Raw genomic sequence first — 110,105 nt, 5'->3', positions numbered from 1 at the left:
CGGCGCCGCTTCTGGCGGACGTCCGGGTGAGAGGTCGTGCCCGTGTTCTGCGGGTGAAGGCTATCCCGCGTGGGTGAACGCGCGCGTGACAGGGCGTCAGGCTCCGCGGTCCTCGCCGACGTTCGCCGTGATGAGCCGCAGGAGCTGCTTGGCCAGGGCGTCCTGTTCGGCCGTCAGGCCCATGGCGTCGCCGATCGCGAGCGGGACGGCGGCCGCGCGCTCGCGGAGGCCGGCGCCGGCGTCGGTGAGCCGGATGGCGACCGACCGCTCGTCGTCGGGGCGGCGCTCGCGGCGCAGCAGCCCGGCCGCCTCGAGGCGCTTGAGCAGGGGTGACAGGGTGCTGGACTCCAGCTGGAGGGCCGTGCCGAGGTCGCGTACGGAGATCGAGTCCTGCTCCCAGAGGACCAGCATCACCAGGTACTGCGGGTAGGTCAGGCCCAGTTCGTCGAGAAGTGGCCGGTATCGCGCGGTCACGGCGCGGGAGGCGGCGTACAGGGCGAAGCAGAGCTGGTCGTCCAGGAGCAGGGAGCCGGGGCCGCGCGCGGGCGGTTCGGGTGGCGGGGTCGCGCTCATCGGGGCTCCTGGTGCGGCGGTTGCATCCTGTGTGGTCCTGCGTCGCCCAAGTGTATCGGGTGCCATCTCATCGCGACCTAAGGAGTCGTGCACTAGGGCTTCGTGTGCGAATGAGTTGCGCACGACTTAATCGAGCGCTACGTTTACGTCGTGCCGCCGACCCCGGCGAACCGGCCGGGCGGTCCTGCCCGCGGCACCCCGATCCGAGGAGATCGCCATGACCGAGTCCCACCGCCCCGTTCTCGAGCCCGCCGCCCAGGCGTTCGTCGAGGCGACCGCGCAGCCGCCGTACCTCTTCGATCTCGGGCCGGAGGGCGGGCGCAACGCCGTCGACGAGGTGCAGTCGGGCGAGGTGGCCGCGCCGGCCGTCGACGAGGAGTGGCTGACCGTGCCCGGTGGCCCGACCGGTGAGGTCCGGGTCCGGATCGTCCGTCCGGCGGGCGTCTCCGGGACGCTGCCGGTCATCGTCTACATCCACGGCGCCGGCTGGGTCTTCGGCAACGCCCGCACCCACGACCGCCTCGTACGGGAACTGGCCGTGGGCGCCGGTGCCGCGGTCGTCTTCCCCGAGTACGACCTCTCGCCCGAGGCCCGCTATCCCGTGGCCGTCGAGCAGAACCACGCCGTGGCGCGCTGGGTCGCCGCCGAGGGCGCCGGGCACGGCCTGGACGCGCGCCGGATCGCCGTCGCCGGTGACTCGGTCGGCGGCAACATGGCCGCCGCGCTGACCCTCATGGCCAAGCAGCGCGGAGACGTCCCGCTGGTGGCGCAGGTGCTCTTCTACCCGGTCACCGACGCCTCGTTCGACACCGGCTCCTACCGGCAGTTCGCCGAGGGCTACTTCCTGCGCCGCGACGCCATGCAGTGGTTCTGGGACCAGTACACGACCGACGCTGCCGAGCGCGCGCAGATCACCGCCTCGCCGCTGCGCGCCACCGTCGAGCAGCTCACCGGCCTGCCGCCGGCCCTCGTCGTCACCGCCGAGGCCGACGTGCTGCGCGACGAGGGCGAGGCGTACGCGAACAAGCTGCGCGAGGCCGGCGTCCCGGTGACCGCCGTCCGCTACCAGGGCGCCATCCACGACTTCGTGATGCTGAACGCCCTGCGCGGCACCCGGGCCGCCGACGGGGCGATCAAGCAGGCGATCGGCGTGCTGCGGGACGCCTTCGCGGCGTGACCGCGGTGCCTCAGGCGGACGTGCCGTCCGGGGCGGGCAGGGAGTCCCGTACGGCCTGCGCGGTGGCGGTGGGGTCGTAGCCCTCGGGGACCCCGTCGACCAGGACGATGTCGCCCGCGATGTGACGGGTGCGCAGCGGGGCGATCTCCTGGTAGGCGGGAGAGTTCCACCAGGCGCGGGCCTCGGCGAGGCCGGGGAAGGCGATCATCACGACGGCGCCGGGCCACTCGCCCTCGACCGTCTCGTGCGGGGTGCCGTGCACGAGGAAGCGGCCACCGTACGGCGTGAAGGTCGCGGTGATGCGCTCGATGTACTCGGCGACCTCCGGGTGCGGGGTGATGTCGCGGAGGTGGGCTATGGCGTACGCGGGCATGGGGTCCTCCCGGTCGGAGCGGGACGTGAGGGGCCGGGTCGCGAGCGGCCCGTGACGCGATCGTGGCACGCCGGCCACGCCGGGATCGATTACCCGCCGGGTCATGCCCGGACGGCGGCTGGGCCGGTTGCCGGAGCCCGGGCGGGGGAAGCTCCTACACTGGCGCGGGCGGACTCCCGGCGGGTGAGGGGCGATTGACGGTGCGTAAGGCTTGGATCGTGGCGGGTTCCGCCGTCGCGGCGGGGCTGAGCTTCGTGCTGGTGCTCGTCATCGGGGTGTACCTCGTCGCCGGGAACCTGGCGGGCGGCCTGAGCGGCGGCGCCCGGAACCTGGCCAAGGGCGCCGTGCCGGCCGCGTACCAGGCGCTCGTGGAGAAGTGGGGCAACCTGTGCCCCGCCATCAACCCGGCCCTGCTCGCCGCCCAGCTGTACCAGGAGAGCGGCTTCAACCCGCGGGCGCAGAGCGCGGCGGCGGCCCAGGGCATCGCGCAGTTCATCCCGGGCACCTGGGCCACCCACGGCATCGACGGCGACGGCGACGGCGACCGTGACGTGTGGGACCCGGCGGACGCCATCCCGTCGGCCGCGTCGTACGACTGCACGCTCGCCAAGTACGTGAAGGACGTGCCCGGCGACCTGAAGCGCAACATGCTCGCCTCCTACAACGCCGGGGCGTACGCGGTCATCAAGTACGGGGGCGTGCCGCCGTACAAGGAGACCCGGAACTACGTGAAGACGATCACGACGCTGGAGGAGAGCTTCGCGGCGCCGGTCTCGCGGCTCGACCCGAGCAGGCAGGCCGCCGGGGCCATCGCGTACGCGCAGAAGAAGCTGGGCACGCTCTACCTCTGGGGCGGCGACGGCACCGCCGAGGACGGCGGGCGCTTCGACTGCTCGGGGCTGACCAAGGCCGCCTACGAGAGCGTCGGCGTCACGCTGCCCCGCGTGGCCAACGACCAGTGGAACGCGGGACCGCATCCGGCCAGGAACGAACTGCTGCCCGGGGACCTGGTGTTCTTCTCGGACGACCTCGGGAACTCACGGGCCATCCGGCATGTCGGTATTTATGTGGGCGGCGGATACATGATCGACGCCCCGAGAACGGGTGCTGTGATCCGGTTCGACCCGATCGACACGCCCGACTACTTCGGGGCCACCCGGGTGACGGAGGATGGCGCGAAAGCGCTGCCCACGACGGTGTAGACGGAGCGTTAACCCTCCCCCTGAGCTGCGATGACGGGTCTCTCTTCGATAACGTCTGCGTGATCATTCAGTGGAGTGTGGAACGTATCGACGGGGACCGTGCGTTCCTGGTGACGTAGCCGGATCTACAACCACGGGGGTGGGCGGAGCGGCGTACGCAGGATGCGCCGAGAGACGATGAAGGGGCCGCGGCAACATGGCTGGACTCGCAGAATCCGGGTCGAACCCCGACGTCGAGCTGCTGTACGACATCAACGGCCTGGCCAAGGACGCGCCGCACTGGTTCGACCGGGTCATGGAGTTCGTCGGTGAGTACGGCGTGCTGCTCGGCCTGGTGTTCGCCGTGCTGTGGTGCTGGTGGACCGTACGGCGGCGCGGCGCGGAGGACGCGGCCTCGTCCGTGGCCGCGCTCGTGTGGGCGCCGCTGGCCGCAGGTATCGCCGTCCTCGTCAACGTGCCGATAAGGGGCTTCGTGGAACGCCCCCGGCCCTTCAACGACCATCAGGGGCTCGAGGTCCTGGTCAGCGGCAAGACCGACTACTCCTTCGTCAGCGACCACGCCACCATCGCGATGGCCCTCGGCGTCGCCCTGTTCGTCGCCAACCGGAAGTTCGGGCTCATCGGCATCGGCCTCGCGCTGCTCGAAGGCTTCTGCCGGGTCTACATGGGCGTGCACTACCCGACCGACGTCGTCGGCGGGTTCGCGCTCGGCACGGCCGTCGCGCTGCTCCTGTCCCCGCCGGCCATGGCCCTGCTGACGCCCCTCATGTCCGCCATCGAGCGGTCCCCGCGCGGCGGTTGGCTGATCCGCGCGCGCGGGCGGTCCGGGGCCGACGGCAGCGGTGCGCTGCTGCGCGGCGGCCGCAAGGACGGCCCCGGGGCCGAGGAGCGCGACCTCGCCGCCTGAGAGGCGCCAGGGCGTGTCGCGGAACGCGCCCTACAGCGACTGCGGGGAGGAGAAGAAGTTCTCCGGGTCGTACCGCCTCTTCAGCTTCGTCAGCCGGGTCGCCGCGTCCCCGTAGTACGCCGAGCGCCAGTCCTTCAGGGACGGGTCGGTGTAGTTCTGGTACGCGGCCCCGGAGGCGTACGGCCGCATCGCGTCGTGCGCGGCCGTCAGCCAGGACTGGACGGCGGTTCCCGAGGTGCCCGCCCGCCACGAGCCGATGTACTGGGCCAGCATGCGTGAGCGGCGGTGGACGAACGCCGTCGCCGTGGGGGAGACCCGGTTCACGGCCCCGCCCAGGGCCGTCAGGGCGATGCTGCCCGAACCGCCGCGCACCGACTCCAGCTGACGGATCAGCGTCCGCACGCCGGCCTCCGACAGGGAGCGGTCGAAGAAGTCCGACTTCGCCGCGTACGTCTCCCGGTTCAGCGCGCCCTGCGGGGTGCGGCCCGGGGTGGAGCCGGGGAGGTGGCACTGCGCGTCGGTGAACGACGCGCAGCCGGCGTACAGCTCCATCGACTCCTCGTAGGAGCGGCGCCTGAGGCTGACGCTGCGGGCGGGGCCCGGACCGCCGGGGCCGTCGGCGAGGCGGTCGACGGCGTTCTGGAGTTCGCGGTAGGTGCCCAGGGAGAAGGCCGACACGGAGACGGTGGGGGTGGCGCCGGCACCGCTGAGGTGCAGCGCCGACCAGATCTCGTCCGGCTGGGACGGGCCCCACTCCTGCCACGCCTCGATCACGGCGGCGGCCTTCGACCAGGGCCAGCTCATGTACGCCGTCACCGACTGCGGGGCGGGGTGGGTTTTGAAATGCAGTTCCGTCACGACGCCGAAGTTGCCGTTGCCGGCGCCGCGCAGGGCCCAGAAGAGGTCCTTGTTCGTGGAGGCGTCGGCGGTGAGCTGCTTGCCGTCGGCGGTGACGAGGACGGCGCGGGTGAGGCTGTCGCAGGTCAGGCCGTAGGCGCGGGAGGTGACGCCGTGGCCGCCGCCGAGGGTGAGGCCGGAGACGCCGACGGTCGGGCAGGAGCCGGCGGGTATGGTCACGCCCTTCGCCGCGAGCGTGCGGTAGACGTCGATGAGCTTGGAGCCGGCGCCGACGACCGCGGTGCCGCCGGAGACCCGGATGCGGTCGAGCCGGGAGACGTCGACGATCAGGCGGCCGTCGCCGGAGGACCAGCCGGCGTAGCTGTGGCCGCCGTTGCGGATGGCGACCTTCAGGTGGTGGGCGCGGGCGTAGGCGAGGGTGGTGCGGATGTCGTCGGCGTGGGCGACGTAGGCGACGGCGCTGGGCTTCAGGGTGTCGAAGCGGGTGTTGTAGAGCTGGTGGGCCGTGGGCCAGGAGGCGTCGCCGGGGCGGATGAGGTCGCCGTCGAGGGTGTGGGCGAGGGCGGACCAGGTGGTGGGGGTGGGGGTCCTCTTCGAGGAGGGGTGGGTGGTGCCCTTGTCCGTGCCGGAGTTGTTGGTGCGGCCCTTGTCCGTGCCGCCCTTGTTCGTGCTGTTCTTGTCCGTGCCGGCCTCGCAGGCGGTGGTCGTCAGCGCGGCGAGGGCTGCCGCGGTGCCGCCGCCGAGGAAGGTGCGCCGTTCCATGTCGCCTCCTGGGGTCACGTGGAACGAGACGGGGTGGCGCGGTGTGGGGTTCCATGGGGTGCGGCTCGGGGCCGGAGGAGTTCGCCCCCGCCGCCCCTGCCCGTCCCGTCCCCGGGGGCTGCCGCCCCCGGACCCCCGCTTCGGCCCTGGACGGGCCTCGTCCTCAAGCGCCGGACGGGCTGATCATGGCGGGCTTCGTCGTCATGTGCCGGACGGGCTGGGGGTGACGGAGGGCTGGGATCCGCCTCGGGTGTGGTTCTCCGCGTCCGTGCGCGCCTGGCTTCGGGCTCGGCGGGCCGGGCCTCGCCAGCCGCAGGTGCAGTGGGCCGTGCAGAAGGGGCCCTTCTCCACCGTCGTCGTCCGGTGCTCGTCCTGGTCTGGCATCGCCCCCACGGTACCCAGGCGTGACGGGGGCCCGCACCGTTCGTTAACCGGTACGACAAGGAGCCCGTGACAGACGTACCGGGGGTAGGCAGGCGATGGCCCAGAGGCAGCAGCACAGGCGCATGCGGGGAGCCGGCGTCGCGGTGGGGCTCCTGGGTCTCTGCCTCGCCGGCAGCGGATGCGCGCAGAGCGGGGCCGCCGCCGAGGACGCCCGCGGGGGCGATCCGGTCGACGTGGTGCGCGCGGCCGCCGACGCGCTGGTGGACGCCCGCAGCTCCCGGGCGCGTACCTGGATGGAGATGGCCACCGGCGGCACCCGGGTCACCATCCGGGGCGAGGGCGTGTACGACTTCGGGCGGCAGCTCGGGCGGCTGAAGGTGCGGCTGCCGCAGGACCCGGCGGGGACGGCCGGGCAGCAGCCGATCACCGAGCTGCTGGCGCCCGGCGCGCTGTTCATGAAAAACCGCGGTGCCGGGGTGCCCGCCGACAAATGGGTGCGGGTCGAGACCCGGTCCCTGACGGACGGCAATCTCGTCACGGGGGGTGCCACCGATCCGTTCGCCGCCGCCGAGGTGCTGCGGGGGGCGCGCACCGCCAGGTATGTGGGGCGGGCGGAGGTCTCAGGTACCCGGGTGCGGCACTATCGCGGGACCGCCGATCTGGGTGCCGCCGCCCGGAAGGCGTCCGACGGGAACGCCCGTGCGCTCGCGGCGGCGGCGAAAGGGTTCGCCACCGACCAGGTGCCGTTCGACGTCTACCTGGACGACGACGGGCTGGTCCGGAAGGTCAGGCACCGCTTCAGCTTCGTCAACGGGCAGCACCGCGACGCCGTCGACGTGACGTCCACCACCGCGCTGTACGACTTCGGGGCTCCCGCCCGCGTGCGGCTGCCCGACGACGACGACATCTACGCGGGGCAGATCGCCGAGAACTAGCCCGTCCGTGCCATGCGCGGTCCGTAGGCCGCTCCCTACTCTAGGAAGTCGGTGACGGCAGAGAAGAGGTGATGCGCGTGGCTCCGGTCGGCGGTACGGCGGTGCAGGACCACGTGGCCCTCGCCGAGATCGAGCTGTGCGGAGAGCTGATCATCGCGGCGTCGGCCGCCCGTGAGGAGCGGCTCAGCCTGGAGAGCATCGACCAGGTGCTGCGGGTCGCGGAGGAGCGGGACGGACGGGCCCGCTGACCGGGCGGGCGCTCAGGTCCGCAGCAGGCGGCCGATGGCCTTCGTGGCCTCCTCCACCTTCGCGTCGATCTCCGCACCGCCCTTGAGGGCCGCGTCGGCGACGCAGTGGCGGAGGTGCTCCTCCAGCAGTTGCAGGGCGAAGGACTGGAGCGCCTTCGTCGACGCGGAGACCTGCGTGAGTATGTCGATGCAGTAGACGTCCTCGTCGACCATGCGCTGCAGACCGCGGATCTGGCCCTCGATCCGGCGCAGGCGCTTGAGGTGTTCCGTCTTCTGGTGGTGGTAACCGTGGACGCCGCGGTCGTGATCCGTCACGATGTCCGCGCCGGGCGGCGTCTCCAGGGCGTCGTCGGCGGCGGAGGGCGCACCCGCGCCGGCCTCTGTGGTCGTCATCGCGTCCTCCCGACGTAAACCGCTTCTATACCCCTACCGGGTATATCGTACCGAACTTTGCCCGGGTAGGGGCGTGATGGCCGCCACCCGTGGGCCCGCCCACCGGGGCTTACGGGCGGCCCCCGTGCCGACCACTGTGCCTGATGGGCGACACTGGGAGGCGGCCCATTAGCCGTGGCCGGATGATGCGCCTAGCATCAGCCTGACCGAAACCGATGCATCCTGAGGACCACACGTGCGATTTCGTCTGACCCCCCGGGAGACGAGCTTCTACGACATGTTCGCCGCATCCGCGGACAACATCGTCACGGGCTCGAAGCTCCTGATGGAACTGCTCGGGGCGGACACCGCCGGCCGGGCCGAGATCGCCGAACGGATGCGGGCCGCGGAACACGCGGGTGACGACGCGACGCACGCGATCTTCCACCAGCTGAACTCCTCGTTCATCACGCCGTTCGACCGCGAGGACATCTACTCCCTCGCGTCGTCCCTCGACGACATCATGGACTTCATGGAGGAGGCCGTCGACCTGGTCGTCCTCTACAACGTCGAGGAACTGCCCAAGGGTGTCGACCAGCAGATCGAGGTCCTGGCGCGGGCGGCCGAGCTGACGGCCGAGGCGATGCCGAACCTGCGCACGATGGACAACCTGACCGAGTACTGGATCGAGGTCAACCGCCTCGAGAACCAGGCCGACCAGATACACCGCAAGCTGCTCGCCCACCTCTTCAACGGCAAGTACGACGCGATCGAGGTGCTGAAGCTCAAGCAGATCGTGGACGTGCTGGAAGAGGCGGCGGACGCCTTCGAGCACGTGGCGAACACGGTGGAGACCATCGCCGTCAAGGAGTCCTGACCCCTCCATGGACACCTTCGCCCTGGTCGTGACCATCCTGGTCGCGCTCTTCTTCACGTACACCAACGGCTTCCACGACTCGGCGAACGCGATCGCCACCTCCGTGTCGACGCGTGCGCTGACCCCGCGGGCCGCGCTGGCCATGGCCGCCGTGATGAACCTCGCCGGTGCCTTTCTCGGCTCCGGCGTCGCCAAGACGGTCAGCGAGGGGCTGATCGAGACGCCCGAGGGCTCGACGGGGATGGGCATCCTCTTCGCCGCCCTGGTCGGCGCGATCGTCTGGAACCTGATCACCTGGTACTTCGGTCTGCCGTCGTCCTCCTCGCACGCCCTGTTCGGCGGCATGGTGGGCGCTGCGCTCGCCGGTGGGACGAAGGTGTACTGGGACGGCGTCGTCGACAAGGTCGTCATCCCGATGTTCGTGTCACCGGTCATCGGTCTCGTCGTCGGCTATCTGGTGATGACGGCGATCCTGTGGATGTTCCGGCGGGCCAACCCGCACAAGGCCAAGCGGGGCTTCCGTATCGCGCAGACGGTGTCGGCGGCCGGCATGGCGCTCGGGCACGGCCTCCAGGACGCGCAGAAGACGATGGGCATCGTCGTGATGGCCCTGGTCATCGCCGACGTCGAGGACTACGGCGACCCGATCCCGGTGTGGGTCAAGATCGCCTGTGCGCTGATGCTGTCGCTGGGCACCTACGCGGGCGGCTGGCGCATCATGCGCACCCTGGGCCGGAAGATCATCGAGCTGGACCCGCCGCAGGGCTTCGCGGCCGAGACCACCGGCGCCTCGATCATGTTCGGCTCGGCGTTCATCTTCCACGCGCCGATCTCCACCACCCATGTGATCACCTCCGCGATCATGGGCGTGGGCGCCACCAAGCGTGTGAACGCCGTGCGCTGGGGCGTGGCCAAGAACATCGTCCTGGGCTGGTTCATCACGATGCCCGCGGCGGCCGTCGTCGCGGCCCTGTCGTACTGGATCGTGGACCTCGCGTTCCTGTGAGGCCCGCGTCCCTGTGACGCGTACGAGGAAGGGCCCGCCCCCGGCTCCTGGGGGCGGGCCCTGCCCGTGCCTCGCGATGGCACCGCCAGGCAGCACCGCGAGGGGTCCGGCGGGCGGCGGCCCGGTCAGCCGAAGCGGCCCGAGATGTAGTCCTCGGTGGCCTGGACCGACGGGTTGGAGAAGATCCGCTCGGTGTCGTCGAGCTCGATCAGCCGGCCGGGCCTGCCGACGGCCGCCAGGTTGAAGAATGCCGTGCGGTCGGAGACCCGTGCCGCCTGCTGCATGTTGTGGGTCACGATGACGATCGTGAACCGTTCCTTCAGCTCGCCGATCAGGTCCTCGATGGCGAGGGTGGAGATCGGGTCGAGGGCGGAGCAGGGCTCGTCCATCAGCAGGACGTCCGGCTCGACCGCGATGGCGCGGGCGATGCACAGGCGCTGCTGCTGGCCGCCGGAGAGGCCCGAGCCCGGCTTGGCCAGCCGGTCCTTGACCTCGTTCCACAGGTTCGCGCCCCGCAGGGACTTCTCCACGATGTCGTCCAGCTCGGACTTCTTGTACGAGCCGTTGAGCTTCAGGCCGGCCGCCACGTTGTCGTACACCGACATGGTGGGGAACGGGTTGGGGCGCTGGAAGACCATGCCGACCTCGCGGCGCACGGCCACCGGGTCGATGCCGGGGCCGTACAGGTCCTCGTCGTCCAGGAGGACCTTGCCCTCGACGCGGCCGCCCGGGGTGACCTCGTGCATCCGGTTGAGGGTGCGCAGGAAGGTGGACTTGCCGCAGCCGGACGGGCCGATGAAGGCGGTCACGGAGCGGGGCTCGACGGTCATCGAGATGTCCTCGACGGCGAGGAAGGAGCCGTAGTAGGCGTTGAGGCCGCTGACGTCGATGCGCTTGGCCATGTCGATCACTGCTTCTTTCGGGTCCGGGTCGCTGACTGGTGTCACGGGGTCGCGTCAGCGACCGGCCTGGGGGGCCTTCCAGCGGGCGATGCCGCGGGCCACCAGGTTGAGGATCATGATGAACGCGATGAGCACCAGGGCCGCCGCCCAGGCGCGGTCGTAGGCGGCGCCCGAGCCGCCGCTGTTCGCGTACTGGAGGTAGATGTAGACGGGCAGGGAGGCCTGCGGGTCCTGGAAGGGATTGGGGTTGATGAAGTTCGTCACCCAGACCAGGAGCAGCAGCGGGGCCGTCTCGCCGGTGATGCGGGCGACGGCGAGCATCACGCCCGTGGTGATCCCGCCGACGGAGGTCGGCAGCACCACCTTGAGGATGGTCCGCCACTTCGGCACGCCCAGCGCGAGGGACGCCTCGCGCAGCTCGTTCGGGACGAGCTTGAGCATCTCCTCGGTGGAGCGGACGACGACCGGCAGCATCAGGATGGCGAGCGCCATGGAGCCGGCGAAGCCGGAGTAGCCCATGCCGAGGACGACGATCCACAGGCTGAGGACGAACAGTCCGGCGACGATCGACGGGATGCCCGTCATGACGTCGACGAAGAACGTGATCGCCTTGGCGAGCCTGCCCCGCCCGTACTCGACCAGGTAGATCGCGGTGAGCACGCCGAGGGGCACGGCGATGGCGGTGGCGATGCCGACCTGCTCCAGGGTGCCGAGGAGGGCGTGGTAGATGCCGCCGCCGGTCTCGGTGTCGGCGACCACTCCCATCGAGTGGGTGAGGAAGTGCCCGTCGAGGACCTTCGTCCCGCGCCGGACCGTCTCGTACACGAGGGAGGCCAGCGGGACGACGGCGAGCAGGAACGCGACCCAGATCAGGCTGGTGGCGACGCGGTCCTTGGCCTGCCGGCGCCCTTCGACCCGCGCCGAGATCCCGTACGAGCCGGCGACGAACAGCAGGGCGGCGATCAGCGCCCACTGGACACTGCTCTCCAGTCCGGCGGCCGCGCTGACGGCGAGGCCGAGGGCGACGGACCCGGCGGCGACCGCCCAGGAGAACCACTTCGGCAGGGTGGCGCCCTTGAGGCTGCCCGGGCGCCGGGCGGCGGAGAGGGACGTGTGGCTCATGCGGAGGCCCCCGAGAACTCCTTGCGCCGCTCGATGATGACGCGGGCGGTGCCGTTGACCAGCAGGGTGATGACGAACAGGACCAGACCGGAGGCGATCAGCGCGTCCCGGCCGTCCGTGGTGGCCTCGTTGAACTTGCTCGCGATGTTCTGGGCGAAGGTGCCGCCGCCCGGGTCGAGCAGGCTGGCCTGGATGTCGAAGGTCGGCGACAGGACCATCGCGACGGCCATCGTCTCGCCGAGCGCCCGGCCGAGGCCCAGCATCGAGGCGGAGATGACACCGGAGCGCCCGTAGGGCAGGACGGCCATGCGGACGACCTCCCAGCGGGTGGCGCCGAGCGCGAGGGCGGCCTCCTCGTGGGTGCGCGGGACCTGCCGGAAGATCTCCCGGCTCACGTTGGTGATGATCGGCAGGATCATGATGGCGAGCAGGATGCCGACGGTGAACAGCGCGCGCGGGGCGCCGCCGTTCCACTCGAACACGCCGGTCCAGCCCAGGTAGGCGTCCAGCCAGGCGTACAGGCCGCCGAGGTGCGGCACCAGGACGAGGGCGCCCCACAGGCCGTAGACGATGGACGGGACGGCGGCGAGCAGGTCGATCACGTACGCGATGGGGCCGCGGAGGCGGCGCGGGGCGTAGTGCGTGAGGAACAGCGCGATCCCGACGGAGACCGGCACGGCGATCGCCAGCGCGATGACCGACGACACGACCGTGCCGAAGGCGAGCACCGCGATGCCGAAGGCGGGCGGGTCGCCGGTGGGGTTCCACTCGAACGTGGTGAAGAAGTTGGCCTCGTCCTTCCCGATCGCGCTCGCGGCCCGAAGGCTCAGGAAGACCGCGATGGCGGCCATGAGCAGCAGCAGGAAGACGCCGGAGCCGCGGGAGAGGGCGAGGAAGATCCGGTCGCCGGGGCGGGTGGCGCCGCGGGCGCTGCCGCCGGGCCGTGCCGGGGCGGGGAGGGGGGTGGGCGGAGCTGTGTCGTTCTTGACTGATATGTCCATGGGGGTCTCCGGTCTGCGGAGCCGCCGCGCGGGGCGGCTCACGGCGGAGCGCGCCCGGCGGCGGGGCGCTCCTGGCGGCGGTGCACCGGATGGGCGGCCGGACCCCGGTGGGGGCCCGGCCGCGGCTGGGTCAGCTCAGGCTCGCGACCGTGGAGCGGACCTTGGTGATGATCTCGGCCGGGACCGGGGCGTAGCCGGCGCCGGCCAGCTGGCCCTGGCCGTCCTCGGACGCGATGTAGGAGAGGAAGGACTTCACCGCGGGCAGGGACTCCGCCTTGTTGCCCTTGTCGCAGGCGATCTCGTACGTCACGAGGGTGATCGGGTAGGCGCCCTCGGCGGACGGCGTGTAGTTCAGCTCCAGCGCCAGGTCCTTGCCGGTGCCGACGACCTTGGCCTCGGAGATGGACTTGGTGGCGTTCTCGGTGGTCGCCTCGACCGGCTGGGCGGCACCCGTCTTGATCTTGACGGACTTCATGCCGTCCTTGACGTAGGACAGCTCCATGTAGGAGATCGCGCCCGAGGTCTGGCTCACCTGCTGCGCCACACCGGAGGAACCGGACGCGGACTGGCCGCCCTTGGCCTCCCAGGACTTGCCGTGCTCGTACTTCCAGTCGTCGGGCGCGGCGGCGGACAGGTACTTGGTGAAGTTGTCCGTGGTGCCGGACTCGTCCGAGCGGTGGAACGCCTGGATCTTCAGGTCGGGCAGCTTCGCGTCGGGGTTGAGCTCCGCGATGGCCTTGTCGTTCCAGTTGGTGATCTTGCTGTCGAAGATCTTGGCGAGGGTGGGCGCGTCCAGGACGAGGCTGTCGACGCCGGGCACGTTGTAGCCGACGCCGATCGGGCCGACGACCATCGGCAGGTCGATGGCCTGGCCGCCGTCGGCGCAGGCGGTCTTCTTCGACTCGGCGATCTCCTCCGCGTCCAGGGCGGAGTCGGAGCCCGCGAACGCGGTCTGGCCCTGGAGGAAGGCGGTGACGCCGGCACCGGAGCCGGTCGGGTTGTAGTTGAGCTGGACGCCCTTGCAGGCCGTCGTGTACTGCCGGACCCACGCGTCGATCGCGTTCTTCTGCGCGGACGAGCCGGACGCCTGGATCTGGCCCTTGGCGTCACCGCAGTCGATGGCGCCGGCCTTGGCGGTCGCCGCCGAGTCGCCGCCGCCCGCGTTGCCGGTGTCGTCGGAGCCGCACGCCGTGAGGGCCAGGGCGCCGGAGACGGCGAGAGCGCCGAGTGCGAGAGCCCGCCGGGTCTTGCGCTGAAGCTTCACTGTGAGGGATTTCCTTCCGGGAGCCGCCGTCCTGAATTCGGCGGCGTGCGAAGAGTGGTGCGATGAGGACACGTCCCCCGGGGCGCGGTCTCTCATCGTGCACGGCCGAAATTAGACAGAACAGGTGAAGCCACCGAAGGGCGAGCGTGAACGGGGGGTGAACCCCTGAGGACGGGGCGGTGCCGCCCGCGCCCCGCCTCTACTCCCGGTGCAGCGAGGCCAGAAGCGCGTCGACGAGCATGCGGTCCCTCGGCTGGGTCAGCCGCTCCCGGGCGCGCTCCGGGGGCAGCCACAGCACCTGGTCGACCTCGGAGTTCGGCGTGAAGGTGCCGGGACCCGCCTCGGCGGCCCAGTAGCGCACCTCCTTGGGGCGGCCGTCCACGAGATAGCGGACCGTGGGCAGTTCCGCACCCGGCCGGGCCGTGTGCCCGGTCTCCTCGGCGACCTCGCGCAGCGCGCCCGCGAGGGGGTCCTCGCCGCGCTTCAGCTTGCCCTTGGGGTGCGACCAGTCGTCGTACCGGGGCCGGTGGACCAGGCAGATCTCCAGGCCGTCCCCGTCCGGCGAGCGGCGCCACAGAACGCAGCCCGCGGCATGCACCGTACGGTCGTCCGCGTCTGTCACCGGCGCTCCTCCTCGGGACGGGCGTGGGTCAGGGCGTGCCCACGGTCTGCTTCCGCCAGGACCGCTGGAACGCGTACCGGGCCGCCTCCACCTCGTGCCGCTGGTCGGCGTGCAGCACACCGAGGGCGTAGGCGGTCGCGGGCGCGATCCGGGGGGTGCGGGCCGCGCGGGCGGCGGCGGCCGCCGCCTCGGAGGCGTCCCGGTGCCGGTCCAGGGCCTGCCCGGCCGCCGTCAGCCGTACGTCCGTGAGGTCGTCGCCGTGCAGGACCTCGCGGGCGTAGCGGTGCAGGCGCAGCAGCAGCCGGACCTGGTGCCAGGGCGCGTCCTGCGGATGCGGGGACGGGTCCGGGGACAGGCCGTGGACCAGCGCCTCCGCGTTGTACGGGTGCCCGGCCCGCACCAGCGGCAGCGCCGTCACCGCGGCGGCGAGCCGCTCCTCGGCGGCGGCCGCGAGGGGACGCAGGTCGGTGCCGGCCGCCGCCGGGGCCAGGGGGACCTGGCTGGCCAGCAGGGCGACGGTGTCGGCCACCGCGTGGAAGCGGCTGCCGCCGAGGGTCTGGAGAGTGGTGGAGTGGGCGCGGGTCCGGGCCAGGGTGAGCTGCCGTTCGAGCAGGGCGCCCGCCTTGGCCGCGCCCAGGGCGAGCCTGCCGCGCTCGGTGGTGGCGGACCCGGCCGGGCCCGGTGCCTGCGCCGGGAGGACCGGGGCGCCCGACAGCCGGTGCAGGGCCAGCAGCAGACGCTCCAGCCGGGCCGCGTACGCCTGCTCCAGGGCCAGGGTGCCCGACAGCCAGGCCAGCTCCGGCCGGACGGACTCCGCCCAGCCGGCGTCCAGCAGCGGGCGGAACGTGTGCAGGCTGCCGCTGATCCGGCGGGCCGAGCGCCGCAGCGCCCGGACCGCGTCGTCGGACTCCGCGCCCGTGCCGCCCTCCCGGTGCAGCCGCAGCGCGCGGAGGAACTCCGTGGCCCGGGCGCGCAGATGGTCCGCGAGGGCGTCCCCGGTCACCGCGCCGGCCGCGGGGTCCGCCGGATCAGGGGGTCGCTGTGCCACGCCGGCGCCTCCGGGCGTCTATGAGCATCTCCTGCACGTTGCGCAGGGGCTGGCCCTCCGCGTCCGTCGCGTGCCGGGTCCACTCGCCGTCCGGGCCGAGGTGCCAGGACGCGGTGCTGTCGGACATCCCGGTCTCCAGGAGCCGGTTCAGGGCCGCGCGGTGGGCCGGGTCGGTGACCCTGACCAGGGCTTCGATACGGCGGTCCAGGTTGCGGTGCATCATGTCGGCGCTGCCGATCCACACCTCGGGCTCCCCGCCGTTGCCGAAGGCGAAGACCCGGGAGTGCTCCAGGAAGCGGCCGAGGACCGAGCGGACGCGGACGTTCTCCGACAGGCCCGTCACGCCCGGGCGGACCGCGCAGATGCCGCGCACCCAGATGTCCACGGGCACACCCGCCTGGGACGCGGCGTAGCAGGCGTCGATCAGGGCCTCGTCGACGATCGAGTTGACCTTGATGCGGACGTAGGCGGGACGTCCGGCGCGGTGGTGCTGGACCTCCTTGTTGATCCGGGCGATCAGGCCGTCCCGCAGCGACTTGGGGGCGACCAGCAGACGCCGGTAGGTCTCGCGGCGCGAGTAGCCGGACAGCCGGTTGAACAGGTCGGACAGGTCAGCGCCGACCTGCGGGTCGGCGGTGAGCAGGCCCAGGTCCTCGTAGAGGCGGGCCGTCTTCGGGTGGTAGTTGCCGGTGCCGACGTGGCTGTAGCGCCGCAGCGTCTCGCCCTCCTGGCGGACCACCAGCGACAGCTTGCAGTGCGTCTTCAGGCCGACCAGGCCGTAGACGACGTGGCAGCCGGCCTCCTCCAGCTTGCGCGCCCACTTGATGTTGGCGTGCTCGTCGAAGCGCGCCTTGATCTCGACCAGCACCAGGACCTGCTTGCCGGCCTCGGCCGCGTCGATGAGCGCGTTGACGATGGGGGAGTCGCCGGAGGTCCGGTACAGGGTCTGCTTGATCGCGAGGACGTCCGGGTCGTCGGCCGCCTGCTCCAGGAACGCCTGCACGGACGTGGAGAAGGAGTCGTACGGGTGGTGCAGCAGGACGTCCCGGCTGCGCAGCGCGGCGAAGATGTCCGGCGCGGACGCCGACTCGACCTCGGCGAGGTCGCGGTGGGTGCCGGCGATGAACTTCGGGTACTTCAGCTCGGGCCGGTCGATGGAGGCGATCCGGAAGAGGCCGGTGAGGTCCAGGGGGCCGGTGAGCGGGTACACCTCGGCCTCGCTGATCTTCAGCTCGCGCACCAGCAGGTCCAGGACCTCCTGGTTGATGTTCTCCTCGACCTCCAGGCGCACCGGCGGGCCGAAGCGGCGCCGCATGAGCTCCTTCTCCAGGGCCTGCAGCAGGTTCTCCGCGTCGTCCTCCTCGACCTCCAGGTCCTCGTTGCGGGTGACCCGGAACGCGTGGTGCTCCAGCACCTCCATGCCCGGGAACAGCTCCTCCAGATGCGCGGCGATGACGTCCTCCAGCGGGACGTACCGGCCGGGCGAGGCCTCCAGGAAGCGGGAGAGCAGCGGGGGCACCTTGACGCGGGCGAAGTGCGGGGTGCCGGTGACGGGGTTGCGGACCCGGACGGCCAGGTTCAGGGAGAGCCCGGAGATGTACGGGAAGGGGTGTGCCGGGTCGACCGCCAGCGGGGTCAGCACCGGGAAGATCTGGTGCCGGAACAGGGTGAAGAGGCGGGCCTGCTCCTTCTCCGTCAGCTCGTTCCAGCGGACCAGGTGGATGCCCTCCTCCGCGAGGGCGGGGGCCACGTCCTCGTGGTAGCAGGCGGCGTGCCGGGCCATGAGCTCGCGCGAGCGGGCCCAGATCATCTCCAGCACCTCGCGCGGCTGGAGCCCGGACGCGGAGCGGGTGGCCACGCCGGTGGCTATGCGGCGCTTCAGGCCGGCCACCCGGACCATGAAGAACTCGTCCAGGTTGCTGGCGAAGATGGCCAGGAAGTTGGCCCGCTCCAGCAGCGGGGTGGCCGGGTCCTCGGCGAGTTCGAGGACCCGCTCGTTGAACGCCAGCCAGCTGCGCTCCCGGTCGAGGAAGCGGCCCTGGGGGAGCTGGACGCCCTCCACCTCGTCGACGTCGTAGGCGTCGAGATCGGCGTCGATGTCGGGTTCCAGATCGGAGACGACCGCCGAGGTGACGGTGTGCGGGCGGTGCGCCGCGATGGAGCCCACGGAGGGCTGCGCGGGCTGGACCTGTGCGGCGTTCGAGGACTGGCTCATACGCCCATTCTTCCGCGCATCGAGGCGTACAGGCGCGTCGGAACGGGCGGGTGGGAGCGGCGCCGGGAGGCGTCGCACGTTCCCGTCGCCCGCGCGCGCGTGCGGAGGCGGCGTGGGCTCTGGCACGGCCGGGGTCATGGGCCGAGCGTCCCAAGGGTGTCTTAACCCCCGGTTACCGGGACATGGCGTGTGGTGAAGCGGGACGCGGCCCGCGCGCGTCCGCACGTCCCTCCCCCCGTGGAGAGGCGTGCGGCCGCGCGCGAGGCGGCCCGCTCCCGTCATACGGCTCGCGCGGTGCGGCGGTTCAGCAGCCGGAAGGAGACCAGGACCGCGAGGGCCGCCAGGGCCAGGACGATGCCCGTCTCGACCAGCTGCAGGGGCCAGAAGTGCGAGGCCGGGTGGAAGTCGCGGTAGTAGCCGACGATGTCGTGCTCGGCCAGGCAGCGGGTGTCGTCCACGCAGATCGGGTCGCTGACGCGGGCCCCGCTGGACGTGAGGGCGCCGTCGTCGACGACCATGCCGGGCCACTCCGGGTACTCCGTGCCGGTCAGTGTCTTCACCGGCCACAGGTACGGGCGCAGATCGCCGAGGACGATCGTCAGGGCGCCGAGGGCGAGGACCGCCGTGCCGAGCGCGGGCACGGCGCGGCGCAGGAGCAGGCCCGCGAGGGCGCCGACGGCCAGGCCCAGCAGGGCGTAGGCGGCGGCGAGGGTGCCGTTGGCCTCGTAGGCCGGGCTCCGGTACCAGTCCGACGCGCCGATGGTCTCGCGCAGCGCGCTGTCGGAGCCGAACACCAGGCGGTGCAGCAGGGTGAGGACGAGCATGCCGGCCACCAGCAGTCCGGCCGGGACGGCGAGCTTGGCGGCGAGCCAGCGGGCCGGGGAGACCGACTGCGTCCAGGCCAGCCGGGCCGTGCCGGTCTCCAGCTCCCGCCCGATGAGCGCGGCGCCGGCCCAGGCGGCGGTGAGGAAGGGGACGATCCCGATGAGGCCGCCGGCCAGCGCCGTGGCGCTGTGGTAGAGCCCCGCGGCGTCGCCCGCCATGTCGCAGCCCAGGAGCGGCCGGCCGCGCAGGCAGCCCCGGGACCGGTACTCGGCCCAGGCGGCGTCCGCGCCGGGGCCGTACGCCCACAGCAGGACGCCGGCGCCGACGATCACCAGCATCACCCAGAACCACAGCGCCGAGCGGTGCACCCGCAGCGTCGCCCAGAGCAGGCCGCGGGGTCCCCGGCGCCGGTCGGCGGCGGCCGTGGTCTCGAGGGTCACGGCGGTCATACGGCGGCCTCCTGAGCGTCGTCGAGGTGCAGGGCGGGCGCCTGCGGGGCACGGAGATGGGCGAGGACCAGCTCCTCCAGGGTGGGGGCGGTGTCCTGCCACGCGGGGTCGAGCGGGCCTTCGGGCCGGATGAGGGCGGTGAGCCCGCGGCCGGTGGTGCGTGTCTCGACCACGGTGTGCGGGTCGAGGGAGGCGTCGGCGCGGGCGGTGACCAGGCGGTGCGCGGCCAGGACGTCGTCCAGCGGTCCGGCCAGGCGCACCCGTCCGGCGCCGAGCAGCAGGAGGTGGTCGCAGGAGCCCTCCAGCTCGGCGACGACGTGCGAGGACATCACGACCGTGGTGCCGTGCTCGGCCGCGTCCGCCATGAGCGTCCCGGTCAGCTGGTGCCGGGCGAGCGGGTCGAGGTCGGCCATCGGCTCGTCCAGGAGCAGCAGCTCGGGCCGCTTGCCGAGGGCGAGGGCGAGCGCCACGCGGGTGCGCTGGCCGCCGGACAGGGTGCGGATCTTCGCGTACGGGTCGAGTTCGCCCTCGGCGACGACCCGCTCGGCGACCTGCTCGTCCCAGCGGCCGGTGTTCAGCTCACGGCCCCAGCGCAGGGTCTCGGCGACGGTCAGCTGGGGGTAGAGGGGCTTGTCCTGGGCGACGTACCCGACCCGGGCGCGGACCTCGGCGGGGGAGCCGCCGAGGACGGTGAGCGTGCCGGCGGTGGGCCGGGTCAGCCCGGCGGCCAGGGACAGCAGGGTCGACTTGCCGGCGCCGTTCGGGCCGACGACGGCGCACACGCCGCCCGCCGGGACGCGGAACGAGCAGCCGTCCAGCGCGGGCTTGCCGCGCCGCCCGAACCGCATGCCCAGTCCGGCCGCCGCGATGGCGGTCTCGGTCATGACGGGTCCCCCTTGAAGTGTGTGTCCAGTACGGAAGTGAACAGCGCGTCCACGTCGTCGCGGTCCAGCCCGGCCGCACGGGCCCGGACGGCCCAGGCGTCCAGCTCTGCGCGCAGCGGCGAGTCCGCCGGCGCGGTGTTCAGCCCCCGCCGCACGAAGGTGCCGAGCCCCCGCCGCGCCTCGACCAGTCCCTCGCGCTCCAGTTCGCGGTACGCCTTGAGGACGGTGTTCGGGTTGATGGCGGTGGCCTCGACGACCTCCCGGGCGGTGGGCAGCTTGTCCCCGGGCTCCAACAGCCCGAGCCGCAACGCCTGTTTGGTCTGCTGCACGATCTGCACGTAGGTGGCGACGCCGGAGCGCCGGTCGATGCGGTACTCGATCATCGCGTTCCACCACCCTTTCACTAATTGAGTAGTGAAAGGGTGGTGCAAGGGGGGTCGTGGTGTCAAGCCGGACCGGTACGGTGACGGGACTCGACGACAGGGGGGGCACGTGGACCGGTCCGCCGCGCGTGTGGTCGCCGTCGACGTGGGCTCCGTACGCACCGGCTCCTTCGCCTGGGCGGCCGTCGACACGCCGGGAAACGGGCTCGCCGCGCACGGCGAAGATCCGGCGGGCGCGGTGCAGGCGCTCACCGCCGCCCTGACGGGCGGGGTGAGCGCGGTGCTGGCGCTGGAGGCGCCGATGTCCGTGCCCGTGCCCGACGACTGGCGGCTGCTGGGGAAGGGCCGTGCCGGGGAGGGGAACCGGGCCTGGTCGGCGAGCGCGGGGGCCGGGGCGCTGGCGACCGGGCTGGCGCAGGGGGCGTGGCTGCTGGCGGAACTCGCCCGCGCGCTGCCCGGACTCGCGGCCACCACTCAGGTACGGCGCTGGCGCGGCACGGCGGACGGCGGGGCGGCCCCGCTGCTGCTCGTGGAGGCGTTCGTGTCGGGACAGGGCAAGCCGGTCCCGACCGAGCTGGGCCCGCACGCCGCCGACGCCGAGGCGGCCGCCCGCGCCGTGGCCCTGCGGCTGGCCGCCGAGGGTGGCGGCACCGACGTGGCGTGCGCGCCGCAGCGCGCGTTCAGCCTGCTCGCCGCGCAGGCGGGGTGGGCCGGGCTGTCCCTCGCCGGTGACGAGCACGCGCTCGACGTGCTCGTCGTACGGGCCCGGCCCGGCGGGTGAGGGGGGCTCAGGTCTCCGTGCGGTACATCAGGTCCGTCTCGTACGTCGTGAAGCCGAGACGTTCGTAGACCGACACCGCCGCCTTGTTGTCCGCGTCGACGTACAGCATCGCCGTCGGCATCCCCTGCGCCGCCAGGTGCCGCAGCCCGACCGTCGTCAGCGCCTTGCCGAGGCCGCCGCCCTGGGCGCCCGGGCGCACCCCGACGACGTACACCTCGCCGAGCCGCTCCTCCGCGTGGACCTTCGTCCAGTGGAAGCCGGCGAGTTCGCCGTCGCGTTCGGCCAGGAAGAAGCCCGCCGGGTCGAACCACGGCTCGGCCTTGCGGTCGTCGAGGTCCCGCTGGGTGAGCGAGCCCTGCTCGGGATGGTGGGCGAACGCCGCCGCGTTCACCGCCAGCCAGGCCGCGTCGTCCTGCCCCGGCACGAACGTACGGATCGTCACGCCCTCCGGGAGCACCGGCTCGGGCAGCTCGACCCCGGTCAACGGCATCCGCATCTGGCGCAGTTCACGGAACAGGGTCAGCCCCAGCACCTGGGCGAGATGCCGGGCGGCGGAGTGCCCGCCGTGCGCCCACACCCGCAGCCGCTTGCCGGAGGCCGCCAGAAGGGCCGTACCGAGGGCGCGCCCATGGCCGTGACCCCGGTGCGAGGGGTGCACGACCAACTCGGCGGCCGGGGCCTCCACCGGGTCGGTGTCCTCCAGCTGGGCGTACCCGACGAGTTCGCCGTCCGCGGTCAGCAGCAGATGCGAGACGCCCTCGCGGCCCCCGTGGCGCAATTGCAGCCGTCCCTGTTCGGACACCGCCTGCTGACCGTCGACCCGGGCGGCGTCCGCGAGCAGTTCGAGGACGGCCTCGGTCTGCTCCGGGGACAGGACGGAGTAGGTCTCGACGGAACGGGACGGGACGGATCGGGCGATGTCGTCGCTGGTCATGCGTACGAGGGTAAAGGGCGCCCCGGGCAAAGTCGCGGCACAGAAGCAACCAAGGTGTAACCCGGAACCCCCTGTCGCGCTACGCGCGTTGACTTTAGGCTGCCGCCCGACGGGCCCATGCCACTCACGACCCACAGGGGGGCGGATGTCAGCCACATCCCACCAGCAGCACCGCAGACGCCGTACATACGCACTGGTCGCGACGGCCGCCGGGCTCGCCACCGTCGGCGCGCTCGCCGCGGCGCTCCCCGCGACCGCCTCGCCGGGCGCCGGCAAGGGCGGCCACGGGCACGGTCACGGCCACCACCCCGGCCGCTACCAGGACGTGCAGCTGCTGTCCTTCAACGACCTGCACGGCAACCTGGAGCCGCCGTCCGGCTCCTCCGGCCGGGTCACCGAGATCCAGGCCGACGGCACCACGAAGACCATCGACGCGGGCGGCGTGGAGTACCTGGCCACGCATCTGCGTCAGGCGCGCGCCGGCAAGCAGTTCTCCGTCACCGCGGCCGGCGGCGACATGGTCGGCGCCTCCCCGCTGGTCTCGGGCCTGTTCCACGACGAGCCCACCATCGAGGCGCTGAACAAGCTCAAGCTCGACGTCACGTCCGTCGGCAACCACGAGTTCGACGAGGGCTCCAAGGAACTGTCCCGCCTGCAGAACGGCGGCTGCCACCCCACCGACGGCTGCTACACGGACAAGAAGTTCAAGGGCGCCGACTTCCCGTACCTCGCCGCGAACGTCCTGAACGAGAAGAGCGGCAAGCCGATCCTCAAGCCCTACTGGGTGTGGAAGAAGAAGGACGTCAAGATCGGCTTCATCGGGGTGACCCTGGAGGACACCCCGGGCGTCGTCTCCGCCGAGGGCGTCAAGGGCCTCAAGTTCAAGGACGAGGTCGAGACGATCAACAAGTACGCCAAGGAGCTGCAGCGCCAGGGCGTGAAGTCGATCGTGGCCCTCATCCACGAGGGCGGCTTCCCGGCCTCCTCCTCGTACAACTACGACTGCGACTCCGGGAGCGCCGGCTCCGGCATCTCCGGCCCGATCGTGGACATCGCCAAGAACGTGTCGCCGTCGGTGGACGCGCTGGTCACCGGCCACACGCACAACGCGTACGTGTGCACGATCCCCGACCCGTCGGGCAAGCCCCGCATGGTCACCTCGGCCTCGTCCTTCGGCCGCCTCTACACCGACACCACGCTGACGTACGACCGCCACACCGGCGACATCGCGCGTACGTCCGTGAAGTCCGCGAACCACGTGGTCAGCCGGGACGTCACCAAGGCCCCCGACATGACCGCGCTGATCTCCAAGTGGAACACCCTCGCGGCCCCCATCGGCAACCGCCCGATCGGCTACATCTCCGGCGACATCGTCAAGGACGGCACCGAGTCCCCGCTCGGTGACCTGATCGCCGACGCCCAGCTCGCGTACGGCAAGGAGCTGGACCCGGCGACGGACCTGGCGCTGATGAACCCCGGCGGCATCCGGGCGCCCCTGACCTACGCGGCCTCGGGCGCCGAGGGCGACGGCGTGGTCACCTACGCCGAGGGCTTCACGGTGCAGCCGTTCTCCAACACGGTGAACCTGCAGACCCTCACCGGCGCCCAGCTCGTCCAGGTGCTCAAGGAGCAGGTCAGCGGCTCCAACGAGGCCGCGCCGAAGATCCTGCAGATCTCCGCGGGCCTCACCTACACACTGGACCTGACCAAGTCGGGCGCGGACCGTGTGGTGACGGACTCGATCAAGCTGAACGGCGCCGCGATCGACCCGGCCGCCACCTACCGCGTCGCGATGAACAACTTCCTCGCGGGCGGCGGCGACGGCTTCACCACGCTGGGCCAGGGCACGGACCCGCTCGTCGGCACGGACGACCTGACGGTGCTGCAGAAGTACCTGACGGACAACTCCACGCCGTCGAGCCCGATCGCGCCCCCGGCGGCCGACCGCATCACCGTCGTCCAGTAGCCAGCACATCGTCACCGCGCCGGGGGAGAGGCGTGAACCAGATCGCGAACCCCCGGTGGCGGTGGCGGTGGCGGTCGCGGGTGGGGGAGCGCGCGTGGTCGGTCGAACCGATGCGCTCCCCCCGCCCCATGACGGCGCATCACCCTCCGGCATCCGTCCGCCCGGAGGGCACGGGCCCGGACCTGGGCCCGGGTCGACGGCCCGGAACACCCCAGGTCACGGGCGCCGGGCGGACCTTTCACGGACCGGCCCGGTTCCCTCACTCCCTCTCCATCCGGCCGCGTGGGCCGGTGGTAGGTTCGGGCGCGTGACAACCACGGGGTCCGCGCGCACGCCGGCGCCGGAGGTCCTTCCCCGCGGCCCCGCCGGGCACGACGCCATCGACGCGTCCGCCGACGACCTCGGGACGCGGGCCTGGCGATGGCGGCCCGCCACACGACGCGCCGCCGGCGCCACCGCCGCCGTGCTCTGGGCGTCGGCCGCCGCCGTCCTCGCCCTCCACCGCCTCGACCCGGCCACCGTCGGCGCCGCCCTGCTCGTCGTCGCCCCGGCCGCCGCCGGGGCCGGTGTCCTCGCCGGGCGGGCCCGGCGCTCCACGACCGCCGTCACCCTGCTCGCGCTGGCCGCCGCCCTGGCCGTCGTCGGCGTGTGGGCCTCGGCCGGCGCCCACGGCTGGCCGGGTCCGCTGCGCGCCGCCGGTCTCGCCGGAGCCGTGGCGGCCGCGCTCGCCCTCGCCGGCTGGTGCACCCCCCTCGGGCGTCCCGCGCTGACCGGCGCCGCCGCCGTCCTCGGCTGTCTCGTGCTGGGCGAGGCGGCCGTCCTGTTCCAGGGCGGCGCGGACACAGCCGTACGGCAGAGCCGGGCCGCCGCCCTCCCGGCGGTGGCCGCCGGACTCGCCCTCGGCGTGCTCCCGCGGCTCGCCCTGACGGCGTCCGGCCTCACCGCCCTCGACGACCGGCGCTCCGCGGGTGTCTCCGTCAGCCGGCACGACGCCGGCACCGCCCTCGCCGTCACCCACCGCGCGCTCGCCCCGGCGACCGTGGTGCTCGCCCTGGCCGCCGCCGTCTCGGGCGTGTTCCTGCTGCGCACCGCCACGGCGGGGACGGTCACGCTCGCCGTCCTGCTGGCCGTCGTCCTCGTGCTGCGCGCCCGCGCGTTCCCCCTCACCGTCGAGGCCGGGGCGCTGCTGCTGGCCGCCGCCGTCGTCGTGGTGCGGCTCGCCGCCCTGTGGGGGGAGCCCGGGATCGTCGTCCTCGCCCTGCTCGCGGTGCTGCAGTTGACCGTGCACCCGTCGGAGACGCCGCGCGCACGGCTGCGCCGGGCCGCCGACCTCCTGGAGCCGTGGGCCGTGCTCGCCCTGGTCCCGGCGGCGGTCGTGGTGTCCGGCGGCTTCGCGTAGGGCAGGGTGACAGCGTGACGGGGACTCAGGACGCACACCGCGGCCCGCTCGGGCCCGTACCGGACGCCGGGCAGGCACCCCCGCCCCAGGTCCCCCGGGGGACCTTCGTGCCCGACCACGGCCGTGGGACGCCCGAGTCCGTGCCGACCGTCGACCCCCGCCTCGCCGTCGCCCTCGGCCGCCCGCAGCACGGCGACTCGGCCGCCCGCCGCGCCGGCGCCTCGCTGCGCAGGCTGACCGCCTCCGCCGCGCAGGAGGTCACCGAGCAGACGCGGCTCGCCCGCGAGGTGCAGCAGCCCGTCACCACCGGGCGGGTCGTCGCCGTCACCTCCATCCGCGGCGGCGTCGGCAAGTCCACGGTCGCCGCGCTCCTCGGGCGCACCTTCAACCACTACCGGCACGACCCCGTCCTCACCCTGGAGGCCGACGCCGCCCTCGGCACGCTCCCGATGCGCATGGGCGCCAAGACCGTCCGCTGGACCTGCGCCGACCTGGCCTCGATCCTGACCCCGTCGATGGGGCTCACCGACCTCACCGGCTATCTGGTGCCCGTCCAGGACGGCGGCTGGCTGCTGCCCGCGAGCCAGGGCCGGGTCGGCGCCCCGCTGGACGTACGGACCTACCGGACCGTGACCCTCGCCCTGCGCCGCTACTTCGCGGTCACCGTCGTGGACAGCGAGACGCTGCCCGGCGAGGTGGCGCGGACGGCGATGGACACCGCGCACGCCCGGGTCGTGGTCGCCCCGATGACCGCCGAGGGCATCCACGGCACCCGCCAGGTGCTGGACTGGCTCGCCCAGCTCCCGCACTCCGCGCTGCACACCACGGTCGTGGCCCTCAGCGCGGCCACCCCGGACGCCACCCTCGACGAACGCACGGCCGTCGCCCATCTGCGCGAGCCCGGCGTCCCCGTCGTCCTGCTCCCCTACGACCGGCACCTCGCGCAGGGCGGCCCGATCCGCACCGACCTGCTGGCCGGCGCCACCCGCGACGCGGCGGTCCATCTGGCCGCCGAGGTCATGCGCCGCGCGGCCGGCCCCCGCTGACCCCTTCCGGCTACGGCGTCCCGGGCGGCGGCGTCGGCGCCCCCGGCAGCCGTACGGTCGCGACCGTCCCGCCGTCCTCGGCGCGGGTCAGCGCGACCTGGCCGCCGGACTGCTCGACCGTGCGGGCCACGATGGACAGGCCCAGCCCCGAACCGGGCAGCGCCCGCGCGCTCGGGGAGCGCCAGAAGCGGTCGAAGACGTACGGCAGTTCGTCGGCGGCGATGCCCGGGCCGTGGTCGCGGACCGTGAGGACGCCGTCGGCCAGCGCCACCTCGATCGTGCCGTCGGCGGGGCTGAACTTCACGGCGTTGTCGAGGATGTTGACGACCGCGCGCTCCAGCGCCGCCGGTTCCGCGCGGACGTACCAGGGGCGCAGGTCGGCCTCGATGGTCAGTTCCGGGCCGCGCAGCCGCACCCGGCGCAGCGCGGCCTCCACGGTGTCCGTCAGGGAGACCACCTGGACCCGCTCGCCGCGCTGGCCCTGCGGCCGGGACAGCTCCTGGAGGTCGCCGATCAGGGCGGCCAGTTCGGTCATCTGCGCCTTCACCGAGGCGAGCAGGGCCTTGCGGTCGGCCTCGGGGAGCGGCCGGCCGGTCTCCTCGCTGCGGGTGAGCAGCTCGATGTTGGTGCGCAGCGAGGTGAGGGGCGTGCGCAGTTCGTGCCCGGCGTCGGCGATGAGCTGCTGCTGCAGCTCGTGGGAGCTGGCCAGCGAGGACGTCATGGAGTTGAAGGACCGGGAGAGCCGGGCGATCTCGTCCTCGGCGTCGTCCTCCACGGGGATGCGGATGCTCAGGTCCTCGGTGCGGGCCACGTGCTCGACGGCCTCGGTGAGCTTGTCGACGGGCCGCAGCCCGGCCCGCGCGACCGCGAGCCCCGCCGCCCCGGCGCCGACGACTCCGACACCGGAGACGAGGAGGAGGATCAGGGCGAGGTCGCTGAGGGTGGCACGGGTGCCCTCCAGGGACACGGCGATGCTGATGGCCACGTAGGACTGCCGTCCGGTGCCGGCGTCCTGCGCCAGCTGCGGCACCGTGATGACCCGGACCGGCGTGCCGTCCTCGGCCGTGCTGTTGTGGATGACTCCCTTGCTGGTCGCCCCGTCCCTGATCACGTCCTTGTCGGACGGGGTGACCTTGATCGCGCCGATCGAGTCGGCCGTGACGCAGGGCGTCCCGTCGGCCTTGACGATCTGGGTGTACAGGTTCCGGAAGGGCCCCGGGTCCTGCGGGGACGTCGTGCAGTCGGTGAGCGCGCGCTGCAGCTCGACCCACTGCCCCGGCTTCGTGCGCACCGCCTGGCGCAGGTCGTCGTTCAGCTGCTCGTACAGCTTCCCCTGCACCAGGAACCAGCACGTCACCGACACCGCCGCCACCGCGAACGCCACCGCCGCCGCGACCAGCAGCGACAGCCGGGTGCGGATCGGCAGCGTACGGAGGCGGCGCAGTGCTCTGCTCACTCGGCGCCGCCCTGACGCAGCACGTACCCGACGCCCCGGACGGTGTGCACGAGCCGCGGCTCGCCGCCCGCCTCCGTCTTGCGGCGCAGGTACATGACGTAGACGTCGAGGGAGTTGGACGAGGGCTCGAAGTCGAAGCCCCAGACGGCCTTCAGGATCTGCTCGCGGGTCAGGACCTGCCGGGGGTGCGCCAGGAACATCTCCAGCAGTGTGAACTCCGTGCGGGTCAGCTCCACGGGCCGCCCGCCCCGGGAGACCTCCCGGGTCGCGAGGTTCATCCGCAGGTCGGCGAAGGTCAGCACCTCGTCGTCGTCCGCCCGGCCCGCGCCGGCCGCCGCGTACGAGCTGCGCCGCAGCAGCGCGCGGACCCGGGCGAACAGCTCGTCCAGTTCGAACGGCTTGACAAGGTAGTCGTCCGCTCCGGCGTCCAGGCCGGTGACGCGGTCGCCGACGGTGTCGCGGGCGGTGAGCATCAGGATCGGTGTGGTGTCACCGGCGGCGCGGACCCGGCGGGCGGCGGTCAGGCCGTCCATCCGGGGCATCTGGATGTCGAGGACGACCAGGTCGGGCTGGTAGGCGGCCGCCTTCTCCAGGGCGTCCGCGCCGTCGACCGCGACCTCGGTGGCGTAGCCCTCGAAGGCGAGACTGCGCTGGAGGGCCTCGCGCACCGCCGGCTCGTCGTCGACGATCAGGATGCGCTGCGGGTCACGGTCGGCGTCGGCGGGGCTCATCGGCTCGGGTTCCTCGGGTGCGACGGGACGGGGACGGGTGTGCGGGCGTCCCAGGGCGGACACGGCCTGGGGCTGGACCTCTTCAGCCTCGCACGGTTCACGGCCTTCTCAGCTCTGTGCTCCCGCCCGCAGCTTCGCCAGATCGGCCTTGACCGTGTTCACGGGGATGGCGAAGCCCAGTCCGACGCTGCCGGCGTCGGAGGAGCCCGACGATCCCGCGGCCGAGTACATCGCGGAGTTGATGCCGATGATGTTCCCGTTCATGTCGATGAGCGCGCCCCCGGAGTTGCCGGGGTTCAGGGAGGCGTCCGTCTGGATCGCCTTGTACGTCGTCGTCGAGGACCCGGTGTCGCCGTTGAACTGCCGCCCGCCGAACTCGAACGGCCAGCCGCCGTCCGGCTGCTGCTGTCGCTGCCCCTCGTCCGTGGAGACCGTGACGTCGCGGTCGAGCGCGGAGACGATGCCGCTGGTGACCGTGCCGGTCAGGCCCTCGGGCGAGCCGATCGCCACGACCTGGTCGCCGACCTGCACCTTGCCGGAGTCGCCGAGGGTGGCCGCCGTCAGCCCGGACGCGCCCTTCACCTTGATCAGCGCGAGGTCCTTGCCGCTGTCGGTGCCGACGACGTCGGCGGTGTGCTGCTTGCCGTCGCTCGTGCGGACGGTGACCTGGGAGGCGCCGGAGACGACGTGGTTGTTGGTGACGATCTCGCCGTCGCTCGTGATGATCACGCCGGAGCCGGTGGAGGTGCCGGCGTTCGACTGCGCCTTGATCTCCACGATGCTCGGGCTGACCGCCTTGGCGACCCCGGCGACCGTGCCCTTCTGGCTGGAGGGGACGACGGTGGTCCCGGCGGGCGCCGCGGTGGCCGCGGTGTCGCCGTGGGTGAGCTCCTGGATGCCGTAGGCGGTGCCGCCGCCGATCGCCGCGGCGACGATCGCCACGGCGGCGAGGAGGGCGACGGGGCGGCCGCGCCCGCGGCGCCGCCCGGCCGCCGGCTGGGCCGCCGGCTCGGAGAGGAGAGCGGTGGGCGCCGTCCCGCCCACGGGGTGACCGGCCGGGTGGGCCGGCGGGGGCGGCCACTCCGGGTTCACGGGGGAGGAGGCGTGCTGCTGGGCGCCCTGGTACGGGTCGTCGTCGCCGCTGCGGCGGTAGCTCTCGGTCATACGAATCAGCGTGGCGCCCGAGGATGAGAGCTTCCTGAGGGCGGGCTGAGAAGCCCGGCAGAAGACCGTATGCCCGATATAAGGACGGCCGGGGACGGTCAGGCGCAGCCGCAGGACTGGCGCTGGACGAGCCGGGACGGGAACACCTTCAGCCGCTCCCGGCGCGATCCCGCGACCCGCACCCCGTCGTCGAGGACGAGGTCGACGGCGGCGCGCGCCATGGCCGAGCGGTCGGAGGCGACCGTCGTCAGCGGCGGGTCCGCCAGCGCCGCCTCCTTGATGTCGTCGAAGCCGGCGACGGCCAGCTCTCCGGGGACGTCGATGCGCAGCTCGCGCGCCGCGCGCAGCACGCCGATGGCCTGGTCGTCGGTGGAGCAGAAGATCGCGGGGGGCCGCCGCGGCCCAGACAGGATGTCCAGCGCTATGCGGTAGGCGTCGTAGCGGTTGTACGGCGCCTCGAACAGCCGTCCCTCGGTGGGCAGCCCGGCCTCCGCCATGGCCCGCTTCCAGCCCTCGACGTGGTCGGACACGGGGTCGCCGACCGCCGGGGTCTCCGCGGTGCCGCCCATGCAGGCGACGTACGGGTATCCGTGCTCCAGCAGATGGCGTACGGCGAGCTGGGCGCCGCCCAGGTCGTCGGTGACGACGGCGACGTCGTCGATGGCCTCGGGCCGCTCGTGCAGCAGCACGACCCGGGCGTCCCACGCCTCGATCTCGGCGGCGGCCAGGTCGTTCAGGGCGTGCGAGACGAGGATGAGCCCGGAGACGCGCATCCCGAGGAACGCCCGCAGATAGTGCACCTCGCGCTCGCCGACGTAGTCGGAGTTGCCGACGAGGACCATCTTGCCGCGCTCGGCGGCGGCCCACTCGACCGCGTGCGCCATCTCCCCGAAGAAGGGCTGGCGGGCGTCCGGCACGATCAGGCCTATGAGGTCCGTGCGCCGCGAGGCCATGGCCTGGGCGACCCGGTCGGGCCGGTAGCCCAGCTCCTTGATCGCGGCGAGCACACGCTCGCGGGTGGCCGGGGCGACCGGCCGGGGTCCGTTGTTGATGACATAGCTGACGACGGCGGTCGATGTCCCCGCCAGTCGTGCGACGTCATCGCGAGTCACCTTGGCCACGCGCGGAGTCTACGCGGATGGACCCGCTCTGGGCAGGGCGTGCGGGAGCGTCCCGTATGCCGGACGGGGCCCGGCCGCGCCGGTGCGCCCCGCCCGGGGGGCCGTCAGGCGTCGGCGCGGACCTCGGTGGCGTCCAGGGCGGCCGCGGTGTCCGTATCCACCGGCTTTGCCCGCCCGGACGAGGCCTTCGGCTCCTCGGCGGAGCGCTCCGGCTTCTCCGGGGTAACGAATCGATAACCGACGTTGCGGACGGTGCCGATCAGCGACTCGTGCTCGGGGCCGAGCTTCGCGCGCAGCCGCCGTACGTGCACGTCCACCGTCCGGGTGCCGCCGAAGTAGTCGTAGCCCCAGACCTCCTGGAGGAGCTGGGCGCGGGTGAAGACGCGGCCCGGGTGCTGGGCGAGGTACTTCAGCAGCTCGAACTCCTTGAAGGTGAGGTCCAGGACCCGGCCCTTCAGTTTCGCGCTGTAGGTGGCCTCGTCCACGGAGAGGTCGCCGTTGCGGATCTCCATGGGGGAGTCGTCGTTGACGATCTGCTGGCGGCCCATGGCGAGCCGCAGCCGGGCCTCGACCTCGGCGGGGCCCGCCGTGTCGAGCAGGACGTCGTCGATGCCCCAGTCGGCGGTCACGGCGGCGAGGCCGCCCTCGGTGACGACCAGGACGAGCGGACAGCCGGGGCCGGTGGAGCGCAGCAGCTGGCAGAGGCTGCGCACCTGCGGCAGGTCGCGCCGGCCGTCGACGAGGATGACGTCGGCGCCGGGGGTGTCGACGAGGGCGGGGCCCTCGGCGGGGGCCACCCGCACGTTGTGCAGCAGCAGGCCGAGTGCGGGGAGCACCTCCGTCGACGGCTGGAGGGCGTTGGTCAGGAGCAGCAGAGAACTCATACGTCTGGTTCCTCCTCGGTCCCTGCGAGGACGTGTGCGGTACGGAACTGCTCTGCGATCCCGAAGGCCCCGTACACCCGCGGTCTCCCGCGTCGTATACAACGCTTCCGAAAGCACAAAAGGACCCGGGGGCAACGCTGCCCGAGTCCTCTGCCAGCAGAATAGCCCACATGAGCAACGGTCCGGCAGGTCATGTGGCACGTTCCACGGTTCGTCCGAATTCCGAGACGGATGGACGGGTACCTATCCGGACGTTCCTGCGCACGGCGGACGGCGTGGCCGTCGATTCCGTATACGACCCGGGCCGGGCCGTATACGAAACCTCCCGGCCGTCCGGCGGCGACCCGGTGTTCGTCGTCGCGCACGGCTTCACGGGCGACGCGGACCGGCCGCATGTTCGGCGGGTGGCGGGCGTGCTCCGGCGGTACGGCGCGGTGGTCACCTTCTCCTTCCGCGGGCACGGCGCGTCGGGCGGCCGCTCGACGGTCGGCGACCGGGAGGTGCTCGACCTGGCGGCGGCCGTGCGGTGGGCGCGGGGACTCGGGCACGCGCGCGTGGTGACCGTCGGCTTCTCCATGGGCGGCTCGGTGGTGCTGCGGCACGCGGCGCTCCACCGCGACGACGACGCCCGTACGGACGCGGTCGTCTCGGTGAGCGCGCCCGCCCGCTGGTACTACCGGGGCACCCCGCTCATGCGCCGGCTGCACTGGATGGTCACCCGCCCCGAGGGCCGGCTGGTCGGCCGGTACGGCTTCCGCGTCCGCATCCACCACCGCGAGTGGGACCCCGTGCCCATGTCCCCGGTCGAGGCGGTCCCCCGGATCGCGCCGGCCCCGCTGCTGATCGTGCACGGCGACCGGGACGGCTACTTCCCCCTCGACCACCCCCGGATGCTGGCCGCCGCGGCCGGTGACCACGCCGATCTCTGGCTGGAGCCCGGCATGGGGCACGCCGAGAACGCGGCCGGCGACGACCTGCTCGCCCGGATCGGGGACTGGGCCGTCACCCGGTGCGGCTAGCCTGACCGTGTACACAGACGACCGATCGAGGGACGGGATGGCAAAGGTCACGGTGCGCTACTGGGCCGCCGCGAAGGCCGCGGCCGGGGTGGCGGAGGACGCGTTCGACGCGGCCACGCTCGCCGAGGCGCTGGACGCCGTACGCGAGCGGCACCCCGGTGAGCTGGAGCGCGTCCTGCGCCGATGCTCGTTCCTCGTCGACGGTGACCCCGTGGGCACCCGCGGGCATGAGACGGTACGGCTGGCCGACGGCGGCACGGTCGAGGTGCTCCCGCCGTTCGCAGGAGGGTGACGATGAGCGACCAGCCGTATCAGGGATACGACGGGTACGACCCGTACCGGCAGCAGCAGCCGCCCCAGGGGTGGCCGCAGCAGCAGCCGTACGAGGACCCGCAGGCCGCGCAGCAGTACACGCAGCAGTGGCAGGGGCAGACCTGGGAGACCCAGGTGCAGCCCCCGGTGGCCCCGGCCGCCGAGGAGACGGCGTACATGCCCTCGCAGGGCGCCGGCGCGGTCCACGGCGGGCACCAGGCTCCGGCCGCCGGGTACCAGGAGGCGGGCTGGGCCGGTACGGGCCACCCGCAGGGCCCCGCGCACCCGCAGGCTCCCGCCCACCCGCACGCTCCCACTCCGGCGGCGCCCGCCGGCAGCGCCGAACCCGGGTACGGGCCGGCGACCGTCGCGGGCAACGCCCGCATCACCGACGCGCAGCGGGCGCGGCTCGAAGGGCGCTCCCCGATCATCGAGCCGGGTGTGCAGCCGGCCGGGCTCACCGCGCTGCTCGGGCTGCTGCTCGCCGTGGCCGCCCCGATCGGCCCGTACGCCCTCGTCGTCCCGCTCGTCGCCCTCCAGGCGGTGACGGCCGCCGGCTGGTTCCGGCTGAACGGCATGTGGCCCGCCCGGCAGGGCATCGCGCTGGCCTTCGCGGGCGCGCTCACGGCGGACGTGGCGCTGCTCGCCTCCGGCCGCACCCCGGCGGCCATCCTCGGCACCCTGGGCGTCTGGGTGCTGCTGGCGCTCGTGCTCCAGCTCCGCTCGCACGCCGACCCCGACGAGCGCATGTACGGCCTGATGGCGACGGTGGCCTCGGCCGCCCTGGCGATCGTCGCGGCCGGATACCTCGCCGCGCAGGGCGACGCGGTGACCGTCGGCGCCGCAGCGGTGGCCGTCGCGGTCCTGGTGCGGGCGCTGCCGCTGCCCACGCCGGCGTCCGTGGCCGCCGCGCTGCTCGCCGCCGCGGGAGCCGGGGCCCTGGCCGGCGCGCTGACCGGGATGGGGGCCTCGGGCGCCCTGCTCGGCGCCGGTGCCGCCGTGTGCGCGCTGATCGGGCACCGGGTGGCGAGCTACGACTACCCCTCGCGTTTCGTCCACTTCACGGCGGGCGTCGCCCTGCCGCTGGCCGCGGCGGCCCCCGCGGTGTACCTGCTCGGCCGGGCCCTGGTCTGACGCGCCGGTCCGGGCCGCCGGTCGGTCGCTCCTGTCACAGGTGATCGACAATTCGGCGGTCCGGTCCCGCGGCGGGGTTAGTCTCACGGCGTGGACGGCCGCCCGGTCGTCGGGCAACCGTCGTCGTGGACGACCGTCGAGGTGGGGGAAGACCGGACCATGCGAGCCCTGCGCATACTGCTCATCGTCGTGGTGATCCTGGGCGGCCTGTTCGTGCTGGCCGACCGGCTCGCCGTCGGGTTCGCCGAGGACGAGGCCGCCGGGAAGCTCCAGGCCACCGAGAACCTCGCGGCCACCCCGGACGTGTCCATCAAGGGCTTCCCGTTCCTCACCCAGGTCGTCGGCGGCACCCTGGACGACGTCGAGGTCGGCATCAAGGACTACGAGGCCACCGCCGACGGAGGGACGATACGTATCGACGACCTCCAGGCACACATGAAGGGCGTCGAGTTCTCCGGCGACTACAGCTCCGCCACTGCCGCCACCGCCACCGGCACGGCCTCCATCTCGTACGCCGAGCTGCTGAAGACCGCCAAGTCCGAGTCCACGCAGGTCGCGCCGGGCGTCACCGCCCGCGTCGTCGGCCTCTCCGACGGCGGCAACGGCAAGATCAAGGTGTCCGTCGAGGCGACCGTCCTCGGCACGAAGCTGCCGCAGCCGGTCTCCGTCCTCAGCACCGTCACCGCCGAGGGCGACACCGTGCGGGTGCACGCGGACAAGCTGCCCGCCTTCGGTGGCGCCGACGTCGCCGAGAACCGGGTGCGGACGATCACCGACTTCGAGCAGAAGATCGACGGCCTGCCCGGCGGCATCAAGCTCGACAGCGTCCAGGCCGCGAAGGACGGCGTGGAGATCACGGTGCGGGGTTCGAACGTCCGCCTCGCCGGGTAGGACGGGACCGGACGAAGCGGACGGCCCCCGCCGGACCCCGGACCACCCGTGATGGACGGTCCGGTCCCAAAGGGCGAGACGCCCCCGTCCGCCGTCCCGCTGTGATCGCCGATACACGCGCCCGGAACCCTTTCCGGAGCGGGGCCGGCGGTCTTCTCGTTTCGCATCCCGGACAATACTGTCTCAGCATGCGACACACCGGTGACACGCCAGCCTGTCCGTCCCTACGATCGACGTCATGAAGCGACAGGCGGACCTCACGAAGCGGCGGGCAGTAGACCTGTGCCGCGTCGCCGCCATGCTCTGTCGCCCCTTCTGAGCGGACAGACCGGCTCCGCCGGTCCACCCTCCGCATCCCCGCAGCCCTGACCGGGCCCCCGTGCGCGCCCCGGCCGCCCGAGCCGGTGCCTCATCGCACGCCCGCACCTTTGCACGCCCCGCCGCAACTGCCCCGGAGGAGAAACATGAGCCGCAGCGACGTCCTGGTCGACGCCGACTGGCTGGAGCAGCACCTCGACGACGCGAACATCGCGATCGTGGAGGTGGACGAAGACACGTCCGCCTACGAGAAGAACCACATCCGCAACGCGATCCGCATCGACTGGACCAAGGACCTCCAGGACCCGGTCCGCCGCGACTTCGTCGACCAGGAGGGCTTCGAGAAGCTCCTGTCGAAGAAGGGCATCGCCAACGACACGCTGGTGATCCTCTACGGCGGCAACAACAACTGGTTCGCGTCCTACGCCTACTGGTACTTCAAGCTCTACGGCCACGAGAACGTGAAGCTTCTCGACGGCGGCCGCAAGAAGTGGGAGCTGGACGCCCGCGAGCTCGTCGCCGGCGACGAGGTCCCCGAGCGCGCGGCCACCGACTACAAGGCCAAGCCGCAGAACACCGCGATCCGCGCCTTCCGCGACGAGGTCGTGGCCGCCATCGGCACCAAGAACATCGTCGACGTGCGCTCGCCCGACGAGTTCTCCGGCAAGCTGCTCGCCCCGGCCCACCTGCCGCAGGAGCAGTCGCAGCGCCCCGGCCACGTGCCGACCTCCCGCAACATCCCGTGGTCCAAGAACGCCAACGACGACGGCACCTTCAAGTCGGACGAGGAGCTCAAGGCCCTCTACGAGGACGAGCAGGTGGACCTGGCCAAGGACACCATCGCCCTGTGCCGCATCGGTGAGCGTTCCGCGCTGACCTGGTTCGTGCTGCACGAGCTGCTCGGCGTGGAGAACGTCAAGAACTACGACGGCTCCTGGACCGAGTACGGCTCCCTGGTCGGTGTGCCGATCGAGCTCGGCGCCGGCAAGTAACCCACCTCAGCGATCCCGACCGGCCTTCCTTCCGGTCAGACCCCAACCTGGAGAAAGACATGTGTGGAGCGAAGGCCGGCGGCCCCGACGCCTCGACGATCAAGCCCGGTGAGACCACGATCCAGGGTCACGTGACCCGCGACGGCGAGCCGGTGACGGGCTACGTCCGTCTGCTGGACTCGACCGGCGAGTTCACCGCCGAGGTTCCCACCTCCGCGACGGGCCAGTTCCGCTTCTACGCGGCCGAGGGCACCTGGACCGTCCGCGCGCTGGTGCCCGGCGGGACCGCCGACCGCACGGTCGTCGCCCAGCAGGGCGGCCTGGCCGAGGTCGCGATCGCGGTCTGAGGCGAGACGGGCGGAAGGGCCGCACCCCTGCTGTACAGGGGTGCGGCCCTTCCGCATGCGAGCCCGGCGAGCCGACCTACCCTGGACGTATGTACGCACGGCGGCGTCACCGGTACTTCGCCTTGATGGGGCTCTGCGTCACGCTCTTCGTCCTGGCGTGGGCCGTCGTGCGCCTGTGGTCGGTCCCCGTCGCGGTGGGCATGTGCGTGGTCGCGATGGTCATCCCGCCGCTGGCGGCGATGGTCGCCAACCGGCGCGGCCCGGACGACCGCTGGTGGGACGAGCCCTCCGGCGACCCGCAGTCCGACGAGTGGTGGGACGAGCTGGACGGCAAGAAGAAGCCGCAGTAGAACAGGCCGCATGCCGTCCGCCAAGCTGTCCACGGTGGTGCTGGACGCACCCGACGCCCATGAACTCGCCGCCTTCTACCGGCGGCTGCTGGACTACGAGGTCCGCTCCGAGGAGCCGCACTGGGTGCTGATCGGCCCGCCTCCCGGCGCCGAGGGCGTCGCCCTGGCCTTCGAGACCGAACCGGACTACGTACGTCCGGTCTGGCCGACGCGCCGGCCGGGGGACCAGCAGATGATGCTCCACCTGGACGTGCTGGTGGACGACCTGGCGGCCGGGACCGCGCGGGCCGTGGCGGCGGGGGCGGCCCTCGCCGGGTACCAGCCGCAGGACGACGTACGGGTGCTGTTCGACCCGGCGGGCCACCCGTTCTGCCTGTGGACGGAGACCGGTCGGTAGACGAGGGCCCTGGGTCAGTAGACGAGGGCCTGGGTGCCGTCCGTCATCGCCTCCTGGACGAAGACCTGGGCACCCGCGATCCGCACGCCCTCGATCACGTCCTTCTCCGTGATGTCCCGGCGGGCCGCGCACTGCGTGCACAGGGTGACCCGGCCCCCCGCGAGCAGCGCGTCCAGCAGGTCGGGCAGCGGGGCCGCGTGCGGGAGCTCGAACTCGGCCGCCCGGCCCGGCAGGGCGAACCAGGCGGACTCGCCGGTCAGCCACAGGGAGACGTCGACGCCGCTGGCCACGGCCACCGCCGCGACCGTGAACGCCTGCGAGCAGCGTTCGGGAGCGTCGGCTCCCGCCGTCACCTTGATCACCAGCTTGTTCGCCATGACCGAATCGTAATCAACATCACCACAACCCCGGCCGTGGGCCATGGGTCTCCTGTGCGCCGCATGTGAAGTGCGCACGTCACGCATCTGTGGGAGACGTCGTGGAACAACCCGAAAGACCGGGCGAGCCCGAGGGCATCGCCCCTCCCGGCACCGCGCCCGGGCCCGAGGCGGCAACGCCGGAGGCCGCCGAATCCGAGACCGCCGCAGCGCCGGTCCGTGCCCGCCGCCGTGGACGGACGACGCTGCTGATCGCCGGGGCCGCCGTGCTCGGGCTCGTCGCCGGGACCTGCACCGGATACCTGGTGCAGGCCGACCGCGAGCCCACGAAGCTGCCGCCGCTGTCCCAGCCGAAGCTGAAGCAGGCGAAGGGCGAGGCGCCCGAGCCGCTGTCGGCCGCGCGGGACCGCCGCGTACGCACCGACGGCGACCTGCGCAAGCTGCTGCTGAAGAAGCCGCGCGGGGCGAAGACCGCCGACTGGTCGTCCGCCGACGACGGCTGGATGGACCTGGCCTCGTACGCGGAGACTTTCTCGGACCCCAAGAACATCTTCCCCGAGCTCGTCGGCAACGAGTTCCGGCGCGCGGCCGTCGCCGCCTGGGAGCAGGGCGACACCACGGTGGAGATCCGGCTCGTCCAGTTCCGGCAGGAGGAGTCGATGGCCGCGGCCGAGCAGGCTCGGGGCGCCCACTACTGGGCGGACGAGGACGACAACCACTCCTGGCCTGTCCCCGGCACGGAGGACGGCATGGCCTACGCCTACACGAAGCCGCAGGCCGAGCCGGGCTACGTGCCCATGTACGAGGCGAAGGCGTTCGCGTGGCGCGGCGACATCGAGATGGAGATCTTCGTGAGCTCCACCAGGTCGATCGGCAAGAAGACCCTTCTCGGACTGGCCAAGCGGCAGATGGAGCGGCTGTGAGCGAGGAACGTCCCCTGGACGAGGGCAGCGCCCCCGTCGCCGAGAGCCCGGCCGAGACGCCCGTCGCCGAGCAGCCGCCCGCCCGGAAGCGGTGGCGCCGCGGCCGGATCGCCGCCGTCGCCGGAGCGGTCCTGACCGTCGCGGCGGTCGTGGCCGGCACCGGCTACACCGTCGTCACCGTGCGCGACGCCGACCGCGACCCGGGGGCGCCGACGTGGAAGTTCCCGCCGGCCGCCGCCGACCGCCCCGCCGAGCGGCCGAAGGCCACCGGCCTCGCCGCGATGCTCGTCCCCTACGGCACCGACAGCTGGGTCCGCGGCCCCGACATGGGCCAGTTCGGCTCGGACGCCCAGCTCACCGGCGCCGAGGCGACGGCCCTGCGCAAGGATGCGCTGCGCGACCTGCCGCGCTCCCAGCGCCGTGAGCTGGAGAAGCAGATGGACCGGGTGCGCCCGAAGGGCGTGGCGATGCGCAGCTACTTCAGCGAGTTCGCCGCCGGCCGCGCCGGAGGGTCGGCCTCCGACATCTACAGCGTGAGCGTCGTGCTCAGCCGGATGGACAACCGCACGGCCGTGCGTGACGCGGTCCGGACCCAGAACAGTCTCTTGGCCGTCCTCGACATCTTCCGCAAGGGCCCCAAGGTCAAGGGGTACAAGGACGCCAAGTGCTTCCTGGCGCCCAAGGAGCTCAGCGAGGGCACCGACGAGATGTCCTGCACCGGATACGTCGGAGACGTGCTGGTCACGGTCTCCGCGCAGGGCGCCCGCCCCCTCGACGCCAAGGCCGTCGCGAAGCTCATGAGCACCCAGCTCGACCGCATCGCCGAACCCGGGAAGGCCGTATGACCGAGCAGCAGGCCCAGGCCGTCGAGCCGGGCCCCGAGACGGCGCCCGCGGGCGCCCTGGCGACGGCGGAGACGCCGGAGCCCGCCCCGGAGCAGGCGCCCGCGCCCGAGTCCCCCATCCCCGCGAAGGACCGCCGGGTCCTGCGGGCCGTCCTGCGCTGGACCGCCGCCGTGGTCGTCTTCGCGGCGGTCGGGGCCGGGACGGCGTACGGGATCACCGGGATGGAACGCACCGACGTACCGGGCCTGGCCACCGAGTCGGACGGGCGCTGGGACTACCCGACGCTGACCCGGCCGCCCCTGCCGTCCGGCAGCCCGCGCCCCTTCGCCGAGGAGAACGCCGCCGAGGCGCACTACGCCGACCCGCGCGCGCTCCTGCTGCCGGCCCCCGCGGGCGCCACCGCCGACCGCGCCCTGCGCGGCGACGACGGCTGGCTGCCGGCCGAGGACTTCCTGAAGGAGTTCGCCGACGACGACGAGCGCGCCGACCTGCGGCAGATGCTCAAGGACGACGGCCTGCGGCACATCGCGGCCCGCGGCTGGACCACGAAGGACGGCACCCACACCCGGATCTACCTGCTCCGCTTCGACACCTCGGTCGTCGTGGACGACCTGGCCGGCCGCCTGGCGCCCTACGGAGCCCCGGGCTACCGGCTGCGCGGCACCGAGACGTCCGTCGCCGACGAGGGCTTCGCCGACCTGCCCTGGCCGGGTGACTTCCCGCGCTGGGCGTACACCGAGTCCAAGCCGTACGGCGCCGAGCAGGTCCGGCAGGCGTACCTGGGCGCCGGTGACATCCTCGCCGTGATCGTGCAGTCACGGAAGGGCACCGCCGCCTCCGTGCCGTTCCGCCAGACGGTGACCCTGCAGGGCCAGCTGCTCGGCTGACCCCGCGAGGGCGCACCTCACACGAAGGGCCGGTCCCGGGCCGACTAAGCTGGGGACCGGCCCTTGTACGTTCCGCTCAACCTCCGCTCAATCGAGGAGCACCCCGTGGAGATCTTCTTCGAAACCCTGCTCGTCCTGGTCTGCGTCGGCGTGCTCGCCTTCGCCGGCCTGACCGTGAAGAAGCTGTACCAGGGCCAGCGCTGACCCCCCGTCCCAGACGTACGAGACTTCTGAGCTGCTCATGATCGAGATCCCGTCCGACCTCCACAAGGACCTCGTGCCCCTCGCCTTCCTGCTCGGCAACTGGGCCGGCGCGGGCGTGCACGACTTCCCCGGTTCCGAGAAGTGCAACTTCGGTCAGGAGGTCTCGTTCACGCACGACGGCCGGGACTTCCTGGAGTACCAGTCCCACACCTGGGTGCTGGACAACGAGGGCAACAAGGTGCGCCCGCTGGAGTCCGAGCACGGCTACTGGCGCATCGACGCCGACCGCAAGGTCGAGGTGACCATGGTCCGCCATGACGGCGTGGTCGAGATCTGGTACGGCGAGATGGCCGACAAGAAGCCCCAGATCGACCTGGTGACCGACGCGGTGGCCCGCACCGCCGCCTCCGCCCCGTACTCCGGCGGCAAGCGCCTGTACGGCTACGTCAAGAGCGACCTGATGTGGGTCGGCGAGAAGCAGACCCCCGAGGTCGAGCTGCGCCCCTACATGTCGGCGCACCTGAAGAAGGTCGTCACCCCGGAGGACGTCGAGCGCTGGGCCAAGGCCCTGCCCGACGACATGCCGGACGACGGCATCGCCTTCTTCAAGTAGTCCTAGACTTCCAGTGTGGTGAGCACCGACTGGAAGAGCGACCTCAGGCAGCGCGGCTACCGGCTGACGCCGCAGCGTCAGCTTGTCCTCGAGGCAGTGGACACCCTGGAGCACGCGACCCCCGACGCCATCCTCGTGGAAGTGAGGAAGACGGCGTCGGGGGTCAACATCTCCACGGTCTACCGCACCCTGGAGCTCCTGGAGGAGCTCGGCCTGGTCAGCCACGCCCACCTCGGGCACGGCGCGCCCACCTACCACCTCGCCGACCGCCACCACCACATCCACCTGGTCTGCCGGGACTGCGACAACGTCATCGAGGCCGACGTGTCGGTGGCCGCCGAGTTCACCGCGAAGCTGCGCCGCGACTTCGGCTTCGAGACCGACATGAAGCACTTCGCGATCTTCGGGCGGTGCGGGGACTGTGCGGCCCGGGGCACGGCTGGGAAGACTTCAACTACCGGGTCGTAGGCTGGACCCATGAAGAGCCCCCTGCTGACCCTGCCCGGCGCCGTGCCCGCCGAGGGCGTGGACGAAGGCGTCGCCGCGCACTACGGCGACCTGTTCCGCGAGCAGCGCGCCCTCGCCGACGGCACCGGCTTCGTCGACCTCTCCCACCGCGGCGTCGTGACCGTCACCGGCGAGGACCGGCTGACGTGGCTGCACCTGCTGCTCACCCAGCACGTCACCGACCTGCCGGCGGGCGAGGCCACCGAGGCGCTGATCCTCTCCGCGCACGGCCACATCGAGCACGCCCTGTACCTCGTCGACGACGGCACGACGGTCTGGGCGCACGTCGAGCCCGGCACCCAGGACGCGCTGATCGCGTACCTGGAGTCGATGAAGTTCTTCTACAAGGTGGACGTCGCCGACCGCACCGGCGAGTTCGCCGTGGTGCACCTGCCCGCCGGGTCGATCACCGAGGTCCCCGAGGGCGTCGTCGTGCGCGAGACGCCGTACGGCCGCGACCTGTTCCTGCCCCGCGCGGACCTGGAGGCGTTCGCGGAGCAGGCCGGACCGCCCGCCGGGCTGCTCGCCCACGAGGCGCTGCGCGTCGAACGCCACCGCCCGCGCCTGGGCTTCGAGACCGACCACCGCACCATCCCGCACGAGCTGGGCTGGATCGGCACGGCCGTGCATCTGCAGAAGGGCTGCTACCGGGGCCAGGAGACGGTCGCCCGGGTCCAGAACCTCGGCAAGCCGCCCCGCCGCCTGGTCTTCCTGCACCTGGACGGCAGCGAGGTGCACCTGCCCGCCGCCGGCACCGAGATCCGTCTCGCGGACGAGGAGCCCGACGGCCGCAAGATCGGCTTCATCACGACGTCGGCCCGCCACCACGAACTGGGCCCCGTCGCCCTCGCCCTGGTCAAGCGGAACGTCCCGGTGGACGCCCGCCTGATCGCCGGCGACACGGCGGCGGCCCAGGAAGTGGTCGTCGAGCCCTGACCGGCGGGGTCCGGGTCTAGATCTCGATCAGCACGGTGAACGGGCCGTCGTTCGTCAGGGACACCCGCATCCTGGCGCCGAACCGGCCCGTCGCCACCGTCGCCCCCAGGGCGCGCAACTGGGCCACGACCTCGTCGACGAGCGGCTCGGCCACCTCGCCGGGCGCTGCGGCGTTCCAGGTGGGGCGTCGGCCCTTGCGCGCGTCGCCGTAGAGGGTGAACTGGCTGACGACGAGCAGCGGGGCGTCGATGTCGCTGCACGACTTCTCGTCGTCCAGCATCCGGATCGACCAGAGCTTGCGGGCGAGCTGCGCCGCCTTCTCCTTGGTGTCCTCGTGCGTGACGCCGACGAGGACGCACAGCCCCTCGCCGGTGATCTCGCCGACCGTCTCGCCGTCCACGACGACGCTCGCGCCGTCCACTCTCTGCACCACAGCTCGCATACGGCCATCATGCCGTGCGTCCGAGGGCGGTCCGGCACCGCCCGGCGCGGGACGGCCGCTGTCCCGAAGACCCCTTCGGGTGCTTCTTCTTGAACAGGTAGCCCCCCATCTGGGGCCGTTCGGGGGCACTCGGTCACGTGGGGGCCGGTCGGGATGGCACGATGCTTCCACACGCCGGTCGAGGGGACGGTTGAGGCACATGAGCACACCGAGTACCGGGCAGCCGCCCGGGGCTGTCGTGCTGGCCCACACGGGCCGGCTGGACGGTCTGCGGCCGCCCACGCAGCGCACCGCCGACGATCCGGGCCCGGGCCCGCACGCACCGCTGCCCCCGGAGCCGCCCGAGCAGGACCTGACCGTCCTCAGCCTGCCCGAACTGCGCACCCTGCGCCGGGACGCCCAGAGCGACGAGGCCGATCTGAGCTATGTGCGGCGCCTGTTGCAGGGCCGTATCGACATCCTGCGGGCGGAGCTGGCGCGGCGGTCCCCGGCGGGAGCCGCGGCCGTCGTGGACCGCCTCCCGGAGATCCTCACCGACGCCCCCGCACGGCACCGCTCCTCGGCCCGCCACGTGACGCTGGGGACCCCGCAGAGCGAGGAGTCGCGGCGGCTGGCGTCCGAGATGCTGGCCGAGGTCGAGCTGTCCGACCTCCAGGCGCGCACCGACGCGGAACTGACTGCCGCGATGGGCCGCCTCGTCCGCTACGAACAGCAGGTCTCCCGCCGCCGCCAGCGCCTCCAGCGCACGGCCGACGAGTGCGGCGCGGAGATCACCCGCCGCTACCGGGACGGCGAGGCCCAGGTGGACGACCTGCTGAGCTGACGGCGGGACGGCTCGGGGCGGGGGTGCGGGGAAATTCCCGGGACACTTCCCGCGCCCCGACCTACGGTGGCTCCATGAGCCGTTCCGCATCCCTCAGCGACATAGAGATCCGCCCCCTCACCAAGGGCGACGTCACGGAGTGGAGCCGGGCCCTGAGGACCGGCTTCCTGCGGTCTCCCGGCGTCTCCGAGGCGGAGGCCGCGGACCGGGAGTCGTACATCGACCCGGCCCGCACACTCGGTGCCTTCGACGGGGGCCGCTGTGTGGCCACGTTCCGTTCCTTCGCGCAGGAGGTCACCGCGGTCGGCGGTGCCGCCGTCCCCGCCGACGCCGTCACCAACGTCACCGTCAGCCCCACCCACCGCCGCCGCGGCCTGCTGACCCGCATGATGGCCCGCGACCTGACGGCGGCCCGGGAGCGCGGTGACGTCGTCGCGACGCTGATCGCCGCCGAGTACCCGATCTACGGCCGCTACGGCTTCGGGCCCGCCACGTGGATGGCCGAGTGGATGGTCGACGTGCCGCGCGCCGGGATCGACCCGAGGTGGTCGGGGCCGGACGGCGGCGGCCGTATCGAGCTCGTGGACGGGTCCGAGGTCCGCAAGGCGGGCCCCGAGCTGTTCGAGCGGGTGCGCCGCGCCCAGCCGGGAGCCGTCGACCGGGACGAGCGGTGGTGGCAGGTGCACACGGGCGGGCTGCGGGTGGAGGGGACCCCGTGGACGGAGCCGTTCTTCGCCGTGTACCGCTCGGCGGACGGCACGGTCGACGGGCTGGTGTCGTACAAGGCCGACGACACATGGGGCGACGGCAAGCAGCCCCTCAACACGGCGACCGTGGACTGGCTGGTCGCGGCGACCCCCGAGGCCGAGCGCTCCCTGTGGCTCTACCTGTGCTCCATCGACTGGATCACCACGGTGAAGAGCGGCCGGCGGGTCCCCGACGACCTGCTGCCGCTGTACCTGCCCGATCCGCGCGCCGCCCGCATCACGACACTGGCGGACTGGCTGTGGGTGCGGATCCTCGACGTCGAACGGGCCCTCACGGCGCGCACCTACGCCGGGAGCGGCGCGCTGGTGCTGGAGGTCGTGGACGGATCGGGGCTGTCGGGCGGGCGGTTCCGGCTGGAGGCGTCCGCGGACGGCGCGTCCTGCGCGCCGACCACGGCCACCGCGGACCTGACCCTCGACGTGTCCGACCTGAGCCGGCTGTGGCTCGGCGACGAGTCCGTCGTACGGCTCGCCGCGCTGGGGCGGGTGCGGGAAGAGCGAGCGGGCGCCGCCCTGACGGCCGACGCCCTGCTGCGTACGTCCAGGCGACCCTGGTGCCCGGACATCTTCTGAACCTCCTTCCGCCGAGGTGACGGGTCCGCTCATCCGTAGCGAGCTGTTCAGTTGTGGGGGCGGGCGGAGTGCGCCCTTCTTCAGTTGTGGCTGTGCGTCCGTATGCGGTTGTGGCTGTGCTGTCGGTGTTTGGATGTCGATGTGGAGTTGTGGCTGTGCGTCGGCCGCCCGGGCTCCCGGCTCCCCTCCGGAAGGGAGCCCGGTCGGCTGAACCTGCGGCGACTCGTGGCCAACTCCTTGAAGTGTGACCATGTCGTTGAAGTTGGCGACCAACTTCACTGTAGTTATGACCGTCTTGACACGTCCTATAACCACCATCCGGTGAACTGCCCAAAGATGGCGGGAAGTTGTAATGTTCGGTCGTGGAGCCGAAACACGCCCCCGCCACTGGGCGGAAGAGGTCGCAGCGGCCACAGACTTCACACCGGGAGGTGGCCGCGGCGCTGCGTGCCCGGATCGCCTCGGGCGAACTGCAGCCGGGCCAGCGCATGCCCACCCAGGCCAAGCTGGCCGACGAGTTCGGCGTCGAGCGCGGAGCCGTACGGCAGGCCCTGCGCATCCTGCAGTCCGAGCACCTGCTCACCAACGCCTCCAAGGGCGCTCCGGCCACCGTCGCTCCCGAGCCCGGCAGGGCCGTCACCGGCCCCGAAGCAGTGCCGCAGCCCACGATGGTGACCCTCGGCCCGCGCGTCGCGGCCGCCTTCGCCGCCCCGCACGTCGAGATCGACGCGCTGTGCCTCACCTCGGTCTCCCTCACCCTCGCCATCGGCGAACCGCTCCGGCAGATCCACGCCGGGCGTATGAAACCGGCCAAGGTCGTCGTGCGGGTGCTGCTGCCGAGCCGGGACATCCCGCTCGCGTTCCCGACGCCGGTGGACGACGCGTCCGACGACCTCGACGTCCAGCTGCGCCGGCGCTGGCTCGACCAGCGCAACGCCCAGGGCCAGGTGCTCCGGCACAATCTGCTGGCGCTGCGCTCCACGCACGGCATCGACGTCCAGGTCACGTTCCGCGCGCTGCCGTTCACCCCGCCGGTGAAGCTGTACCTGCTCAACGGCACGGAGGCGCTGTTCGCCTACTACACGCTGACCCGCAGCGAGGTGGAGATCGGCCAGCAGCACCTGGAGATGTACGACGCCCCGGGCATCCAGTCGACGCTGTTCGCCTTCGAGCAGGGGGCGGGACTGCGCGACACGACGTTCGTGGAACAGTCGCACGTGTGGTTCAACGCACTGTGGGAGACGATCAGTTCGGAGCTGACGCTCACGACCTGACGGTCTCCCACGGCGTTCGACCTGCGCCTTTCGCCTTTCGGTGGTCCCTCGCGCGTACGACTCACAGGGCCGGGCCGGAGAAGAGGACGGCGAGGACGGCGGCACCGATGGAGCTGACGGCCGGGTTCCTGGCCTTGATGCCTATGGTGAGGAGGAGCAGGCCGATGAGGCCGGTGGCGCCGTACTTCCACTGCAGGAGCTGCTCGACGCCGACGACGAAGACGGCGGAGAGGAGTGCGAGGACGGGCATCGGTGTTTCCCCCTTCGATCTTCCGGGGATGGAAGGATTACTTCCGCCAACTCAACCAACTTGGTGCCAACTCTGAAGAGGTTGTCCCCACTTGGTCCCTACTTTGAAACAAGCTACAAACAACTGCCGCCAGATGGGCACAAGTTGTAGCGTTTGGTCGTGACTCAGGAGAACGTGGCCGTGAACGGCAGCAGGAGACTCTCTCCGCAGGAGATCGCCGACATCCTGCGGGAACGCATCCGCGTCGGGGAACTCAAGGCCGGCGACCGCCTGCCCACCCAGGCCGAGCTCGCCGAGGAGTTCGGCGTCGAGCGCGGCACCGTCCGCCAGGCCCTGCGCGCCCTCCAGGAGGACGGCCTCCTCACCAACGTCAGCAAGGGCAGCCCGCCGCGGATCGCCCTGCCGCCGCCCACGCGCGGCGCGCCGCAGCCCACGATGGTCGGCCTCGCCCCCCGCCTGGCCGAGGCGTTCGCCGCGCCCCACGTGCGCGTGGACGTCGTCTGCCACACCTCCGAGACGCTGATGCTCGCCCTCGGCGAACCGCTCCGCCTCATCCACGAGGGCTCGATACGCCCCGAGTCCGTCGACGTCCGCGTCCTGTTGCCGTCCCGGACCATCCACCTCGCCTTCCCGGTCTCCGTGGCCGGCGGCGAGGGCGACGACCCCGTGCACAAACGGTGGCTGGAGATGCGCAACGCGCAGGCGCGCGTGCTGCGGCACAACCTCCAGGCGCTGCGCTCCACGGTCGGCGTCGACGTCCGCGTCACCTTCCGGGCGCTGCCGTTCACCCCTCCGGTGAAGCTGTATCTCCTCAACGGCCAGGAGGCACTGATCGGCTACTACGTCCTCACCGAACGGCAGGAGGAGTACGAGAGCCGGACCCTGGAGATGTACGACGCCCTCGGCTCGACGTCCCTGCTGTTCTCCTTCGTGGAGCAGGCCGGGCAGCGCGACGCCGCGTTCGTGCAGGAATCGCAGAAGTGGTTCGACGCCCTCTGGGAAACCATCACGACTGACCTGACACTCTCCTAGTGACTCCTGATACGACGCACACTGAAGCGGTGGCAGCACACCCGGACGGCGAGACCGACGACCTGACGGCCCTGGTCGAGCGCGCACGTGTGGTGGTGTGGGACTTCGACGGCCCGATCTGCCGGCTCTTCGCCGGGCACAAGGCGGAGGGAGTCGCACGCGACCTGGTGAGCTGGCTCGAGGGCCGCGGACTGCACAGCCTGCTGGACGAGGCCGAACGGGAGTCCCTCGACCCGCACGTCGTCCTGCGCGCCGTGAACCGCCGCCACCCGGGCAGCGACCTGGTCGCCGAGCTGGAGGAACGCCTCACCCAGGAGGAACTGCGCGCCGCCGCCTCGGCGATGCCCACCGCGTACGCGGACGTCCTGATCCACACCTGGGCGGAGATCGGCGCCCGCCTCGCCGTCGCCACGAACAACGCCCCGCGCGTCGTCCGCACCTACCTGACCGACCGCAGACTCCTCCACCGCTTCCAGCCCCACATATACGGCCGCACCCAGGACCTGCAGTACCTGAAGCCCCACCCGCACTACCTGAACCGGGCGTTGAGCGCGATGGGGGCGGCCCCCGGCAGCGCCCTCTTCATCGGCGACACCCCCACCGACTGGCAGGCGGCCGCCGAAGCGGGCGTCCCCTTCCTGGGCTACGCCCGCACCGAGGAGAAGGAGAAGCTGCTGCGCCGGGCGGGCGCGGACCACGTCGTGACGGACCTGAACGAGGTGCTGCGGGCGGTGCGCGCGGCGGGGGCGCCGGGGTAGCGGAGGCGGAACGCGCCCGTCCTTCTGCGAGGTTCTCCCCGAACCCACCCCTCTCTTCTGGCACTATGCCCCCTCACAGGGGGATGCCGTGCCATTCCCGCCACCGGTGCGGGGTCAGTCGAGAGAGCGTGTGCCATGTCAGCCCAGCGGGTGTCCCAGACGCGGGAGAAGGCCGTCGAGTTGAGCGGCGGTGATACGAGCGCGGTCGAGGGCCCGCTCAAGGGCTACCACCACGAGACGTACGTGCTCTCCCTGCCCGGCGCGGCCGGTGACGGTGACGGTGAGGACGACGAGGAGGCCGAACCAGGGCGGGTCAAGTGCCGGGCCCCGCGCGAGCGGCTGCTGTGGTTCGACCGGCGGTGCTTCCGCTCGGAGGAGGAGCTGCTGGAGACGCTGCAGGGACGTATCTCCCGTATCCCGCGCCTCGTGGACGTGGGGGGCATCCGGCTCCAGGGGTTCATCGAGGGGCGCACGCTCGGGTCCACGTACGGACCGGGCCGCCCGGTCCCGGACCGGGTTCTCGACCAGATCCTGTCGCTCTTCGAGGAGTTGACCGCCGTCGCCCCCGGCACGGTCGGCGCCGAGCGCCGCTGCTCCCCCGGGGACCGGGCCGAGGACCGCGACTCCGCCGGGTTCCTCGACGGGCTCATCCGGTTCGCCGAGGAGCGGGTGTACCAGGCCAACCGGGACGCCTTCGAAGGGCTCTTCGCCACGCTCGGGGTGGACGACGACTCGTTCCGTTCGCTGCGCAAGCGCGTCCTCGTCCCCGGTCTGACGCGGCGACCCTTCACGCTCCTCCACGCCGACCTGCACCGGGAGAACTTCGTCCTCGACCCCGTCGGCCGCCTGTGGACCATCGACTGGGAACTGGCCATGCTCGGCGACCCGCTGTACGACCTCGCCACGCATCTGCACCTCATGGGATACCCGGCCGAACAGGAGAAGCGGGTGGTCGGGCGCTGGCGCGAGGTGGCGGAACGGTCCGCCCCCGGCAGCACCGAGGGCTGGCGGGACGACCTGCCCCGGCTGCGTGAGTTCAAGCGGGCGCAGAGCGTCTTCACCGACGTGATCCGGGCGACCCAGGTCCTCGGCGAGGGCGGGTCGTTCCACTGGCGGCGCTGGCTCACCGAGTCGGTCAAGGTCCAGCGCGTCCTGCAGCGGGCCGCCGTCCCGCTGGGTCTGGACGAGGTGCCGACGCTGACGACCGTGGCGCGGTCGCTGCGCGAGTGGCATGGCTCGCACCGCGGCTGAACGCCGGCCGGACGGCTGCGGATGCCGGCCGGACGGCTGCGGACGGTGCCCGCCCGGCGCGTAGGCTCGCGTCCATGAGCGACGACGGCACCCCCGCCCCCGGCCTGCGGGAACGCAAGAAGCGGCGTATGTACGAGACCGTCTCCGAGACGGCCATCCGGCTCTTCCTGGAGAAGGGCTTCGACGCCGTGTCCGTCGCCGAGGTGGCCGCCGCCGCCGAGATCTCCAAGCCGACCCTCTTCCGGTACTTCCCGGCCAAGGAGGACCTCGTGCTGTACCGGATCGCCGATCACGAGGAGGAGGCCGCGCGGGTCGTGGCCGCGGCGCAGGGGTCGCCGGTCGAGGCGCTGCGGCGGGACTTCCTCGACGCGATCGAGCGCGGGGACCCCATCACCGGGCTCAACGACCACCCCCAGGTCCTGGCCTTCCACTCGCTCGTCTACGGCACGCCGGCCCTCGTCGCACGCATGTACGGCTACCTCGAGCGGTCCGAGGCCGCGCTCGCCGAGGCGCTGGGCGGCGGGTTGGACGCGCGGCTCGCGGCCGGGCAGATCGTGGCCGTCCGGCGGATCCTCGCGGAGGAGAACTGGCGCCGGATCAAGGCCGGGGAGCCGTTGGCGAAGGTCAGGAGGGACGCCGTCGCGGCGGCGGAGCGGGCGTTCGGGCGGCTCGAGGCCGGGCTGCCGGAGCTGGCCGCCGGCCGGGAGTCCGCTGAGTGACGGTAAATAATTTAACCGAGTTGCTTTTTCGCGTGTAGGGTGGCGGGCATGACGCCTGCCGACCCCTCCGCCGACCTGCGCACCGCTCTCCTGGACGAGCGCGCCCATCACGACCGCTGCCGTCGCGCGCTCGCCGCGATGCTCGACGGGGCGGACCACCAGGTGGTCATCGGTGTCAACGCCTCCGCCTCCGGCGCCGACGCCGAGGTGCTCGGCCGCCGGCTGCGCAGCCAGGCCAAGGCGCTGCGCGAACTGCCCGAGGGGCCGCTGTTCTTCGGGCGGCTGGACTTCGCGGGCCCGGACTTCGCGGGCGGTGAGCGGCAGGCCGGCCTGCACATCGGCCGGCTGCGGGTCGGCGTGCACCCCGCCGACCCGCCCCTCGTCGTCGACTGGCGTGCCCCCGTCGCCCGCGCCTTCTACCAGGCGTCCGCCCGCGACCCGCAGGGCGTGGCCGTACGGCGCCGGTTCGGGTGGGCGCCGGGCAGCCGCGGCGACTCCGGCGACCTCACCGGGCTGGAGGACGAGCACCTGGATCGAGGGGAGAGCCGGGTCAGCGAGATCGTCGCCCGGGAGATCGAGCGGCCGCGCCTAGGGCCGATGCGGGACATCGCCGCCACCATCCAGCCCGAGCAGGACGACCTCGTACGAGGCGACCTCGCCGTCTCCCTGTGTGTGCAGGGCGCTCCGGGCACCGGCAAGACCGCCGTCGGCCTGCACCGCGCCGCCTACCTGCTCTACACCCACCCGCAGCGCATCCGGCGCGGCGGACTGCTGATCCTCGGGCCGAACCCGACCTTCCTGTCGTACATCTCCGAGGTGCTGCCCGCGCTGGGCGAGACCGGGGTGCGCCAGTCCACGCTGGCCGGGGAGATCGCCCGGCATCCGGTCCGGGGCACGGACGACGAGCGGGCCGCCCGGCTGAAGCACGACGTCCGGATGGCGGAGGTGCTGCGCAGGGCGCTGTACGCGCGCGTGGGGCGGCCCGGGGACCTGGCCCCGCTGGCCGTGGCCGACGGCTCCTACCGGTGGCGGGTCCCGGCGGACGCGCTGCGGCGGATCGTCGAGGACGTCCGCGCCGAGGAACCGCCGTACGCCGTGGGGCGGGAGCGGGTGCGGTCCCGGGCCGTACGCCTCCTGCGGGAGCAGGCCGAGCGGCGCGCCGGACCGCAGACCGCCGCCTGGGCGCAGCGGGTGTCGCGGGGGCGGGCGGTCGGCGCGTACGTGGACGCGGTCTGGCCGAAGGTGCGGCCGGAGGAGGTCGTCACCGAGCTGTTCACGGACCCGGAGGCGCTGGCGGACGCCTCCGAGGGGGTGCTCGACGACGACGAGCGGAAGGCGCTGCTCTGGACGAGACCGCCGCGCTCGTGGAAGTCGGCCCGCTGGTCGGCCGCCGATCTGGTCCTCCTGGACGAGGTCGCCGGGCTTGTCGAGCGCCCGGAGGGGTACGGCCACGTCGTCGTCGACGAGGCGCAGGACCTGTCGCCGATGGAGTGCCGGGCGATCGCGCGCCGCTGCCCGTTCGGCTCGCTGACCGTCCTCGGGGACCTGGCGCAGGGCACGACCCCGTGGGCCGCGCGGGACTGGGCGTCGGCGATGGCGCACCTGGGCAAGCCGGACGCGGCGGTCGTCGCGCTGACCACCGGGTTCCGGGTGCCGCGCGCCGTCCTGGAACTGGCCGACCGGCTGCTGGCGCGGCTGGCGGTGGCGGTGCCGCCGGCCCGTTCGCTGCGCGGGGACGGGGAGGTGCGGTTCCGGGCGGCCGGGGACGACCTGCCGGGTGCCGTCGTGGGGGCCGTCCGGGACGCGCTGGGGCGCGAGGGATCCGTGGGGGTGATCGCGGCCGACGCGGACGTGGCCCGGGTGCGGGAGGCGCTGGCGGGCGCCGGGATCGCGGCGGGGCGGGCCGAGGCGCCGGGGGAGCGGGTGGTCGTCGTACCGGCGAGTGTGGTGAAGGGACTGGAGTACGACCACGTCGTCGCGGTGGAGCCGGCGGCGATCGCGGAGGCGGAGGAGCGCGGCCTGCACCGGCTGTACGTGGTGCTGACGCGGGCCGTGGCGGGGCTGGAGGTGGTGCACGGGAAGCCTCTGCCCTTCTGAGCAGGTCGGGCACGGGAGGCCGCTGCCCTTCTGAGCGGCGGCCTCCCGGTCGGTAGTCGTCCGTCAGCCGGCGGCGGCGTCGAGGAGGGGGATCAACTGCTCCTCCTCGTCCGTCAGATGGGCCTCCAGTTCCGCTGTCAGCCGGGCCACCTCCTCGCGCGCGGCTTCCGGATCGCCCGCCGCCCCGTCCTCCCCGACGGCCCGGCGCAGCCGCTCGACGAGGTCGGCGATGCGCTCGTGCTCCTCGCGCAGGCGGGCCAGCACGGGCGCGTGCCCGGGGTGCCGGTCGGCGAGGAAGGGGAACAGGGCGGTGTCCTCGCCGGTGTGGTGGTTGTGCAGGCCCTGGCAGAAGGTGAGGCAGTTGACGCGCAGCTGGGCGCCCAGGGTGGAGCCGGTGGAGCCGCCCTTCGCCATCTCGTCCCGGATGAGAGCGAGTTCGCGCCGGAAGGCGTCGTGTACGACCTTGATGGCCTCGCCCATGGAGGCGGCGTTGACCTGCGGCGGCCCCTGGGTGATCTCGTACAGGGCGACCACCGGGATCACCCGCTCCGTCCGCTCCTGGTAGGAGGCCCAGCCGGGATCGGCGTCCACGGCCCGCGCGAACGCCCGGTCCCGTTCCTCGCCCGCCAGGACGACCGCCCGCGCCGGGTAGGTGAACGCCCCGGCCTCCACGGTCACCTCGGGGTGGGCGACGAGGTTGTGGAACCACGCCGGGTGCTTCGGGGAGCCGGCGGCCGAGGCGATGACGAGGACGCGGTCGCCGCCGTCCGGCAGATAGGCGACCGGGGTGGTGTGGGGGCGCCCGCTGCGGGCGCCGGTGGTGGTGAGGAGGAGCAGCCGGCCGCCTTCGAAGGGGCCGCCGACGCGGCCCTTGTTGGCGCGGAACTCCTCGATGACCTGCTGATTGAAGTCGTGGGGCATGTCGGGGTGTCTGGTCTCTTTCTCTTCGCGATGTCCGTCTGGGAGGGATGCGGAGAGAAACGGCGGGCCCCTGGCCCGCTCCCATGGCCTCACTCAGAGGCCGGGCAACACCCAACTCGCTCACGGCACAAGGCCGACCCGGCAGTCATGCGGTCGACGGTAGCGCAGGGCCCGGCCAAGGGCGATGCTGTTTCCGATGCTCCTGTTCCTCGACGTCGACGGCACGCTCATCCCCTTCGGGTCGCAGCGGCCGTACCCCCTGTTCGAGTCACCCCGCACCCTCACCGGACCGCCCGCCCACCCTCTGCTCACCCGGGTGGACCCCACCCTCGGTGCCCGGCTGCGACGGCTCGCGGGGCTCGGCTGCGAGCTCGTGTGGGCGACGACCTGGCTGGACGACGCGAACGTGGCTCTCGCGCCCTGGCTCGGCCTGCCCCCGCTCCGGCTGGTCGACTGGCCGGACGAGGACGCCGAGCCCTGGCTCGGAACCCGCGCCCCGCACTGGAAGACCCGGCCCCTGGTGGCCTGGGCGGCGGGCCGGGCGTTCGTCTGGGTGGACGACGAGATCACCGACGTGGACCGCGCCTACGTCGCCGCCCACCACCCCTCCCCGGCCCTCCTGCACCGCGTCGACCACCGCCGCGGCCTGACCGACCGGGACTTCGCGGTGCTGGAGGAGTGGATCGCGGAGGGGGGCGGGGGCCGGGCATCCCACGCTAGGTAGGTAGCGGGATGAGCATGGAGTCGCCGACCGTCGGGACGTCGGGATGTCCGTGCATCGCGTCCCGGAGGTCGCCGAGGGGATGGAGCGAGCGGCATGCGCTTCGAGTCGCACCAGACCGGCACCGAAGGTCTCGTACCGAGCACGTCGCCCGGCCCACCCGATGCTGTGGGCTCACCCAAGGTGAAGGTCAACCACGGGCTCTGCCCAGCCGGTGACGCTTCCGGTGCTCCCTCCCCGCGCCCCGCGGGTGGCATGGCGCACTTTTGCAAGCGGGTGCTTGCAAAAGTTAGCGAGAGTGCGGCACAGTGGACGCATGGCATCCCTCAACGTCGGCAATCTCGGCGAGTACCTGCGCGAGCAGCGGCGCACCGCGCAGCTGTCGCTGCGGCAGCTCGCCGATGCCGCCGGGGTGTCCAATCCGTACCTGAGCCAGATCGAGCGCGGGCTGCGCAAGCCGTCCGCGGAGGTGTTGCAGCAGGTCGCCAAGGCCCTGCGGATCTCCGCGGAGACGCTGTACGTCCGCGCCGGCATCCTCGACGCCGAGCGGGACCGGGACGAGGTGGAGACGCGTGCCGTCATCCTGGCCGACCCGACCCTGAACGAGCGCCAGAAGCAGGTGCTGCTCCAGATCTACGAGTCGTTCCGCAAGGAGAACGGCTTCGGGATATCCCCCGAGGACGTGGAGGCGGAAGCGGCCGAGCGGATCGCCGACGCCGTGGAGGATCTGGCCGGCGACTCGCAGGACGGCACGGACCCCGACGGCGAGGCCGGCGGTGACGGCGGCCGCGAGGACACCGCGCGCCGCCCCCGAGCCACCCGCACGCCCCGCACGACCCGCAGACCCCGCACGACCCGTACGTCCGACGGCAGCGACGCCGACCCGGAGAACCCGACCGGCCCGCAGCAGTCGGCCGGCTGACCGAGGACCGCCGTACGCACCCGGTGCGTCGGCCGCTCCCCGGGTGTCAGCCGTCCGGCCGGCCGCGGGTACCCAGAACCCTCATCTGATAGCGACCCGGGAGGACCATCACCATGGCCATCACCGACGACCTGCGCAAGACCTTCAGCGACCCGACCCCGCTCTACTTCGCCGCCGGCACCGCCGACCTCGCCCTCCAGCAGGCCAAGAAGGTGCCCGGACTGGTGGAGCAGCTGCGCACCGAGGCGCCGTCGCGGTTCGAGGCCGTGCGCAACACCGACCCGAAGGCCGTCCAGGAGAAGGCCGCCGCCCGCGCCAAGGAGGCCGGTGCCAAGGCCAAGGAGGCCCAGGAGGCCCTGCAGGCCAAGGTCACCGAGTTCGTCGGCAGCCTGGACACCGACCTCAAGAAGCTCGGCAGCAACCTGGACGCCGACTTCAAGAAGTTCGGCAGCAACCTCGACGCCGACCTGAAGAAGTTCGGCGAGAGCGCGCAGGACCTCGCGCTGCGCACCATCGGCGTCGCCGCCGAGTACGCCGTGAAGGCCCGCGAGACCTACGAGAAGGTCGCCGAGCACGGTGAGCAGGCCGTGCGGACCTGGCGTGGCGAGGCGGCCGAGGAGATCGAGGAGTTCGCGATCGCCGTCGAGCCGGACGCCAAGCCGGTCGAGGTCAAGGAGACCAAGCCCGCGCCCGCCGCGGCCAAGCCCGCCGCCCCGGCCAAGCCCGCGCCGGTGAAGCCGGAGCCGGTGAAGACCGAGCCGGCCGCCGCCGCGCAGCCGAAGAAGGCTCCGGCCAAGAAGGCCCCGGCGCGCAAGGCCACCGCCAAGAAGACGACCCCGCCGGCCAAGTAAGGCCGATCGATCGGGCCTCGCGCCCGCCGGGTCACCCGGGCGGGTGAAAGACGAGGACGGGGAGCGGGCCGGGCACTTACCGAGTGCGCGGCCCGTTCTCCGGGTAACGGTCCTGCGGATGCGGGTACGGTGACCGCGTAGACACGAGCTGATTCAGGTGGTGGACGTTGTGCTGATGCAGGGCTTCGCGGGGTTCATGTGGCTGCTGAGCGTGGCCCTGATCCTCTTCAGCGGCTTCGCGCTGATCGACGCGGCCATCCGCCGGGACGACGCCTACCGGGCGGTCGACAAGCAGAGCAAGGCCTTCTGGCTGATCGTCCTCGGGCTCGCCTTCGTGGTGAACCTGATCTTCAACATCCTGTCGTTCCTGCCGATCATCGGCCTCATCGCGACGATCGTCTACATGGTCGACGTCCGCCCCGCCCTGCGGGGCCTGTCGGGCGGCGGGCGCCCGCGCAGAGGCGGCTCCAGCAGCGACGGCCCCTACGGGCCGTACAACGGGGGCCGCTGACCGGTCCGCACGAGCGGAGGGCGTCGCCGGCGGGGACCGGCGGCCCTCACGCCGACCGGTCGAGCAGCAGCACCGCCACGTCGTCCGTCAGCTCGCCGCCGTTGAGGTCCCGGACCTCGTTGACGGCCGCCCTCAGCAGTTCCTCGCCGCGCAGTCCCTCGTCCAGCTGCCGCCGGACCATGTCGACCATGCCGTCCTGCCCCAGCCGCTCGCGGCCCTCGCCGACGCGGCCCTCGATCAGCCCGTCGGTGTAGAGCATCAGGCTCCACTCGGCCCCGAGCTCCACCTGCATCCGCGGCCAGCGGGCGCCGGGCACCAGCCCGAGTGCGGGCCCGTTGTTGTCGTACGGCAGCAGCCGTGCCGCCCGGCCGGGGCCGGCCAGCAGCGGGGACGGATGCCCGGCCAGGCAGAGCCCGGCGCGGCGCCCGTCCGGCGCGATGTCGACCGTGCACAGCGTCGCGAAGATCTCGTCGTCGCTCCGCTCGTGCTCCAGCACCTGCTGGAGCGTGTTCAGCAGCTGGTCGCCGCAGAGCCCGGCCAGCGTCAGCGCCCGCCACGCGATCCGCAGCTCGACGCCGAGCGCGGCCTCGTCGGGGCCGTGCCCGCACACATCGCCGATCATGGCGTGCACGGTGCCGTCGGCGGTGCGTACGACGTCGTAGAAGTCGCCGCCGAGCAGGGCGCGCGAGCGGCCCGGGCGGTAACGGGCGGCGAAGCGCAGCGAGGAGCCCTCCAGCAGGGGCGTCGGCAGCAGGCCGCGCTCCAGGCGCCGGTTCTCCTGCGCCCGCAGCCGTCCCTCGGCGAGCCGCCGCTCGGCCGTGTCGGAACGTTTCCTCTCCACGGCGTAGCGGATCGCCCGGCTCAGCAGCCGGGCGTCCAGCTCGTCCCGGAACAGATAGTCCTGCGCGCCGACGCGCACGGCCTCGGCGCCGCGCTCGGCGTCACCGGAGGCGGTGAGGGCCAGCACGGCGTGCCGGGGCGCGAGCTCCAGGACGTGCTTGAGCACGCCGAGCTCGTCGTCGTCCTCACCCGACCGGCCGGGCGCGGGCAGCGCCAGGTCCAGCAGGATGCAGTGGACGTCGTCGGTGAGCAGCCGCGCGGCCTCGGTGAGGTTGCGGGCGGTGCGCACCCGGATGGGCCTGCCGGCCGAGTCGAGCATCTCGGGCACGACCGTCGACCCGCCGGGATCGTCCTCGATCAGCAGCAGTGTCAGATGGGTGTGCGGGGTGTTCTCGACCGTCTGTTCCTTACGCGGGGCCTCATCCGTGAACGTGCCGCCGCCTGGGGACGCGGCCTGCGCCTGACCTGTCTCCACGGCCGGGATCGCTCTCTGCCGCGGTACGGGTACGGGCATTGTCGTGAGTTCCTTCCCTCCCCCCGAGGGCAGGTGGACCGAGGGTCCTCGATCCACCGACGGGGACCATAGCGGGTGTCGGCGCCGCAGCGGAATGGCGCGGGGCACGTCCGGCGGACCCTCGCCGCTGTCATATGCCGCGTTTGCTACCGCAGTTGGACAGGCCGACGGGGCCCCGGGGATGACGAACGTCACGTCCGTGACGGAGACGTGGGGGATGTGACGTGGAGTGGGTCACGTGGTGCCGGTCACCACAGGTCCGTCACAGGGGTGGGCGCCAGGTGGGTCACAAGACCCCCTGAAACCTCACGCATCGGGACGGACCACACCCAGGATCCGCATCGAACCGGCGCCCGCCACGGTGACCGTACGGCCGGGCCGCGGGGCGTGGATGATCGAGCCGTCACCGACGTACATCGCCACATGGCTGGCGTCGGCGTTGTAGATGATGAGGTCGCCGGGGCGCATCTCCTCGACCGGGACGTGCTTGAGCCGCTTCCACTGCTCCTGGGACGTCCGGGGGATCGGGCGTCCCGCGCTCGCCCACGCCTGGGAGGTCAGCCCCGAGCAGTCGTACGTCTTCGGGCCCTCGGCGCCCCACTCGTACGGCTTGCCGAGCTGCTCGGTGGCGTACGCGACGGCCTTGCGGCCTCGCTCGGACGCCTTCGTCTTCAGGTCCTCGAGGATGCCGGAGTCCAGCCAGGCCGTCTGCGCCTTGCGGGCCGCCGCCGCCTCCAGCTCGGCGAGGCGCTCCCGCTCCTCCTTCTCGAGCTGCGACTCCAGCTCCTCGGCCGCCTTGATCTGCTTCTCGATCTTCTTCTGGGCGGCCGCCTTGGCCTTGCGGCCCTTCTCCAGCCGCCGCCACTGCGCGGAGGCGTCCTTCGCGTACTGCTCCAAGTCCTGCTGGGTGCGCGTCATTTCGGCGAGCAGGCCCTTGGTGGCGCGCTGACCCTGGAGCACCCGGCGGGTGTTGTCGAGGAAGTGCTGCGGGTTGTCGCTCAGCATCAGATGCGCCTCGTCCGGCAGTCCGCCGGAGCGGTACTGGGCGGCGGCCGCGGAGCCGGCGCGCTTCTTCAGCTCGGCGAGCTTCTCCTTGCCCTGGACGATCTTCTTCGCCAGCTCGACGATCTCGGCCGACTGCTTCTCGGCGGCCTCCTCGGCGGCGTTGTACTCGTCGGTGGCGACGGACGCGGCGTGGTAGAGCTTCTCCAGCTTCGTGCGGACGGCCTCGAGTTCCTCGTTGGTCACCGGAGCCGGGTCGGCGGAGGGGGAGGCGGACGCGGAGGCCGAGGCGCTGGGGGAGGGGGTCGGGGAAGGCGCCGCGAACGCCATGCCCGGTGCTGCCAGGACGGTGACCGCGCAGACGACGGTCACGGCCGCTGTGATCAGGCCGCGCTTGCCCGTGCCCATACCTGTGCCCCCAAACTGATGTCCCGTCAGTAACTTAAGGCGTCCGGGGGATCGTGCCATGTCGGCGCGCAAAGCGACAGAGGTCTGTTTCCCCCCGTCCCCTCCCGGTCATGACGATCACCCCGCCTTTGTGACGAACGACTCAGGGAGATCGTTCCCCGCAGGTCAGCGGGGCGGGAGGGCACCCGGGCCGCCTCCCGTGACCGGAGGGGTCAGCTCCGGGGCGCCGACACCGCCCCGCTCCGGGGTTCCAACGCCGCCCAGTCCACGGTGACTTCGCCCTGACGCCAGCGCGCCGGGCCGTCCGTCACCGGCCAGTCCGCCGTCAGCTGACGCACGGTCCGGATCCAGCGCTGGCGGGCCCCGTAGGAGGCGTAGGGCGCGGCGGCGGCCCAGGCGCGGTCGAAGTCGCGCAGGAAGGCGTGCACGGGTTCGCCGGGGACATTGCGGTGGATCAGCGCTTTGGGGAGCCGTTCGGCGAGGTCCGACGGCCGTTCCAGGGAGCCCAGCCGGGTCGCGAACGTGACCGTGCGCGGCCCCTCCGGGCCGAGCGCCACCCACACGTGCCGGCGCCCGATCTCGTCACAGGTCCCCTCGACCAGCAGCCCGCCCCGTGAGCCGGTCACCGGATCGGCCGGGGCGAGCCGGGCGCACAGCCGCTCCCAGACCTCGGTGACCTGGCCCTCGTCGTACTGGCGCAGCACGTTCGCCGCGCGGACGAGATGCGGGCGCTGGGGGAGGGGGATCTCGAAGCCGCCGTGCCGGAAGACGAGCCCGTCCCTCTCGTACGGCTTCGCTGCGGCGACCCGGGCCGGTTCGATCTCGACGCCGACGACCCGCACCCGGGGCGCGACGGCCCGCAGCCGGCCGAGCAGTTCCACGGCGGTCCAGGGGGCGGCGCCGTAGCCGAGGTCGACGGCCACGGGGGCGGCGGCCCGGCGCAGCTCGGCCCCGTGGGCGTGGGCGATCCAGCGGTCCATGCGCCGCAGCCGGTTGGGGTTGGTGGTGCCGCGCGTCACCGATCCCACGGGACGGTGGGCTGCGCGGGCTGTCATGGATACGAGGGTAAAGGTCCGGGCGCAACGGCCCGGGCGGGCCCGACCCGCCGCCGCATGAGGACCCGCGCGCGGGGAACCCGGTCCCGGTGACGCGCCCCGGCGTCGAACGGTTGAGCGACATCCGGTAACGCCTCGGCAAAAACCGCCCCGCCAGGAATGGGAACCCCGTCTTCCGGCGTTGCACCGCCTTGGAGGGCGTCATACCCCTCTGTCCGGCATGCCCGCAGGCCAAGGAGGAACGCCACGTGAGCCAGTACGTCAGCAGGCTCGGGCGTCGCTCCCCGGCGGCCCCGCCGAGGCTCAGGCTGCACCGCCGTCCCCGCCGGGTCGCCATGCTCTCCGTGCACACCTCGCCGCTGCACCAGCCCGGAACGGGCGACGCCGGCGGCATGAACGTATACATCGTCGAGCTCGCGCAGTGCCTGGCCGCGATCAACATCGAGGTCGAGATCTTCACGCGGACGACCGCCGCGGACCTCCCCCCGGTCGTCGAGCTGGCACCCGGCGTCCTCGTCCGGCACGTCGACGCCGGCCCCTACGAGGGCCTCAACAAGGAGGACCTGCCCGCCCAGCTGTGCGCCTTCACCCACGGCGTCATGCAGGCCTGGGCCGGTCACCGCCCCGGCCACTACGACCTGGTCCACTCGCACTACTGGCTCTCCGGGCACGTCGGTTGGCTCGCCGCCCAGCGTTGGGGCGTCCCCCTGGTGCACGCCATGCACACCATGGCCAAGGTCAAGAACGCCAACCTGGCCGACGGCGACACCCCCGAACCGGCCGCCCGCGTCATCGGCGAGACCCAGATCGTCGACGCCGCCGACCGCCTCATCGCCAACACCGAGGAGGAGGCCGACGAGCTCGTACGGCACTACGCCGCCGACCCGGCCAAGGTCGCCGTCGTCCACCCCGGCGTGAACCTCTCCCGCTTCTCACCGGCCGACGGCCGGGCCGCCGCCCGCGCCCGCCTCGGCCTCCCGCAGGACGCCCTGATCCCGCTCTTCGCGGGCCGTATCCAGCCGCTGAAGGCGCCGGACATCCTGCTGCGCGCGGTCGCCGTCCTGCTGGGCGAGCGCCCGGAGCTGCGCTCCCGCGTCCTGGTGCCGGTCGTCGGCGGCCCGAGCGGCAGCGGCATGGCCAAACCGGAGGGGCTGCAGAAGCTCGCCGCCCGGCTCGGCATCGCCGACGTCGTACGGTTCCGGCCGCCGGTCGGGCAGGAGCAGCTCGCGGACTGGTTCCGGGCGGCGTCCGTGCTGGTCATGCCGTCGTACAGCGAGTCCTTCGGGCTGGTCGCCATCGAGGCGCAGGCGGCGGGCACCCCCGTGCTGGCGGCCGCCGTGGGCGGGCTGCCGGTGGCCGTCGCCGACGGCCGCACGGGCTTCCTGGTCGAGGGCCACAACCCGGCCGCCTACGCGCACGTGCTGCGCGCCTTCGCCGACGATCCGCAGCTGTGCCCGCGGATGGGCGAGGCGGCGGCGCGGCACGCCCAGTCGTTCGGCTGGGACACCGCGGCGGCCGCCACGGCGGAGGTCTACACGGCCGCGGCCCAGACGTACCGCCGTCGCGTACGCTCCCACCATGGCTGACGCACAGAAGGCGGCCCAGGTCGTCGAGGGAGCACTGAAGGACGCCGAACTGGAGTGGGAGAGCCCCGAGCCGGGCACCTACGTCGTCACGCTCCCCGGCACACGGAAGCTGTCCACGACGGTCTCCCTGAGAGTCGGCCGCCACTCCCTCTCGCTGAACGCCTTCGTCATCCGCCACCCCGACGAGAACGAGCCCGGGGTCCACCGCTGGCTCCTGGAGCGCAACCTCAAGCTGTACGGCGTGAGTTACGCCGTCGACCGGCTCGGCGACGTGTACGTCACCGCCCGGCTCCCGCTCGCCTCGATCACCCCGGACGAGATCGACCGCCTCCTCGGCCAGGTCCTGGAGGCGGCCGACGGCGCCTTCAACACCCTCCTGGAGCTCGGGTTCGCCTCCGCGATCCGCAAGGAGTACGAGTGGCGGGTGGCGCGCGGTGAGTCCACACGCAACCTGGACGCGTTCAGCCACCTGACCAAGAAGTCCGAGGGCTGACGGCAGCTCCGCCCCACCTGGCACATGGCCTCGCCCCTGCGCACCCTCTTCCGGTCGCAGGGGTGTCATGGCATGCTCACACCCGACGCACTTCTGAACATCGTTCACATCCATGAAAGTGCCGCAGGAGAAGCGGCATGCGAGGCGGCATGGAGGGCGTACGGACATGGGCGACACGCATCTCACCAGACGGGCCCTGCTCGGCGGAGCCACGGCCGTGGCACTCGCCGCGACGGCCGGCCCGGCGGCCCGGGCGGCCACCCCCGCCGCCCCGCCCCCCGGCACCCCCCAAGTCCCCGCACTCTGGCACGAGTTCACCCGCACCCCCTTCACCCACCCGCAGATCCCGTACATCGGCCGGGCGGGCCGGCGCGGCGGGGACCGCCACCGCGTCGTCGCCGACGTCCGCGCCTTCGGCGCCGTGCCGGACGGCACGACCGACTGCGCCCCCGCGATCAACCGTGCCATCGCCGCCGCCGGACGGGCCGGCGGTGGCACGGTCACCATCCCGCCCGGCACCTGGCGCGTCGACGACGTCATCCGCGTCGGCCACTCGAACGTCGTCCTGCGCGGCGCCGGCAGCGGCCGTACGACCCTCCTCGCCACGAAGAACCTCACCGAGCTGATCGGCGTCTACGGCTCCCGCTACGGCGGCGACAAGTCGTCCTGGTCGTGGGCGGGCGGCCTGATCTGGCTGGCGCCCGAGGCGCGGTGGCGGTCCCTCACCGACGCCATCCGCGCGCGGGACTGGCCGTTCGAGGGCTGGACCGGCAACCGGCGCGACGAGTGGCGCACCCTCACCACCGTCGCCCCCGCCCGGCGAGGCTCCTGGACGGTACGGGTGGCCGACCCGTCCGCGCTGCGCGCCGGCGCCCTCGTGCTGCTGCGCCTCGCCGACGACGCCGAGCACACGCTCCTCGAGCACATGAGCGGCGGCGGACCGGGCGCCGAGGCGTACACCTGGGACGACAAGACGAAGCTGACCTCGTACGTGCCCTACGAGTGGCCGGTGCGCGTCGCCCGGGTCCGCGGCCGCGAGGTCACCCTGGAACGCCCCCTGCCGCTCGACGTACGCCCCGAGTGGGACCCCCGACTGACCACGCACGTCGAGGAGTTGACCGGCGCGGGCGTGGAGGGCCTCACCCTGGAGGCGGTCCAGACCCCGCAGCAGCCGCACCTGCTCGACAAGGGCCACAACGGTGTCGTCCTCCAGTGCGCCTACGACTGCTGGGTGCACGACGTGACGGTCCGCCACGTCGACAACGGCTTCGGCCTGGTGGCCGCCTCCGCCTGCACGCTCACGCACACGCGCGTGGCGGGCCGCGGCACGCACCACCCGTACTTCTGCCGCGAGGGCTCGCACGACAACCTGGTCGAGGACTTCACGATCGAGGCCCGCACCACGCCCGCCCCCGCCGACACCCAGCTGCACGGCATCAACGTCGAGGGCCTGTCCTCCCACAACGTGTGGTCGCGCGGCGACATGCGCATGGGCACCTTCGACAGCCATCGCGGACTGCCCTTCGCCAACGTCCGCACCGACATCACCGTCGTCAACGACGGCCGCCACGGCGGCGACGCGAGCGCCGGACCGCTGTTCGGGGCGCGCTTCACCCACTGGAACGTGCGGGTCGTCAACGGCCGCGCCGGCATGGTCCGCCTCGACGGCCTCGCACCGTACTCCGCGACCGTCGGGCTCAACGAGGTCAGCGAGTTCGGCCAGATCGACGTGCCCGACTTCACCGGCGACCTGCACGCCCGCCTCGAGCTGTACGGCACCACGGACGTCGTACGGCCCCGCAATCTGTACGACGCTCAGCGCGCGCTGCCGCGGTAGCGGCCCGGGGTGACGCCCACCAGCCGGCGGAAGTGCCGGGTGAGGTGCGACTGGTCGTAGAAGCCGGTCGCGGCGGCCACCTCGGCCGGCGCCCGGCCCTCCAGCAGCAGCCGGCGCGCGCGGCCGACCCGGCGGGACATCAGGTACTGGTGCGGGGCGATCCCGTACGCGGCGCTGAACGACCGGACGAGGTGCGTGGGATGCGCCTGCACCAGCGCCGCCGCCTCGTCCAGGGCGATGCCCGGCACCACCCGCTCGTCGAGGAGCTCGCGCAGCCGGCGGGCCAGCACCGGGTCACGCCGGTCGGCAGGGGCCGCCGTCCTCGGCAGCAGGCAGGCGCGCAGCCGGTCGCCGATGAGGGCCAGCCGGCTGTCGGCCTCCAGCTCGTCACCGGGCTGGGCGAGCACCGCGTGCAGCTGTCCGACGCGCCGCCGCAGCACCGGGTCGCGCAGATCCGGCGAGTCCACGGCCGGGCCGATCAGGTCGTCGCCGAGCCGGGTGCCGTCCAGGTACAGGACGCGTTTGCGGAAGCCGTGCGGGGTGGCGGGCGAGCCGTTGTGCGGGACGTGCGGCGGCAGCAGGGACACCGTGTCGTGCGGGGTGCCGTGCTCGTGCCGGTCCAGGTCGTAGCGGACGGCGCCGTCGTCCACGATCAGCAGCGTCCACGCCTCGTGGACGTGCATCGGGTACGCGTAGTCGGTGAAGTGGGCGTGGAAGACCTCGGTGACGCCCGGGACGCGGGGACGCCACGCGGTGACGTCCTCGCGGGTGCCCATGCAAAGAACGTACAAGACCGGGCCGTACGGCGTCGGCGAGTCTCGCCGTATGAACGCTGAAGCACCCGTGCACGACGGGGCGGCCGCTGCCCCCGTCCGTTTCGACACCAAGATCGCCGTGCTGCTGCGCGAGGACCTGGAGACCTGGCAGCGGCTGAACGTCACCGCGTTCCTGGTCAGCGGCCTGGGCTCGCAGGTGCCCGAGGTCATCGGGGAGCCGTACGAGGACGCGGACGGCGTCCCCTACCTGCCGATGTTCCGCCAGCCGGTGCTGGTCTTCGAGGGCACCAAGGAGACGCTGACGGCCGCCCACGCCCGCACGCTCTCCCGCGCCCTGCCGCGCGCCCTGTTCACCTCCGACCTCTTCGGCACCGGCCACGACGGCGCCAACCGGGCGGCGGTACGGGCCGTGGGCACGGCGGAGCTGGATCTGGTGGGGCTCGCGGTCTACGGGCCGAAGAACGCGGTGGACAAGGTGCTCAAGGGTGCCCGGATGCACCCCTGAGCGCTCTTCTTGAGGGGTCAGGCCGCGCTGGTCTCGGGCTTGGACGCGGTCACGGGGACGGTGGCGCCGGGCGCGTCGGCGGGCAGCCGGCGCGTCAGCACGCCGTACCCGGCCGCCGCGACCGTGCCGACGGCCGCGCACAGCGCCCACAGCCAGGCGGCGCCGAGGTGGTCGATGACGAGGCCCGACATCAGGGGCGCGACGAGGGCCGCCACCGACCAGGACAGCGTGTACACGCCCTGGTAGCGGCCTCGCCCGTGGGCCGGGGACAGGCGGACCACGAGGCTCGTCTGGGTGGGCGCGTTGAGCATCTCGCCGATCGTCCACACGCACACCGTCAGCGCGAAGACGCCGACCGACCCGGCGAACGCGGTGAGCCCGAATCCGTAGCCCGCCACGAGGGACGACACGACGAGGATGCGGCCCGCGTCCCGCCGTTCGATGAACCGGGTGACCGGGATCTGCAGCGCGACGATCAGGACGCCGTTGACGCCGATCGCGAGGCCGTAGTCGGCGGGGGAGAAGCCGGCCGCGCCCATGGCGATCGGCAGCCCGACCGCGCCCTGCTGGAAGACGAGGGCGACGAGGAAGCACAGCCCGACGACCGTCATGAAGCGCCGGTCGCGCAGCACGGTCCCGAGCCCGATCGCCTCGCCGGGCCTGGCGGTGCCGGCCTTCTGGGGCCGCGACTCGGGGAGCTTCATGAAGACGACGACCGCGCAGACGGCCGTCATCCCGGCCTCCAGCAGGAACCCGGCGCGGTAGCTGACCTCGGCGATGAACCCGGCGGCCATGGAGGAGACGGCGAAGCCCAGGTTGATGGCCCAGTAGTTGAGTGAGAAGGCCCTGACCCGGTCCTCGGGCCGCACGATGTCCGCCATCATCGCCTGCACGGCCGGCCGGGAGGCGTTCGAGGCGGCGCCCACCGCGAAGGCGACGGCGGCGATGGCCGCGGGGTGCTGCACGAAGCCGAGCACCGCCACCGACACGGCGGTCGCGGACTGCGCGATCAGCAGGGTGGGCCGGCGTCCGAGCCGGTCGGCCATCACACCGCCGCCGAGGGAGGAGACGACCCCGCCGAGGCCGTGCAGCGCGGCGACCAGACCGGCGTACGAGGCGGACTGGCCGCGCTCCAGGGTCAGGTACAGCGCCATGAAGGTGGCGACGAAGGCGCCGAGCCGGTTCACCAGCGTGCTCGTCCACAGCCACCAGAACTCACGGGGGAGCCCGGAGACGGTCTCCCTGGCGGCGCGTCTGACGGCGGCGAGTGACATCAGGGATCCCCCCACGGACGAGCCGGACACCGGCAGCGGATGTAAGTAGCCAGAACGGCATCCGCAACTTACAAAACCGGGGTCGGCGAGAGCCACTCGATTAACAGATCCCGTCAACCGTCCGCCTGCTGGGCGGGGCCGCCGGAGGCCCGAATCCGTGGATTACGCTCTGAGGCATGGCCGACGCACCGTACAAGCTGATCCTCCTCCGCCACGGCGAGAGCGAGTGGAACGCGAAGAACCTGTTCACCGGCTGGGTGGACGTCAACCTCAACGAGAAGGGCGAGAAGGAGGCGGTCCGCGGTGGCGAGCTCCTGAAGGACGCCGGACTCCTGCCCGACGTGGTCCACACGTCGCTCCAGAAGCGCGCGATCCGCACGGCCCAGCTGGCGCTGGAGGCGGCCGACCGCCACTGGATCCCGGTCCACCGCTCGTGGCGCCTGAACGAGCGCCACTACGGCGCCCTCCAGGGCAAGGACAAGGCCCAGACCCTCGCCGAGTTCGGCGAGGAGCAGTTCATGCTGTGGCGCCGCTCCTACGACACCCCGCCGCCCCCGCTCGCCGACGACGCCGAGTTCTCCCAGTTCTCCGACCCGCGCTACGCGACCCTCCCGCCGGAGCTGCGCCCGCGCACGGAGTGCCTCAAGGACGTCGTCGTCCGCATGCTGCCGTACTGGTTCGACGCGATCGTCCCCGACCTGCTGACCGGCCGTACGGTCCTGGTCGCGGCCCACGGCAACTCGCTGCGCGCCCTGGTCAAGCACCTGGACGGCATCTCGGACGCCGACATCGCGGGCCTCAACATCCCGACGGGCATCCCGCTCGCCTACGACCTGGACGCGGACTTCAAGCCGGTCACCCCGGGCGGCCGCTACCTCGACCCGGAGGCCGCGGCGGCGGCGATCGAGGCGGTCAAGAACCAGGGCAAGAAGAAGTAACTTTTGTGATCATGCCCCTGAGCTGCGCATATGGTGCAACTCGGGGGCGTTTTCGCGGCCCGGGCCCATTGTGGGGTCTCAAGGTGGGGCCTCTGCCTCATCGAAGGCAGGTCGAGTCGCTCACGCATCCATGTGAGCCCCTTGTCACTGTTGCCAAGGTTGCACGCTTGGCAGGCCGGGACCAGGTTCCTCTGGGAGTCTGCTTCGTTGGCTGCGAGCGGGATGACGTGGTCGATCACCCGCGACTCGGCGTAGTCGCCATAGACACAGCGCCCCGTATGCGCAAGTAACACCTCAACCGGACCCACACTGCCTGCTCCTTGCGTCCCACCAGGCCTCCTGGCCCAAGAGGACCGTAGTGGGGCGCCACTGACAGAGCTCGGAACTGTCGCCCGGTCGTTGCAACCGCTGACGTCACGCTGAGTAACTTTACGCCCGTTGCAGCGTGTGGTAATGCCGAGGTGTTTGCCTTGGAAAGGGAGGCCTGGAAACCTCAGGCCTCCCTTTCGTGTTCGGTCCAGCCTGATCGGCCGAGCGGAATCGCACTCCCAGTTCATGCTGGCCGAACGAGGCTAGCTACTACACTCGGGAATCTTCCCGTTGTGTCCCGATGGCTCCATATAGCCGCTGTACATCCAGGCTGTGTATTTGTCCTCCCTCGAACTCTCGAGGTCGGGAGTCGAATGAGGTTGTTCAGTCGGCCACTTGACTTTGTACCACTTGGTAATGCCCTGGCCTTCGCCGCCGTCGTAACCGGAGTCTTTCCAGCATTCAACCCAGACCGTGTGGTGCACGCGGACGAGTCCGACCTGGCGCGCAGAGTCCGGTCCGGGGCAATCGCTGACGTTGCAGGTCCGTACCATTAATCCCTCGTCGCCGGCCTGGGTCACCGTGCGGACGACCTTGTAGGCCCAAGGGCCTACCTCGCTCGGGGCCTTGTCCGTCCGGTAGGTGTTCTCCGGAATCGGCTGGCTCCCCTGGGGACAGTTGACCTTGGCTCCCTGGCAGCGGGGGCCGTCGCCATTGCCGCCCATGTCGCCGCCCACTGACGTTGACGTGTTCGGCTCCTTCTTGTCGCCGTCATCGCTGATGAGCTGCGGGGCGATGATCGTTCCGACGGCCACGATGACAGCGCCGCCAAGTGCAACTTTGTGCCCGGTTTTCATCTTGTCCTTGCCTCTGTGGGACCCATTGGGAAGGATCAGAGTGCACGTCACGGACACATATGGCGAATGTCGATTGGGGTTACACTCGAAATGGCGGTTTAGACCATTTGCAGTAAACGTCTACTCTACGCGCATTGTTAAAGGCTGTTTACAAAAAAAGTCCTGCATCTGGTGGCATATGGGCTGCCCGTGTGGGGGCATTAGATATATCTAGGACGCCGACTCTGTGCTGGACATCACAAGCCCATGGGTACATGTACATGCTAATCTCGCCGGAATAAGCAAGCGCTCCGTCAGTGGCAATTGCCCTCCGCGGTAAAGCGGGCTTCGGCTCACTGAGAGCGGGCGATCGGGGGTGGCTGAGGGGGCGCGGTCAGCCTCAATTCTGTCCCGGGCGGCTCATTCTTGTCCGGTACGCACTTGTGGGTGAGCGCCCGACATGCTTCTGACCTGCGCGCGGACTGATGGGTGGATTCCACGGACCGCTGTGGATCAGACCCGGACAGTTCATGATAAGTCGGTCCTGTGCGATACGTCCGCGGTCGCCTCCGGGGCGTAGGCATCTGTTGTTGCTCTGTGTTCGCAGCGCGGCTCGGCAGAGGTGAAGTGCTCGGGCGGGAGCTCCTCTTCTTGGCCGCAAAAGTATCTCCGGGCCCTGTATAGGCCCTCAAGTAACGGTGAAGGGCGCTTGGCGCGTCAGGACCCGGCTGTGCCACGCGCTCTGCCCGGTCACCTCGCGCACCGCCAAGACCACATCCCTACCGCGGGACCCGCAGTCGACGAGCACCACCTCGTGGTCGGCTCATAGCACACGAGCATGAAGTACTCGGTGGACTCCTCGTCGGACGTCTGGCCCTCCTGCCACGGTGAACGGGAGCGTATGTGCCTTCGAATGATGGCTGACGTCTCTTGGCGTCGTATGAGCTCGACGTCTCAAGCCGGCGGTCAGGCAGTGTCTGCCTGCATCCCGCGGTTTATAGGCTCGGCGCTATGAGCGCAGACGCCCGCGTCATAGCGAACCATCGAGTGCATGTCGTACCCGCGGTCCTGGCTCCGGCCGATCCACCGTGGCAGCGAGATGTCTGGCTCGACCCGTCACTGTTCGAGAACCTGGACCACGTCTTCCACGCGCTCTTCGATGACTTCTGTGACGCCGACGAACCCGAGCGCTTCCTCGGTGCCAGTCTCAGAACCGAGGAAGAGGTCGTCCTCATGCGGGAATGGGCGTCCGCCTCAACGACGCAGCGGTCCAGGCAACCGGGCGGCACGGACGAGGAGTACCTGCGGCCGGCCTGGTGGCCGGAGGTCGTCGCCGTCGCGGGCGCCTCGCTCAGGTCATGGTCGCGAACGACCTGAAGAACCTCGCTGCGCTGCACGAGACCGACCTGCGCCGGTGAGAAACGCGGCGGCCAGGCCATACCTTGTGCCCACCCGGTGGACTGGAGGCGAACACGAACGGGAAGATGATCAACCCGATCGAACGCACTCTTAACTCTGCGGGCGCCCGTTCCTTGATCGGAAATCAGACATTCCGAGAATAGGAATGCGCCACGGAGGAACGTGACCTTCATGGTGACCCTCTTGATCTGCGGCTGACCTGACCATCCAGCCGTGATCAAGGGGGTTTCTCTGTGAAGAAGATCATGACGCTCACTGCCGTCACAGCGTTCGCCGCTTCATTGATGTCGGGGACAGCCAGTGCTGCTCCGATGCCCGTACAGCCGCACCCGTGGGATCACCGGGTCAAGTGTCAGACGGACGACCCTGAGGGCCGACACATCGTCACCCGCTACGGGAACTCGGAGCTGGGCTGGCACCACTTCACCGGCCGCCACAACATCAAGAAATGCTCCACCCTGTACGCGGCCCTCAACGGCCGGGTGGACCGGAATGATCACCACGGACACTTGGAGTACGACGGGGTGGTGTTCGAGACTGGCGTTCCGAGACCACGGCAGGTGAAGTTCACGGTGGTCGTGCAGTACACCCGCAAGACCACGGACGGCCGTTATGATGCCGGTCGCGGTCAGAAGATTGGCGTCATCACGGCGTACTGCCACAACCAACCGGGGAACAAGTGTCCGGCATGGGCCAAGATGTGAATACTCCCGAACGAGGCATCGAGCAGACGGCCGCGGGTCGTCTGCTCGATATCGCGCGCTCCCTCATCACCACTCATGTGCCGTGGAAGCCGCTGTTCATCGGCGCGGTCATCACAGGCGACGACAGCATGCGCCTTTATTTCCGTTCACCCGAGCGCGACCGCACGTACGGTGTGGATGTGCTGACCAGCCATGCAGGGCCCGGCATGCTCGGCTCCCTGGTTTCCCCGGCGTTCCTGGCGAACGAGCATCTTCACCGGCCTTCCGACGATCCGCACTGCGATGTGATCGTGGACCTCACCGACTACTGACGGATGTACGTCGGCCTTCATACGTTCAGCGCCCATACCTGGGGCCAGATGCTGAGCTACTGACAGTCTCGCCGTTGAGGGGAACCGGATGCGCAGGTAAGAGGGGAGTCGTCCGGATTCGGCCGATCTCGCGGTCGTCGGTTGTGGGGGGATCCTGATCGTCGCGGTGGTGTCCCTACCGGGGGTCATCGCGAAGGACGGTCCACTTACGGCTTACATGGCAGTCCTCGGCGCGGTGATCGGAGTCCTCTGGGCGCGACAGAGGCTGCGGCGCTGAAAAGCGAGGGTGAAGCCCTCGCCCCGATACGGCAGTAGTGACGTGCGGCCTGGCATATGCCAAGCTCCACGCCGTGCGCCGTATCTTCACCGCTCGGACCTGGCTGCTGTTCGGGATGAGCGTCGGCCTGGAGTCGTTCGTCGCGGTCACGTGGCTGCCCGGGCCTTCTCCGATCGACGGCAACGGCTGGCCGGTGTTGGTGATCGTGGTGTGCTTCGCGATCTGTGTCTGCGCCATGGCTCCTCTGATCGAGGACAGGAAAAGCAAGAAGAGCTTGCGGGGGAGATCGTTCCTCGGGCGGGACCTCCCGCGCCGGGTTCGGCTGACGGGCGGGCTGCTGATCGCCGCGGCGCTGTTCGCGCAGATTCTGGGGCTGTTCGACGGCGGAGGGGTCCTGGAGTCGCCGCGGAGGTCGGGCGACCGGTACTACGCCAACAACGTGACTCTCTCTCCCCGCGTCGACGTCGAGATACCGCGCAGCCGCTACGAGTTCGAGATCGAGGAGGATCAGCGTGCGATGCTCGGCGTCGGGGGCCTGCTCTGCGCCTGGTTCACCTGGGTCGACCTGACGCAGCGCCCAACGCGCCCTCGGAAAGCCGCGTCCAGGCGGTCGCCATACTGAGCCCGTCCCGGCCGGCGGCTACTCTCCCGTCATGGAGCCGCACCACCCCCTCGTCCGTGACCTCTATCCCGATCTCCTCGCCGAACTCGTCTGCCTCCTGGAGGAGGAAGGGGAACGGGGCTTGGCCCTCTCCGCACGGGACCTGCGGATCGTCGAGGACTGCGGGCGCGGGGACGACTTCTGCCAGAGTTTCCGGACCGCGCCCCATCCGCCGGGGCAGCCGTACGGGCCCGGGCATCGGTGCGTGCCCCTTCTCCCCTCGCGCGGCATGCTGAACCTCGACGTCGTCGACGGCCGGATCATGTACGTCGAGGTGCTGGACCACCCGCCGCTCAGGACGCCGTCGCCACCCGTCCCACCGGGAACGACACCCCCGTCAGTTCCTCCGACACCGTCCACAGACGGTGCATGACCGTCTCGTCGTGTGAGGCGGGGCTGGACGTGACCAGCTTCGGGTAGCCCCGGATCTCGCCGCGCCCGCCGGGGCCGTAGTACTGGCCGCCCGTGACGGCCGGGTCGGTGGCCGCGCGCAGGGTGGGCAGGGCGCCCATGACCGGGCTCTGCGTCAGCAGTGGGGTGAGGCGGCTGACCGGCACCCGCAGCGGCGCCGGGATGTTGCGCAGCAGCTCGGTGTTGGACACCCCGGGATGCGCCGCCGCCGCGATCGTCGTGCCGTGCGGGGCGAGCCGGCGCTGCAGTTCGTACGTGAACAGCAGGTTGGCCAGCTTGGACTGGCCGTAGGCGCCGGCGCGGCTGTACGACCGCTCCCACTGCAGGTCCTCGAAGTGGATCGCGGCCCGGATGCGGTGGCCGACGCTGCTGACGTTGACGACACGCGATCCGGGCACCGGCAGGAGCCGGTCGAGCAGCAGGCCGGTGAGGGCGAAGTGGCCCAGGTGGTTCGTGCCGAACTGCATCTCGAAGCCGTCGGCGGTGGTCTGCTTCGGCGTGTACATCACGCCGGCGTTGTTGATCAGCAGGTCGATGCGTGGATGCGCGGTGCGCAGGTCCGCCGCCGCTGCCCGGACGGAGGCCAGGGAGGTGAGGTCCAGCGCCTGGACCGTGACGTCACCGGCGATACGGGCCGCCGCCCGCGCCCCCTTCTCCACGTCCCGCACGGCCAGGACCACCGTCGCCCCGCGCTCCGCCAGCATCCGGGCGGTCTCGAAGCCGAGCCCGGTGTTGGCGCCGGTCACGATCGCCACCCGGCCGCCCTGGTCGGGGATGTTCTGTTCGGTCCACTTGTCGGTCACGGTCGTCATCGCCGTCTCCTCGGTTCGCCATCGACCGGTAGGCGCGTAAAGAACCGCCGGTCTGTTATGAGTCAGAGCGTAAGGGACCGGTGGTCTGATAGCAAGAGACCAGCGGTCTGTAAGTTAGGCTGAGATGTGACTTTTCAGCGGGCGCGAAGCGAGGAGCAGCGAGAGGCCCGCCGCCGGGCGATCCTGGACACGGCGGCGGCGATGCTCGACGAGATGCCGGTGGCCGAGCTGAGCCTGAACGAGCTCAGCCGGCGCGTGGGCCTGGCCAAGTCGAACGTCCTGCGCTACTTCGAGTCCCGCGAGGCCGTCCTGCTCGAACTCCTCGACGACTTCCTGGGCCTCTGGATCGCCGATCTGGAGGGCGAGCTGGCCGAGGGGATCGACGCGCACGCCACCGCCGAGGTCCGGGCGGCCCGGCTCGCGGAGATCCTGAGCCGGTCGCTCGCGGAGCGTACGGTGCTGTGCGACCTGTTCGGCGCCCAGGGCGGCGTCCTCGAGCGCAACGTCTCCGTCGAGGTCGTCAAGCGGCACAAGCGTGCCTCCCTGGCCCGGCTCGACGCGATGACCGCGCTCCTGCGCCGCCATGTGCCCGAACTGGGCGAGGGTGCCCAGCTGTTCTGCCTGATGGGCCTCGCCACGGCGGGCGCGCTGTCGTCGTACGTCCCCCCGCCGCCCAGCGTCCTCGCCGCCTACGCCGAGGAGCCCGCCCTCGGTGTCCTGCACATCGAGCTGCGCGAGGCCCTGTGGGACGCCTTCACCTCGATGCTCCTGGGGGTCCTCCCGCGCCGATGAAAGCGGTGTGCGGTCGCAGGGCGGAGGACCCGCCCCCGCCCTGTTCCTCCTGCTCAGCCGCCCCGTGCGAGCGCCATCCGCCCTCCGGCCCACCGTCCCTAGCGTGGACACGCCGTAGCCAGCAGAAAACGCCGATGGTACAAATAGCGACATGTCGGACCGATTCGACCGGCGGACGCGGGGATGGCGCTCGCTGGTCGGCAGGAGCCCTCGGAGCGTCGCCGGTCAGGTGTTCGTGCTCCAGGTGGCGCTCGTCCTGCTGCTCGTGGTCTGCGCCGTCGTCGCCCTGATCCTCCAGTCGAGCCGCGACACCCAGACCGAGGCGAAACGCCGTTCCGTCGCCGTGGCCCAGACGTTCGCGCACGCGCCCGGCGTCCTCGCCGCCCTGCGGTCGGAGAGCCCCTCCAAGGTGCTCCAGCCGCTCACCGAGGCCGGGCGCGGCGCCGCCGGCGTCGACTTCATCGTCGTCATGGACACCAACGGCATCCGCTACACGCACCCCTTGCCCGACCGCATCGGCAAGCGGTTCGTCGGCACGATCGAGCCGTCCCTCGCCGGCCAGGTGTACACGGAGAGCGTGCAGGGGCCGCTCGGCAAGGAGGTCCAGGCGACGGTCCCGATCGAGGACGGCGACGGCAAGGTCATCGCCCTCGTCTCGGCCGGGCTGAAGGTCAAGAGCGTGACCGGTGAGGCGTACCGCCAGCTCCCGATCATCCTGGGCGCCGGCGCCGGGGCGCTCGCCGTGACGGCGGGCGGCACCGCCCTCGTGAGCCGGCGGCTGCGGCGCCAGACCCACGCCATGGCCGCGGACGAGATGAACCGCATCTACGAGCACCACGACGCGGTCCTGCACTCGGTGCGCGAGGGCGTGCTGATCGTCGACGACGGCCGGCTGCTGCTCGCCAACGACGAGGCCAGGCGTCTGCTGGAGCTGTCCCCGGACGCGGAGGGCCGGCATGTGGCGGAGCTGTCCGGGCTTGATCCCGAGACGGTCGAGCTGCTCGTCTCCGGCCGCGAGGCCACCGACGAGGTGCACTTCGCGGGCGACCGTCTGCTGGCCATCAACCAGCGGCACACCGACCGGGCCGGCCCGCGCGGCACCGTGGTCACCCTCCGCGACACCACCGAACTGCAGGCGGTCTCCGGCCGCGCCGAGGTCGCCCGGGAACGCCTCAAGCTGCTGTACGACGCGGGCCTCGGTGTCGGCACCACCCTCGACGTGATCGGCACCGCCGAGGAACTGGCCCGGATCGCCGTCCCCCGCTTCGCCGACTTCGTCACCGTCGACCTGGCCGACGGCGTGGTGCAGGGGGAGGAGCCGACGCTCACGGCGACGGACATGCGGCGCGTCGCCGCGCACGGCATCCGCGACGACCACCCGCTCTACGAGGTGGACCGGCTCATCGACTTCCTGCCCACCACCCCGCAGGCCCGCGGCTACGGCAGTGGCCGTTCCGTCCTGGTCGCCGACCTCGCGACCGCCGCCGACTGGCAGGCGCAGGACCCGGAGCGCACCCGGGAGATCCTCGACTACGGCATCCACTCCCTCGTCGCCGCGCCGATCCGGGCCCGCGGCGCCGTCCTGGGCCTGGTCAACTTCTACCGCGGCAAGGAGCACGAGGCGTTCGACAGCGAGGAGCTGTCACTGGCCGAGGAACTGGTGGCGCGGGCCGCGGTCAGCATCGACAACGCCCGCCGCTTCACCCGCGAGCACACCATGGCGGTCACCCTCCAGCGCAGCCTGCTGCCGAGGGAACTGCCCGAGCAGAGCGCGCTGGACGTCGGCTCCCGCTACATACCCGCGCAGTCGGGGGTGAGCGGCGACTGGTTCGACGTGATCCCGCTGCCGGGCAGCCGGGTCGCGATGGTCGTCGGCGACGTCGTCGGGCACGGTCTGCACGCCGCCGCCACCATGGGCCGGCTGCGCACCGCCGTGCACAACTTCTCGACGCTCGACCTGCCCCCCGACGAACTGCTCAGCCACCTCGACGACCTCGTCGGCCGCATCGACCAGGACGAGGCCTGCGCCGACCGGGCCGCCGTCGTCGGCGCCACCTGCCTGTACGCGATCTACGACCCCGTCACCCGCCGCTGCGCCATGGCGCGGGCCGGCCATCCGGCGCCCGCCCTGGTCGCCCCCGACGGCGAGGTCACCTACCCGGACCTGCCGGGCGGGCCGCCGCTCGGCCTCGGCGGGATGCCGTTCCGGACGGCGGAGTTCGACCTGGCCGACGGCACCCAGCTCGCCCTGTACACCGACGGCCTCATCGAGGACCGCTCCCGCGACCTCGACGTCGGCCAGGAGATGCTGCGCCAGGCCCTGACCGGCCATCCCGAGCGGTCGCCGGAGGACAGCTGCCGCGCGGTGGTGGACGCGCTGCTGCCGGCCGGACCGAGGGACGACGTGGCGCTGCTGATCGCCCGGACGAAGGCGCTGCCGGCCGACCACGTGGCCACCTGGGACGTGCCGCCCGACCCGTCCGCCGTGGCGGGCGTGCGCGAGACCGTCTCCGCCCAGCTGGCGGAGTGGGGCCTGGCCGAGCTGGACTTCGTCACGGAACTCGTCCTGAGCGAGCTCGTCACCAACGCCATCCGCTACGGCGGCGAGCCCATCCGGGTACGGCTGATCCGCGACCGCGTGCTGACCTGCGAGGTCTCCGACTCCAGCAGCACCTCACCCCATCTGCGGTACGCGGCGTCGACCGACGAGGGCGGCCGCGGCCTCTTCCTGGTCGCCCAGACGACCGAGCGCTGGGGCACCCGGTACACCTCGCAGGGCAAGGTCATCTGGGCCGAGCAGGCGCTGCCGGGTGCCGTGGACACCTGACCGGCGCCTACGTCCTCACCCGCACTGGCACGGATTGCCGGACTGGCACCCGCACCCGCAGCCCGAGCCGCAACCGCAGGCCCCGAACAGCGGGAGGCTCCGGACGTCGGCGGGCTGCTCGGTCGGGCGTTCGCGCGTGGGGTCGGACTCAGTGGCGGGCGTGCCGGGGGATTCGGCCATGGTCGGTCCCTCCTGGGAGGCTTGTGTGCCTGTGCCCATTGCATGCCCGCCCCGCTGGGCGCATCAACGGCGCACGGAGGCTCGTACGCGCCCGCGCCGGCCCCCGCGAGCCCCACCCGGACCCGCGCACCGGCACGACCTACGCCCCGTCCGCCCCGGGGGCCGGCTGGATCTCGGGCTGGACGTCGGACTGGAGCTCGTCGGCGTGCTCACCGGTGACCAGGTAGACGACCCGCTTGGCGACCGCCACCGCGTGGTCGGCGTACCGCTCGTAGTAGCGGCCGAGCAGCGTCACGTCGACCGCCGTCTCGATGCCGTGCTTCCAGCGCTCGTCCATCAGGTGCTGGAAGAGCGTGCGGTGCAACAGGTCCATCTCGTCGTCGTCCTGCTCCAGCTGCAGCGCGAGGTCCACGTCCTTGGTGACGATCACCTCGGCCGCCTTCGCCATCAGGCGCTGCGCCAGCTGCCCCATCTCCAGGATGGTGGCGTGCAGGTCCTGCGGGATCGCCCGCTCGGGGTAGCGCAGCCGCGTCAGCTTGGCCACGTGCTGGGCCAGGTCGCCGGACCGCTCCAGGTCCGCCGACATGCGCAGGGACGTCACCACGATCCGCAGGTCCGTCGCGACCGGCTGCTGGCGGGCGAGCAGGGCGATGGCCCTGGCCTCCAGATCGTGCTGGAGGTCGTCGACCTTCTGGTCCGCCTCGATGACGCTCTCGGCCAGCTTCAGGTCGGAGTCGAGGATGGCCGTCGTGGCGCGCCCGATCGCCGACCCGGCCAGCCGGGCCATCTCGACCAGTCCGTCGCCGATCGAGTCCAGTTCCTCGTGGTACGCGTCCCGCATCAGGGTCCCTCTCTCACATCTGCCTCGGGGGTGGGCCCGGCAGCCCGTCGTCTCACCGGAAAAACCGCTTTGCCGGGTGTCCGACGGTCCTACGGTCGTGCCCTATGACAGTAGGACCGTCGACAGCCGTACGGTCGGGAGAGAAGACGGTCCGACAGCACTACGGTCGAACAGCCCGACCGTCCGGTCTCCGTACCGTCCGACCTCCCTACCGTCCGACGGCACGACAGTGAGAAGGTCCGACAGCAGTACGGTCCGACGATCCGACGGTCGGGAGAACCATCCGTACGATCGTCGTCCCGGTCCGTCGAAAGCCGCCCGCGGAGCCGCCGTACCGCTCCCGACGGTCCCACGATGCGGGCGGTACGCGTCCGTTTCCGCCACCCCGGGTGAACCGGCCCCGTCTCCCAGGTGAACTCTGGGCGACGAGTGTCGGAGGTCGCACTCCGGCGGCTGTGGGCATGACCTGGGCCATGCCTAACCTGGACGCATGGACGTGAACGCGGCGGTCGCCGCAGCGGCTGCGATCGCCGGGGTGCTCACCGGTGTCATCGCCATGCTGGCGTTCCGCTGGAGCGAACGCGATCTGAAACGCCCCACCCGCACCTCCCTGCACACCGACCCGGTCCTGCCGCCCGGCGTGGACACGGTCCTGTCCGTGCTGCGCTCCTCCGCCGTCGTCCTCGACGAGGGGGACGCCGTGGTCAAGGCCAGCTCGGCGGCGTACGCCCTCGGCCTGGTCCGCGGCGGCCGGCTGTCGGTCGAGCCCATGCTGCAGATGGCCCGCGACACCCGGCGCGACGGCGAGATACGGCAGGTCGAGCTGGACCTGCCGCGGCGCGGCACCGGACGCGGCGAGGCCCTCGCCGTGTCCGCGCGTGTCGCGCCCCTCGGCTCCCGGTTGGTCCTGCTGCTGGTCGAGGACCTCACCGAGGCCCGTCGCATCGAGGCGGTCCGCCGGGACTTCGTCGCCAACGTCAGCCATGAGCTGAAGACGCCGGTCGGCGCGCTCTCCCTGCTCTCCGAGGCCGTCATGGACGCCGCCGACGACCCGGAGGCCGTCGAGCGTTTCGCCGGGCGCATGCAGATCGAGGCGACCCGGCTCACCAACCTGGTGCAGGAGCTCATCGACCTGTCCCGGGTGCAGAACGACGACCCGTTGGAGGACGCCGAGCCCGTCCGGGTGGACGAGCTCGTCGCCGAGGCCATCGACCGCTGCCGGCACGCCGCCGGGACGAAGCAGATCACCATGGCCTCCGGAGGCGCCGCCGACCTCAGGATCTGGGGCAACCGCGGCCAGCTCGCCGCCGCGCTCGGCAACCTCGTGGAGAACGCCGTCAACTACTCGCCCGCCCGCACCCGCGTCGGCATCGCCGCACGCCGGGTCACCGCGCCGGGCGGCGACCACATCGAGATCGCCGTGACCGACCAGGGCATCGGCATCTCGGACAAGGACAAGGAGCGCGTCTTCGAGCGCTTCTACCGCGTCGACCCGGCCCGCTCCCGTGCCACCGGCGGCACCGGCCTGGGTCTGGCGATCGTCAAGCACGTGGCCGCCTCGCACGGCGGGGAGGTCACGGTGTGGAGCTCGGAGGGACAGGGCTCCACCTTCACCCTGCGGCTGCCGGAGGCGGGCGCGTCCCGCGACCGCGCGCAGCAGCAACCCGGTCCCGACGACGAGGCCGGGCCCGCAGCCCCCACGCATTCCCGCACCACCCCCGAGTCAGCCGCGTACGAAACGCTTTCCGCCCCGGAGGTCCATCCGTGACCCGAGTGCTCGTCGTCGAGGACGAGGAGTCCTTCTCCGACGCCCTGTCGTACATGCTCCGCAAGGAGGGCTTCGAGGTCGCGGTCGCGACCACCGGCCCCGACGGACTCGACGAGTTCGAGCGCAACGGCGCCGACCTCGTCCTCCTCGACCTGATGCTGCCGGGGCTGCCCGGTACGGAGGTCTGCCGCCAGCTGCGCGGCCGCTCCAACGTCCCGGTGATCATGGTGACCGCCAAGGACAGCGAGATCGACAAGGTCGTCGGCCTGGAGATAGGCGCCGACGACTACGTCACCAAGCCGTTCTCCTCGCGCGAGCTGGTCGCCCGTATCCGGGCCGTCCTGCGCCGCCGCGGCGAGCCCGAGGAGGTCACCCCGGCCGCCCTGGAGGCGGGCCCCGTCCGGATGGACGTCGACCGGCACGTGGTCACGGTCTCCGGCGCCAAGATCGACCTCCCGCTGAAGGAGTTCGACCTGCTGGAGATGCTCCTGCGCAACGCCGGGCGCGTCCTCACCCGGATGCAGCTCATCGACCGGGTCTGGGGCGCCGACTACGTCGGGGACACCAAGACCCTCGACGTCCACGTCAAGCGGCTGCGCGCCAAGATCGAGCCGGACCCGGGCGCGCCCCGGTACCTGGTGACCGTGCGCGGCCTCGGCTACAAGTTCGAGCCGTAGACCGGTCCGGACCGTACGGACACGCCGAAGGGCGGGACCCCGCGCTCGGGATCCCGCCCTTCGGCGTGTCTACGGCGCTGTCACTGTCCGGCGGCCGACTGGGAGGCGCTGTCGGAGGGCAGCACGGCGTCGCCCGTCTCCTCCGTACCCGCGCCGGCGCCCGCGGTGGAGTCCGCGGAGGCGTCGCCGCTCGGCGTGGCGCCGCCGGCCGGGGTGCCGGTGGCCGAGCCGGACGGCTTGGCGCCCGCCTGCGGGGCGGACGGGATCGCGCTCGGGCCCCAGCTCTCGAAGTAGCCGTCGGCCGGGACGACGAGGGCGCGCAGGCTCACGTCACCGGTCTTGCTGAAGGTGAAGGTGATCGCCTGGGCGTTGCCGTCCTGGATGCTCTCGCGGCCCTTGGGGAGCACCGCGGCGGCGTTGTCCTTGCCGCCGAGGATGAGCGAGCCGCCGGCCGGGATGGTCAGGCTGCCGCCCTTGGCGGGCTTGAGCTCGGCCTCCTCGCCGGAGTCCTTCACCTTGACGGAGTCCAGCGTCTGGGCGGTGTCCCCGGAGTTGAACAGGGTCGCGGAGACGACGGCGGGGCCGGTGGACTCCAGCTCGGGCTGGGTCACCACGATGGCGTTCTGGATCTTGATGGCACCGACGCTGGTGGCCGCGTTGTCCGGCTTGATCTGCAGGGTCTGCGCGTTGTTGCCGGCGGCGCACGCGGCGAGCGACGTCATCGAGAACGCGAGGGCGGCGGCGGCGAGGGCGCCGCGTCGAAGGCTGCTGCTCACGGCGGCGGCAACTCCTTGACTCGAACGGGGCGGGCGCGTGGAGCCGCCCTAAGTGTCTGTCAGCGGCCTCAGGTTACCGAGCCGTTCCCGCGCCGCCGCACCCGACCCTCCCCTGCGCGGCCAACTGCCACCGAAGGTCCCCCTTCCACCACCCGTCCCTTCACCCACTTGTGCTCCGCGCGCGGCATTGCCCGTGAGCTGGTCCGTCATTCACATAAGGAGGCCGCTCGGCGGCTCGCGGCATTTTTGTGAAGGAATGTGCGGACGCCCCGGAATTGATCACCGGACGTACCGCCGACCGGGTTGTGATCAATTCCGGAATCGGCCGGGACCCGACTCGGGGACGCCGAACGGAGTAGCGGAAGTCGCACACATGGAACCGGACATTTGTGTACGTTAGGTCACTCGTGGGCAGGCTCGGGGGTGCGTGACGCGCACGTTTCGGCCCGCCCGCAGAGCCCCTCCGACCTGCGAATACCTGCTTCCGCTCGGCCCGCGCAGCACGTTCCTGTTGGAGTTGTCAAGCCCTGAGATATGCCCTGACCTGCGAAAACGCCATTCAGAACCGCCCGTTTCCGTGTTACCCTGGATAGCCACGGAAGGGGTACCTGTCACATGACGTTCAAGGTTGGCGACACCGTGGTCTATCCCCATCACGGGGCCGCGCTGATCGAGGCTATCGAAACTCGTCAGATCAAAGGCGTGGACAAGACCTACTTGGTGCTGAAGGTCGCCCAGGGTGACCTGACGGTACGTGTGCCAGCGGACAATGCGGAGTTCGTCGGCGTACGTGATGTGGTCGGTCAGGACGGGCTGGACCGGGTCTTCGAGGTGCTGCGCGCGCCGTACGCCGAGGAGCCCACGAACTGGTCGCGTCGTTACAAGGCAAATCTGGAGAAGCTCGCCTCCGGCGATGTCATCAAGGTCGCGGAAGTCGTGCGTGACCTGTGGCGTCGTGAGCGCGAGCGCGGACTGTCCGCCGGTGAGAAGCGCATGCTCGCCAAGGCCCGGCAGATCCTGGTGAGCGAGCTCGCCCTCGCGGAGAACACGAACGAGGACAAGGCCGAGGCCCTGCTCGACGAGGTCCTCGCGTCCTGACGCGGTCCATCCGCCTCAGCTCAGCACCAGCCAGTGCTGTGTGATCGCAGCTGTGTGATCGACAAAAGGTGTGATCGACCAGAGTTGTGATCCAAAAAAGTGCCGCGGTGCCCGATGACCCTCCAGTCGCCGGGCGCTGCGGCACGTTCGCACCTGCGCTGACGTCTGATCTCGGGGGCGCCCCCGATACTGGACGTGCCGGGCCCGGGCAGCTGGCTCGACCGACTGTCACGGAAGGGTCCGGTCAAGGTGTCGCGCCCGGCACTCCCCCAGCTCAGGCTGACGCTCGAGCAGGGGGCACGCCCAGGCCATACCCACCTGGGCCGAGCACACAAACCTGACAGGAACCGATGTCCGACGAATCGCGTCCCTCGCCCCCGCAAGAGCGCGCCGGCACCCGTACGGCCGTCGTGATCCCGGCCGCCGGACGGGGTGTGCGCCTCGGTCCGGGCGCCCCCAAGGCGCTCCGCGCGCTGAACGGCACGCCCATGCTCATCCACGCCGTCCGCGCCATGGCGGCCTCGCGTTCCGTCTCGCTCGTGGTCGTCGTGGCCCCGCCCGACGGAGCCCCCGAGGTCAAGAGCCTGCTCGACGCGCACGCGCTGCCCGAGAGGACCGACTTCCTGGTCGTGCCCGGCGGCGAGTCCCGGCAGGAGTCCGTCCGGCTCGGCCTGGACGCGCTGCCGCCGGACCAGGACATCGTCCTGGTGCACGACGCGGCCCGCCCGCTGGTCCCCGTCGACACCGTGGACGCCGTCATCGAGGCCGTCCGCGACGGCGCCCCGGCCGTCGTGCCCGCCCTGCCGCTCGCCGACACGGTCAAGGAGGTCGAGCCCGCCGAGGTGCCCGGCACCCCCGAACCGGTGGTGGCCACCCCGTCGCGCGCCCGGCTGCGCGCGGTGCAGACCCCGCAGGGCTTCGACCGCGCCACGCTGGTCCGCGCGCACGAGACCGTGACCGAGGACGTCACCGACGACGCGAGCATGGTCGAGCGGCTCGGCCTGACCGTCGTGGTCGTGCCCGGCCACGAGGAGGCCTTCAAGGTCACCCGCCCCCTGGACCTGGTGCTCGCCGAGGCGGTCCTCGCCCGCAGGAGGCTCAACGATGGCTTCTGAGACGTTCCCGCCGCTGCCCCGGGTCGGCATCGGCACCGACATCCACGCCTTCGAGGACGGCCGCGACCTGTGGTGCGCCGGCCTGAAGTGGGAGGGGGAGGGCCCCGGACTCGCGGGTCACTCCGACGCGGACGTCGTCGCGCACGCCGCGTGCAACGCGCTGTTCTCGGCGGCCGGGCTCGGCGACCTCGGACAGCACTTCGGCACCGGGCGCCCCGAGTGGTCGGGGGCGCCGGGGACCGTCCTGCTGACGGAGGCCGCCCGGATCGTGCGCGAGGCCGGCTTCCGGATCGGGAACATCGCCGTGCAGGTCGTCGGCCCCCGCCCGAAGATCGGCAAGCGCCGCGACGAGGCCCAGAAGGTCCTCTCCGAGGCGGCGGGCGCACCGGTGTCGGTGTCGGGCGCGACGACGGACGGCCTGGGCTTCCCCGGCCGGGACGAGGGGCTGATGGCCGTGGCGACGGCGCTGGTCGTGCGGGTCGCCGGGGACGGCTGACGGCGGCCGCGGCGCGGGACGGCGGCGAATCGCCGCCAAGGCACCGGGCAGTGGGATCGGCCCACTACCCTAGGTGTCGTGACTATTCGGCTGTACGACACCAGCGCCCGGCAGATCCGTGACTTCACCCCGCTCAAGCCGGGCTGTGTCTCGATCTACCTCTGTGGCGCCACCGTGCAGGCCGCGCCGCACATCGGGCACATCCGCTCCGGTCTCAACTTCGACATCATGCGCCGCTGGTTCGCGTACCGCGGCTATGACGTGACCTTCATCAGGAACGTCACGGACATCGACGACAAGATCATCACCAAGTCCGTGGAACAGGGCCGTCCCTGGTGGGCCATCGGCTACGAGAACGAGCGCGCCTTCACCGACGGCTACACCGCCCTCGGCTGCCTCCCGCCGACGTACGAGCCGCGCGCCACCGGCCACATCACCGAGATGGTCGAGATGATGCGCGGCCTCATCCAGCGCGGGCACGCCTACGAGGCGGACGGCAGCGTCTACTTCGACGTCCGCTCCTGGCCCTCCTACCTGGAGCTGTCCCGGCAGGACCTCGACGAGATGCGCCAGCCCCCCGAGGACGGCATCACCGGCAAGCGGGACCCGCGCGACTTCGCGATGTGGAAGGCCGCCAAGCCCGGTGAGCCCGACTGGGAGACGCCGTGGGGCCGGGGCCGTCCCGGCTGGCACCTGGAGTGCTCGGCGATGGCCCACAAGTACCTGGGCTCCGCCTTCGACATCCACGGCGGCGGACTCGACCTGATCTTCCCGCACCACGAGAACGAGATCGCCCAGGCCAAGGCCTACGGCGACGACTTCGCCCGGTACTGGGTGCACAACGCCTGGGTCACCATGAGCGGCGAGAAGATGTCGAAGTCCCTCGGCAACAGCGTGCTGGTGTCCGAGATGGTCAAGCAGTGGCGCCCGATCGTCCTGCGCTACTACCTCGGCACCCCGCACTACCGCTCGACCATCGAGTACAGCGAGGAGGCCCTGCGCGAGGCCGAGTCCGCGTTCGCCCGGATCGAGGGCTTCGTGCAGCGCGTCGTGGAGAAGGCCGGCGCCGTCGAGCCCTCCGCCGACGTGCCGCCCGCGTTCGCCGAGGCCATGGACGACGACCTCGGCGTCCCGCAGGCGCTCGCGGTCGTGCACACGACGGTCCGGCAGGGCAACAGCGCGCTGGCCGCCGACGACAAGGAGGCCGCCGTGGCGCGCCTCGCCGAGGTGCGGGCGATGCTCGGTGTGTTGGGTCTCGACCCGCTCGACCCGCACTGGGCCGGTGAGACCGACCGGGGCGAGGATCTGCACGGCGTCGTGGACACCCTCGTCCGGATGGTCCTGGACCAGCGCGAGGCGGCCCGCTCCCGCAAGGACTGGGCGACCGCGGACGCCATCCGCGACCAGCTCAACCAGTCCGGGCTCGTCATCGAGGACAGCCCGCAGGGTCCGCGCTGGAGCCTCGGCCCGCGCTGACCGGACCGGCTCCCGGGAAGATCGATTGTGCCGCCCGGCCCTCCGGGCGGCACACTGCACAGTACGTACTTTCGAACGCTCACGACAGACAGGTAGGTCATGGCCGCGAACAACCGCCGCATGTCCGGCAAGAAGGGCGCGCAGGTCGGCAGTGGCGGCCAGCGACGCAAGGGTCTCGAGGGCCGGGGTCCGACGCCGCCCGCCGAGATGCGCAAGGGGCACAAGAAGAACCGCGTCGCCAACGCCAAGGCGAAGCAGACCGTGCGCCGTCCCACGCCGCGCGGCCGCGGCGGCAAGGGCACCTCGGAGCTGGTCGTCGGCCGCAACCCCGTCGTCGAGGCGCTGCGCGAGGGCGTGCCCGCCAGCACCCTCTACGTGCAGCAGTTCATCGACAACGACGAGCGCGTCCGCGAGGCCCTCCAGCTCGCCGCCGAGCGCGGCGGCATCAACCTGATGGAGGCCCCGCGCCCCGAGCTGGACCGTATGACGAACGGCCTGAACCACCAGGGCCTCGTCCTGCAGGTCCCGCCGTACGAGTACGCGCACCCCGAGGACCTGGCGGGCGCCGCCGCCGACGCCGGCGAGGACCCGCTCATCGTCGCGCTCGACGGCGTGACCGACCCGCGCAACCTGGGCGCGGTCGTGCGCTCGGTCTCCGCGTTCGGCGGTCACGGCGTGGTCGTGCCCGAGCGGCGCGCGGCAGGCATGACGGCCGGTGCCTGGAAGACGTCCGCCGGTACGGCGGCCCGCACGCCGGTCGCCCGGGCGACGAACCTGACCCGGGCGCTGGAGGCGTACAAGAAGGCGGGTCTCGTGGTCGTCGGTCTCGCCGCCGACGGGGAGGCCGACCTCGGCGAGCTGGAGGCCCTGGACGGCCCGGTCGTCATCGTCGTCGGCAGCGAGGGCAAGGGCCTGTCGCGGCTGGTCGGCGAGACGTGCGACGTCCGGGTGCGCATCCCGATGCCCGGTGGCGCCGAGTCCCTCAACGCCGGTGTGGCGGCGGGGATCGTGCTGTACGAGGCGGCCCGCAGGCGTCGCTGAACACCTGTCCGTGGGGTCACCCGTGCGGGCTAATTGTGCTGACAGTGGTGCGACCTGCGCATCCTTGACGGGGTCCGGACAGATCGGACCGGTCAAGGCAGTGTCCTAACCTCGCGTCACTCGGTTAGTTGAGTGTGGACACCAGAACACCCCGCACTCCCACGGGGGACCGCTCGTCGGGATACGACGACGCTCCCGCGCTGAGCATGGTGAAGGTGCCGAGCGATCCGGCGCAGATCATCGTCAATCACGCGAGCTTCCGCGTGCTGCTGGGCGCGTCCACCGGGCGCCCCACGTCCCAGCGGATCGCACGGCACCTGAGCGCCACCGAGGACCCCGCCCGCGTGCCCGCCGCAAGCGCCGCGGGCGCGGCGGCCGGCGCCCGGCGCCGGGTGTCCGTCTGGAACGGCATGTCGGCGCCCGACGACACCGGCGCCCACCGCCTCCTCCAGGCCGCCCGGGACGGCAGCGTCCGGCACGGTGACGAACCGGACCCCTACGGCGGCGGCACCCAGGTCATCCCGCGCGTCGACGTCGGCGCCGGCTATGCCGGCGGCTACGGCGACGGCGGCTACGACGACGACCTGACCCGGACCGTCGAGACCCCGATCGTGGGCGCGCAGCGCACGCACGACGAGTCCCTGGAGACCCGTCTGCTGCCCCACATGCGCACGGTCGAGAGCGCGTACGACGAGGAATTCGCTTACACCGCCGACGACTTCGGCCCGCACGACGACGACGGCGAGCCGGACGACGGGACCGAGGCGGCGCCCAGGCGCTCCGGCGACGACCCCGCCCGCCACGCGTACTACCCCGGACGCCGGATGAACCTCGGCGTCGTCCTGCTCCCGCTGCGCGTCTTCCTCGGCTTCATCTCGATCTACGCCGGCATGGGCAAGCTGTGCGACCCCGTCTACTTCGACGGCGGCAAGCGCGGCTCCATGGTGACCTGGCTCAACACCCTGCATCCGTGGGAAGTCGCCGAGCCGCTGCGCCAGTTCGCGCTCGCGCACCCGGTCGGCTCGGGCCTCGTGATCGCCTTCTTCCAGGTCATCGTCGGCGTCCTCACGGTCCTCGGCTGCTGGCAGCGGGTCGCCGCGGTCGTCGGCGCCCTGCTGTCCGCCGCGCTGCTGGTCACCGTCAGCTGGAAGAGCGTCCCGGCCTACGACGCGCCCGACATCATCTACCTCGCCGCCTGGTCCCCGCTGATCATCGCCGGCGCGCCCGTCTACTCCATCGACGGACGCCTCGCGGGCATGGCCTGGCGCCGGCTCGGCCCCCGCTCCGACATCTGGGAGCTGCGGCAGTACGTGCTGCGCCGCGGCGCCCTGATCACGGCGCTCGTCACCGGGCTGACCCTGCTCGTCGGCTCCCTGCTCGGCGGTGCCGTCCGCGACGCCGACCGTGTGGTGGTGCCCGGCCCGGGAGAGGCCCCGCGCAACGAGCTCCCCGGCTCGCCCCTGCCGCAGGAGCCGCACAAGCGGCACCGGAAGACGCCGTCGGCCTCCAACTCGCCGACGCAGGGCGCCACGTCGGGCGCCGCGTCCCCGTCCGGCGCCGCGAGCGCCCCGGGCGCCACCCGGGACACCGGCTCGACCGGGGCCGGGACGCCCAGCCAGACGCAGGGGACGGCCGGGCAGGCGCCGCCCCAGCAGTCGTCGCCGACCGACCAGGAGCCCGGCACCACCGACCCGACGTCCGGCGGCCCGACCTCCGGCGGAGGCGGCTCCACGGGCGGCGGCTCCGAGCCGGACCGGCCCGGACTGGTGGGCGGTCTGCTCGGCTAGTGCTGTGACCGGGAAGGTTCGCCGGGAAGCTCGTGGCGTCCGGTGCGGTGCATCGCAAGGCGGAGCATGACCCGCGTACTGGATGTACTCGGGTCATGCGACAACGCGGCGAGGTGCCGTGCCGGGCGCCGCGAGCCGGTGAACTTTTCCGGTCACAGCACTAGCTGGCACCGCAGGACGCCGAAGGGGCCTCGGACATCTCGTCCGGGGCCCCTTCTCCGCTGTGGGGGCCGTCGTACGGCCGCCGAGGGGGCGTTCAGCGGCCCAGGGCCGCCAGTTCCTTCGCGGCCTCCGTGAGGTCCTTCGCGGTGTCGATGGCCCTCCAGTACGCGCCCTGCGGGATCGGGAAGCCGTACAGGCGCTGCTCGCGGGCGAGATGGGGGAACGTGGTGCGCTCGTGGTCGCCGCGTTCGGGCAGCAGGCCGGCGAAGGCGGGGGAGAAGACGTAGACGCCCGCGTTGATCTCGAAGGTCGACGGCGGGGCCTCGATGAAGTCCGTGATGTGCCCGAAGCCGTCCGTCTTCACGGCGCCCCAGGGGATACGCGGCCGCGCGAGGGCGAGGGTGGCGACGGCGTCACGCTCGGCGTGGAAGTCGGCCATGTCGCGCAGCGAGAAACGCGTCCAGATGTCGCCGTTGGTGGCGTACCAGGGCTGGTCGGGGTGCGGGAGATGTGCGGCGGCATACTTCAGACCGCCGCCGCGACCGAGGGGCTCGGTCTCGACGACGGTCGTGACGCGCACAGGCAGGTCCGCCGACTTCAGCCAGTCCTGGAGCACCTCCGCGAGATGCCCACAGCTGATCACGACGTCCGTCACGCCCTCCTCGGCGAGCCAGACGAGCTGATGGCCGATGATCGGCGTCCCCGTGCCGGGGATCTCGACCATCGGCTTGGGCCGGTCGTCGGTGTACGGGCGCAGCCGGGTGCCCTGGCCACCGGCCAGGACGACGGCTTGAACGGGGCGGGACGCGGCGTTCGGATCAGTCATGACCGCACTGTACGCGGCGCCCCGCTCCCGGCATGCGCGGGAAACCTGCCCGCCATCGGCCGTAACCGTCCGGAAGCGAGCCGGCCGGCGGCGCTTAGGCCGTGTCCGCAAAGTCCCGCCTGCCGAGCGGTGTCCGGCACGCCGAGAGCACGCACCGGACACCGCTCGGCCGCCCTACGGGCGAACGACGGGACTTTACGGACACGACCTAGCGGTGGGCGGTCGCCACCCCCGACGCGAAGGCGGTGTCGCAGACGGGCCGGGCGAACGACTGCGCGCGGTTCGGGCCGTACGCGTGGACCGCGGCGCGGCCGAGGGCGCGGGCGATGGACGCGCAGTGCCGGCCCAGCGACGGACGCTCGTCGACCGCCTGCTGGAGATGGGTCAGGGCGACCCCGGGGTTCTTCTCCTGCAGTTCGGTCAGCAGCCGGTCGCGCAGCACGTCCTGCGGAGCGCGCGGGGCGGCGTTCTTCGCACCGCCGACGGTCGTGACGTCGGTCGCCGTGAGCACCGAGTCGGAGTTCCCCGTCCAGTTGACCCGGGTGACCGCGAGTGTCCCGGAGAGCACCAGGACGACGGGCAGGACGAGGGCGAGAGTGCGGCCGAGCTGGCGGGCGGGGCCCCGGTGGCCGCGTCGTGTCTGTTGGGTGGTGGAGTGCTTCACGCGAGTGAGGGTAGCGTTCAGTGCGGATATGGCGACATTTAGTCACCGGTTCGAGGGACGGCCAGTCCCCTTTCGTGGGTTGCGTGTTGACGCACACCACTCGAAATGCCCTGTTTGCCGGGGTATTTGTCGACATGGAAAAGGGCCCCGCAGGGGTCTGCGGGGCCCTCCTCGTTCAACGCGGGTGCCTCACCCGGTGATCGCCGCCTCAGTCGGACAGGCGCGCGCCCGTCGACGTCGAGAAGACGTGGGTCTCACCGGAGCGCGGGACGATGTGCAGCGTGCTGCCCTTCTCCGGGACGTCACGGCCGCTGACGCGGACCACCAGGTCCTTGGAGTCGTCGCCGCCGACCTTGGCGGAGCCGTAGACGTAGGCGTCGGCGCCGAGCTCCTCGACCACGTTCACCGTGACGGCGAGACCCTGGTCCGACTCGGGGCCGGCCACGTCGAAGTGCTCGGGGCGGACACCGACGGTGACCGTCTTGTCGGTGGTCGCGGAGAGCGCGTCACGGTCGACCGGGACGACGGAGTTGCCGAACTTCACGCCACCGTCGGCGATCGGGACCTCGACCAGGTTCATGGCCGGGGAGCCGATGAAGCCGGCGACGAAGAGGTTGGCCGGGCGGTCGTACATGTTGCGCGGGGTGTCGACCTGCTGGAGCAGACCGTCCTTGAGGACCGCCACACGGTCGCCCATCGTCATGGCCTCGACCTGGTCGTGGGTGACGTAGACGGTGGTGATGCCGAGGCGGCGCTGCAGCGACGCGATCTGCGTACGGGTCGAGACACGGAGCTTGGCGTCGAGGTTCGACAGCGGCTCGTCCATGAGGAAGACCTGCGGCTCACGCACGATGGCGCGGCCCATCGCCACACGCTGGCGCTGACCGCCGGAGAGCGCCTTCGGCTTGCGGCCCAGGTACTCGGTGAGGTCGAGGATCTTCGCGGCGTCCTCGACCTTCTGGCGGATCTCCGCCTTCGGCACACCGGCGATCTTGAGCGCGAAGCCCATGTTGTCCGCGACCGTCATGTGCGGGTACAGCGCGTAGTTCTGGAACACCATGGCGATGTCCCGGTCCTTCGGCGGCAGGTGCGTGACGTCGCGGTCACCGATACGGATGGCTCCGGCGTTGACGTCCTCGAGCCCCGCGAGCATCCGGAGCGAGGTGGACTTGCCGCAACCCGACGGGCCGACCAGGACGAGGAACTCTCCGTCCGCGATCTCGATGTCGAGTGCGTCGACGGCGGGCTTGTCGGAACCCGGGTAGATCCGGGTCGCCTTGTCGAACGAGACAGTGGCCATGGTGAATGGGCCCCCTTCTACCGGCAGGAACGTGCCGGACGATCCGTTGTAGGAAGGTGGTTGGTGTAGTCCACATGCGCGGACTGGCACTGGACGCTACCTGGCGTTCGCCTGATCTGTCAGTACATGGAGCATGTGAACTTCGCGGAAATTTTCGACGGCGCCCGCCGCTGAGGTGGGTACACTGCACGGGCGCGTGCGTACACCGCGCGCATGCCTCCTTAGCTCAGTTGGTCCAGAGCGGCTGTCTTGTAAACAGCAGGTCGTCGGTTCGAATCCGACAGGGGGCTCCCACAACTGCGGGGCGGTGACTCGAAAGAGGCCGCCCCGCACGTCTTTTCCCGTCCCCTTTCACACCCCCATGTCCCGTTCGGAACACGGGACATACGCCGCCATGGACTAGGATCGCTACTGCTAGTGTTCACGCAGTCACAGTGGGCAATCAGCCTCAGCTCCATGTAATGAAATCCGAGGGTTCCATGCGCAAGCTCCACAAGGTCATGATCGCCGCTGCCGCCGCCGGCGGACTCACCGCCGTCGGTGCCGGTACGAGCGTCGCCCACGACGCCACGCCGTCCGTGACCGACATGTACCGCCCGTACCAGGAGTGCAGCCCGCAGACCGTGGCCGCGACCGATGTCCCGATCGCCGTGCTCGGCCTCTCCGAGACCTTCGACACCACCTGCGGTCAGTTCAACAACGCCTTCACCCGCTGACTCTCGCGACGTCGTGCGCGACGCCTTCCGCGGGCCCCTTCGGAGTCACCCCCGAGGGGGCCCGTTCCTGCGTGACCCTCGGGAAGGCGCGTCCGGGCCCACCCCCACGAAGGAGACGCAACACATGTTCAACGGCAAGAGGATCGTCGCTGTCTCGGGGCTGCTCGGCGGCCTCGCCCTGGCAGGCATCGGCGCCGGGCAGGCCCACGCCGCGGCCCCGGCCTGCGCCCTGGACGCGCAGGGCAACATCATCTGCACGCAGACGGTGACCGGGCAGACGCCCGAGGGCGAGGACTTCGTCCTGCGGCGCAGCGTGAACTGCCAGCCGTCGCAGCCCCTCACCCTGCCCGCCCCCGGCGTCCTGTCCAACGGGAAGACCCGGATCGGCCCCCAGATCACCTGTGCCGACATGAACCAGCCGGCGCCCGCGGCGGCCCCCGCCGACAGCGGCGAGCAGAACGAGGTGAGCCCGCTCATCGCCCGCCTCCTGGGCTGAGCGGACGACATCGGTACGAAAAAAGCAGCGGACGGCCGGAATCAGGGAGACCTGATCCGGCCGTCGCTTTTTCCCGCCGTAATTCGGCATTGGGGTGACCGTGCCTTCCGGGCCGTGACCCGGACCCGGGGTGACGTCGTTTTGCCTTGAAGGACAACGCCGCCGACACGCCTCCCACGACCATGAAAGATCCCAAATTGCTACGGATTGAATGTATATGCTCACATTAAGTAGTCAACCAGGGCTTGACGCCCGGGAAGAAAGGGTCAATCCATGCGCAGGTTTCAGCGCGTCGCGGTGGTAGCCGCGGCTGTTGCGGGGCTGTCCGCCTTCGGTATCGGTGCCGGTACCGCTTTCGCCGGCGAGGGTGAGTGGGAGGGGCAGTTCGTCACCGCGGTGGCCAACTCCTCCGCCAACGCCGTCGCCACGGCGGGTGTCCCGCAGGCCGAGGCGGCCGTCGCTCCGGAGGCCGCTCCGGTCGCCGCCGAGCCGCAGGTCGCGCCGGAGGCCGCTCCCGTCGCCGCCCCCGAGGCCGCTCCGGTCGCCGCCCCCGAGGCTGCCGCTCCGGAGGCTGCCGCCCCCGAGGCCGCCCCGGAGGCCGCTCCCGAGACCGCCGCCCCGGAGTACGGCTACGGCGAGTACGCCGCCAAGTAAGCAACTCCCCGCGGGAATCGGTGCACGAGATTCAGGGCCTCACCACCGATTCCCCCGGTACGCCGCAGGCGGTGTGCCGGTGAAACCCTCAGCGACTCGCAGCCCGGCCGCGCGCAGACCCCTCGGGGTGCGCGGCCGGGCTGCGGCGGTGCCGTCGCCGGGCGCGTCCGAGTTCGCGCGGGCGACGGGTTGTTCGTAACTCGACCATCTCCAGGACAAAGAGGAACGCAGCACATGACCGGTCGACAGAAGATCGCAACCGTCTCGGGGCTCATCGGAGCGCTCGCCGTCCTGTACGGCGGCGCCGCACCCGCGTTCGCGGACGACTCCAAGGGGGTCTGCACCATCACGCAGCAGGGCGACATCGTGTGTGTGAAGAAGACCGAGGTCGTCCACAAGGACAAGCGCGACGGCTACGTGCTCCAGCAGAAGCAGGACTGCTCGACGACCGAGCGGCCGCGCTTCGTCGGCGTCGACGGCAGGGCGGTGGACGAGGGCGCCACGGACTCGGGCCCCGTCGTCGAGTGCAACAACCGCGCGGAGCTGCCCAAGGGGTACAAGCTCCCCAAGTTCGACTTCTGACGCCCGCCGCGCCGGCCCCTCCGTGGGCATGGGAAAGCCGGACCCGGAGTGATCCGGGTCCGGCTTCCTCGTTCCGCGGGGGAGGGAACTCCCCTACGTCACTTGCCGAAGGCGCTGTTGTTGCAGCCCATGGAGGAGCCGAGGCTCGTCTCCTGGGCGCCCGGGTTGCCCTCGCCGTTCAGCAGGTTGCCGCCCAGGCCGTTGGCGATGCCGACCTGGCCCAGGATGTCGACGTTGGCGTCGTGCGAACGGCAGTTGCTGCTCTGCAGGACGCTGACGCTGCTGCCCTTCTGGCCCCAGCCGCCCTGGTCGGCCTGCGCGGTGCCGGCGCCCAGGAGTCCGACGGTGCCGAGCGCGGCGACCACGACGGCGGCCTTGTGGAGCTTGTGCATGTTCATCTCCGGTGGAGTGGAGGGGGTTGCGGCCCGTCACGGACCGCGTTCGTACAGTTACGGAGACTAATAAGAAGTATTTCAAAGCAATGGGCGGCGCGCCCGAATTCGGTAATCTCTCACCGCGTTGGCCGATGGCATGTGAATTCTTTGTGCACACCGTTGAATTGGCGGCGGAAAAAAGTCCCGGCGCCGGACTCGCGGTCCGGCGCCGGGACTTGGTGTCGCTCGGGCCGGCGACGCGGCCCGGGGTGGCTCAGAAGGCGCTGTTGCTGCAGCCCATCGTCGAGCCGAGGTGGGTGTTCTGCGCGCCGGGGCTGCCCTCGCCGTTGAGCGCGCTGCCCAGCAGGCCGTTGAGGATGCCGACCTCGCCGAGGACGTCGAGGTTCAGGTCGTGCGACTTGCAGTTGGAGCTCTGCAGGACGCTGTACTTGTCGCCGCCGCTCTTGCCGTGGCCCTCGTCGCCGTGCGCGGTGGCCGTGCCGGCGCCCAGGAATCCGACGGTGCCGAGGGCCGCGACCACGACGGCGGCCTTGCGAAGCTTGTGCATGTCATCTCCGGTGGAGTGAGGTGGGGTGCGATCCATGAGAGATCGACTTCGTACAGTTACCGGAGATTAATAGGAACTATCCGATATGTCCGGAGCGGCACGCCGACTTGACCGATGTCGCCCCGGAAGCACCCGGAAGCACCTGGAGGCACGCGAAAAGCAGTGGTCAGCGCGTGGCGTGGGCGTGCGCGAGGGAGTTGGCCTGGCTGTTGGCCTGGTCGCAGTCGATGCCCCGGGTCTCGGCGGCGGCGAGCACGGCGACCGGGACGGCCGCGTTGAGCAGGCTCTGCGGGCTGCACTCCTGGTACGGGCGGAAGAGGTTGGCCTGCTGGACCGGGCCGGACGGCGCGGCGGCCGCGGGCTGCGGGTTGACCTGCGGGCTGATCTTCGGGCTCAGTTGGGGGCTGACCTGCGGGCTGACCTCCGCGCCCCGCTGCGGGGCGGCGGCCTGGGCGGGCGCCTGGCGCTGCGCGGCCGGCAGGTTCGAGGACTGAGCGCTGGCCTGGGAGTTGGTCCACGACGCGGCCTGGGCGTCCTGCTGCGGCGCGGCGGGGGTGCCGCCGCCGTAACCGGCGGGCGTCTCCCCGGCGAGGCTGGGGCCCGCGCCGATCGCCGACAGACCACTGGCTGCTGCTACGACGAGCGCGACCTGGTGAAGCTTGCGCATGGAACTCGGCCCTTCATTGACCTGTGCATGGACGTGCGGAAATGCGACGGCGATGGACCACATCGCTCCGACCCTGTGCGGGGAACGACACGGCGGCTTGCGCGGTCACGTCCCGGAATAGGCGGTCACCCGTTTGCCACGGAATGTTTTGATACGACCGGTGGCATTTGAGTGACGGAATTCGGCGCGCCGTGACCTGACCGCCCCCCTGTCGTTCCCCAGCAGGAAGGCGTGAAGTCCACATGACAGCTCAGGCATTACCCCTGTAAGGGCGCAGTACGAATATCAGACTGAGCGCACGCGACATCCACTGAATTAATACGGATTTCCCTGCACAGGTAATGAAGGGCCGAGGGTTTCCATGCGCAAGCTTCACAAGGCCGCGCTCGTCGTAGCGGCGGCAGGCGGTCTCACCGCCATCGGTGCCGGCGTGAGCGAGGCCGCCGACTATCCCGTCGGGTACAGCGGTGCCGCCCCGGCTCCCGCTCCCGGATACCCGGCGCCGCAGTACGCGGCCCCGGCTACGGCGCCCGCCCCCGCGTACCAGGCGCCGCAGCAGTACGCGGCTCCCGCGCCCGCTCCGCAGTACCAGGCGCCGCCGCAGTACGCGGCCCCGGCTCCGCAGTACCAGGCGCCGCAGTACGCCCCGGCCCCCGCCCCGCAGTACCAGGCGCCGCAGCAGAGCGCGCCGGTGGCCGCGGCGGCGACGTCCCGGTCGGAGGGCACCGCGGCCGTCAGCGGTCCGCAGCAGGCCCCGCAGTACGCGGCCCCGGCGCCCGCTCCGGTCGCCGCCCCGCAGCAGCAGCCCGCCGGTTACGCCAGCGCCGCCGCCACCTCGGGCGGCTACGCGCAGGCCGCGACCCCCGCCGCGGCTCCCCAGGCCGCCGCCCCGCAGCAGGCGGCGCCCCAGGTCGTGCCGCAGGTGACGCCGCAGGCTGCCCCGCAGGTCATGCCGCAGGTCGCCCCGCACGTGTCCGCTCCGCAGGTCTTCAGCCCGGAGCCGGCGCCGCGCGTCGCGCCGCAGGTGAACCCGCAGGTCAACCCCGAGGTGAACCCGCTGATCAACCCGCTGATCTCGCCGGCCAGCGCGCCGCAGGTGCCCGGCCTCGGCCTCGGCCAGGTCGCGGCTCCCCCGGTGGGCCAGCTGGGTCTGCCCCGCCTCGGCTGATCACCGCACCGATCCGCCGTACACCCCCGCAATCGCAAGACCAACGGAGAGAACATGCGCAAGCTCCACAAGGTGGCCCTCGTGGGCGCCGTCCTCGGCAGCGTCGGCTCGTTCGGCGCCGGCACCGCCCTGGCCCACGGTGAGGGCAGGGCCCACGACGTGGACATCACGCAGGGCATCGAGTGCCGTTCGCACGACATGAACATCGACGTCCTCGGCAACCTCGGCGCCCTGAACGGCGCGCTGGCCAACGCCCTCAACGGCGAGGGCTCCCCGGGTGCCCAGCCCAGCCACCTCGGCTCGGACATGGGCTGCAACAGCGCCGCCCTCAAGTAGCCGCGGGCAGCGCCCCGTTCACGCCCGCTCCGTCCCGGGGCGGGCGTTGGACTGCCACCCATGGCAACGCTGTGTGAACGTGTGTGACTCTACGTGTATGGTTGATCGCGTCGGCTCGCGAGGCCCGACGGAACGGACGGCGAGGAGTGGTCCCTTGGACAGGTCGACCTTGCTGAAGATCCCCCGCACCCGACTGTCCTACGCCGACGAGATGCTGCTGGTCAACGGCTGCCCCGGAGTCATCGGCCTGGCCGCCGTCTTCTCCGGTGAGCCGCCCGCCCCGGACCGGGTGCGCGCCCGTGTCGCCGAGCGGTGGTCCGGCCTGGAGCGGATGCACCAGGTGCTGGACCGTTCCGCCGGCGGAGCGCGCTGGACCGTACCGGGGCCCTTCGACCCCGGCTCCCATGTCGCCGTCGCCCCGGCCGGGTTGGACGCGCTGTGGGGTGCCGGCGTGGACCGGCCGCTGCCCGGCGGGCTTCCGCCCTGGCGGCTGTACGTCGTCCCCGGAGCCGCGTACGGCGGTGACTTCGCGCTCGCCCTCGTCGCCCAGCACACCCTGCTCGACGGGCGGTCCCTCGCGACGCTGATGCGGGCCCTCGTGGACGAGCCGCCCGCCGCGCGCGGTGCGGCCCGGCCGGCGCCGGCCCGGCCCGGGCTGCGCGCGGCCGGCCGGGAGCTCAGGACGATGACGGCCGTGGGGCAGTCCGTGCCGCTGCGGCCGCCGGGTGAGGCCCGCGCGTCGGTCGCCGTACGCGAACTCGACACGGAGACCGTGCGGGCGGCCCGCCGCCAGCCCGCCGACGGCCGGGGCGCCACGCTCAACGAACTGCTGGTGGCCGCCGTCGCCGGAGCGCTGCGCGCCCGCTACGGGCCCGTCCGGGACTGGCGCGCACGGGACGAACCCGTGTACACGGCGGTGCCCTGCGATCTGCGCACCCGGACCACCACCGCGGAACTCGGCAACACCGTCACGGTCGTGCGGGTGCCGTTGCCCGTCGACGTGGACGGCCCCGTGGCCCGGCTGCGCGCCTGCCAGGCCGCGCTGGCCACGGTCCCCGACCGGGCGGCCGTCCACGCCGGCGTGCTCTTCCCCGCTGCAGAAGCGGTTCGCCGCACGGGGCCCTGGGTGACCCGGCTGCTCACCGGCCGGGGCCGGCACACCTGTTTCGCCGCGACCGCCACCACGGCCCTGAAGTGGCCCGGCGCGGCCGGCACGTTCGAAGGGCGCCGCCTCGTGCGCACGGTGGGGCTCCCGCCCCTGCAGCGACCGGGCACCGCCAGCTTCGCCCTGGCCCAGGTGGGGGACGCGTTCACGCTCACCGTCGTGTCCCATCTGCGCCCGGACGACGCCGGACGGCTCGCCGACGCGGTCGTCACGGAGTTCGGGGCCTGGGCCCGGACGACGACGCCGTCGGTGCGCTGACGGCACCACGGCACCACAAGAGGGAGGCAGTTGGATGGAAGCGGAACACGGCGACGTATGGGAAGCGCTGCGCCCGCTGTGCGCGCGGGTCATGTCGGTGCCGGCGGAGGCGGTGGTGCCGCACGCCCGGCTGGTCGCCGATCTCGGCGCCGACAGCCTGGACATCACCGAACTCGAGGTGGCGTCCGAGGAGATGTTCGGGGTGTCCCTGCGGGGCACCGACAAGGCCGGGGTGTCCACCGTGGGTGATGTCGCCGACCTGATCGAGCGGCTGCGCGCCGGGGCACCCGGCCTCCACAGCCCCGTGGGCCGATGAGCGGCCGCCCCGCCGTCGCCGTCACCGGCCTCGGGGTCCGCTGCGCGGCCGGCTCGACCCCCGACGAGCTGTGGGACAGCCTGCTGCACGGCCGTTCTGCGGTCGCGCTGCACTCCTTCGACGCCGAGGGCACCGTCGTGCATCCCGCGTCGGCGATGAGCGGCTTCGACGCGGCCGGGTACCTCGCGCCCAAGGAGGTGCGGCGCACGGACCGTTCGGTGCAGCTGGCGGTGTGCGCGGCCCTGGACGCCGTGACGGACGCCGGCGGTCTGCACGTGCCGTCCGGGCGGCGCGCGGTGGTCACCGGCACCGGCTACGGCGGGGTGATCAGCCAGGAGAACGGCATCGGGCAGCCCGACGTGCTCTACGCGCCCCGGCTGATGAACAACGCGGGCGCGTACTGGATCACCGCCAAGCTCGACGTCACCGGGCCCAGCCTCACGGTGTCCACCGCCTGCTCGTCCGGTACGCACGCCGTGGGCGAGGCGCTGCAGATGATCCGGTCGGGCTGCGCGGACGTCGTGGTCGCCGGAGGGCACGACAGCCCCCTGACGCCGACGACCGCGCTGGCCTTCGGGCGGGCCGGCGCGATGGTCACGTCCTGCGCCGAACCGGCGTCCGCGTCACGGCCGTTCGACGCGGAGCGGCAGGGCTTCGTGCTCGCGGAGGGCGCCGCCTTCCTGGTGCTGGAGCGGCTCGACCTGGCCCGGGCGCGCGGCGCGCGCGTGTACGCCACGCTCACCGGGTACGGGCGCACCTCCGACGCCTACCACCTCACCGCGCCCCATCCGGACGGGGCGGGAGCGCGGGCCTGCATGGAGCAGGCGCTGGCCGACGCCGGGACCACCGCCGACGCGGTCACCCATGTCAACGCGCACGGCACCGGCACCGAGCTGAACGACCTGGCGGAGGCGCGGGCCGTCAGCGCCCTGTTCGGGCCGCGGCGGGTGCCGGTGACCGCGCCGAAGGCGGTGACCGGGCACGGACTGGGGCTGGCCGGGGCGCTGGAGGCCGTGATCACCGCGCTGTCCGTGCGCGAGGGGATCGCACCGCCCACGGCCCATCTGACCCGGCTCGACCCGCGCTGCGAGCTGGACGTCGTCGTCGGCGAACCGCGCAAGATCCCGGACGGCCCGGTGATCAGCAACAGCTTCGCCTTCGGGGGCCACAACGCCTGTGTCGTCCTCGACTCGCCCCATCTGTGAGCACCGGCGGCGGCAATGACAGGGGGAATCGCGGAAGGGAGGCGGCGGGGCATGAGGCTGACGGCCATCGAGGAAGGGCACCTGCGCAACGGGATGCCCGGGACCATCGGGATCGCGGGGCTGTTCCCCGCCGACGGGCCGCCGATCGACCTGGCGTGGCTGCGGGCCCGGATCCGCGAGCGATGGGGCGGCCTGGAGCGGATGAGCCTCGCCCTGCGCCCGCCCGCCGGACCGGCCGCGTTCTCCGGGCACCGCTGGGCGGCCCGGCCGTTCGACCCCGCCGCGCACATCGCCTCCGACGACCGGGACCTGCACACACTGCTGACCGACGCGGTGAGCCGGCCACTGCCCGAGGACCGGCCGCTGTGGCGGCTGCTGGTGACGGAGCGGGCCACCGCGCACGGTGAGCGTGCCGTCGTCCTGCTCGCCCATCACGCCCTGCTCGACGGGCGGTCCCTGGAGACGCTGTTCCGGCTGCTGATGGACGACGCGGTGCCGCCCCGCCCGCCCGCGCCGGGCGCCGCACCCCGCCGGCGGCCCGTCCGCCCCGCCACCGTCGGCCGGGAGCTGCGCGTCATCGGCGCCCGGGGACGCGCCCTGCCCGCCGTCCCGGCGGAGCGGTACGCGCCCTCGGTGGCCGTGGTGCGGCTCGACGCGCCCGTGATGCGCGCGGCCCGCCGCCAGCCCGAGGCCGGCCGGGGCGCCACCCTCAACGAACTGCTGCTCAGCAGCTTCTCCGGCGCCCTGCGCGCCCGGTACGGCCCGCTGCGTGCCTGGCCGGCGGGACCCGCCCCGTTCTTCGGGACCGTCCCCGTCGACCTGCGGGGCCGGCACGACGCGCAGCGCCTCGGCAACGGCGTCACCGCGCTGCGCATCCCGCTCCCCGTCGACCTGGACTCGCCGGTGGCGCGGCTGCGCGCCTGCCAGGAGGAGGTCGCCGCGTTCGACCACCGCTGCGACGCGCACCGGGCGATCCTGCCGCCGCTGCTCGCCACGGCGCGGGCCATGCCGTGGCTGGCCGAGGTGATGGCCCGGCGCCTCGCCCGCCCCGAGCTGACGACCAGCCTGTGCACGGCCTTCAAGTGGCGGGACAACCCGAGCCGGCTGCACGGAAACACCCTGGCCAGGGTCGTGCCCCTGCCGCAGCTCGCGACGCCGGGCACCGCGAACCTGTGCCTGGTGCACTGCGCGGACACCTACACCCTCACCGTCGTCAGCCATCTGCGGGACGGCGAGGCCGACCTGCTCGGCGGTGCGGTGGCCCGGGAACTGGCGGCGGTCGCGGCCTGCGAGGCACCGGCCGCGCGTCCGGCGCGCGAGGTGCGGGCGCGGTGAGTCAGGGCCGCCCGGCGCCGCCGCCCAGCGCGGCCAGCGCGTCATCCGTCAGCCGGTACACCGTCCAGCCGTCCTGCGGGCGGGCGCCCAGGGACTCGTAGAAGGCGATCGACGGGGCGTTCCAGTCGAGGACCGACCACTCCAGGCGCTGGTAGCCGCGCTCCACGCACAGCCGGGCCAGCTCGGTGAGCAGCGCCTTGCCGTGCCCGGCGCCCCGGGCGGCGGGGCGGACGTACAGGTCCTCCAGGTAGATGCCGTGCACTCCGCGCCAGGTGGAGAAGTTCAGGAACCACAGCGCGCAGCCGACGGTCTCGCCGGTGTCGTCGTCGGCCGCGATGTGCGCGTACACGGCGGGGCGCTCGCCGAACAGGGCCTCGTGCAGCTGCTCCGGGGTCGCCCTGGCCTCCTGCGGGGCCTTCTCGTAGGCGGCGAGCTCGCGGATCAGGGTGTGCAGGGCGGGGACGTCGGCGGGGGTGGCGGTGCGAATCATGGTCGGAGGCTAACCGGCCGCCCGCAGCCGTCGGGCGATCTCGAACAGGTGCTCGTCGAGAGGGCGGCCGTCCTCGAGGTCCCACAGGCAGTTCTGCAGCAGCCGGCCGTACGTCCACGCCCGCGCGCGGGCCCGGTCCAGGCCGAGGACGTCGGTCATGGCGTCGAAGCGCCACACGACGTCGTCGGCGTCGAAGCGGTTGTCGAGGGCGGGCCACAGCTCGAAACCGGGGTCGCCGGCGAGCGGCTTGGGGTCGATCGCCAGCCAGGGGGCGCGGGCGGAGGCGAGGACGTTCCCCTCGTGCAGGTCCCAGTGGAGCAGGCGGTCGCCGGGCTCGTCGGCGACCTCCCGTACGGCGGCGGCGCAGTCGGCCAGCAGACGGCGGGCCCGCGGGTCCGTGACCCGCTCCAGGGCGCGGGCGGTGCGCTCCAGCATGCGGTGCGCCATGTCCCCGAGGCGGCGCACGCCCGGGGGAGCCGTGAACGACGTCAGATGGGCCAGCAGCTCGGCGATGACCAGCACCGACGCGTGGGCGTCCAGGCGGGCGAGGGGGCGGGTGGGGTCGAGGCGTTCGAGGAGCATCGTGCCGGTGGCCGGGTCGTGGTCGAGGAGGCGGACCGCGCCGTCGCCGTCCCAGTGGCGCAGGGCGACCGGTTCGCCCTCCGTCTCGTGGTCGAGGAGCTGCAGCTTCAGCACGGCGGGGGTGCCGTCCCGCCGGGTCACCGGGACGACCAGCGCGGCGACCCCGTGCATCGGCCGTCCGTCGGCGGTCAGCTCCCAGCGGTCGAGGAAACCGGCCGTGAGCCGGGGAAGCGCGGCGACGAAGGCGCGGCCCGCCTCCCCGTTGTACTCCTGCTGAGACGCGGCGAGCTCCGCGGGGACCTCGATCATTCCGGGACCCTATCGGGCTCCCGGAATCGGCTCCCGCGAATTACCGTCCTCGCATGAGCAGATCGGACAGTGGTGCGGTGAACGGCGGCATCTCCTTCTGGTACGCCGACGACGGCCTGCCCGCGGTGCGTGAGCCGCTGGCCGGGGACGCCTCGGCGGACGTGGTGATCGTGGGCGGCGGCTACACGGGGCTGTGGACCGCGTACTACCTGAAGAAGGCCGTCCCCTTTCTGCGGATCACCGTCCTGGAGCAGCGCTTCTGCGGGTACGGGGCGTCCGGGCGCAACGGCGGCTGGCTGTACAACGGCGTCGCCGGCCGCGACCGGTACGCGAAGCTGCACGGGCACGAGGCGGCCGTACGGCTCCAGCGGGCCATGAACGACACCGTCGACGAGGTCGTCCGGGTCGCCGAGGCGGAGGGCTTCGACGCGGGCATCCACAAGGGCGGCGTTCTGGAGGTCGCCCGCACGCCCGCGCAGTGGGCACGGCTGAAGGCGTTCCACGAGCACGAGCTGTCGTACGGCGAGAAGGACCGGGAGCTGTACGGCGCCCGCGAGACGGCCGAGCGGATCCGGGTGGCCGACGCCGTCGGGTCGACGTGGACGCCGCACGGCGCGCGCGTGCAGCCCGTGAAGCTGGTCAAGGCGCTCGCGGCGGCCGTCGAGGCGCTGGGCGTGACCGTCCACGAGCTGACGCCGGTCACCGAGATCCGGCCGAAGCACGCCGTCACCCCGTACGGCACCGTGCGCGCGCCCTATGTGCTGCGCTGCACCGAGGGGTTCACGGCGGGCCTGAAGGGCCAGCGGCGCACCTGGCTGCCGATGAACTCCTCGATGATCGCCACCGAGCCGCTGACCGACGAGCAGTGGGCGTCGGTCGGCTGGGAGGGCCGCGAGACGCTCGGGGACATGGCGCACGCCTACATGTACGCGCAGCGCACGGCCGACGGGCGGATCGCGCTGGGCGGGCGGGGTGTGCCGTACCGCTTCGGGTCGCGGACGGACGACGACGGGCGCACCCGGCCGGAGACCGTCGAGGCGCTGCGGGACGTGCTCGTCGGGTTCTTCCCGTCGCTGGCCGGGGTGCGGATCGCGCACGCCTGGTCGGGGGTGCTGGGTGTGCCGCGCGACTGGTGCGCGACGGTGACGCTGGACCGGTCGACCGGGCTCGGCTGGGCGGGCGGGTACGTCGGCTCCGGTGTGGCCACCGCGAACCTGGCGGCCCGCACCCTGCGCGACCTCGTCCAGCAGGACTCGGGGCAGGGCGGCAGGACCGACCTCACCGAACTGCCCTGGGCCGGGCACAAGGTGCGCAAGTGGGAGCCGGAGCCGCTGCGCTGGCTGGGCGTCCACGGCCTGTACGCCGCCTACCGCGCCGCCGACCGCAGGGAGCGGGGCACGAGCAGCGCCGAATCGTCCCGGCTGGCACGGCTGGCGGACCGGGTGGCGGGGCGGCACTGACCCCGCCCCCGGTCAGGTCGCCGGTTCCTCCTGGCGGGCCGGGCGCGAGGGCTCCCGGCCCGGGGGCTTGGCCGTCACCATCACGGCGGCGACGATGCCGGCCAGGAGCATGATGGCGGCGGCCCACCAGATGGCGACGGTGTAGCCGTGCACGATGCCCTGCTGGGTGACCAGCCGGCGGCGGGCCGGGTTGGTCAGGTGGGCGGTGATGTAGGCGGTCGCGCTGGTGGTGGCGACGGTGTTCAGCAGGGCCGTGCCGATCGAACCGCCCACCTGCTGCGAGGTGTTGATCGTCGCCGACGTCACCCCGGAGTCCTGCGGTGCCACGCCCGCCGTCGCCGTCGCGAACACCGGCATGAAGACCAGGCCCATGCCGAGCCCCATGAGGATCAGGGCGGGCAGGACGTGGGGCGCGTACGAGGAGTCGACGGTGAGCTGGGTCAGCAGCACCATGCCGATCGCGGCCAGCAGGGCGCCCGGGGCCATCAGCAGGCGGGGCGCCACATGGTCCAGGAGGCGGGCGGCGATCTGGGTGGAGCCGACGATGATGGCGGCCGTCAGGGGCAGGAAGGCGAGCCCGGTCATCACCGGGCTGTAGCCGAGGATGACCTGCAGGTAGTAGGTCATGAAGAGGAACAGGCCGAACAGGCCGATGACGGCCAGGGCCATGGTCAGGAAGCAGCCGGCCCGGTCGCGGTCCCGGACGATGTGCAGCGGCAGCAGCGGGACCGGGGCGCGGGTCTGCCAGGCGACGAACGCCACGAGCAGGACGACGCCCGCCGCGAACAGGGCCAGCACGAGCGGGTCGGTCCAGCCGCGCGGCTCGGCCTCGGCGAAGCCGTAGACGATCGCGACGAGTCCGCCGCAGCCGAGGATCACACCGGGCACGTCGAGCCGGGCGCCCTCGTGGACGGGGCTGTCGTGGAGCAGGGCGAAGGCGCCGATCACGGCGATCACGGCGATCGGCACGTTGACGTACAGGCACCAGCGCCAGTCCAGGTACTCGGTGAGCACGCCGCCGACGATGAACCCGATGGCGCTGCCGCTGCCGGCCAGGGCGCCGTAGATGCCGAACGCCTTCCCGCGCTCCTTGGGGTCGGTGAACGTCGTGGTCAGCAACGACAGGGCGGACGGGGCGAGGACGGCCGCGAAGACGCCCTGGAGGGCGCGGGCGCCGAACAGCATCCCGGAGGAGGTGGCGGCGCCGCCCAGCGCGGACGCGGCGGCGAAGCCGATCAGGCCGATGACGAAGGTGCGCTTTCGGCCCGCGAGGTCGGCTATGCGGCCGCCGAGCAGCAGGAGCCCTCCGAACGCCAGCGTGTACGCCGTGATGACCCACTGCCGGTTGCCGTCGGAGATGCCGAGGTCCTCCTGGGCGGAGGGGAGGGCGATGTTCACGATGGTCGCGTCGAGGACCACCATGAGCTGCGCGAGCGCGATGACCACCAGACCCCACCAGCGACGGGGGTCTGCTTCCCGGGCTGTTTCACCCGTTCGGGTGACTGTCATCTGGCCAGAAGACCATGGTTCGGGAGGGATCGCATCTGGGGCGGCGGGCCGTCGTGGCTCGGGAGCGGTCATGGCTCCAGCACCACCTTCCCCGTGGTCGCGCGGGTCTCCAGGGCGCGGTGGGCGTCCGCCGCGGCGGCGAGCGGGAAGCGCTGCACGGCCGGGACGAGACGGCCCGCGGCGGCCTCGGTGAGGGCGCGCAGCTCCAGGGTCCGCATCGGGTCGGGGCCGCCGGCCCGGCGCAGCATCACGGGGCCCAGGACCTGCTCGGAGACGCCCTCGACGAGGTACGGGCCACCGCCGCGCAGGCCCTCGCCGGACCAGCCGAACACCAGGTGCCGGCCGCCGGGGCCGAGCAGGTCCACGCTCGCGCGGGCCACCTCGCCGCCGACGCCGTCGAGGACGAGGGTCGCGGGCCGTCCGCCGAGGAAGGCGCGCACCTTCTCCGGCCAGCCGGGGTCCGTGTAGTCGACGGCGAGGTCGGCGCCGTTGTCCCGGACCCGCGCGGTCTTCTCCGGTCCGCCGGCCAGGCCGACGACGACGGCCCCGGCGTTCTTCGCGTACTGCACGAGGAGGGTGCCGATACCGCCGGCGGCGGCCGGGACCACGGCCACCGTGTCCGGCCCGAACGCGGCGAACTGGACGATCCCCAGCGCCGTACGGCCCGTGCCGATCATGGCGACGGCCTGCGCGAAGTCCAGGTTCCCGGGGATCTCGTGGACCCGTTCGACGTCGGTGACGGCGAGTTCCGCGTAGCCGCCCGGCGCGAAGCCGAGGTGGGCGACGACCCGCTTGCCGAGCCAGAGCGCGGCGACGCCCTCGCCGAGCGACTCCACCACGCCGGCGACCTCCCGGCCGGGGATCGTGGGCAGCCGTGCCGGCTCGGGCGCCGGGCCCTGGAGGCCCTCGCGCAGGGCCGTGTCGAGGAGGTGGACGCCGGCGGCCCGGACGGCGATCCGGACCTGGCCGGGCGCCGGGCGTGGATCGGCGACCTCCTCGTGGGTGAGGTTCTCGGCCGGGCCGAAGGCGTGCAGTCGGATGGCGTGCATCGGGGGTCCCCCATCGCTGTGGGTACGGGTCCTGTGGGCGTCCCGCCGGGCGGGCGCTGCGACGATGCTCCGACCTCAAGCTCGCTTGAGGTCAAGGGCGTGCCGGCCGAGGGCGAGGGACACCGCCGTGAGCGCGCTGGTGAACGACACCTCGGACAGCACGCCGGGCGCGGCGACCTGATCGCCCGCCAGATAGACGCCGTCGCCGCGGTCCACGGCCGGCCGGTCCCGCCAGCTGGTGCCGGGCGGGTCCACGGCACCGGTCCGGCCGCTCGCGACGGCGTCCCGGCGCCAGGTGACCCGCTCGCGCCAGCCCGGGAAACCCAGGTCGAGGAGCTGCTCGGCGCGGGCGGCGCCGTCCGCGCGCGGCTCGCCCGGAGCGAGCGGGATCTGACCCTGGATCAGCTGCTCGCCGGCCGGCGCGAGCGACGGGTCCTGGGCGGTGAACCGCTCCAGCCAGCCCGGCGCGTCCAGGTCGGAGACGACGAACGCGTCGCCGCGCCGGCCGCGCAGCGCGAGGTCGATCAGGGCCGTCCGGCCGCCGGGCCAGGTCAGCGAGTCGTCCCGCAGCAGACGCCGGGCGGCGGCCAGCGAGGTGGCGACGACCACCGGGGTGTCCGTCGGCAGGGTGTCGATCCGGGACAGCGTCTCCACCCGGACCCCGAGGTTCCACGCCCGCGCCGCCATCCGGTCGATCACGGTCGCCCAGCCGCCCCGCGGGTAGTGCGCCTCCGGGGGCAGCCGGGTGGCCCGGCGCAGCCGCTCCTGGACGAACGCGGCGGACAGGGCGCCGGGGTCGTGGTGGAACAGCGCGACCGCCGCGTAGTGCGCGGCCACCCGCGCCGCCTCCTCGCCCGCGACACCGGTCGCCCAGGTCCGGAAGTCCAGATCGACGGGCGCCCGCGGCACGCCCGGCCGCAGCAGCCTCAGCAGGGCGAGGGGCGGGGTGCGGCGCAGCGCGCCCCGGTACCGCAGCCGGAAGCGGGCCGCCTCCAGCGGCGGGATCGGCGCGAGCGGGCCGATCAGGTCCCGGTGCGCGAGCCACGCCCAGTGCGGGCCGCCCTTGTACAGGGCGTGCGGTCCCTCGTTCGTGCGGTACGGCCCCTCCGCGGTGCGGGCCCGGCCGCCGAGGGTGTGGTGGGCCTCGTGCACGGTGACCTCGGCGCCCGCCTCCGCGGCGGTGATGGCCGCGGTGAGCCCGGCGAAGCCGCCGCCGATGACGGTGATGCGGTGCATGGCTGGGGGTCTCCCTCGCTCTCGGTACGCCCGTGGGCCTTCCTCCGCGGGTACGACGGACCGGGCGGCCCGGGATGTGACATCGGCGGACACCCCGGGGATCGGCGCAGGTGACGGGCGTTGTCAGTGGCGGGGTGCAGCATGGTGCGCATGGCGAGAAGAGCGAGGGGCGCGGGAGCGGCGGGCGGTCCGGGGCGCGGCGACGTACGGGGCGCGCGGCGGCCGGAGCTGCGGCTGCCGCCGCTGGAGCCGTACGGGGGCGGCGGGCTGGAGCCGGACGGCGACTACGACGGGCTGGAGTTCCCGGAGGCGGACCTCTCCGAGCAGGACGGCGGGGGCGCCAGGTTCATGGACTGCGCGCTGCGGGGCTGCGTGCTGGACGGGACGCGGCTGCGGTACGCCCGCGTCCTCGACTCGGTGCTCACCGCGCCGCGCGGGGTGGGCACGGACCTCGCCGAGGCGACGCTGCGGGACGTCGAGGTGCTGGACGCCCGGCTGGGCGGAACGCAGGCGCACGGGTCCGTGTGGGAGCGGGTGGTGGTCAGAGGCGGCAAGATCGACTACCTGAATCTGCGCAAGGCGAAGCTCAGGGACGTCGTCTTCGAGGGCTGCGTCCTGGTCGAGCCGGACTTCGGGGGCGCCCGTCTGGAGCGGGTGGAGTTCGTGGACTGCGCGCTGCGCGGGGCAGACCTCACGGGGGCGACGCTGACCGACGTGGATCTGCGCGGGGCGGGCGAGCTGGACATCGCGGCGGGCCTGGACCGGCTGTCCGGGGCCGTGATCAGCACGGGCCAGCTGCTCGACCTGGCGCCGGCGCTGGCCGCGCAGCTGGGTCTGCGCGTGGAGGGGTGACGGGCCGGGCGGGTCTGCGTGTGGAGGGGTGTCGGTCGCGGGCGGGTCTGCGTGTGGAGAGGTGTCGGGCGCGGGCGGGGCCGCGCATGGACGGGTGACGGGCGCGGGCCCCGGGGCTCAGGGCAGGCGGGGGAAGCGGGCCTGGAGGGTCCAGATCGCCGGGTTCTCGCCCAGGTCCTCGTGCAGGTCGATCAGGTCGGCGAGCAGGTCGTGCAGGAAGTCCCGGGCCTCCCGGCGCAGCGCCGCGTGCGAGAAGGTCAGCGGCGGCTCCTCCGCCGGCATCCAGTCCGCCTCGATGTCCACCCAGCCGAACCGCCGCTCGAAGAGCATCCGGTCCGTGGACTCGGTGAAGTCCAGCTCCGCGTGCTGGGGGCGGGAGGCGCGGGAGCCGGCCGGGTCCCGGTCCAGCCGCTCGACGATGTCGCACAGCGCCCACGCGAAGTCGAGGACGGGCACCCATCCCCAGGCTGTGGACAGCTCCCGGTCCGCCTCGGTGTCGGCGAGGTAGACGTCACCGCAGAACAGGTCGTGGCGCAGGGCGCGGACGTCCGCGCGGCGGTAGTCCGTCTGCGGCGGGTCGGGGAAGCGGTTGGAGAGGGCGTAGCCGATGTCGAGCACGCTGGGCATGGTGTCACGGCTCCCGCTCATAGGATCACCGACGTGTCCCGTACCGCGGCGGCCGTCCCCGCCGTCCTGAGCGCCCTGCTCGCCGTCGCCCTCACGGCGTGCGGCGGAGTCGACGGCACCCCCGGCGGCCCGGGCGTGCGCGACCCGTACTTCCCCAAGGCCGGCAACGGCGGCTACGACGTGCGCCACTACGCCCTCGACCTGTCCTACGACCCCGCCGGGCGGCACCTCGCCGGCACCGCCGAGATCACCGCGCGCGCGGGGCAGGACCTGTCCGCCTTCGACCTGGACCTGAGCGGACTGGACGTCGAACGGGTCGAGGTGGAGGGCCGCCCCGCCCGCTTCAGCCGCAACGGGCAGGAACTGGTCGTGCGGCCGCACGACGAACTCGACGCCGGCCAGACCTTCCGGACCGTCGTCCACTACTCCGGCACCCCCCGGACGCTCACCGACCCGGACGGCTCCGAGGAGGGTTGGCTGCGCACCGCCGGGGGCGGGGCGCTCGCGCTGGGGGAGCCGACC

The 110,105-nt window shown here is 72.3% G+C and carries 117 protein-coding genes and 1 tRNA gene (1 of these 118 only partly in view); 71 read left to right on the top strand and 47 right to left on the bottom strand.

Features of this window, described 5'->3' with window-relative positions; genetic code table 11:
- Positions 1-96: 96 nt before the first annotated feature.
- Positions 97-573: a MarR family winged helix-turn-helix transcriptional regulator gene (locus F8R89_RS16750; RefSeq protein ID WP_192806147.1), complete on the bottom strand. Its 477-nt coding sequence runs from the start codon at positions 571-573 to the stop codon at positions 97-99.
- A 217-nt stretch (positions 574-790) separates the two neighbouring features.
- On the opposite strand from F8R89_RS16750, the gene F8R89_RS16745 reads away from it, so the two are divergent.
- Complete coding sequence (locus tag F8R89_RS16745; protein WP_151784746.1) at positions 791-1,750, top strand: alpha/beta hydrolase; 960 nt, start codon at positions 791-793, stop codon at positions 1,748-1,750.
- Positions 1,751-1,760: 10 nt separating this feature from the next.
- On the opposite strand, the gene F8R89_RS16740 is transcribed toward F8R89_RS16745, so the two are convergent.
- Positions 1,761-2,123, bottom strand: coding sequence for a DUF1330 domain-containing protein (locus tag F8R89_RS16740; RefSeq protein WP_151784745.1), 363 nt, complete (start codon positions 2,121-2,123; stop codon positions 1,761-1,763).
- A 194-nt stretch (positions 2,124-2,317) separates the two neighbouring features.
- Here F8R89_RS16740 and F8R89_RS16735 point away from each other — a divergent pair, with 194 nt between their 5' ends.
- Positions 2,318-3,325, top strand: coding sequence for an NlpC/P60 family protein (locus F8R89_RS16735; protein ID WP_192806146.1), 1,008 nt, complete (start codon positions 2,318-2,320; stop codon positions 3,323-3,325).
- A 196-nt stretch (positions 3,326-3,521) separates the two neighbouring features.
- The gene (locus tag F8R89_RS16730; protein ID WP_151784743.1) at positions 3,522-4,232 is read left to right on the top strand and encodes a phosphatase PAP2 family protein; all 711 of its coding nucleotides are present in this window, start codon (positions 3,522-3,524) and stop codon (positions 4,230-4,232) included.
- A gap of 30 nt (positions 4,233-4,262) precedes the next feature.
- On the opposite strand, the gene F8R89_RS16725 is transcribed toward F8R89_RS16730, so the two are convergent.
- Together F8R89_RS16725 and F8R89_RS16720 are read right to left on the bottom strand one after the other, a co-directional pair.
- On the bottom strand, positions 4,263-5,852 hold the full coding sequence (locus F8R89_RS16725) for an FAD-binding oxidoreductase (RefSeq protein WP_151784742.1): 1,590 nt from the start codon (positions 5,850-5,852) through the stop codon (positions 4,263-4,265).
- Positions 5,853-6,053: 201 nt separating this feature from the next.
- A complete protein-coding gene (locus tag F8R89_RS16720) occupies positions 6,054-6,236 on the bottom strand; it encodes a hypothetical protein (protein ID WP_151784741.1) in 183 nt (60 codons plus the stop codon).
- 95 nt (positions 6,237-6,331) lie between these two features.
- Here F8R89_RS16720 and F8R89_RS16715 point away from each other — a divergent pair, with 95 nt between their 5' ends.
- Positions 6,332-7,171 carry a hypothetical protein gene (locus tag F8R89_RS16715; protein ID WP_151784740.1) on the top strand — a complete coding sequence of 280 codons (840 nt, stop codon included), beginning with the start codon at positions 6,332-6,334 and terminating at the stop codon, positions 7,169-7,171.
- A 71-nt stretch (positions 7,172-7,242) separates the two neighbouring features.
- Complete coding sequence (locus F8R89_RS36210) at positions 7,243-7,419, top strand: hypothetical protein (RefSeq protein WP_192806145.1); 177 nt, start codon at positions 7,243-7,245, stop codon at positions 7,417-7,419.
- 12 nt (positions 7,420-7,431) lie between these two features.
- On the opposite strand, the gene F8R89_RS16710 is transcribed toward F8R89_RS36210, so the two are convergent.
- The gene (locus tag F8R89_RS16710; RefSeq protein ID WP_151784739.1) at positions 7,432-7,812 is read right to left on the bottom strand and encodes a metal-sensitive transcriptional regulator; all 381 of its coding nucleotides are present in this window, start codon (positions 7,810-7,812) and stop codon (positions 7,432-7,434) included.
- 235 nt (positions 7,813-8,047) lie between these two features.
- On the opposite strand from F8R89_RS16710, the gene F8R89_RS16705 reads away from it, so the two are divergent.
- Positions 8,048-8,668, top strand: coding sequence for a DUF47 domain-containing protein (locus tag F8R89_RS16705; protein ID WP_055624809.1), 621 nt, complete (start codon positions 8,048-8,050; stop codon positions 8,666-8,668).
- Between the two features lie 7 nt (positions 8,669-8,675).
- On the top strand, positions 8,676-9,674 hold the full coding sequence (locus F8R89_RS16700) for an inorganic phosphate transporter (protein WP_151784738.1): 999 nt from the start codon (positions 8,676-8,678) through the stop codon (positions 9,672-9,674).
- 125 nt (positions 9,675-9,799) lie between these two features.
- Here the strand turns inward: F8R89_RS16700 and pstB are convergent, their stop codons facing one another.
- From pstB to F8R89_RS16650, 10 genes are all read right to left on the bottom strand, one after another.
- A complete protein-coding gene (gene pstB / locus F8R89_RS16695; protein WP_151784737.1) occupies positions 9,800-10,576 on the bottom strand; it encodes a phosphate ABC transporter ATP-binding protein PstB in 777 nt (258 codons plus the stop codon).
- A gap of 54 nt (positions 10,577-10,630) precedes the next feature.
- The gene (gene pstA / locus F8R89_RS16690) at positions 10,631-11,698 is read right to left on the bottom strand and encodes a phosphate ABC transporter permease PstA (protein WP_151784736.1); all 1,068 of its coding nucleotides are present in this window, start codon (positions 11,696-11,698) and stop codon (positions 10,631-10,633) included.
- Complete coding sequence (pstC, locus tag F8R89_RS16685; RefSeq protein ID WP_151784735.1) at positions 11,695-12,699, bottom strand: phosphate ABC transporter permease subunit PstC; 1,005 nt, start codon at positions 12,697-12,699, stop codon at positions 11,695-11,697. Before pstC ends, pstA begins: the two co-directional genes overlap by 4 nt.
- 130 nt (positions 12,700-12,829) lie before the next feature.
- Positions 12,830-13,963: a phosphate ABC transporter substrate-binding protein PstS gene (gene pstS / locus F8R89_RS16680; protein WP_192806144.1), complete on the bottom strand. Its 1,134-nt coding sequence runs from the start codon at positions 13,961-13,963 to the stop codon at positions 12,830-12,832.
- 199 nt (positions 13,964-14,162) lie between these two features.
- Positions 14,163-14,585, bottom strand: a complete 423-nt coding sequence (locus tag F8R89_RS16675) for an NUDIX hydrolase (protein ID WP_151784733.1) — start codon at positions 14,583-14,585, stop codon at positions 14,163-14,165.
- A 28-nt stretch (positions 14,586-14,613) separates the two neighbouring features.
- Entirely contained in the window at positions 14,614-15,633 is a 1,020-nt protein-coding gene (locus tag F8R89_RS16670) for a CHAD domain-containing protein (RefSeq protein WP_151784732.1), read from the bottom strand.
- The gene (locus F8R89_RS16665) at positions 15,614-17,848 is read right to left on the bottom strand and encodes an RNA degradosome polyphosphate kinase (protein WP_225994411.1); all 2,235 of its coding nucleotides are present in this window, start codon (positions 17,846-17,848) and stop codon (positions 15,614-15,616) included. Before F8R89_RS16665 ends, F8R89_RS16670 begins: the two co-directional genes overlap by 20 nt.
- Before the next feature lie 278 nt (positions 17,849-18,126).
- A complete protein-coding gene (locus F8R89_RS16660) occupies positions 18,127-19,122 on the bottom strand; it encodes an ABC transporter permease (protein ID WP_151784731.1) in 996 nt (331 codons plus the stop codon).
- Complete coding sequence (locus F8R89_RS16655; protein WP_151784730.1) at positions 19,119-20,006, bottom strand: ABC transporter ATP-binding protein; 888 nt, start codon at positions 20,004-20,006, stop codon at positions 19,119-19,121. The genes F8R89_RS16660 and F8R89_RS16655 overlap by 4 nt, the downstream gene beginning before the upstream one ends.
- Positions 20,003-20,389 (bottom strand): GntR family transcriptional regulator, encoded by a 387-nt coding sequence (locus F8R89_RS16650; RefSeq protein ID WP_151784729.1) that lies wholly within the window; start codon positions 20,387-20,389, stop codon positions 20,003-20,005. The genes F8R89_RS16655 and F8R89_RS16650 overlap by 4 nt, the downstream gene beginning before the upstream one ends.
- A 109-nt stretch (positions 20,390-20,498) precedes the next feature.
- Between F8R89_RS16650 and F8R89_RS16645 the strand changes: the two genes are divergently transcribed.
- Positions 20,499-21,170, top strand: a complete 672-nt coding sequence (locus F8R89_RS16645; protein ID WP_151784728.1) for a hypothetical protein — start codon at positions 20,499-20,501, stop codon at positions 21,168-21,170.
- Between the two features lie 7 nt (positions 21,171-21,177).
- On the opposite strand, the gene mshD is transcribed toward F8R89_RS16645, so the two are convergent.
- Complete coding sequence (gene mshD, locus F8R89_RS16640) at positions 21,178-22,104, bottom strand: mycothiol synthase (RefSeq protein ID WP_151784727.1); 927 nt, start codon at positions 22,102-22,104, stop codon at positions 21,178-21,180.
- A gap of 145 nt (positions 22,105-22,249) precedes the next feature.
- Here mshD and F8R89_RS16635 point away from each other — a divergent pair, with 145 nt between their 5' ends.
- The 3 genes from F8R89_RS16635 to F8R89_RS16625 all read left to right on the top strand — a co-directional run bounded on the left by F8R89_RS16635 (position 22,250) and on the right by F8R89_RS16625 (position 26,515).
- On the top strand, positions 22,250-24,070 hold the full coding sequence (locus tag F8R89_RS16635) for a bifunctional metallophosphatase/5'-nucleotidase (RefSeq protein ID WP_151784726.1): 1,821 nt from the start codon (positions 22,250-22,252) through the stop codon (positions 24,068-24,070).
- Positions 24,071-24,377: 307 nt separating this feature from the next.
- The gene (locus F8R89_RS16630) at positions 24,378-25,469 is read left to right on the top strand and encodes a type VII secretion integral membrane protein EccD (protein WP_151784725.1); all 1,092 of its coding nucleotides are present in this window, start codon (positions 24,378-24,380) and stop codon (positions 25,467-25,469) included.
- Between the two features lie 14 nt (positions 25,470-25,483).
- Positions 25,484-26,515, top strand: coding sequence for a type VII secretion protein (locus F8R89_RS16625; protein ID WP_413251258.1), 1,032 nt, complete (start codon positions 25,484-25,486; stop codon positions 26,513-26,515).
- A gap of 10 nt (positions 26,516-26,525) precedes the next feature.
- Here the strand turns inward: F8R89_RS16625 and F8R89_RS16620 are convergent, their stop codons facing one another.
- The 5 genes from F8R89_RS16620 to F8R89_RS16600 form a co-directional block, all read right to left on the bottom strand.
- On the bottom strand, positions 26,526-27,971 hold the full coding sequence (locus tag F8R89_RS16620; protein ID WP_151784724.1) for a sensor histidine kinase: 1,446 nt from the start codon (positions 27,969-27,971) through the stop codon (positions 26,526-26,528).
- Positions 27,968-28,702, bottom strand: coding sequence for a response regulator transcription factor (locus tag F8R89_RS16615; protein ID WP_151784723.1), 735 nt, complete (start codon positions 28,700-28,702; stop codon positions 27,968-27,970). Before F8R89_RS16615 ends, F8R89_RS16620 begins: the two co-directional genes overlap by 4 nt.
- A 108-nt stretch (positions 28,703-28,810) precedes the next feature.
- The gene (locus tag F8R89_RS16610) at positions 28,811-29,866 is read right to left on the bottom strand and encodes a S1C family serine protease (RefSeq protein ID WP_192806142.1); all 1,056 of its coding nucleotides are present in this window, start codon (positions 29,864-29,866) and stop codon (positions 28,811-28,813) included.
- 98 nt (positions 29,867-29,964) lie between these two features.
- Positions 29,965-30,987 carry a LacI family DNA-binding transcriptional regulator gene (locus F8R89_RS16605; RefSeq protein ID WP_151784722.1) on the bottom strand — a complete coding sequence of 341 codons (1,023 nt, stop codon included), beginning with the start codon at positions 30,985-30,987 and terminating at the stop codon, positions 29,965-29,967.
- A gap of 104 nt (positions 30,988-31,091) precedes the next feature.
- Complete coding sequence (locus F8R89_RS16600; protein ID WP_151784721.1) at positions 31,092-31,871, bottom strand: winged-helix domain-containing protein; 780 nt, start codon at positions 31,869-31,871, stop codon at positions 31,092-31,094.
- A 170-nt stretch (positions 31,872-32,041) separates the two neighbouring features.
- Between F8R89_RS16600 and F8R89_RS16595 the strand changes: the two genes are divergently transcribed.
- From F8R89_RS16595 to F8R89_RS16560, 9 genes are all read left to right on the top strand, one after another.
- Complete coding sequence (locus F8R89_RS16595) at positions 32,042-32,890, top strand: alpha/beta hydrolase (RefSeq protein WP_151784720.1); 849 nt, start codon at positions 32,042-32,044, stop codon at positions 32,888-32,890.
- Positions 32,891-32,927: 37 nt separating this feature from the next.
- The gene (locus F8R89_RS16590; protein WP_062670576.1) at positions 32,928-33,182 is read left to right on the top strand and encodes a MoaD/ThiS family protein; all 255 of its coding nucleotides are present in this window, start codon (positions 32,928-32,930) and stop codon (positions 33,180-33,182) included.
- A 2-nt stretch (positions 33,183-33,184) separates the two neighbouring features.
- Complete coding sequence (locus F8R89_RS16585; RefSeq protein WP_151784719.1) at positions 33,185-34,336, top strand: hypothetical protein; 1,152 nt, start codon at positions 33,185-33,187, stop codon at positions 34,334-34,336.
- 159 nt (positions 34,337-34,495) lie between these two features.
- A complete protein-coding gene (locus F8R89_RS16580) occupies positions 34,496-35,227 on the top strand; it encodes a DUF2993 domain-containing protein (RefSeq protein WP_151788155.1) in 732 nt (243 codons plus the stop codon).
- Between the two features lie 238 nt (positions 35,228-35,465).
- Positions 35,466-35,546 carry an Ms5788A family Cys-rich leader peptide gene (locus tag F8R89_RS37355; protein ID WP_350751515.1) on the top strand — a complete coding sequence of 27 codons (81 nt, stop codon included), beginning with the start codon at positions 35,466-35,468 and terminating at the stop codon, positions 35,544-35,546.
- A 145-nt stretch (positions 35,547-35,691) separates the two neighbouring features.
- The gene (locus F8R89_RS16575) at positions 35,692-36,537 is read left to right on the top strand and encodes a sulfurtransferase (protein ID WP_151784718.1); all 846 of its coding nucleotides are present in this window, start codon (positions 35,692-35,694) and stop codon (positions 36,535-36,537) included.
- Between the two features lie 59 nt (positions 36,538-36,596).
- Positions 36,597-36,884, top strand: coding sequence for a DUF1416 domain-containing protein (locus F8R89_RS16570; protein ID WP_042174833.1), 288 nt, complete (start codon positions 36,597-36,599; stop codon positions 36,882-36,884).
- A gap of 89 nt (positions 36,885-36,973) precedes the next feature.
- Positions 36,974-37,234 carry a DUF3099 domain-containing protein gene (locus tag F8R89_RS16565; protein ID WP_055624782.1) on the top strand — a complete coding sequence of 87 codons (261 nt, stop codon included), beginning with the start codon at positions 36,974-36,976 and terminating at the stop codon, positions 37,232-37,234.
- A gap of 10 nt (positions 37,235-37,244) precedes the next feature.
- The gene (locus F8R89_RS16560) at positions 37,245-37,631 is read left to right on the top strand and encodes a VOC family protein (protein WP_151784717.1); all 387 of its coding nucleotides are present in this window, start codon (positions 37,245-37,247) and stop codon (positions 37,629-37,631) included.
- Positions 37,632-37,645: 14 nt separating this feature from the next.
- Here the strand turns inward: F8R89_RS16560 and F8R89_RS16555 are convergent, their stop codons facing one another.
- A complete protein-coding gene (locus F8R89_RS16555; protein WP_151784716.1) occupies positions 37,646-38,008 on the bottom strand; it encodes a DsrE family protein in 363 nt (120 codons plus the stop codon).
- A gap of 101 nt (positions 38,009-38,109) precedes the next feature.
- On the opposite strand from F8R89_RS16555, the gene F8R89_RS16550 reads away from it, so the two are divergent.
- The 6 genes from F8R89_RS16550 (at position 38,110) to F8R89_RS16520 (ending at position 42,923) form a co-directional block, all read left to right on the top strand.
- Positions 38,110-38,931: a hypothetical protein gene (locus tag F8R89_RS16550; protein ID WP_225994410.1), complete on the top strand. Its 822-nt coding sequence runs from the start codon at positions 38,110-38,112 to the stop codon at positions 38,929-38,931.
- Entirely contained in the window at positions 38,928-39,776 is an 849-nt protein-coding gene (locus F8R89_RS16545) for a hypothetical protein (RefSeq protein ID WP_225994409.1), read from the top strand. Before F8R89_RS16550 ends, F8R89_RS16545 begins: the two co-directional genes overlap by 4 nt.
- Positions 39,773-40,663: a hypothetical protein gene (locus tag F8R89_RS16540; RefSeq protein ID WP_151784715.1), complete on the top strand. Its 891-nt coding sequence runs from the start codon at positions 39,773-39,775 to the stop codon at positions 40,661-40,663. Before F8R89_RS16545 ends, F8R89_RS16540 begins: the two co-directional genes overlap by 4 nt.
- Before the next feature lie 241 nt (positions 40,664-40,904).
- The gene (locus F8R89_RS16530; RefSeq protein WP_151784714.1) at positions 40,905-41,480 is read left to right on the top strand and encodes an FABP family protein; all 576 of its coding nucleotides are present in this window, start codon (positions 40,905-40,907) and stop codon (positions 41,478-41,480) included.
- Between the two features lie 15 nt (positions 41,481-41,495).
- A complete protein-coding gene (locus tag F8R89_RS16525) occupies positions 41,496-41,948 on the top strand; it encodes a Fur family transcriptional regulator (RefSeq protein ID WP_151784713.1) in 453 nt (150 codons plus the stop codon).
- 9 nt (positions 41,949-41,957) lie between these two features.
- Positions 41,958-42,923 (top strand): YgfZ/GcvT domain-containing protein, encoded by a 966-nt coding sequence (locus F8R89_RS16520; protein ID WP_151784712.1) that lies wholly within the window; start codon positions 41,958-41,960, stop codon positions 42,921-42,923.
- A gap of 16 nt (positions 42,924-42,939) precedes the next feature.
- Here the strand turns inward: F8R89_RS16520 and dtd are convergent, their stop codons facing one another.
- Complete coding sequence (dtd, locus tag F8R89_RS16515) at positions 42,940-43,365, bottom strand: D-aminoacyl-tRNA deacylase (RefSeq protein ID WP_151784711.1); 426 nt, start codon at positions 43,363-43,365, stop codon at positions 42,940-42,942.
- Positions 43,366-43,564: 199 nt separating this feature from the next.
- Between dtd and F8R89_RS16510 the strand changes: the two genes are divergently transcribed.
- The 3 genes from F8R89_RS16510 to F8R89_RS16500 all read left to right on the top strand — a co-directional run bounded on the left by F8R89_RS16510 (position 43,565) and on the right by F8R89_RS16500 (position 46,802).
- Positions 43,565-44,188, top strand: a complete 624-nt coding sequence (locus F8R89_RS16510; RefSeq protein WP_151784710.1) for an aerial mycelium formation protein — start codon at positions 43,565-43,567, stop codon at positions 44,186-44,188.
- 74 nt (positions 44,189-44,262) lie between these two features.
- Entirely contained in the window at positions 44,263-45,528 is a 1,266-nt protein-coding gene (locus tag F8R89_RS16505) for a GNAT family N-acetyltransferase (protein WP_151784709.1), read from the top strand.
- Between the two features lie 362 nt (positions 45,529-45,890).
- On the top strand, positions 45,891-46,802 hold the full coding sequence (locus tag F8R89_RS16500) for a winged helix-turn-helix domain-containing protein (protein ID WP_151784708.1): 912 nt from the start codon (positions 45,891-45,893) through the stop codon (positions 46,800-46,802).
- 61 nt (positions 46,803-46,863) lie between these two features.
- Here the strand turns inward: F8R89_RS16500 and F8R89_RS16495 are convergent, their stop codons facing one another.
- Positions 46,864-47,052 carry a hypothetical protein gene (locus tag F8R89_RS16495; protein ID WP_055624770.1) on the bottom strand — a complete coding sequence of 63 codons (189 nt, stop codon included), beginning with the start codon at positions 47,050-47,052 and terminating at the stop codon, positions 46,864-46,866.
- 153 nt (positions 47,053-47,205) lie between these two features.
- On the opposite strand from F8R89_RS16495, the gene F8R89_RS16490 reads away from it, so the two are divergent.
- From F8R89_RS16490 to F8R89_RS16470, 5 genes are all read left to right on the top strand, one after another.
- Positions 47,206-48,084, top strand: a complete 879-nt coding sequence (locus tag F8R89_RS16490; RefSeq protein WP_151784707.1) for a winged helix-turn-helix domain-containing protein — start codon at positions 47,206-47,208, stop codon at positions 48,082-48,084.
- Positions 48,084-48,842, top strand: a complete 759-nt coding sequence (locus F8R89_RS16485; RefSeq protein WP_225994408.1) for an HAD family hydrolase — start codon at positions 48,084-48,086, stop codon at positions 48,840-48,842. Before F8R89_RS16490 ends, F8R89_RS16485 begins: the two co-directional genes overlap by 1 nt.
- 135 nt (positions 48,843-48,977) lie before the next feature.
- A complete protein-coding gene (locus tag F8R89_RS16480; protein WP_192806141.1) occupies positions 48,978-50,093 on the top strand; it encodes a phosphotransferase in 1,116 nt (371 codons plus the stop codon).
- 74 nt (positions 50,094-50,167) lie between these two features.
- Positions 50,168-50,812 (top strand): TetR/AcrR family transcriptional regulator, encoded by a 645-nt coding sequence (locus F8R89_RS16475; RefSeq protein ID WP_151784705.1) that lies wholly within the window; start codon positions 50,168-50,170, stop codon positions 50,810-50,812.
- A gap of 48 nt (positions 50,813-50,860) precedes the next feature.
- Complete coding sequence (locus tag F8R89_RS16470) at positions 50,861-52,909, top strand: HelD family protein (RefSeq protein ID WP_151784704.1); 2,049 nt, start codon at positions 50,861-50,863, stop codon at positions 52,907-52,909.
- Positions 52,910-52,972: 63 nt separating this feature from the next.
- Here F8R89_RS16470 and F8R89_RS16465 read toward each other — a convergent pair whose 3' ends face one another.
- Positions 52,973-53,830 carry a nitroreductase/quinone reductase family protein gene (locus F8R89_RS16465; RefSeq protein ID WP_151784703.1) on the bottom strand — a complete coding sequence of 286 codons (858 nt, stop codon included), beginning with the start codon at positions 53,828-53,830 and terminating at the stop codon, positions 52,973-52,975.
- Positions 53,831-54,026: 196 nt separating this feature from the next.
- On the opposite strand from F8R89_RS16465, the gene F8R89_RS16460 reads away from it, so the two are divergent.
- The 4 genes from F8R89_RS16460 (at position 54,027) to F8R89_RS16445 (ending at position 56,835) form a co-directional block, all read left to right on the top strand.
- Positions 54,027-54,554 carry an HAD domain-containing protein gene (locus F8R89_RS16460; protein ID WP_151784702.1) on the top strand — a complete coding sequence of 176 codons (528 nt, stop codon included), beginning with the start codon at positions 54,027-54,029 and terminating at the stop codon, positions 54,552-54,554.
- A gap of 313 nt (positions 54,555-54,867) precedes the next feature.
- Positions 54,868-55,473 carry a helix-turn-helix domain-containing protein gene (locus F8R89_RS16455; RefSeq protein WP_151784701.1) on the top strand — a complete coding sequence of 202 codons (606 nt, stop codon included), beginning with the start codon at positions 54,868-54,870 and terminating at the stop codon, positions 55,471-55,473.
- A 113-nt stretch (positions 55,474-55,586) separates the two neighbouring features.
- Entirely contained in the window at positions 55,587-56,324 is a 738-nt protein-coding gene (locus F8R89_RS16450) for a hypothetical protein (protein ID WP_151784700.1), read from the top strand.
- A gap of 175 nt (positions 56,325-56,499) precedes the next feature.
- Positions 56,500-56,835 (top strand): DUF2516 family protein, encoded by a 336-nt coding sequence (locus F8R89_RS16445; RefSeq protein ID WP_192806370.1) that lies wholly within the window; start codon positions 56,500-56,502, stop codon positions 56,833-56,835.
- A 46-nt stretch (positions 56,836-56,881) separates the two neighbouring features.
- On the opposite strand, the gene F8R89_RS16440 is transcribed toward F8R89_RS16445, so the two are convergent.
- The 3 genes from F8R89_RS16440 to F8R89_RS16430 all read right to left on the bottom strand — a co-directional run bounded on the left by F8R89_RS16440 (position 56,882) and on the right by F8R89_RS16430 (position 60,654).
- Positions 56,882-58,189: a PP2C family protein-serine/threonine phosphatase gene (locus tag F8R89_RS16440; RefSeq protein WP_151784699.1), complete on the bottom strand. Its 1,308-nt coding sequence runs from the start codon at positions 58,187-58,189 to the stop codon at positions 56,882-56,884.
- Positions 58,190-58,495: 306 nt separating this feature from the next.
- Complete coding sequence (locus F8R89_RS16435) at positions 58,496-59,599, bottom strand: C40 family peptidase (protein ID WP_151784698.1); 1,104 nt, start codon at positions 59,597-59,599, stop codon at positions 58,496-58,498.
- 212 nt (positions 59,600-59,811) lie between these two features.
- Entirely contained in the window at positions 59,812-60,654 is an 843-nt protein-coding gene (locus tag F8R89_RS16430; protein WP_192806140.1) for a class I SAM-dependent methyltransferase, read from the bottom strand.
- A 248-nt stretch (positions 60,655-60,902) separates the two neighbouring features.
- On the opposite strand from F8R89_RS16430, the gene mshA reads away from it, so the two are divergent.
- The 3 genes from mshA (at position 60,903) to F8R89_RS16415 (ending at position 64,570) form a co-directional block, all read left to right on the top strand.
- The gene (gene mshA / locus F8R89_RS16425) at positions 60,903-62,240 is read left to right on the top strand and encodes a D-inositol-3-phosphate glycosyltransferase (RefSeq protein ID WP_151784697.1); all 1,338 of its coding nucleotides are present in this window, start codon (positions 60,903-60,905) and stop codon (positions 62,238-62,240) included.
- Entirely contained in the window at positions 62,233-62,733 is a 501-nt protein-coding gene (locus tag F8R89_RS16420; RefSeq protein WP_151784696.1) for a YbjN domain-containing protein, read from the top strand. Before mshA ends, F8R89_RS16420 begins: the two co-directional genes overlap by 8 nt.
- A 166-nt stretch (positions 62,734-62,899) precedes the next feature.
- Positions 62,900-64,570 carry a glycosyl hydrolase family 28-related protein gene (locus F8R89_RS16415; RefSeq protein ID WP_151784695.1) on the top strand — a complete coding sequence of 557 codons (1,671 nt, stop codon included), beginning with the start codon at positions 62,900-62,902 and terminating at the stop codon, positions 64,568-64,570.
- Here F8R89_RS16415 and F8R89_RS16410 read toward each other — a convergent pair.
- On the bottom strand, positions 64,549-65,346 hold the full coding sequence (locus F8R89_RS16410) for a helix-turn-helix transcriptional regulator (protein WP_151784694.1): 798 nt from the start codon (positions 65,344-65,346) through the stop codon (positions 64,549-64,551). The genes F8R89_RS16415 and F8R89_RS16410 overlap by 22 nt on opposite strands.
- Positions 65,347-65,395: 49 nt before the next feature.
- Here F8R89_RS16410 and F8R89_RS16405 point away from each other — a divergent pair, with 49 nt between their 5' ends.
- Positions 65,396-65,851: a DUF2000 domain-containing protein gene (locus F8R89_RS16405; RefSeq protein WP_151784693.1), complete on the top strand. Its 456-nt coding sequence runs from the start codon at positions 65,396-65,398 to the stop codon at positions 65,849-65,851.
- Positions 65,852-65,868: 17 nt separating this feature from the next.
- Here F8R89_RS16405 and F8R89_RS16400 read toward each other — a convergent pair whose 3' ends face one another.
- Complete coding sequence (locus F8R89_RS16400) at positions 65,869-67,125, bottom strand: MDR family MFS transporter (RefSeq protein WP_151784692.1); 1,257 nt, start codon at positions 67,123-67,125, stop codon at positions 65,869-65,871.
- Positions 67,126-67,301: 176 nt separating this feature from the next.
- Here F8R89_RS16400 and F8R89_RS16395 point away from each other — a divergent pair, with 176 nt between their 5' ends.
- The gene (locus F8R89_RS16395) at positions 67,302-68,063 is read left to right on the top strand and encodes a phosphoglyceromutase (protein WP_151784691.1); all 762 of its coding nucleotides are present in this window, start codon (positions 67,302-67,304) and stop codon (positions 68,061-68,063) included.
- Here F8R89_RS16395 and F8R89_RS37350 read toward each other — a convergent pair.
- Together F8R89_RS37350 and F8R89_RS16385 are read right to left on the bottom strand one after the other, a co-directional pair.
- Positions 67,997-68,620, bottom strand: a complete 624-nt coding sequence (locus F8R89_RS37350) for an HNH endonuclease (protein ID WP_151784690.1) — start codon at positions 68,618-68,620, stop codon at positions 67,997-67,999. The two genes, F8R89_RS16395 and F8R89_RS37350, sit on opposite strands and share 67 nt — an antisense overlap.
- 15 nt (positions 68,621-68,635) lie before the next feature.
- Positions 68,636-69,229, bottom strand: a complete 594-nt coding sequence (locus F8R89_RS16385; RefSeq protein WP_151784689.1) for a hypothetical protein — start codon at positions 69,227-69,229, stop codon at positions 68,636-68,638.
- Between the two features lie 990 nt (positions 69,230-70,219).
- Between F8R89_RS16385 and F8R89_RS16380 the strand changes: the two genes are divergently transcribed.
- From F8R89_RS16380 to F8R89_RS16365, 4 genes are all read left to right on the top strand, one after another.
- Positions 70,220-70,585, top strand: a complete 366-nt coding sequence (locus F8R89_RS16380; protein ID WP_225994407.1) for an SCO4402 family protein — start codon at positions 70,220-70,222, stop codon at positions 70,583-70,585.
- A gap of 275 nt (positions 70,586-70,860) precedes the next feature.
- On the top strand, positions 70,861-71,331 hold the full coding sequence (locus F8R89_RS16375) for a hypothetical protein (protein WP_151784688.1): 471 nt from the start codon (positions 70,861-70,863) through the stop codon (positions 71,329-71,331).
- Positions 71,307-71,642: a hypothetical protein gene (locus tag F8R89_RS16370; protein WP_151784687.1), complete on the top strand. Its 336-nt coding sequence runs from the start codon at positions 71,307-71,309 to the stop codon at positions 71,640-71,642. The genes F8R89_RS16375 and F8R89_RS16370 overlap by 25 nt, the downstream gene beginning before the upstream one ends.
- A gap of 350 nt (positions 71,643-71,992) precedes the next feature.
- On the top strand, positions 71,993-72,541 hold the full coding sequence (locus tag F8R89_RS16365) for a hypothetical protein (protein ID WP_151784686.1): 549 nt from the start codon (positions 71,993-71,995) through the stop codon (positions 72,539-72,541).
- 332 nt (positions 72,542-72,873) lie between these two features.
- On the opposite strand, the gene F8R89_RS16355 is transcribed toward F8R89_RS16365, so the two are convergent.
- Complete coding sequence (locus F8R89_RS16355; protein WP_413251257.1) at positions 72,874-73,803, bottom strand: SDR family NAD(P)-dependent oxidoreductase; 930 nt, start codon at positions 73,801-73,803, stop codon at positions 72,874-72,876.
- 126 nt (positions 73,804-73,929) lie between these two features.
- Here F8R89_RS16355 and F8R89_RS16350 point away from each other — a divergent pair, with 126 nt between their 5' ends.
- The gene (locus tag F8R89_RS16350) at positions 73,930-74,595 is read left to right on the top strand and encodes a TetR/AcrR family transcriptional regulator (RefSeq protein ID WP_151784685.1); all 666 of its coding nucleotides are present in this window, start codon (positions 73,930-73,932) and stop codon (positions 74,593-74,595) included.
- Positions 74,596-74,746: 151 nt separating this feature from the next.
- On the top strand, positions 74,747-77,422 hold the full coding sequence (locus tag F8R89_RS16345) for a SpoIIE family protein phosphatase (RefSeq protein WP_151784684.1): 2,676 nt from the start codon (positions 74,747-74,749) through the stop codon (positions 77,420-77,422).
- Positions 77,423-77,741: 319 nt separating this feature from the next.
- Here F8R89_RS16345 and phoU read toward each other — a convergent pair whose 3' ends face one another.
- A complete protein-coding gene (phoU, locus tag F8R89_RS16335; protein WP_151784682.1) occupies positions 77,742-78,443 on the bottom strand; it encodes a phosphate signaling complex protein PhoU in 702 nt (233 codons plus the stop codon).
- A 490-nt stretch (positions 78,444-78,933) separates the two neighbouring features.
- Here phoU and F8R89_RS16330 point away from each other — a divergent pair, with 490 nt between their 5' ends.
- Together F8R89_RS16330 and F8R89_RS16325 are read left to right on the top strand one after the other, a co-directional pair.
- The gene (locus F8R89_RS16330; RefSeq protein ID WP_151784681.1) at positions 78,934-80,211 is read left to right on the top strand and encodes a sensor histidine kinase; all 1,278 of its coding nucleotides are present in this window, start codon (positions 78,934-78,936) and stop codon (positions 80,209-80,211) included.
- On the top strand, positions 80,208-80,888 hold the full coding sequence (locus F8R89_RS16325) for a response regulator transcription factor (RefSeq protein WP_062669081.1): 681 nt from the start codon (positions 80,208-80,210) through the stop codon (positions 80,886-80,888). Before F8R89_RS16330 ends, F8R89_RS16325 begins: the two co-directional genes overlap by 4 nt.
- A gap of 80 nt (positions 80,889-80,968) precedes the next feature.
- Here F8R89_RS16325 and F8R89_RS16320 read toward each other — a convergent pair whose 3' ends face one another.
- A complete protein-coding gene (locus F8R89_RS16320; protein ID WP_151784680.1) occupies positions 80,969-81,664 on the bottom strand; it encodes a DUF461 domain-containing protein in 696 nt (231 codons plus the stop codon).
- Between the two features lie 615 nt (positions 81,665-82,279).
- Here F8R89_RS16320 and F8R89_RS16310 point away from each other — a divergent pair.
- The 6 genes from F8R89_RS16310 to F8R89_RS16285 all read left to right on the top strand — a co-directional run bounded on the left by F8R89_RS16310 (position 82,280) and on the right by F8R89_RS16285 (position 88,677).
- Positions 82,280-82,762: a CarD family transcriptional regulator gene (locus F8R89_RS16310; protein WP_003953493.1), complete on the top strand. Its 483-nt coding sequence runs from the start codon at positions 82,280-82,282 to the stop codon at positions 82,760-82,762.
- 350 nt (positions 82,763-83,112) lie between these two features.
- Complete coding sequence (gene ispD, locus F8R89_RS16305) at positions 83,113-83,877, top strand: 2-C-methyl-D-erythritol 4-phosphate cytidylyltransferase (RefSeq protein WP_151784679.1); 765 nt, start codon at positions 83,113-83,115, stop codon at positions 83,875-83,877.
- Positions 83,867-84,373, top strand: a complete 507-nt coding sequence (gene ispF, locus F8R89_RS16300; protein ID WP_151784678.1) for a 2-C-methyl-D-erythritol 2,4-cyclodiphosphate synthase — start codon at positions 83,867-83,869, stop codon at positions 84,371-84,373. Before ispD ends, ispF begins: the two co-directional genes overlap by 11 nt.
- A gap of 78 nt (positions 84,374-84,451) precedes the next feature.
- Positions 84,452-85,849, top strand: coding sequence for a cysteine--tRNA ligase (gene cysS, locus F8R89_RS16295; protein WP_151784677.1), 1,398 nt, complete (start codon positions 84,452-84,454; stop codon positions 85,847-85,849).
- Between the two features lie 99 nt (positions 85,850-85,948).
- Positions 85,949-86,890: a 23S rRNA (guanosine(2251)-2'-O)-methyltransferase RlmB gene (rlmB, locus tag F8R89_RS16290; RefSeq protein WP_151784676.1), complete on the top strand. Its 942-nt coding sequence runs from the start codon at positions 85,949-85,951 to the stop codon at positions 86,888-86,890.
- A 134-nt stretch (positions 86,891-87,024) separates the two neighbouring features.
- On the top strand, positions 87,025-88,677 hold the full coding sequence (locus F8R89_RS16285) for a DoxX family protein (protein WP_151784675.1): 1,653 nt from the start codon (positions 87,025-87,027) through the stop codon (positions 88,675-88,677).
- A gap of 256 nt (positions 88,678-88,933) precedes the next feature.
- On the opposite strand, the gene F8R89_RS16280 is transcribed toward F8R89_RS16285, so the two are convergent.
- The 3 genes from F8R89_RS16280 to F8R89_RS16270 form a co-directional block, all read right to left on the bottom strand.
- On the bottom strand, positions 88,934-89,665 hold the full coding sequence (locus F8R89_RS16280) for a nucleotidyltransferase family protein (protein WP_151784674.1): 732 nt from the start codon (positions 89,663-89,665) through the stop codon (positions 88,934-88,936).
- A 208-nt stretch (positions 89,666-89,873) separates the two neighbouring features.
- Entirely contained in the window at positions 89,874-90,329 is a 456-nt protein-coding gene (locus F8R89_RS16275) for a hypothetical protein (RefSeq protein WP_151784673.1), read from the bottom strand.
- A 208-nt stretch (positions 90,330-90,537) separates the two neighbouring features.
- Positions 90,538-91,629: an ABC transporter ATP-binding protein gene (locus tag F8R89_RS16270; protein WP_151784672.1), complete on the bottom strand. Its 1,092-nt coding sequence runs from the start codon at positions 91,627-91,629 to the stop codon at positions 90,538-90,540.
- A gap of 215 nt (positions 91,630-91,844) precedes the next feature.
- Between F8R89_RS16270 and F8R89_RS16265 the strand changes: the two genes are divergently transcribed.
- The 5 genes from F8R89_RS16265 to F8R89_RS16245 all read left to right on the top strand — a co-directional run bounded on the left by F8R89_RS16265 (position 91,845) and on the right by F8R89_RS16245 (position 94,077).
- Positions 91,845-91,919, top strand: a tRNA-Thr gene (locus F8R89_RS16265).
- A gap of 189 nt (positions 91,920-92,108) precedes the next feature.
- Positions 92,109-92,345, top strand: coding sequence for a hypothetical protein (locus tag F8R89_RS16260; protein ID WP_151784671.1), 237 nt, complete (start codon positions 92,109-92,111; stop codon positions 92,343-92,345).
- A gap of 124 nt (positions 92,346-92,469) precedes the next feature.
- Positions 92,470-92,841 carry a hypothetical protein gene (locus tag F8R89_RS16255; protein WP_151784670.1) on the top strand — a complete coding sequence of 124 codons (372 nt, stop codon included), beginning with the start codon at positions 92,470-92,472 and terminating at the stop codon, positions 92,839-92,841.
- A gap of 273 nt (positions 92,842-93,114) precedes the next feature.
- Positions 93,115-93,495 (top strand): hypothetical protein, encoded by a 381-nt coding sequence (locus F8R89_RS16250; protein ID WP_151784669.1) that lies wholly within the window; start codon positions 93,115-93,117, stop codon positions 93,493-93,495.
- A gap of 234 nt (positions 93,496-93,729) precedes the next feature.
- Complete coding sequence (locus F8R89_RS16245) at positions 93,730-94,077, top strand: hypothetical protein (RefSeq protein WP_225994406.1); 348 nt, start codon at positions 93,730-93,732, stop codon at positions 94,075-94,077.
- 98 nt (positions 94,078-94,175) lie between these two features.
- Here the strand turns inward: F8R89_RS16245 and F8R89_RS16240 are convergent, their stop codons facing one another.
- From F8R89_RS16240 to F8R89_RS16230, 3 genes are all read right to left on the bottom strand, one after another.
- The gene (locus F8R89_RS16240; RefSeq protein WP_062669104.1) at positions 94,176-94,469 is read right to left on the bottom strand and encodes a hypothetical protein; all 294 of its coding nucleotides are present in this window, start codon (positions 94,467-94,469) and stop codon (positions 94,176-94,178) included.
- 256 nt (positions 94,470-94,725) lie between these two features.
- Positions 94,726-95,019 carry a hypothetical protein gene (locus F8R89_RS16235; RefSeq protein WP_151784668.1) on the bottom strand — a complete coding sequence of 98 codons (294 nt, stop codon included), beginning with the start codon at positions 95,017-95,019 and terminating at the stop codon, positions 94,726-94,728.
- A 166-nt stretch (positions 95,020-95,185) separates the two neighbouring features.
- Positions 95,186-95,686, bottom strand: a complete 501-nt coding sequence (locus tag F8R89_RS16230; RefSeq protein WP_151784667.1) for a hypothetical protein — start codon at positions 95,684-95,686, stop codon at positions 95,186-95,188.
- A gap of 361 nt (positions 95,687-96,047) precedes the next feature.
- Here F8R89_RS16230 and F8R89_RS16225 point away from each other — a divergent pair, with 361 nt between their 5' ends.
- The 6 genes from F8R89_RS16225 (at position 96,048) to F8R89_RS16200 (ending at position 101,469) form a co-directional block, all read left to right on the top strand.
- On the top strand, positions 96,048-96,854 hold the full coding sequence (locus tag F8R89_RS16225; RefSeq protein WP_151784666.1) for a hypothetical protein: 807 nt from the start codon (positions 96,048-96,050) through the stop codon (positions 96,852-96,854).
- 54 nt (positions 96,855-96,908) lie between these two features.
- Positions 96,909-97,190, top strand: a complete 282-nt coding sequence (locus F8R89_RS16220; RefSeq protein WP_062669066.1) for a hypothetical protein — start codon at positions 96,909-96,911, stop codon at positions 97,188-97,190.
- A gap of 154 nt (positions 97,191-97,344) precedes the next feature.
- Positions 97,345-98,613 (top strand): wax ester/triacylglycerol synthase domain-containing protein, encoded by a 1,269-nt coding sequence (locus F8R89_RS16215; protein ID WP_151784665.1) that lies wholly within the window; start codon positions 97,345-97,347, stop codon positions 98,611-98,613.
- A 34-nt stretch (positions 98,614-98,647) separates the two neighbouring features.
- Positions 98,648-98,929 carry an acyl carrier protein gene (locus F8R89_RS16210; protein ID WP_151784664.1) on the top strand — a complete coding sequence of 94 codons (282 nt, stop codon included), beginning with the start codon at positions 98,648-98,650 and terminating at the stop codon, positions 98,927-98,929.
- Complete coding sequence (locus F8R89_RS16205) at positions 98,926-100,134, top strand: beta-ketoacyl-[acyl-carrier-protein] synthase family protein (protein ID WP_151784663.1); 1,209 nt, start codon at positions 98,926-98,928, stop codon at positions 100,132-100,134. Before F8R89_RS16210 ends, F8R89_RS16205 begins: the two co-directional genes overlap by 4 nt.
- Before the next feature lie 51 nt (positions 100,135-100,185).
- Entirely contained in the window at positions 100,186-101,469 is a 1,284-nt protein-coding gene (locus tag F8R89_RS16200) for a wax ester/triacylglycerol synthase domain-containing protein (protein WP_151784662.1), read from the top strand.
- Position 101,470: 1 nt separating this feature from the next.
- Here the strand turns inward: F8R89_RS16200 and F8R89_RS16195 are convergent, their stop codons facing one another.
- Positions 101,471-101,959 (bottom strand): GNAT family N-acetyltransferase, encoded by a 489-nt coding sequence (locus F8R89_RS16195; protein ID WP_151784661.1) that lies wholly within the window; start codon positions 101,957-101,959, stop codon positions 101,471-101,473.
- Between the two features lie 9 nt (positions 101,960-101,968).
- Entirely contained in the window at positions 101,969-102,850 is an 882-nt protein-coding gene (locus F8R89_RS16190) for an aminoglycoside phosphotransferase family protein (RefSeq protein ID WP_151784660.1), read from the bottom strand.
- 53 nt (positions 102,851-102,903) lie between these two features.
- On the opposite strand from F8R89_RS16190, the gene F8R89_RS16185 reads away from it, so the two are divergent.
- On the top strand, positions 102,904-104,310 hold the full coding sequence (locus F8R89_RS16185; RefSeq protein WP_192806138.1) for an NAD(P)/FAD-dependent oxidoreductase: 1,407 nt from the start codon (positions 102,904-102,906) through the stop codon (positions 104,308-104,310).
- A 12-nt stretch (positions 104,311-104,322) separates the two neighbouring features.
- On the opposite strand, the gene F8R89_RS16180 is transcribed toward F8R89_RS16185, so the two are convergent.
- The 3 genes from F8R89_RS16180 to F8R89_RS16170 form a co-directional block, all read right to left on the bottom strand.
- Positions 104,323-105,819, bottom strand: a complete 1,497-nt coding sequence (locus F8R89_RS16180; RefSeq protein ID WP_151784659.1) for an MFS transporter — start codon at positions 105,817-105,819, stop codon at positions 104,323-104,325.
- Between the two features lie 68 nt (positions 105,820-105,887).
- The gene (locus tag F8R89_RS16175; protein ID WP_151784658.1) at positions 105,888-106,868 is read right to left on the bottom strand and encodes a zinc-binding dehydrogenase; all 981 of its coding nucleotides are present in this window, start codon (positions 106,866-106,868) and stop codon (positions 105,888-105,890) included.
- A gap of 75 nt (positions 106,869-106,943) precedes the next feature.
- Positions 106,944-108,104, bottom strand: coding sequence for an NAD(P)-binding protein (locus tag F8R89_RS16170; RefSeq protein ID WP_151784657.1), 1,161 nt, complete (start codon positions 108,102-108,104; stop codon positions 106,944-106,946).
- A 150-nt stretch (positions 108,105-108,254) separates the two neighbouring features.
- On the opposite strand from F8R89_RS16170, the gene F8R89_RS16165 reads away from it, so the two are divergent.
- Positions 108,255-108,956 (top strand): pentapeptide repeat-containing protein, encoded by a 702-nt coding sequence (locus tag F8R89_RS16165; RefSeq protein WP_192806137.1) that lies wholly within the window; start codon positions 108,255-108,257, stop codon positions 108,954-108,956.
- A gap of 117 nt (positions 108,957-109,073) precedes the next feature.
- Here the strand turns inward: F8R89_RS16165 and F8R89_RS16160 are convergent, their stop codons facing one another.
- Positions 109,074-109,574 (bottom strand): hypothetical protein, encoded by a 501-nt coding sequence (locus F8R89_RS16160; protein ID WP_151788145.1) that lies wholly within the window; start codon positions 109,572-109,574, stop codon positions 109,074-109,076.
- Positions 109,575-109,616: 42 nt separating this feature from the next.
- On the opposite strand from F8R89_RS16160, the gene F8R89_RS16155 reads away from it, so the two are divergent.
- A protein-coding gene (locus tag F8R89_RS16155; protein ID WP_151784655.1) for a M1 family metallopeptidase crosses the window boundary here: on the top strand, positions 109,617-110,105 show its beginning. It continues 921 nt past the right edge of the window; only the first 489 of its 1,410 coding nucleotides appear in the window; the start codon lies at positions 109,617-109,619; its stop codon lies off the right edge, out of view.

Source organism: Streptomyces sp. SS1-1 (assembly GCF_008973465.1).
Taxonomy (GTDB): Bacteria; Actinomycetota; Actinomycetes; order Streptomycetales; family Streptomycetaceae; genus Streptomyces.
The sequence above is the reverse complement of the archived record's forward strand: the minus strand, read 5'-3'. Positions and strand labels throughout refer to the sequence as shown.

Coding starts and splice junctions, on each gene's coding strand:
- F8R89_RS16470 (WP_151784704.1), top strand. CDS start 50,861: ATGACGCCTGCCGACCCCTCCGCCGACCTGCGCACCGCTCTCCTGGAC.
- F8R89_RS16415 (WP_151784695.1), top strand. CDS start 62,900: ATGGGCGACACGCATCTCACCAGACGGGCCCTGCTCGGCGGAGCCACG.
- F8R89_RS16565 (WP_055624782.1), top strand. CDS start 36,974: ATGTACGCACGGCGGCGTCACCGGTACTTCGCCTTGATGGGGCTCTGC.
- F8R89_RS36210 (WP_192806145.1), top strand. CDS start 7,243: ATGCGCGTGGCTCCGGTCGGCGGTACGGCGGTGCAGGACCACGTGGCC.
- dtd (WP_151784711.1), bottom strand. CDS start 43,365: ATGCGAGCTGTGGTGCAGAGAGTGGACGGCGCGAGCGTCGTCGTGGAC.
- F8R89_RS16410 (WP_151784694.1), bottom strand. CDS start 65,346: ATGGGCACCCGCGAGGACGTCACCGCGTGGCGTCCCCGCGTCCCGGGC.
- F8R89_RS16190 (WP_151784660.1), bottom strand. CDS start 102,850: ATGATCGAGGTCCCCGCGGAGCTCGCCGCGTCTCAGCAGGAGTACAAC.
- F8R89_RS16240 (WP_062669104.1), bottom strand. CDS start 94,469: ATGCACAAGCTCCACAAGGCCGCCGTCGTGGTCGCCGCGCTCGGCACC.
- F8R89_RS16750 (WP_192806147.1), bottom strand. CDS start 573: ATGAGCGCGACCCCGCCACCCGAACCGCCCGCGCGCGGCCCCGGCTCC.
- F8R89_RS16610 (WP_192806142.1), bottom strand. CDS start 29,866: ATGACCGAGAGCTACCGCCGCAGCGGCGACGACGACCCGTACCAGGGC.
- F8R89_RS16205 (WP_151784663.1), top strand. CDS start 98,926: ATGAGCGGCCGCCCCGCCGTCGCCGTCACCGGCCTCGGGGTCCGCTGC.
- F8R89_RS16590 (WP_062670576.1), top strand. CDS start 32,928: ATGGCAAAGGTCACGGTGCGCTACTGGGCCGCCGCGAAGGCCGCGGCC.
- F8R89_RS16725 (WP_151784742.1), bottom strand. CDS start 5,852: ATGGAACGGCGCACCTTCCTCGGCGGCGGCACCGCGGCAGCCCTCGCC.
- F8R89_RS16720 (WP_151784741.1), bottom strand. CDS start 6,236: ATGCCAGACCAGGACGAGCACCGGACGACGACGGTGGAGAAGGGCCCC.
- F8R89_RS16530 (WP_151784714.1), top strand. CDS start 40,905: ATGATCGAGATCCCGTCCGACCTCCACAAGGACCTCGTGCCCCTCGCC.
- F8R89_RS16170 (WP_151784657.1), bottom strand. CDS start 108,104: ATGCACCGCATCACCGTCATCGGCGGCGGCTTCGCCGGGCTCACCGCG.
- ispD (WP_151784679.1), top strand. CDS start 83,113: ATGTCCGACGAATCGCGTCCCTCGCCCCCGCAAGAGCGCGCCGGCACC.
- F8R89_RS16250 (WP_151784669.1), top strand. CDS start 93,115: ATGCGCAGGTTTCAGCGCGTCGCGGTGGTAGCCGCGGCTGTTGCGGGG.
- pstA (WP_151784736.1), bottom strand. CDS start 11,698: ATGAGCCACACGTCCCTCTCCGCCGCCCGGCGCCCGGGCAGCCTCAAG.
- F8R89_RS16220 (WP_062669066.1), top strand. CDS start 96,909: ATGCGCAAGCTCCACAAGGTGGCCCTCGTGGGCGCCGTCCTCGGCAGC.
- F8R89_RS16595 (WP_151784720.1), top strand. CDS start 32,042: ATGAGCAACGGTCCGGCAGGTCATGTGGCACGTTCCACGGTTCGTCCG.
- F8R89_RS16435 (WP_151784698.1), bottom strand. CDS start 59,599: ATGGGCACGGGCAAGCGCGGCCTGATCACAGCGGCCGTGACCGTCGTC.
- F8R89_RS16270 (WP_151784672.1), bottom strand. CDS start 91,629: ATGGCCACTGTCTCGTTCGACAAGGCGACCCGGATCTACCCGGGTTCC.
- F8R89_RS16400 (WP_151784692.1), bottom strand. CDS start 67,125: ATGTCACTCGCCGCCGTCAGACGCGCCGCCAGGGAGACCGTCTCCGGG.
- F8R89_RS16460 (WP_151784702.1), top strand. CDS start 54,027: ATGCTCCTGTTCCTCGACGTCGACGGCACGCTCATCCCCTTCGGGTCG.
- F8R89_RS16330 (WP_151784681.1), top strand. CDS start 78,934: ATGGACGTGAACGCGGCGGTCGCCGCAGCGGCTGCGATCGCCGGGGTG.
- F8R89_RS16740 (WP_151784745.1), bottom strand. CDS start 2,123: ATGCCCGCGTACGCCATAGCCCACCTCCGCGACATCACCCCGCACCCG.
- F8R89_RS16580 (WP_151788155.1), top strand. CDS start 34,496: ATGCGAGCCCTGCGCATACTGCTCATCGTCGTGGTGATCCTGGGCGGC.
- F8R89_RS16615 (WP_151784723.1), bottom strand. CDS start 28,702: ATGAGCCCCGCCGACGCCGACCGTGACCCGCAGCGCATCCTGATCGTC.
- F8R89_RS16195 (WP_151784661.1), bottom strand. CDS start 101,959: ATGATTCGCACCGCCACCCCCGCCGACGTCCCCGCCCTGCACACCCTG.
- F8R89_RS16495 (WP_055624770.1), bottom strand. CDS start 47,052: ATGCCCGTCCTCGCACTCCTCTCCGCCGTCTTCGTCGTCGGCGTCGAG.
- F8R89_RS16745 (WP_151784746.1), top strand. CDS start 791: ATGACCGAGTCCCACCGCCCCGTTCTCGAGCCCGCCGCCCAGGCGTTC.
- F8R89_RS16455 (WP_151784701.1), top strand. CDS start 54,868: ATGGCATCCCTCAACGTCGGCAATCTCGGCGAGTACCTGCGCGAGCAG.
- F8R89_RS16540 (WP_151784715.1), top strand. CDS start 39,773: ATGACCGAGCAGCAGGCCCAGGCCGTCGAGCCGGGCCCCGAGACGGCG.
- F8R89_RS16570 (WP_042174833.1), top strand. CDS start 36,597: ATGTGTGGAGCGAAGGCCGGCGGCCCCGACGCCTCGACGATCAAGCCC.
- mshD (WP_151784727.1), bottom strand. CDS start 22,104: ATGACCAGCGACGACATCGCCCGATCCGTCCCGTCCCGTTCCGTCGAG.
- F8R89_RS16665 (WP_225994411.1), bottom strand. CDS start 17,848: ATGAGCCAGTCCTCGAACGCCGCACAGGTCCAGCCCGCGCAGCCCTCC.
- pstB (WP_151784737.1), bottom strand. CDS start 10,576: ATGGCCAAGCGCATCGACGTCAGCGGCCTCAACGCCTACTACGGCTCC.
- F8R89_RS16710 (WP_151784739.1), bottom strand. CDS start 7,812: ATGACGACCACAGAGGCCGGCGCGGGTGCGCCCTCCGCCGCCGACGAC.
- F8R89_RS16380 (WP_225994407.1), top strand. CDS start 70,220: ATGAGCGCAGACGCCCGCGTCATAGCGAACCATCGAGTGCATGTCGTA.
- F8R89_RS16355 (WP_413251257.1), bottom strand. CDS start 73,803: ATGACGACCGTGACCGACAAGTGGACCGAACAGAACATCCCCGACCAG.
- F8R89_RS16730 (WP_151784743.1), top strand. CDS start 3,522: ATGGCTGGACTCGCAGAATCCGGGTCGAACCCCGACGTCGAGCTGCTG.
- F8R89_RS16700 (WP_151784738.1), top strand. CDS start 8,676: ATGGACACCTTCGCCCTGGTCGTGACCATCCTGGTCGCGCTCTTCTTC.
- F8R89_RS16260 (WP_151784671.1), top strand. CDS start 92,109: ATGCGCAAGCTCCACAAGGTCATGATCGCCGCTGCCGCCGCCGGCGGA.
- F8R89_RS16420 (WP_151784696.1), top strand. CDS start 62,233: ATGGCTGACGCACAGAAGGCGGCCCAGGTCGTCGAGGGAGCACTGAAG.
- F8R89_RS16635 (WP_151784726.1), top strand. CDS start 22,250: ATGTCAGCCACATCCCACCAGCAGCACCGCAGACGCCGTACATACGCA.
- F8R89_RS16405 (WP_151784693.1), top strand. CDS start 65,396: ATGAACGCTGAAGCACCCGTGCACGACGGGGCGGCCGCTGCCCCCGTC.
- F8R89_RS16395 (WP_151784691.1), top strand. CDS start 67,302: ATGGCCGACGCACCGTACAAGCTGATCCTCCTCCGCCACGGCGAGAGC.
- F8R89_RS16165 (WP_192806137.1), top strand. CDS start 108,255: ATGGCGAGAAGAGCGAGGGGCGCGGGAGCGGCGGGCGGTCCGGGGCGC.
- F8R89_RS16585 (WP_151784719.1), top strand. CDS start 33,185: ATGAGCGACCAGCCGTATCAGGGATACGACGGGTACGACCCGTACCGG.
- F8R89_RS16510 (WP_151784710.1), top strand. CDS start 43,565: ATGAGCACACCGAGTACCGGGCAGCCGCCCGGGGCTGTCGTGCTGGCC.
- phoU (WP_151784682.1), bottom strand. CDS start 78,443: ATGCGGGACGCGTACCACGAGGAACTGGACTCGATCGGCGACGGACTG.
- F8R89_RS16235 (WP_151784668.1), bottom strand. CDS start 95,019: ATGCACAAGCTTCGCAAGGCCGCCGTCGTGGTCGCGGCCCTCGGCACC.
- F8R89_RS16385 (WP_151784689.1), bottom strand. CDS start 69,229: ATGAAAACCGGGCACAAAGTTGCACTTGGCGGCGCTGTCATCGTGGCC.
- F8R89_RS16225 (WP_151784666.1), top strand. CDS start 96,048: ATGCGCAAGCTTCACAAGGCCGCGCTCGTCGTAGCGGCGGCAGGCGGT.
- F8R89_RS16575 (WP_151784718.1), top strand. CDS start 35,692: ATGAGCCGCAGCGACGTCCTGGTCGACGCCGACTGGCTGGAGCAGCAC.
- F8R89_RS16210 (WP_151784664.1), top strand. CDS start 98,648: ATGGAAGCGGAACACGGCGACGTATGGGAAGCGCTGCGCCCGCTGTGC.
- F8R89_RS16650 (WP_151784729.1), bottom strand. CDS start 20,389: ATGATCGAGTACCGCATCGACCGGCGCTCCGGCGTCGCCACCTACGTG.
- F8R89_RS16660 (WP_151784731.1), bottom strand. CDS start 19,122: ATGACCGCCGTGACCCTCGAGACCACGGCCGCCGCCGACCGGCGCCGG.
- F8R89_RS16465 (WP_151784703.1), bottom strand. CDS start 53,830: ATGCCCCACGACTTCAATCAGCAGGTCATCGAGGAGTTCCGCGCCAAC.
- F8R89_RS16505 (WP_151784709.1), top strand. CDS start 44,263: ATGAGCCGTTCCGCATCCCTCAGCGACATAGAGATCCGCCCCCTCACC.
- F8R89_RS16280 (WP_151784674.1), bottom strand. CDS start 89,665: ATGACTGATCCGAACGCCGCGTCCCGCCCCGTTCAAGCCGTCGTCCTG.
- F8R89_RS16560 (WP_151784717.1), top strand. CDS start 37,245: ATGCCGTCCGCCAAGCTGTCCACGGTGGTGCTGGACGCACCCGACGCC.
- F8R89_RS16555 (WP_151784716.1), bottom strand. CDS start 38,008: ATGGCGAACAAGCTGGTGATCAAGGTGACGGCGGGAGCCGACGCTCCC.
- pstC (WP_151784735.1), bottom strand. CDS start 12,699: ATGGACATATCAGTCAAGAACGACACAGCTCCGCCCACCCCCCTCCCC.
- F8R89_RS16180 (WP_151784659.1), bottom strand. CDS start 105,819: ATGACAGTCACCCGAACGGGTGAAACAGCCCGGGAAGCAGACCCCCGT.
- F8R89_RS16245 (WP_225994406.1), top strand. CDS start 93,730: ATGACCGGTCGACAGAAGATCGCAACCGTCTCGGGGCTCATCGGAGCG.
- ispF (WP_151784678.1), top strand. CDS start 83,867: ATGGCTTCTGAGACGTTCCCGCCGCTGCCCCGGGTCGGCATCGGCACC.
- F8R89_RS16480 (WP_192806141.1), top strand. CDS start 48,978: ATGTCAGCCCAGCGGGTGTCCCAGACGCGGGAGAAGGCCGTCGAGTTG.
- F8R89_RS16440 (WP_151784699.1), bottom strand. CDS start 58,189: ATGCCCGTACCCGTACCGCGGCAGAGAGCGATCCCGGCCGTGGAGACA.
- F8R89_RS16200 (WP_151784662.1), top strand. CDS start 100,186: ATGAGGCTGACGGCCATCGAGGAAGGGCACCTGCGCAACGGGATGCCC.
- F8R89_RS16655 (WP_151784730.1), bottom strand. CDS start 20,006: ATGACCGAGACCGCCATCGCGGCGGCCGGACTGGGCATGCGGTTCGGG.
- rlmB (WP_151784676.1), top strand. CDS start 85,949: ATGGCCGCGAACAACCGCCGCATGTCCGGCAAGAAGGGCGCGCAGGTC.
- F8R89_RS16255 (WP_151784670.1), top strand. CDS start 92,470: ATGTTCAACGGCAAGAGGATCGTCGCTGTCTCGGGGCTGCTCGGCGGC.
- F8R89_RS16715 (WP_151784740.1), top strand. CDS start 6,332: ATGGCCCAGAGGCAGCAGCACAGGCGCATGCGGGGAGCCGGCGTCGCG.
- F8R89_RS16600 (WP_151784721.1), bottom strand. CDS start 31,871: ATGAGTTCTCTGCTGCTCCTGACCAACGCCCTCCAGCCGTCGACGGAG.
- F8R89_RS16430 (WP_192806140.1), bottom strand. CDS start 60,654: ATGACAGCCCGCGCAGCCCACCGTCCCGTGGGATCGGTGACGCGCGGC.
- F8R89_RS16175 (WP_151784658.1), bottom strand. CDS start 106,868: ATGCACGCCATCCGACTGCACGCCTTCGGCCCGGCCGAGAACCTCACC.
- F8R89_RS16230 (WP_151784667.1), bottom strand. CDS start 95,686: ATGCGCAAGCTTCACCAGGTCGCGCTCGTCGTAGCAGCAGCCAGTGGT.
- F8R89_RS16520 (WP_151784712.1), top strand. CDS start 41,958: ATGAAGAGCCCCCTGCTGACCCTGCCCGGCGCCGTGCCCGCCGAGGGC.
- F8R89_RS37355 (WP_350751515.1), top strand. CDS start 35,466: ATGAAGCGACAGGCGGACCTCACGAAGCGGCGGGCAGTAGACCTGTGC.
- F8R89_RS16185 (WP_192806138.1), top strand. CDS start 102,904: ATGAGCAGATCGGACAGTGGTGCGGTGAACGGCGGCATCTCCTTCTGG.
- F8R89_RS16345 (WP_151784684.1), top strand. CDS start 74,747: ATGTCGGACCGATTCGACCGGCGGACGCGGGGATGGCGCTCGCTGGTC.
- F8R89_RS16310 (WP_003953493.1), top strand. CDS start 82,280: ATGACGTTCAAGGTTGGCGACACCGTGGTCTATCCCCATCACGGGGCC.
- F8R89_RS16445 (WP_192806370.1), top strand. CDS start 56,500: ATGCAGGGCTTCGCGGGGTTCATGTGGCTGCTGAGCGTGGCCCTGATC.
- F8R89_RS37350 (WP_151784690.1), bottom strand. CDS start 68,620: ATGAACTGGGAGTGCGATTCCGCTCGGCCGATCAGGCTGGACCGAACA.
- F8R89_RS16450 (WP_151784700.1), top strand. CDS start 55,587: ATGGCCATCACCGACGACCTGCGCAAGACCTTCAGCGACCCGACCCCG.
- F8R89_RS16475 (WP_151784705.1), top strand. CDS start 50,168: ATGAGCGACGACGGCACCCCCGCCCCCGGCCTGCGGGAACGCAAGAAG.